Origin of the sequence: Rhodococcus sp. Leaf225 (assembly GCF_001426145.1) — a bacterium.
Classification (GTDB): domain Bacteria; phylum Actinomycetota; class Actinomycetes; order Mycobacteriales; family Mycobacteriaceae; genus Rhodococcoides.
In genome coordinates, this window is record NZ_LMRN01000025.1 from 281,139 (window position 1) to 385,808 (window position 104,670).

101 protein-coding genes and 1 riboswitch (1 of these 102 cut by a window edge) are annotated in these 104,670 nt (G+C 69.3%); of the genes, 65 read left to right on the forward strand and 36 right to left on the reverse strand.

Annotated features, from left to right (window positions below; genetic code table 11):
• Together ASG69_RS19650 and ASG69_RS19655 are read right to left on the reverse strand one after the other, a co-directional pair.
• A protein-coding gene (locus ASG69_RS19650; RefSeq protein ID WP_056443510.1) for a GAF and ANTAR domain-containing protein crosses the window boundary here: on the reverse strand, positions 1 to 451 show its 5' portion. It extends 362 nt beyond the left edge of the window; 451 of the gene's 813 nt are visible here — the first part of the coding sequence; its start codon is at positions 449 to 451; its stop codon lies beyond the left edge, outside the window.
• Between the two features lie 200 nt (positions 452 to 651).
• Entirely contained in the window at positions 652 to 1,110 is a 459-nt protein-coding gene (locus ASG69_RS19655; protein ID WP_056443513.1) for a hypothetical protein, read from the reverse strand.
• 40 nt (positions 1,111 to 1,150) lie between these two features.
• Here ASG69_RS19655 and ASG69_RS19660 point away from each other — a divergent pair, with 40 nt between their 5' ends.
• The gene (locus ASG69_RS19660; protein WP_051613522.1) at positions 1,151 to 1,804 is read left to right on the forward strand and encodes a DedA family protein; all 654 of its coding nucleotides are present in this window, start codon (positions 1,151 to 1,153) and stop codon (positions 1,802 to 1,804) included.
• On the opposite strand, the gene speB is transcribed toward ASG69_RS19660, so the two are convergent.
• A complete protein-coding gene (speB, locus tag ASG69_RS19665) occupies positions 1,768 to 2,709 on the reverse strand; it encodes an agmatinase (RefSeq protein ID WP_027506493.1) in 942 nt (313 codons plus the stop codon). The genes ASG69_RS19660 and speB overlap by 37 nt on opposite strands.
• Before the next feature lie 75 nt (positions 2,710 to 2,784).
• Between speB and ASG69_RS19670 the strand changes: the two genes are divergently transcribed.
• From ASG69_RS19670 to ASG69_RS19710, 9 genes are all read left to right on the forward strand, one after another.
• Positions 2,785 to 3,357, forward strand: coding sequence for a helix-turn-helix domain-containing protein (locus ASG69_RS19670; protein WP_056443515.1), 573 nt, complete (start codon positions 2,785 to 2,787; stop codon positions 3,355 to 3,357).
• Positions 3,354 to 5,069, forward strand: coding sequence for a flavin monoamine oxidase family protein (locus ASG69_RS19675; RefSeq protein WP_056443517.1), 1,716 nt, complete (start codon positions 3,354 to 3,356; stop codon positions 5,067 to 5,069). Before ASG69_RS19670 ends, ASG69_RS19675 begins: the two co-directional genes overlap by 4 nt.
• Before the next feature lie 62 nt (positions 5,070 to 5,131).
• Positions 5,132 to 5,917, forward strand: a complete 786-nt coding sequence (locus ASG69_RS23175; protein WP_235579013.1) for a M23 family metallopeptidase — start codon at positions 5,132 to 5,134, stop codon at positions 5,915 to 5,917.
• Positions 5,918 to 5,964: 47 nt separating this feature from the next.
• Positions 5,965 to 6,816 (forward strand): lipase family alpha/beta hydrolase, encoded by an 852-nt coding sequence (locus ASG69_RS19685; RefSeq protein WP_056443519.1) that lies wholly within the window; start codon positions 5,965 to 5,967, stop codon positions 6,814 to 6,816.
• A 191-nt stretch (positions 6,817 to 7,007) separates the two neighbouring features.
• Entirely contained in the window at positions 7,008 to 7,475 is a 468-nt protein-coding gene (locus ASG69_RS19690) for an RNA polymerase sigma factor (RefSeq protein ID WP_027506491.1), read from the forward strand.
• Complete coding sequence (locus ASG69_RS19695) at positions 7,472 to 8,044, forward strand: methylated-DNA--[protein]-cysteine S-methyltransferase (RefSeq protein WP_056443522.1); 573 nt, start codon at positions 7,472 to 7,474, stop codon at positions 8,042 to 8,044. The genes ASG69_RS19690 and ASG69_RS19695 overlap by 4 nt, the downstream gene beginning before the upstream one ends.
• A gap of 19 nt (positions 8,045 to 8,063) precedes the next feature.
• Positions 8,064 to 9,842, forward strand: a complete 1,779-nt coding sequence (locus ASG69_RS19700; RefSeq protein ID WP_056443525.1) for an acyl-CoA dehydrogenase — start codon at positions 8,064 to 8,066, stop codon at positions 9,840 to 9,842.
• Between the two features lie 291 nt (positions 9,843 to 10,133).
• The gene (locus ASG69_RS19705) at positions 10,134 to 10,790 is read left to right on the forward strand and encodes a GntR family transcriptional regulator (protein ID WP_037186307.1); all 657 of its coding nucleotides are present in this window, start codon (positions 10,134 to 10,136) and stop codon (positions 10,788 to 10,790) included.
• Positions 10,791 to 10,801: 11 nt separating this feature from the next.
• Positions 10,802 to 12,013, forward strand: a complete 1,212-nt coding sequence (locus tag ASG69_RS19710) for an MFS transporter (protein ID WP_027506487.1) — start codon at positions 10,802 to 10,804, stop codon at positions 12,011 to 12,013.
• Here ASG69_RS19710 and ASG69_RS19715 read toward each other — a convergent pair.
• Positions 11,996 to 13,294, reverse strand: coding sequence for a M1 family metallopeptidase (locus tag ASG69_RS19715; protein ID WP_051613539.1), 1,299 nt, complete (start codon positions 13,292 to 13,294; stop codon positions 11,996 to 11,998). The genes ASG69_RS19710 and ASG69_RS19715 overlap by 18 nt on opposite strands.
• Entirely contained in the window at positions 13,294 to 17,154 is a 3,861-nt protein-coding gene (locus ASG69_RS19720) for a Pls/PosA family non-ribosomal peptide synthetase (RefSeq protein ID WP_056443528.1), read from the reverse strand. Before ASG69_RS19720 ends, ASG69_RS19715 begins: the two co-directional genes overlap by 1 nt.
• 163 nt (positions 17,155 to 17,317) lie before the next feature.
• Positions 17,318 to 17,433: riboswitch (SAM riboswitch) on the forward strand.
• A gap of 63 nt (positions 17,434 to 17,496) precedes the next feature.
• On the opposite strand from ASG69_RS19720, the gene ASG69_RS19725 reads away from it, so the two are divergent.
• Positions 17,497 to 18,750 (forward strand): aminotransferase class V-fold PLP-dependent enzyme, encoded by a 1,254-nt coding sequence (locus ASG69_RS19725; protein ID WP_082544445.1) that lies wholly within the window; start codon positions 17,497 to 17,499, stop codon positions 18,748 to 18,750.
• Between the two features lie 132 nt (positions 18,751 to 18,882).
• Complete coding sequence (locus ASG69_RS19730) at positions 18,883 to 19,299, forward strand: hypothetical protein (RefSeq protein ID WP_037186306.1); 417 nt, start codon at positions 18,883 to 18,885, stop codon at positions 19,297 to 19,299.
• Positions 19,300 to 19,302: 3 nt separating this feature from the next.
• Here the strand turns inward: ASG69_RS19730 and ASG69_RS19735 are convergent, their stop codons facing one another.
• Positions 19,303 to 19,794: a YbaK/EbsC family protein gene (locus ASG69_RS19735; RefSeq protein ID WP_056443532.1), complete on the reverse strand. Its 492-nt coding sequence runs from the start codon at positions 19,792 to 19,794 to the stop codon at positions 19,303 to 19,305.
• Positions 19,795 to 19,862: 68 nt separating this feature from the next.
• On the opposite strand from ASG69_RS19735, the gene ASG69_RS19740 reads away from it, so the two are divergent.
• Positions 19,863 to 20,693 (forward strand): crotonase/enoyl-CoA hydratase family protein, encoded by an 831-nt coding sequence (locus ASG69_RS19740; RefSeq protein ID WP_056443536.1) that lies wholly within the window; start codon positions 19,863 to 19,865, stop codon positions 20,691 to 20,693.
• A gap of 24 nt (positions 20,694 to 20,717) precedes the next feature.
• Here the strand turns inward: ASG69_RS19740 and ASG69_RS19745 are convergent, their stop codons facing one another.
• Positions 20,718 to 21,158 carry a histidine kinase gene (locus ASG69_RS19745; RefSeq protein ID WP_235579014.1) on the reverse strand — a complete coding sequence of 147 codons (441 nt, stop codon included), beginning with the start codon at positions 21,156 to 21,158 and terminating at the stop codon, positions 20,718 to 20,720.
• A 121-nt stretch (positions 21,159 to 21,279) separates the two neighbouring features.
• Positions 21,280 to 21,771 (reverse strand): inorganic diphosphatase, encoded by a 492-nt coding sequence (locus tag ASG69_RS19750; RefSeq protein ID WP_027506480.1) that lies wholly within the window; start codon positions 21,769 to 21,771, stop codon positions 21,280 to 21,282.
• Between the two features lie 182 nt (positions 21,772 to 21,953).
• Between ASG69_RS19750 and dacB the strand changes: the two genes are divergently transcribed.
• From dacB to ASG69_RS19865, 23 genes are all read left to right on the forward strand, one after another.
• Entirely contained in the window at positions 21,954 to 23,342 is a 1,389-nt protein-coding gene (gene dacB, locus ASG69_RS19755) for a D-alanyl-D-alanine carboxypeptidase/D-alanyl-D-alanine endopeptidase (RefSeq protein ID WP_056443541.1), read from the forward strand.
• Between the two features lie 34 nt (positions 23,343 to 23,376).
• Positions 23,377 to 24,399 (forward strand): zinc-dependent metalloprotease, encoded by a 1,023-nt coding sequence (locus tag ASG69_RS19760; RefSeq protein WP_027506478.1) that lies wholly within the window; start codon positions 23,377 to 23,379, stop codon positions 24,397 to 24,399.
• A gap of 13 nt (positions 24,400 to 24,412) precedes the next feature.
• Entirely contained in the window at positions 24,413 to 25,408 is a 996-nt protein-coding gene (gene tilS / locus ASG69_RS19765) for a tRNA lysidine(34) synthetase TilS (protein ID WP_056443544.1), read from the forward strand.
• A gap of 10 nt (positions 25,409 to 25,418) precedes the next feature.
• Positions 25,419 to 25,973, forward strand: a complete 555-nt coding sequence (hpt, locus tag ASG69_RS19770; protein WP_027506476.1) for a hypoxanthine phosphoribosyltransferase — start codon at positions 25,419 to 25,421, stop codon at positions 25,971 to 25,973.
• Between the two features lie 4 nt (positions 25,974 to 25,977).
• The gene (locus ASG69_RS19775) at positions 25,978 to 27,324 is read left to right on the forward strand and encodes an amidase (protein WP_056443547.1); all 1,347 of its coding nucleotides are present in this window, start codon (positions 25,978 to 25,980) and stop codon (positions 27,322 to 27,324) included.
• A gap of 204 nt (positions 27,325 to 27,528) precedes the next feature.
• The gene (ftsH, locus tag ASG69_RS19780; RefSeq protein WP_056443550.1) at positions 27,529 to 30,156 is read left to right on the forward strand and encodes an ATP-dependent zinc metalloprotease FtsH; all 2,628 of its coding nucleotides are present in this window, start codon (positions 27,529 to 27,531) and stop codon (positions 30,154 to 30,156) included.
• A 103-nt stretch (positions 30,157 to 30,259) separates the two neighbouring features.
• Positions 30,260 to 30,886: a GTP cyclohydrolase I FolE gene (gene folE / locus ASG69_RS19785; RefSeq protein ID WP_027506473.1), complete on the forward strand. Its 627-nt coding sequence runs from the start codon at positions 30,260 to 30,262 to the stop codon at positions 30,884 to 30,886.
• A 45-nt stretch (positions 30,887 to 30,931) separates the two neighbouring features.
• Positions 30,932 to 31,759, forward strand: a complete 828-nt coding sequence (gene folP / locus ASG69_RS19790) for a dihydropteroate synthase (protein ID WP_056444288.1) — start codon at positions 30,932 to 30,934, stop codon at positions 31,757 to 31,759.
• Positions 31,756 to 32,121: a dihydroneopterin aldolase gene (gene folB, locus ASG69_RS19795; RefSeq protein WP_027506471.1), complete on the forward strand. Its 366-nt coding sequence runs from the start codon at positions 31,756 to 31,758 to the stop codon at positions 32,119 to 32,121. Before folP ends, folB begins: the two co-directional genes overlap by 4 nt.
• Positions 32,118 to 32,645, forward strand: a complete 528-nt coding sequence (folK, locus tag ASG69_RS19800; RefSeq protein WP_056443557.1) for a 2-amino-4-hydroxy-6-hydroxymethyldihydropteridine diphosphokinase — start codon at positions 32,118 to 32,120, stop codon at positions 32,643 to 32,645. The genes folB and folK overlap by 4 nt, the downstream gene beginning before the upstream one ends.
• Complete coding sequence (locus tag ASG69_RS19805) at positions 32,642 to 33,109, forward strand: DUF3180 family protein (RefSeq protein WP_056443560.1); 468 nt, start codon at positions 32,642 to 32,644, stop codon at positions 33,107 to 33,109. The genes folK and ASG69_RS19805 overlap by 4 nt, the downstream gene beginning before the upstream one ends.
• 79 nt (positions 33,110 to 33,188) lie before the next feature.
• A complete protein-coding gene (locus ASG69_RS22805) occupies positions 33,189 to 34,310 on the forward strand; it encodes a DUF6779 domain-containing protein (protein ID WP_056443563.1) in 1,122 nt (373 codons plus the stop codon).
• Between the two features lie 156 nt (positions 34,311 to 34,466).
• Complete coding sequence (locus ASG69_RS19815; protein WP_056443566.1) at positions 34,467 to 35,393, forward strand: Rossmann-like and DUF2520 domain-containing protein; 927 nt, start codon at positions 34,467 to 34,469, stop codon at positions 35,391 to 35,393.
• Positions 35,394 to 35,403: 10 nt separating this feature from the next.
• On the forward strand, positions 35,404 to 36,333 hold the full coding sequence (gene panC, locus ASG69_RS19820) for a pantoate--beta-alanine ligase (RefSeq protein WP_056443569.1): 930 nt from the start codon (positions 35,404 to 35,406) through the stop codon (positions 36,331 to 36,333).
• Between the two features lie 99 nt (positions 36,334 to 36,432).
• Positions 36,433 to 36,873, forward strand: a complete 441-nt coding sequence (gene panD / locus ASG69_RS19825) for an aspartate 1-decarboxylase (protein ID WP_056443572.1) — start codon at positions 36,433 to 36,435, stop codon at positions 36,871 to 36,873.
• Positions 36,873 to 37,667, forward strand: coding sequence for a type III pantothenate kinase (locus ASG69_RS19830; protein ID WP_027506464.1), 795 nt, complete (start codon positions 36,873 to 36,875; stop codon positions 37,665 to 37,667). Before panD ends, ASG69_RS19830 begins: the two co-directional genes overlap by 1 nt.
• A gap of 139 nt (positions 37,668 to 37,806) precedes the next feature.
• Complete coding sequence (locus tag ASG69_RS19835) at positions 37,807 to 38,343, forward strand: cysteine dioxygenase (RefSeq protein WP_235579015.1); 537 nt, start codon at positions 37,807 to 37,809, stop codon at positions 38,341 to 38,343.
• Positions 38,343 to 38,789: a rhodanese-like domain-containing protein gene (locus tag ASG69_RS19840; RefSeq protein ID WP_027506462.1), complete on the forward strand. Its 447-nt coding sequence runs from the start codon at positions 38,343 to 38,345 to the stop codon at positions 38,787 to 38,789. The genes ASG69_RS19835 and ASG69_RS19840 overlap by 1 nt, the downstream gene beginning before the upstream one ends.
• Before the next feature lie 22 nt (positions 38,790 to 38,811).
• The gene (lysS, locus tag ASG69_RS19845) at positions 38,812 to 40,344 is read left to right on the forward strand and encodes a lysine--tRNA ligase (RefSeq protein ID WP_056443576.1); all 1,533 of its coding nucleotides are present in this window, start codon (positions 38,812 to 38,814) and stop codon (positions 40,342 to 40,344) included.
• Between the two features lie 112 nt (positions 40,345 to 40,456).
• The gene (locus tag ASG69_RS19850; protein ID WP_027506460.1) at positions 40,457 to 40,810 is read left to right on the forward strand and encodes a histone-like nucleoid-structuring protein Lsr2; all 354 of its coding nucleotides are present in this window, start codon (positions 40,457 to 40,459) and stop codon (positions 40,808 to 40,810) included.
• Between the two features lie 388 nt (positions 40,811 to 41,198).
• Positions 41,199 to 43,733, forward strand: coding sequence for an ATP-dependent Clp protease ATP-binding subunit (locus ASG69_RS19855; protein WP_027506459.1), 2,535 nt, complete (start codon positions 41,199 to 41,201; stop codon positions 43,731 to 43,733).
• 103 nt (positions 43,734 to 43,836) lie between these two features.
• Positions 43,837 to 44,589 carry a VOC family protein gene (locus tag ASG69_RS19860; protein ID WP_056443579.1) on the forward strand — a complete coding sequence of 251 codons (753 nt, stop codon included), beginning with the start codon at positions 43,837 to 43,839 and terminating at the stop codon, positions 44,587 to 44,589.
• Positions 44,590 to 44,665: 76 nt separating this feature from the next.
• Entirely contained in the window at positions 44,666 to 45,103 is a 438-nt protein-coding gene (locus ASG69_RS19865) for an OsmC family protein (protein WP_027506457.1), read from the forward strand.
• Here ASG69_RS19865 and ASG69_RS19870 read toward each other — a convergent pair.
• Positions 45,100 to 46,515: a serine hydrolase gene (locus ASG69_RS19870; protein ID WP_056443582.1), complete on the reverse strand. Its 1,416-nt coding sequence runs from the start codon at positions 46,513 to 46,515 to the stop codon at positions 45,100 to 45,102. The two genes, ASG69_RS19865 and ASG69_RS19870, sit on opposite strands and share 4 nt — an antisense overlap.
• A gap of 83 nt (positions 46,516 to 46,598) precedes the next feature.
• The gene (locus tag ASG69_RS19875; RefSeq protein WP_056443585.1) at positions 46,599 to 46,925 is read right to left on the reverse strand and encodes an antibiotic biosynthesis monooxygenase family protein; all 327 of its coding nucleotides are present in this window, start codon (positions 46,923 to 46,925) and stop codon (positions 46,599 to 46,601) included.
• Positions 46,926 to 46,961: 36 nt separating this feature from the next.
• On the opposite strand from ASG69_RS19875, the gene ASG69_RS19880 reads away from it, so the two are divergent.
• On the forward strand, positions 46,962 to 47,750 hold the full coding sequence (locus ASG69_RS19880; RefSeq protein ID WP_051613515.1) for an alpha/beta fold hydrolase: 789 nt from the start codon (positions 46,962 to 46,964) through the stop codon (positions 47,748 to 47,750).
• On the opposite strand, the gene ASG69_RS19885 is transcribed toward ASG69_RS19880, so the two are convergent.
• Positions 47,682 to 48,554 (reverse strand): A/G-specific adenine glycosylase, encoded by an 873-nt coding sequence (locus tag ASG69_RS19885; RefSeq protein WP_037186305.1) that lies wholly within the window; start codon positions 48,552 to 48,554, stop codon positions 47,682 to 47,684. The two genes, ASG69_RS19880 and ASG69_RS19885, sit on opposite strands and share 69 nt — an antisense overlap.
• A gap of 69 nt (positions 48,555 to 48,623) precedes the next feature.
• On the opposite strand from ASG69_RS19885, the gene ASG69_RS19890 reads away from it, so the two are divergent.
• Together ASG69_RS19890 and ASG69_RS19895 are read left to right on the forward strand one after the other, a co-directional pair.
• On the forward strand, positions 48,624 to 49,316 hold the full coding sequence (locus ASG69_RS19890) for a carbonic anhydrase (protein WP_051613514.1): 693 nt from the start codon (positions 48,624 to 48,626) through the stop codon (positions 49,314 to 49,316).
• Positions 49,317 to 49,358: 42 nt separating this feature from the next.
• Positions 49,359 to 50,072 carry a hypothetical protein gene (locus ASG69_RS19895; protein WP_056443587.1) on the forward strand — a complete coding sequence of 238 codons (714 nt, stop codon included), beginning with the start codon at positions 49,359 to 49,361 and terminating at the stop codon, positions 50,070 to 50,072.
• Between the two features lie 236 nt (positions 50,073 to 50,308).
• Here the strand turns inward: ASG69_RS19895 and disA are convergent, their stop codons facing one another.
• The 3 genes from disA to ASG69_RS19910 all read right to left on the reverse strand — a co-directional run bounded on the left by disA (position 50,309) and on the right by ASG69_RS19910 (position 53,581).
• The gene (gene disA, locus ASG69_RS19900) at positions 50,309 to 51,400 is read right to left on the reverse strand and encodes a DNA integrity scanning diadenylate cyclase DisA (protein WP_056444293.1); all 1,092 of its coding nucleotides are present in this window, start codon (positions 51,398 to 51,400) and stop codon (positions 50,309 to 50,311) included.
• 121 nt (positions 51,401 to 51,521) lie between these two features.
• Positions 51,522 to 52,943 (reverse strand): DNA repair protein RadA, encoded by a 1,422-nt coding sequence (gene radA, locus ASG69_RS19905; protein WP_056443590.1) that lies wholly within the window; start codon positions 52,941 to 52,943, stop codon positions 51,522 to 51,524.
• A 53-nt stretch (positions 52,944 to 52,996) separates the two neighbouring features.
• The gene (locus ASG69_RS19910; RefSeq protein ID WP_056443593.1) at positions 52,997 to 53,581 is read right to left on the reverse strand and encodes a hypothetical protein; all 585 of its coding nucleotides are present in this window, start codon (positions 53,579 to 53,581) and stop codon (positions 52,997 to 52,999) included.
• 259 nt (positions 53,582 to 53,840) lie between these two features.
• Between ASG69_RS19910 and ASG69_RS19915 the strand changes: the two genes are divergently transcribed.
• The 8 genes from ASG69_RS19915 (at position 53,841) to ASG69_RS19950 (ending at position 60,211) form a co-directional block, all read left to right on the forward strand.
• On the forward strand, positions 53,841 to 54,329 hold the full coding sequence (locus ASG69_RS19915; protein ID WP_027506450.1) for a CarD family transcriptional regulator: 489 nt from the start codon (positions 53,841 to 53,843) through the stop codon (positions 54,327 to 54,329).
• Positions 54,330 to 54,336: 7 nt separating this feature from the next.
• Positions 54,337 to 55,017, forward strand: coding sequence for a 2-C-methyl-D-erythritol 4-phosphate cytidylyltransferase (ispD, locus tag ASG69_RS19920; RefSeq protein ID WP_056443597.1), 681 nt, complete (start codon positions 54,337 to 54,339; stop codon positions 55,015 to 55,017).
• 10 nt (positions 55,018 to 55,027) lie between these two features.
• Entirely contained in the window at positions 55,028 to 55,540 is a 513-nt protein-coding gene (ispF, locus tag ASG69_RS19925; protein WP_027506448.1) for a 2-C-methyl-D-erythritol 2,4-cyclodiphosphate synthase, read from the forward strand.
• An 11-nt stretch (positions 55,541 to 55,551) separates the two neighbouring features.
• Positions 55,552 to 56,958 carry a cysteine--tRNA ligase gene (gene cysS, locus ASG69_RS19930; RefSeq protein WP_056443599.1) on the forward strand — a complete coding sequence of 469 codons (1,407 nt, stop codon included), beginning with the start codon at positions 55,552 to 55,554 and terminating at the stop codon, positions 56,956 to 56,958.
• Entirely contained in the window at positions 56,958 to 57,914 is a 957-nt protein-coding gene (gene rlmB / locus ASG69_RS19935; RefSeq protein WP_056443602.1) for a 23S rRNA (guanosine(2251)-2'-O)-methyltransferase RlmB, read from the forward strand. Before cysS ends, rlmB begins: the two co-directional genes overlap by 1 nt.
• 216 nt (positions 57,915 to 58,130) lie before the next feature.
• Complete coding sequence (locus ASG69_RS19940; protein WP_056443604.1) at positions 58,131 to 58,679, forward strand: dihydrofolate reductase family protein; 549 nt, start codon at positions 58,131 to 58,133, stop codon at positions 58,677 to 58,679.
• Between the two features lie 19 nt (positions 58,680 to 58,698).
• Positions 58,699 to 59,535 carry a DUF4436 domain-containing protein gene (locus ASG69_RS19945; RefSeq protein WP_056443607.1) on the forward strand — a complete coding sequence of 279 codons (837 nt, stop codon included), beginning with the start codon at positions 58,699 to 58,701 and terminating at the stop codon, positions 59,533 to 59,535.
• A gap of 46 nt (positions 59,536 to 59,581) precedes the next feature.
• Complete coding sequence (locus tag ASG69_RS19950; protein ID WP_056444296.1) at positions 59,582 to 60,211, forward strand: SOUL family heme-binding protein; 630 nt, start codon at positions 59,582 to 59,584, stop codon at positions 60,209 to 60,211.
• Here the strand turns inward: ASG69_RS19950 and ASG69_RS19955 are convergent, their stop codons facing one another.
• From ASG69_RS19955 to ASG69_RS19980, 6 genes are read right to left on the reverse strand one after another with little or no spacing between them, the layout of a single operon-like run.
• A complete protein-coding gene (locus tag ASG69_RS19955; protein ID WP_056443610.1) occupies positions 60,212 to 61,057 on the reverse strand; it encodes a biotin-dependent carboxyltransferase family protein in 846 nt (281 codons plus the stop codon).
• Positions 61,057 to 61,644, reverse strand: coding sequence for a 5-oxoprolinase subunit B family protein (locus ASG69_RS19960; protein WP_374197690.1), 588 nt, complete (start codon positions 61,642 to 61,644; stop codon positions 61,057 to 61,059). Before ASG69_RS19960 ends, ASG69_RS19955 begins: the two co-directional genes overlap by 1 nt.
• Positions 61,645 to 61,646: 2 nt before the next feature.
• Positions 61,647 to 62,402 carry a LamB/YcsF family protein gene (locus ASG69_RS19965; RefSeq protein ID WP_056443617.1) on the reverse strand — a complete coding sequence of 252 codons (756 nt, stop codon included), beginning with the start codon at positions 62,400 to 62,402 and terminating at the stop codon, positions 61,647 to 61,649.
• 17 nt (positions 62,403 to 62,419) lie between these two features.
• Positions 62,420 to 63,289, reverse strand: a complete 870-nt coding sequence (locus ASG69_RS19970; protein WP_056443620.1) for a metal ABC transporter permease — start codon at positions 63,287 to 63,289, stop codon at positions 62,420 to 62,422.
• Between the two features lie 5 nt (positions 63,290 to 63,294).
• Positions 63,295 to 64,104 carry a metal ABC transporter ATP-binding protein gene (locus ASG69_RS19975; protein ID WP_056071708.1) on the reverse strand — a complete coding sequence of 270 codons (810 nt, stop codon included), beginning with the start codon at positions 64,102 to 64,104 and terminating at the stop codon, positions 63,295 to 63,297.
• Between the two features lie 13 nt (positions 64,105 to 64,117).
• Positions 64,118 to 65,032 (reverse strand): metal ABC transporter solute-binding protein, Zn/Mn family, encoded by a 915-nt coding sequence (locus tag ASG69_RS19980; RefSeq protein ID WP_056444299.1) that lies wholly within the window; start codon positions 65,030 to 65,032, stop codon positions 64,118 to 64,120.
• A gap of 183 nt (positions 65,033 to 65,215) precedes the next feature.
• Between ASG69_RS19980 and ASG69_RS19985 the strand changes: the two genes are divergently transcribed.
• Positions 65,216 to 66,304: a LacI family DNA-binding transcriptional regulator gene (locus ASG69_RS19985; protein ID WP_056444302.1), complete on the forward strand. Its 1,089-nt coding sequence runs from the start codon at positions 65,216 to 65,218 to the stop codon at positions 66,302 to 66,304.
• Here ASG69_RS19985 and otsB read toward each other — a convergent pair.
• Complete coding sequence (gene otsB / locus ASG69_RS19990; protein ID WP_056443625.1) at positions 66,301 to 68,853, reverse strand: trehalose-phosphatase; 2,553 nt, start codon at positions 68,851 to 68,853, stop codon at positions 66,301 to 66,303. The two genes, ASG69_RS19985 and otsB, sit on opposite strands and share 4 nt — an antisense overlap.
• Positions 68,854 to 69,085: 232 nt before the next feature.
• Between otsB and ASG69_RS19995 the strand changes: the two genes are divergently transcribed.
• Together ASG69_RS19995 and ASG69_RS20000 are read left to right on the forward strand one after the other, a co-directional pair.
• On the forward strand, positions 69,086 to 69,379 hold the full coding sequence (locus ASG69_RS19995; protein ID WP_027506434.1) for a WhiB family transcriptional regulator: 294 nt from the start codon (positions 69,086 to 69,088) through the stop codon (positions 69,377 to 69,379).
• Positions 69,380 to 69,509: 130 nt separating this feature from the next.
• Positions 69,510 to 69,767 carry a DUF2277 domain-containing protein gene (locus tag ASG69_RS20000; RefSeq protein ID WP_027506433.1) on the forward strand — a complete coding sequence of 86 codons (258 nt, stop codon included), beginning with the start codon at positions 69,510 to 69,512 and terminating at the stop codon, positions 69,765 to 69,767.
• Here the strand turns inward: ASG69_RS20000 and ASG69_RS20005 are convergent.
• Positions 69,761 to 70,924 carry a globin domain-containing protein gene (locus ASG69_RS20005; RefSeq protein WP_027506432.1) on the reverse strand — a complete coding sequence of 388 codons (1,164 nt, stop codon included), beginning with the start codon at positions 70,922 to 70,924 and terminating at the stop codon, positions 69,761 to 69,763. The genes ASG69_RS20000 and ASG69_RS20005 overlap by 7 nt on opposite strands.
• A gap of 206 nt (positions 70,925 to 71,130) precedes the next feature.
• Between ASG69_RS20005 and clpB the strand changes: the two genes are divergently transcribed.
• Positions 71,131 to 73,677: an ATP-dependent chaperone ClpB gene (gene clpB, locus ASG69_RS20010; protein ID WP_027506431.1), complete on the forward strand. Its 2,547-nt coding sequence runs from the start codon at positions 71,131 to 71,133 to the stop codon at positions 73,675 to 73,677.
• Positions 73,678 to 73,687: 10 nt separating this feature from the next.
• On the opposite strand, the gene ASG69_RS20015 is transcribed toward clpB, so the two are convergent.
• From ASG69_RS20015 to ASG69_RS20025, 3 genes are all read right to left on the reverse strand, one after another.
• The gene (locus tag ASG69_RS20015; protein ID WP_056443630.1) at positions 73,688 to 74,851 is read right to left on the reverse strand and encodes a GTP-binding protein; all 1,164 of its coding nucleotides are present in this window, start codon (positions 74,849 to 74,851) and stop codon (positions 73,688 to 73,690) included.
• A 22-nt stretch (positions 74,852 to 74,873) separates the two neighbouring features.
• Positions 74,874 to 76,646: an EAL domain-containing protein gene (locus ASG69_RS20020; RefSeq protein WP_056695869.1), complete on the reverse strand. Its 1,773-nt coding sequence runs from the start codon at positions 76,644 to 76,646 to the stop codon at positions 74,874 to 74,876.
• A 65-nt stretch (positions 76,647 to 76,711) separates the two neighbouring features.
• Positions 76,712 to 78,307, reverse strand: coding sequence for an MFS transporter (locus tag ASG69_RS20025; RefSeq protein ID WP_037186303.1), 1,596 nt, complete (start codon positions 78,305 to 78,307; stop codon positions 76,712 to 76,714).
• Here ASG69_RS20025 and ASG69_RS23380 point away from each other — a divergent pair.
• Both ASG69_RS23380 and ASG69_RS20030 read left to right on the forward strand, forming a co-directional pair.
• Positions 78,296 to 78,598, forward strand: coding sequence for a hypothetical protein (locus ASG69_RS23380; RefSeq protein ID WP_442971105.1), 303 nt, complete (start codon positions 78,296 to 78,298; stop codon positions 78,596 to 78,598). The two genes, ASG69_RS20025 and ASG69_RS23380, sit on opposite strands and share 12 nt — an antisense overlap.
• A 32-nt stretch (positions 78,599 to 78,630) precedes the next feature.
• Positions 78,631 to 80,214, forward strand: a complete 1,584-nt coding sequence (locus ASG69_RS20030; protein WP_156380595.1) for an HNH endonuclease signature motif containing protein — start codon at positions 78,631 to 78,633, stop codon at positions 80,212 to 80,214.
• 18 nt (positions 80,215 to 80,232) lie between these two features.
• Here the strand turns inward: ASG69_RS20030 and ASG69_RS20035 are convergent, their stop codons facing one another.
• Positions 80,233 to 81,639: an amino acid permease gene (locus ASG69_RS20035; protein WP_056443640.1), complete on the reverse strand. Its 1,407-nt coding sequence runs from the start codon at positions 81,637 to 81,639 to the stop codon at positions 80,233 to 80,235.
• 118 nt (positions 81,640 to 81,757) lie between these two features.
• On the opposite strand from ASG69_RS20035, the gene ASG69_RS23300 reads away from it, so the two are divergent.
• Complete coding sequence (locus ASG69_RS23300; protein ID WP_200933862.1) at positions 81,758 to 82,603, forward strand: hypothetical protein; 846 nt, start codon at positions 81,758 to 81,760, stop codon at positions 82,601 to 82,603.
• Positions 82,604 to 82,685: 82 nt separating this feature from the next.
• Here ASG69_RS23300 and ASG69_RS20045 read toward each other — a convergent pair whose 3' ends face one another.
• Positions 82,686 to 88,154, reverse strand: a complete 5,469-nt coding sequence (locus tag ASG69_RS20045) for an ATP-binding protein (protein WP_056443646.1) — start codon at positions 88,152 to 88,154, stop codon at positions 82,686 to 82,688.
• 214 nt (positions 88,155 to 88,368) lie between these two features.
• Here ASG69_RS20045 and ASG69_RS20050 point away from each other — a divergent pair, with 214 nt between their 5' ends.
• The 4 genes from ASG69_RS20050 (at position 88,369) to pyrE (ending at position 91,039) form a co-directional block, all read left to right on the forward strand.
• A complete protein-coding gene (locus ASG69_RS20050) occupies positions 88,369 to 88,998 on the forward strand; it encodes a hypothetical protein (protein ID WP_056444305.1) in 630 nt (209 codons plus the stop codon).
• 55 nt (positions 88,999 to 89,053) lie between these two features.
• Positions 89,054 to 89,842, forward strand: a complete 789-nt coding sequence (locus ASG69_RS20055) for an SDR family NAD(P)-dependent oxidoreductase (RefSeq protein ID WP_056443649.1) — start codon at positions 89,054 to 89,056, stop codon at positions 89,840 to 89,842.
• Positions 89,843 to 89,911: 69 nt separating this feature from the next.
• Positions 89,912 to 90,478 carry a hypothetical protein gene (locus ASG69_RS20060; RefSeq protein WP_156380596.1) on the forward strand — a complete coding sequence of 189 codons (567 nt, stop codon included), beginning with the start codon at positions 89,912 to 89,914 and terminating at the stop codon, positions 90,476 to 90,478.
• Between the two features lie 24 nt (positions 90,479 to 90,502).
• The gene (pyrE, locus tag ASG69_RS20065) at positions 90,503 to 91,039 is read left to right on the forward strand and encodes an orotate phosphoribosyltransferase (RefSeq protein ID WP_037186299.1); all 537 of its coding nucleotides are present in this window, start codon (positions 90,503 to 90,505) and stop codon (positions 91,037 to 91,039) included.
• Between the two features lie 3 nt (positions 91,040 to 91,042).
• Here pyrE and thiD read toward each other — a convergent pair whose 3' ends face one another.
• The 4 genes from thiD to ASG69_RS20085 form a co-directional block, all read right to left on the reverse strand.
• Positions 91,043 to 91,831: a bifunctional hydroxymethylpyrimidine kinase/phosphomethylpyrimidine kinase gene (thiD, locus tag ASG69_RS20070; protein ID WP_056443661.1), complete on the reverse strand. Its 789-nt coding sequence runs from the start codon at positions 91,829 to 91,831 to the stop codon at positions 91,043 to 91,045.
• 75 nt (positions 91,832 to 91,906) lie between these two features.
• Positions 91,907 to 93,382 carry a hypothetical protein gene (locus tag ASG69_RS20075; RefSeq protein WP_056443663.1) on the reverse strand — a complete coding sequence of 492 codons (1,476 nt, stop codon included), beginning with the start codon at positions 93,380 to 93,382 and terminating at the stop codon, positions 91,907 to 91,909.
• 205 nt (positions 93,383 to 93,587) lie between these two features.
• Positions 93,588 to 94,829 (reverse strand): MFS transporter, encoded by a 1,242-nt coding sequence (locus ASG69_RS20080; protein ID WP_082544409.1) that lies wholly within the window; start codon positions 94,827 to 94,829, stop codon positions 93,588 to 93,590.
• On the reverse strand, positions 94,826 to 95,272 hold the full coding sequence (locus ASG69_RS20085; RefSeq protein WP_056444311.1) for a MarR family winged helix-turn-helix transcriptional regulator: 447 nt from the start codon (positions 95,270 to 95,272) through the stop codon (positions 94,826 to 94,828). Before ASG69_RS20085 ends, ASG69_RS20080 begins: the two co-directional genes overlap by 4 nt.
• A 76-nt stretch (positions 95,273 to 95,348) precedes the next feature.
• On the opposite strand from ASG69_RS20085, the gene ASG69_RS20090 reads away from it, so the two are divergent.
• Positions 95,349 to 95,975, forward strand: a complete 627-nt coding sequence (locus ASG69_RS20090; RefSeq protein WP_056443665.1) for a lysoplasmalogenase — start codon at positions 95,349 to 95,351, stop codon at positions 95,973 to 95,975.
• On the opposite strand, the gene ASG69_RS20095 is transcribed toward ASG69_RS20090, so the two are convergent.
• Positions 95,968 to 96,474 carry a methylated-DNA--[protein]-cysteine S-methyltransferase gene (locus tag ASG69_RS20095; RefSeq protein ID WP_056443670.1) on the reverse strand — a complete coding sequence of 169 codons (507 nt, stop codon included), beginning with the start codon at positions 96,472 to 96,474 and terminating at the stop codon, positions 95,968 to 95,970. The two genes, ASG69_RS20090 and ASG69_RS20095, sit on opposite strands and share 8 nt — an antisense overlap.
• Positions 96,471 to 96,881, reverse strand: a complete 411-nt coding sequence (locus ASG69_RS20100; protein ID WP_027506420.1) for a hypothetical protein — start codon at positions 96,879 to 96,881, stop codon at positions 96,471 to 96,473. Before ASG69_RS20100 ends, ASG69_RS20095 begins: the two co-directional genes overlap by 4 nt.
• A gap of 110 nt (positions 96,882 to 96,991) precedes the next feature.
• On the opposite strand from ASG69_RS20100, the gene ASG69_RS20105 reads away from it, so the two are divergent.
• Genes ASG69_RS20105 through ASG69_RS20115 form a run of 3 tightly spaced genes read left to right on the forward strand, consistent with a single transcriptional unit; the run spans position 96,992 to position 99,601 of the window.
• Positions 96,992 to 97,780, forward strand: a complete 789-nt coding sequence (locus tag ASG69_RS20105; RefSeq protein ID WP_056443672.1) for an SDR family oxidoreductase — start codon at positions 96,992 to 96,994, stop codon at positions 97,778 to 97,780.
• Between the two features lies 1 nt (position 97,781).
• The gene (locus ASG69_RS20110; RefSeq protein WP_056443675.1) at positions 97,782 to 98,456 is read left to right on the forward strand and encodes a TrmH family RNA methyltransferase; all 675 of its coding nucleotides are present in this window, start codon (positions 97,782 to 97,784) and stop codon (positions 98,454 to 98,456) included.
• 47 nt (positions 98,457 to 98,503) lie between these two features.
• A complete protein-coding gene (locus ASG69_RS20115; RefSeq protein ID WP_056444315.1) occupies positions 98,504 to 99,601 on the forward strand; it encodes a glycoside hydrolase family 76 protein in 1,098 nt (365 codons plus the stop codon).
• A gap of 10 nt (positions 99,602 to 99,611) precedes the next feature.
• Here the strand turns inward: ASG69_RS20115 and ASG69_RS20120 are convergent, their stop codons facing one another.
• Complete coding sequence (locus ASG69_RS20120; protein ID WP_051613508.1) at positions 99,612 to 100,289, reverse strand: DedA family protein; 678 nt, start codon at positions 100,287 to 100,289, stop codon at positions 99,612 to 99,614.
• A gap of 15 nt (positions 100,290 to 100,304) precedes the next feature.
• Positions 100,305 to 101,138 (reverse strand): DedA family protein, encoded by an 834-nt coding sequence (locus ASG69_RS20125; RefSeq protein ID WP_231476412.1) that lies wholly within the window; start codon positions 101,136 to 101,138, stop codon positions 100,305 to 100,307.
• A gap of 191 nt (positions 101,139 to 101,329) precedes the next feature.
• Here ASG69_RS20125 and fbaA point away from each other — a divergent pair, with 191 nt between their 5' ends.
• Entirely contained in the window at positions 101,330 to 102,370 is a 1,041-nt protein-coding gene (gene fbaA, locus ASG69_RS20130) for a class II fructose-bisphosphate aldolase (RefSeq protein ID WP_027506415.1), read from the forward strand.
• 53 nt (positions 102,371 to 102,423) lie between these two features.
• Here fbaA and ASG69_RS20135 read toward each other — a convergent pair whose 3' ends face one another.
• A complete protein-coding gene (locus tag ASG69_RS20135; protein WP_056695874.1) occupies positions 102,424 to 102,951 on the reverse strand; it encodes an Rv0361 family membrane protein in 528 nt (175 codons plus the stop codon).
• A 57-nt stretch (positions 102,952 to 103,008) separates the two neighbouring features.
• Between ASG69_RS20135 and ASG69_RS20140 the strand changes: the two genes are divergently transcribed.
• Both ASG69_RS20140 and ASG69_RS20145 read left to right on the forward strand, forming a co-directional pair.
• Positions 103,009 to 103,425: a DUF3151 domain-containing protein gene (locus tag ASG69_RS20140; RefSeq protein ID WP_027506413.1), complete on the forward strand. Its 417-nt coding sequence runs from the start codon at positions 103,009 to 103,011 to the stop codon at positions 103,423 to 103,425.
• A gap of 10 nt (positions 103,426 to 103,435) precedes the next feature.
• Positions 103,436 to 104,608 carry an FUSC family protein gene (locus ASG69_RS20145; protein WP_081821364.1) on the forward strand — a complete coding sequence of 391 codons (1,173 nt, stop codon included), beginning with the start codon at positions 103,436 to 103,438 and terminating at the stop codon, positions 104,606 to 104,608.
• The last annotated feature ends 62 nt before the right edge of the window (positions 104,609 to 104,670 follow it).

The window sequence follows — 104,670 nt, forward strand, 5'->3', positions numbered from 1 at the left end:
AGCGCACGCCCTCCTCGCGAGCAGCGTGTACGAACTCCGGCCAGCGCTGCTGCGCCGCATCGACGTCGACGCGCACGATCTCCCCGGTCCGGGCGGCCTCGAGGCACGGACCCTCACCGATCTCGTACTGATGGCGGTCGACCTCGAGCGTGCGGTCGTCGGTGTGCACGGCCGTGTACGTCAGGCCGCCGAACAGGATGCTCACACCGACGCTGGACGCACCGTCGACGGCCTCGTGTGCGATCTCCGCGGTGCGCTTCAGCAGCACCGCCAGATGGTCGTCGTCGCGGACGCTGCCGCCGACCACGCTCAGCATGGCCGCGAGTCGACGGGGAGCGACCGACCCGGTGGCCACCTCGGTGACCAACTCCGCCGCACGCGACGTCGACTCGTCCGCCTCCGCGCGCTCCGAGTCCGCTGTCGCCGCCACGGCGCTGTCCCTGCTCTCCACGGTTGAGAATCATCGCACGACGCGGGGACACCAGCAGCGACTCCGGTTGAGTTCGGTGGCCAGCGGGTATCGCAAGCATCAGGTACTCGTGTTGTCCGGACATCACGAAGTGCCAGAGCCGTCGAGTGAAGAAGCCCGCCGATGTCTCGGAGACCCCCACTGTGTGCCTGCGCACCGGTGGGGTTCTTCGTGTCGTGGGCTCAACCGCGGCGTGCGTGCTCCGCGATCACGGCGGCATTGAGCGCGGCCGCGGCGCTGACGATCGCGGCGGCGTCGTCCGGGTCGCACTCGCCGTCGGCGACGCGCGCGACGGCATCCTGCATGCGTACGCACAGTGTGGCGACGGAATCGTCGTCGGTCGGCTCGTCCGCCACGGCGCTCGTACCCGCCGATTCGTCGTCGGCCGGCTCGGTCTGACGGACGTCCTCGATCACGTCGTCCCGCCCCGCGTCCGCGAGTCGCTCGAACTTCTCGGCCGGTGTCTCGGGACGGTAGTTGCGAGGGCTGCCGTTCACTACGGTGCGCGTGCCCGGCGACAGCGCCACGAAATTGACCCGAGCCCCGCCGGGATCGCCGCTGACCCGGAAGACTCGATCCGGGCGTGTGACACTGCGCACGATCATGCCGTCCGCGATGGCGTGCGGATTGCGTGGAGCCACATCGAACCTCGATTCACTGGTTGTGGGCCATCATGGTCGTATGACTTCCGTGATGGAGCGCCTGCTGGACATCGCCCCGATCTGGGTGTTCCTCATCGTCTTCCTGCTGGTGTTCCTCGAGGACGCGATCTTCGTCGGTTTCGTGATCCCGGGAGAGACGGCCGCGGTCATCGGCGGTGTCGCGGCGAGTCAGGACCACGTGAGTGTCGTGGCGATGGCGGCGGTCGTGGTCGTCGCGGCCGTGGTGGGTGACTCGGTGGGCTTCGAGATCGGCAAGCACTTCGGCCCACGACTGTTGGCCATGAAGATTCTGGACAAGCGTCGCGACAAGCTGGACAAGGCGCGGGACCTGTTGGCGCGCAAGGGCGGGACGGCCGTCTTCCTCGGCCGGTTCGTCGCCTTCTTCCGAGCGGTGATGCCGGCGTTGGCCGGAATGTCGCGCATGCCGTACCCGAAGTTCCTCGCGTACAACGCACTCGGTGGGCTCGTCTGGGGGACGGGGTTCGTGGTGCTCGGATTCGTCGCCGGCAACTCGTACGAACAGGTCGCGAAGACGGTGGGGCGGGACGCGGCGATCATCGTGGTCGCGGTGGTGGTGATCGCGCTGATCGTGTGGCGCGTCCGGGCTCATCGCTCCGAGAAGGGCGCGGCGCGGGCCTACGATCCCAGCGCGAGCACCGACAGCAGCTCGTAGGCCACGTGTGACGCGGCGATTCCGGTGATCTCCGCGTGGTCGTACGCGGGCGCGACCTCGACGATGTCCGCACCGACGATGTTCGCTCCCACCAACCCGCGCAGGGTGTTCAGCAGTTCCCGCGACGTCATGCCGCCCGCCTCGGGTGTGCCGGTACCCGGGGCGTGGGCCGGGTCGAGGACGTCGATGTCCACGGAGACGTAGACCGGGCCCGTGTCGAGACGGCGGCGCATCCGCTCGACGATCGAGGCCACCCCGTCCGTCTCGTAGTCGTCGGACCGGATGATCTGAAACCCCAGGACGGCGTCGTCCTCGAGGTCCTTCTTGCCGTACAGCGGACCGCGGATCCCGATGTGCTGCGACCGCTCGAGGTCGATCAGCCCCTCCTCGCTGGCCCGTCGGAACGGTGTCCCGTGCGTGAAGGGTGCACCGAAGTACGTGTCCCACGTGTCGAGGTGCGCGTCGAAGTGCAGTACGGCGATCGGCCCGTGGTCGCGGTGCAGCGCGCGCAGGATCGGCAGCGCGATGGTGTGGTCGCCACCGAGAGTGAGGACCGTGCTGCCGTCCTTGCGCAGATCGGTGATCGCGTGCTCGACGGTCGTCAGTGCCTCGGCGATGTCGAACGGATTGACCGCGATGTCGCCGGCATCGGCCACCTGGCGGTGCGCGAACGGCGACACGTCCAGCGCGGGGTTGTACGGCCGGAGCAGTTTGGACGACGCGCGGATGTGGCCGGGACCGAAGCGCGCGCCCGGCCGGTAGCTCACGCCCGAGTCGAAGGGCACTCCGACGATGCTCACGTCGGCCCGGGAGACCTCGTCGAGTCGCGGCAGCCGCGCGAAGGTCGACGGTTCCATGTACCGCGGGTATCGCGAGCCGTCCAGAGGTCCCCTGATGTCGGTCATGAGCAGTGATGTTTCCTCACTTCAGGCGGTTGGTCAACACTTGTTTCCTGACGCGGAGCAGGGCATGATCGCGGCGTGTCCACCATCGGAAACCGGCTGCGGGAGGCCCGGGCCGCCCGTCGTCTCACTCTCGACGCGCTCGCGTCGACCGTCGGTGTGACCAAGGGCTACCTGTCCAAGGTCGAGAACGACCGCGCGTCCGCGTCCGTCGCCGTCCTGGTGCGCTGGTGCGACGCGCTCGAGATTCCCATGGGGTCGCTGTTCGACGACGTTCCGCACGGCGACGTCGTCCGCGCCGGCGAGTACCCCCCGATCGCCCTCGGGGGTCATGCCCAGACGGAGTACCTGCTGACCCCGGCGGGCGAACAGCGCGTGCAGGTCATCCACGGCAGGATCGAGCGCGGAGGAGGCAGCGGCGACGAGTCGTACGAACTGCCGGCCGAGGTGGGGTTCGTCCTGGTGCTCACCGGTCGGCTGATCCTGACGCTCGACGAGCGCACCGTGCAACTCGACGACGGTGACGCGCTCACCTTCGATCCTCGTCGTCGGCACAGCTTCCGCGCGGAGGTCGACACCACTGTGCTGTGGGTCCTGACGCCGTCCCTGCCCTCCCGCCACGACAGAACCAGAATCGAGACGACCCCATGACCACGCCCGTCACTCCCGACAGCTCGGTCCACGAGCGATCAGCAGGGGACCGTGAGCAGCCGGTCACCATGTTCGGCCCCGACTTCCCCTTCGCCTACGACGATTTCCTCGCGCACCCGGCCGGGCTCGGGTCGGTCCCTCCGGACCGCCGCGGCACCCGCGTCGCCATCGTCGGGGCCGGTCTCGCCGGCACCGTCGCCGCCCGGGAGCTGCTGCGGATGGGACTCGAACCCGTGGTGTACGAGGCGGGGTGGATCGGCGGCCGCATGCACTCGGTCCCGTTCGAGGGGCACGAGGACACGGTCGCCGAGATGGGCGCGATGCGGTTCCCGCCGTCGTCCACCGCCCTGTTCCACTACCTCGACCACCTCGGCATCGAGACCACCCCGTTCCCCAACCCGCTCGCCGAGGCGACGCCCAGCACCGTCATCGACCTCAAGGGCACCAGTCACTACGCGCGGCAGCTGACCGATCTCCCCGACGAGTACGCCGAGGTGGCCAGGGCGTGGCAGCGCACGCTCGAGGAACAGTCCGAACTCGTCCCTCTCCAGCGCGCCATCCGCGCTCGGGACGCGGCGGCGGTGAAGCGCATCTGGAACGACCTCGTGGTGCGACTCGACGACACGACGTTCTACGGGTTCCTCGTCGGATCCCCCCACTTCGCGTCGTTCGCGCGTCGAGAGCTGTTCGGGCAGGTCGGTTTCGGCACCGGTGGCTGGGACACCGACTTCCCGAACTCGATACTCGAGATCCTGCGCGTCGTGGTCACGGAGGCGGACGATCACCACCGCGGCATCGTCGGCGGATCCAGCCGCCTGCCACGTGGTCTGTGGTCGGAGGCCGTGTCGGACGCGGCGCACTGGCCGGCGGGCACCTCGGTCGCGTCGCTGCACGGCGGCACACCCCGCCCGGGTGTCACGGAGATCCGGCGACGGACCGACGACGCCACCGGCGACCACACCTTCGCGGTGACCGACTCCTCGGGCCGGACGGACGAGTTCGCCTCGGTCGTCGTGACCGCGCAGAGCTGGATGCTCCTCAACACGATCGACACCGACGACGACCTGCTGCCCATCGATCACTGGACGGCCGTCGAACGCACCCACTACATGGGGTCGACCAAGGTGTTCGTGCTCGTGGACCGACCGTTCTGGAAGGACGTCGACCCCGAGACGGGGAGGGAACTGGTCAGCATGACCCTCACCGACCGGTTGAGTCGGGGAACGTATCTCCTCGATCACGGCGACGATCGGCCCGGCGTGATCTGTCTGTCGTACACGTGGAGCGACGACTCGCTGAAGCTGCTGCCGCTTTCACCCGACGAGCGGTTGACGCTGATGCTGGGATCGCTCGAGGAGATCTATCCCGGGGTGGACTTCCGCAGCCACATCGTCTCCGATCCGGTGACGCTGTCGTGGGAGACCGAGCGACACTTCATGGGTGCCTTCAAGGCCAACCTGCCCGGCCACTATCGCTATCAGGAACGCCTGTTCTCGCACTTCGTGCAGGACGAGCTCGCCCCCCGGCATCGCGGGATCTTCCTCGCCGGCGACGACATCTCGTGGACGGCGGGATGGGCCGAGGGCGCCATCCAGACCGCGCTCAACGCGGTGTGGGGAGTCATGAACCACCTCGGCGGATCGACACATCCGGACAATCCCGGGCCGGGCGACGTCTTCGAGAGCATCGCCCCGCTCCGCCTCGGGGACTGATGCGTCGACCGGCGCGGTGAATCTCGGTCCGGGAGGACTTACCGAGCGGTAGCGTTCCTCCGGTGGTTCAGTTGCTCTCGCGCTCACGGGCGGCCGATCGGCCGCCCGTGACGACGCCTGCGACCGTTCCGGTGCGGACCGTCTCGGCGCAGGCGCTGGCCATCGTGCTCGTGCTCGCCGTCGCGGTGCTCGTGTTCCACCTGATCCGGCCGACGGCCGAGGAACCGGCCGTCGGGGCGGTCGCCGCTCCCGCTGCGGACCTGCGGCCGAGCTTCCTGGCGGAACCGGAGCGCAACCTGGGCCCGCTGCGCCAGATCGCGAAGGTCAACCGCGCCACGGCGGAGGAGGAGTACGCGGCCGCGATCGCCGTGCTCTCGACGGCGGCGAGCGCCGAGGAGAAGGACCGCCGACTGTACGAGCTGCCGCCGGCCGTGATCGGCGCCCGCATCGGTAGCTACGCCTCACCGGCTCGCGGCACGTACACGTCCGGTTTCGGCCCGCGGTGGGGAACGATGCACAACGGAATCGACATCGCCGGCCCGATCGGCACACCGATCCTGTCGGTGGCGGACGGTCAGGTGATCGAGGCCGGCCCTGCGAGCGGCTTCGGGTTGTGGGTGCGCGTGCGACACGACGACGGCACCGTGTCCATCTACGGTCACGTGGACACCCTGGTCGCGGTGGCCGGTCAGCGGGTCGCGGCGGGGCAGCAGATCGCGACGATGGGGAACCGCGGCGACTCCACCGGGCCGCACCTGCACTTCGAGACCGTCGTCGCGGACAAGCACGTGGATCCCGAACTGTGGTTGATCGGCCGCGGTATCTCGCTCGGACCGGAAGGCGACTGACGAGTCCCATCCGTCACACCAGTAACACGCTCGGATAAGATGAGGGCATGAGACGGGCACTTCTGACGGCGGCGACGGCACTCGCCGTGGCCGTGGGCACCGCACCTCTCGGCGCCGGTCCGGCCGCGGCCGACACCGCCGGCTCCTGCTCACCCGAGCATCCCCGTCCCGTCGTGCTGGTGCACGGCACCTGGGTCGACGGTCCGGACACCTGGTCCACCCTCACTCCGCAGCTCGAGGCGGAGGGCTACTGCGTCTTCACACTCGAGTACGGCTACCGCGCCGAGCCCGGCGAGAACCTGCTGCAGACCTACGGCGGCGACGACATCGCTACGTCCGCGCGAGAACTGCGCGCCTTCGTCGACGACGTCCGATCACGCACCGGCGCAGCAGACGTGGACGTCGTCGGGCACTCCCAGGGTGGTGTCGTGGCGCGTCAGTACCTGAAGTTCGAGGGTGGAGCCGACGCCGTGCACACCCTCGTCACCCTCGGCGCCACCAATCACGGCACCACGTTCTCGGCGGGGCAGCTCATCGGATCGCTCGCGCAGCAGTTCGGACTGCCGGTCGGCGAGGTCGCCGCCGCGGCCGTCGGACCGTCGTTCGTCCAGCAGATGGTCGGCTCGTCGTTCCTCGACGTGCTCAACGCGGGCGGCGACACCGTCCCGGGGGTCGACTACACCGTGATCGCCACCCGCGCGGACACCGTCTCCACGCCGCCCGAGAACACCTTCCTCGCCGCGGGCTCGGGCGCGACCGTGGACAACGTCTGGGTGCAGGACGGCTGCCCGAGCAACACCGCCGGGCACATGGAACTGACCACCGACCCCCGCGCACTGTGGATGGTGCAGCGCGGGCTCGACCGGTCCTACGCCGATCGGGTCCCCAGCCCCTGCTGAGTGCCGGGGTGTGCGCGCTGGTGCGGTGGCCGGCTGGAAGGGGCGTGCACACGGCCGGCGTGTGGTGAACACCCGTTGCCGCAGGCTGGAGGGTGTGTGCGGTTGACGCAGGGGGTGTGCACGCAGCTCGCTGCACCTCGCGATCCCGTCGATTCTCACGTTCCGCCGCCTTCACGCGTTTACTGATCGTGATGCTTCCGTTCGAGACCGTCGTGGCCACCCACGGCCCCGTGGTGCTGCGGGTCTGTCGCGCCGTGGTCGGTCCCGTCGACGCCGACGACGCGTGGTCGGAGACCTTCCTCGCCGCACTCCGGGCGTACCCCGACCTGCCCGAGGACGCGAACGTACAGGCCTGGCTGGTGACCATCGCGCACCGCAAGGCCGTCGACGTTCATCGCGCGGCAGCTCGTCGGCCCGTGCCTACCGATTCAGTTCCGGACGTCGCCACGATGGTGCCCGACGAGAATCACGCCCTGTGGTCCGCGGTCGCGGCCCTGCCCGACACTCAGCGACTGGCCGTCGCGTACCACCACATCGGGGGGCTCCCTCATGCGGACGTCGCTGCGCTGCTGGGTAATTCGACCACCGCCGCCCGGCGTGCCTGTGCCGACGGCATCGCGACGCTGCGCCGCACGACCACGAGGAGTGAGCTGCTGTGACCACCGCCGCCGAACTGACCGCGCTCCACGAGCGACTGACGCACCGCGCCGCCGAGGAAGGACTGCTCGACGTCGCGTACCGCACCCTCGACTCACCCGTCGGCACGCTCCTCGTGGCGGCCACCGAGCGAGGTGTCGTGCGCGTGGCCTTCGACGTCGAGAACCACGACACGGTCCTGCAGACGCTGGCCACCCGCATCAGTCCACGCGTGCTCCGAGCGCCGGCCCGGCTCGACCCGGTGGTCCGGGGGCTCGACGCGTTCTTCGCCGGGACGTCCCGCGTCGTCGACGTCGACCTGGATCTGCGCCTCGCTGCAGGGTTCCGTCGCGACGTCCTGACGCATCTCCAGCGCATCCCCTACGGCGAGACCCGGAGCTACGCCGCCGTGGCCGCGGAAACGGCCAGCCCGAAGGCCGTCCGCGCCGTGGGATCGGCCTGCGCGCGCAATCCGCTGCCCCTGGTCATCCCATGTCATCGCGTGGTGCGGTCGGACGGAACGCCCGGTCGTTACGCCGGCGGTGAGGCCGCCAAGCAGCTTCTGCTCGCGCTCGAGACACAGAACTACTAGGCGGTATTAGTCTCGAAGCATGTCCTCTGCTGCCGATGTTCCCGCGCACCTCGTTCTGTCTCGTCGCGATCTCGAGTTCCTCCTCTACGAATGGCTCGACGTCGAGTCGTTGACCGAGCGGAAGCGCTTCTCCGATCATTCTCGGGAGACGTTCGACGCGGTGATGGAGCTCAGCGAGCAGATCGCGGTGAAGCACTTCGCGCCGCACAACAAGAAGGCGGACGCGAACGAGCCGCACGTCGGCGAGGACGGCAAGGTCGTCCTGATTCCCGAGGTCGAGCAGGCGCTGAAGGTGTTCAACGACGCCGGCCTCATCTCCGGGCAGTTCGACGACTCGCTCGGCGGCATGCAGCTGCCGACCACGGTGTCGAAGGCGTCGCTCGCGTGGTTCCAGGCCGCGAACACCGGCACCGCGACCTATCCCTTCCTCACGATCGGCAACGCCAATCTCCTCATCGAGTACGGCAGCGAGGAGTTGGTCGACGCCTATGTCCGGCCCATGCTCGAAGGCCGTTTCCACGGGACCATGTGCCTGTCCGAGCCCGGTGCCGGATCGTCGCTCGCCTACATCACCACCAAGGCCGTCGAGCAGGGTGACGGCACCTACGCGGTGACCGGAACCAAGATGTGGATCTCGGGCGGCGAGCACGAACTCGGTGAGAACATCGTGCACCTCGTCCTCGCCAAGATCCCCGGCGGTCCGGCGGGCGTGAAGGGCATCTCGCTATTCGTCGTACCCAAGACGCTGGTGAACGCGGACGGGTCGCTGGGCGAGCGCAACGACGTGAACCTCGTCGGCCTGAACCACAAGATGGGGTACCGCGGAACCACCAACACGCTCCTCGCGTTCGGCGAGAACGGCGGCGCCACAGGCTATCTCGTCGGCGAGCCGCACAAGGGCCTGTCGTACATGTTCAAGATGATGAACGAGGCGCGCATCGGCGTCGGCATGGGCGCGACCGCGCTGGGCTACACCGGCTACCTGCACTCGGTGGCGTACGCCCGGGACCGTGCACAGGGCCGGCCCGTCGGTGACAAGGATCCGGCTGCCCCGCAGGTGCCGATCATCGACCACTCCGACGTGCGTCGCATGCTGCTCGCGCAGAAGTCCTACGTCGAGGGCGGTCTGGCCCTGGGTCTGTACTGCTCCCGGCTGGTCGACGAGCAGATCACCGGCGAGCAGGACTCGGCGGATCGCGCCGGGTTCCTCCTCGACGTGCTCACCCCCATCGCCAAGGCGTGGCCGTCGCAGTGGTGCCTCGAGGCCAACAACCTCGCGATCCAGGTGCACGGCGGGTACGGCTACACCCGCGACTACAACGTCGAGCAGTTCTACCGCGACAACCGCCTCAACCCCATCCACGAGGGAACGAACGGCATCCAGGGCCTCGATCTCCTCGGACGCAAGGTCGTCGCGCAGGGCGGCCGAGGACTTCAGCTCCTCGTCGAGACCATCACGGAGACCATCGACGCGATGTCGGGCGAGTACGCCGACGCCCTGCGAGCGGCAGTGGATCGCCTCGTGGCCGTCACCGGCACGCTGTGGGGTCAGGGCGACGCCGAGGTGGCGCTGGCCAACTCGTCCGCGTACCTCGAGGCGACCGGTCACGTGGTCGTCGCGTGGCTCTGGCTCGACCAGCTCCGGGCGATCGGCGACAAGGAAGGCGCCTTCTACGACGGCAAGCGTGTCGCGGCGCAGTACTTCTTCCGGTACGAGCTCCCCAAGACGGGCCCACAGTTCGACCTGCTCGAGAACCTGGACCGTACGACGCTGGACCTCGACACCGCGGTTCTGTAGCGCTGCGCCCGCGCTGCGCTCCTCGGATCGTTCGGTGCACCCCCGATCGGGGGTGCGGGTGGCGAACTGCGGTGCGCTCTAGCTTCGCCGGGCGCACCGCTCGTCGCCGCGCGCACCGTCCACGGTGCGCAGAGAACCGGGCGCTGCGCCCGGCCGCGCTCCGCGGATCGTTCGGTGCACCCGCGATCTGAGGTGCGGGTGGCGAACTGCGGTGCGGAGAGCAGCGCGTACCGCGTAATGCCCGTCACACACACCTGGCAACGCGGTGTACCGACTGCTTAGATACAAGATGTGCGCAACACAGATGCAACCGAGACGTCGTCCGACCGGGCGTACGCGACGGTCAAGGAGCTCATCGTCTCCGGCGAGCTGCCGGGCGGGGAGCTGATCAGCGAGGGGCAGATCGCCGAGCGCACCGGCACCAGCCGCACCCCGGTCCGTGAGGCCTTCCTCAGGCTCGCGGCCGAAGGATGGATGCGGCTCTATCCCAAGCGCGGGGCCCTCGTGGTTCCCGTCGCCCCCGACGAGGCCACCCATCTCGTCGCCGCCCGTCGACTCGTCGAGACCGGATCGCTCGAGGCGTTCGCACAGGATCCGGGCAGCCGGGCCTCCGCCGCCGCACAGATGCGCGAGAGCCTCGACCGGCAGCGCGTTCTCGCGGAGGCGGGCGACTCCCTCGGCTTCGCTGCCGAGGACGCAGACTTCCACACCATCGTCGTCACGCACGGGGACAACCCGCTGCTGTCGACCTTCTACTCAGGATTGCGCGACCGGCAGCGCCGCATGACCGCGAACTCCGTGGCGCGCAATCCGGACGTGTTGGCGTCGATCATCGGCGACCACACCCGTCTCACCGCACTCGTCGAGCAGGGCGACGTCGCCGCGTACGACGACGCCCTCTCCCTCCACATGGCAGCCACGCACGCGCTGCCGCGTGGAATCCGCTGAAGGACCCCACCATGACCGTTCTCGACCGCACGACCACCACCCGCACCTGGCTGCCCGTGGCGCTCGGCATGCTCGCCGTCGCCTGGGGCGGCAACGAGTTCACGCCGCTCCTCGTGATGTACCGCGAGGGTCACGGCTTCTCGCCCGTCGTCGTCGACGTGTTCCTCTTCGCCTACGTCGTCGGCATCGTGCCGGCCCTGCTGATCGGGGGCCCGCTCTCGGATCGCTACGGACGGCGGCCGCTCATGGTGCCCGCGCCGGCCGTCGCCGCCGCGGGATCTCTCGTCATCGCCCTCGGCGCGCACTCGGCCCCGATCCTCGCGACCGGCCGCGTGCTCAGCGGCATCGCGTTGGGGCTGGGTATGGCCGTCGGCGGCAGTTGGTTGAAGGAGCTGTCCGCGGACGGCTCGGGTGCCCGCCGTGCCGCCATGTCGCTCACGGGCGGATTCGCCACGGGCGCAGGGGTCGCCGGGGTGCTCGCGCAGTGGGCGCCGTGGCCCGAGGTGCTGCCGTACCTGGTGCACGTCGCGTTGGCAGCACTGGCCACCGTGGCCCTGCTCGGGGTGCCCGAGACGCGAGCGCGTGCGGTGGACGGCGCCTCGCTGCTGTCTGATCTGCGTATCCCGTCGGCGGGTCACCGTCGGTTCGTGTCCGTCGTTCTTCCCATGGCGCCGTGGGTCTTCGGCGCGGCCAGCGTCGCGTACGCAGTGCTGCCCGGTCTGATGGCCGACCACTCCGGCGCGTTCCCCATCGCGTTCTCCGCACTGCTCGGCGTGGTCGCGCTGTCGTCCGGCTTCGCCATCCAGGCCGTCGGCCGACGCATCGACACCGCGTCGAGTGCGCGCGCCGTCCTGGTCGCGCTGGGCATCATCGTCGTCGGCATGGTGCTGGTCTCGGTCGCCGCCGACGTGCTGACGATCCCGATGGCGCTGCTCGCCGCCGCGGTGCTCGGGTGCGGCTACGGCATGGCGATGGTGTCGGGCCTGCAGGAGGTGCAGCGCATCGCGGGACCGCGTGATCTGGCCGGACTCACCGCGGTGTTCTACTCGGTGACCTACCTCGGCTTCGCGGTGCCGGCGATTCTGGCGCTGCTCGTGCAGGAGTTCCCCGACGCGATCACCTACCCCGAACTGTTCACGGCCGGTGCGGTTCTCGCCGCGGTGTCATTGGTGCTCGTCGCGACGAGAACGCGGTCGCACCTGCCGTCAGGGCAGTCGGGGTAGCCGCTTCTTCTCGAGCCAGGACTCCCAGAACTCGTCGGTGCTGCCGTACTGCTTCGCCAACCCGACGAAGTCCGACGTCGCCACGGTGGCGTGGCGGAAGGTCGTGGTCCACTCGCGGATCAGATCGAAGAACGCCGCGTTGCCGATGGTGCGCCGAAGTGCGTGCAGGGCAAGGGCTCCGCGCTTGTACACGCGGTCGTCGAACATGTCCTCCGGTCCTGGATCTCCCAGCACGATGTCCTGCGGCAGGGACGACAGGCGGCTGTGAGCGCGGGTGGCCTCCTGGTGCGCGGACGGTCCGCCCGAGCTCTCCGACCAGATCCACTCGGAGTAGCAGGCGAAGCCCTCGTGCAACCAGATGTCGCTCCACCGCGCGATGGTGAGGCTGTTGCCGAACCACTGGTGCGCCAGTTCGTGGGCGACGAGTCGCTCGTACTCGCGGTCGCCGTCACAGTGATTGGCGCCGAAGATCGACAGCGTCTGTGCCTCGACGGGGATCTCCAACTCGTCGTCGGTGACGACGACGGAGTACGACTCGAACGGATAGGGGCCGAACGACTCGACGAACGTCTCCATCATCTGCTGCTGACGGCCGAAGTCGTGATCGAAGTTCTGGCGCAGACGCGCCGGCAGGATCGCGTCGATCGGCACGGGGGAGTCGCTGACCCGGTGCTTCTCGTACTGGCCGATCTGCACGGTCGCGAGGTACGAGGCCATCGGTTCGGGCTGGTCGTACACCCAGGTGGTGCGCGAGGACTTCACGTACTTCCGCGTCAGTGTCCCGTTCGAGACGACGTGGTACGGGGAATCGGCGGTGATCGAGATGGTGTACGCCGCTTTGGAACTGGGATGGTCGTCGCACGGGAACCACGATGCGGCGCCGTTGGGTTGGCTCGCGACGAGGGCGCCGTCGGTGAGCTCCTCCCACCCGACCTCACCCCACACGCTGCGAATCGGTGCGGGGTTGCCGCTGTAGGCGACGGTGGCCGTGAAGGAGGCGCCCTCGTCGATGGCACGCTGCAGCGTGACCGTCAGCTTGCCGCCCCGATGGGTGAACCGGACACCGCGCATTCCGGCGACACTCACCTTGGACGGGGTGAGGGCCGGACCCATGTCGAGTGAGAACTTGGTGATCGACCGGGTGGCCACCGCATGCACGACGGCCTTGCCGGACAGGCGGTTCGACTGCACCTTGTACTCGAGGTCGAGGGCGTATCGCTCGACCGAGTACCCGCGGTTGCCGTTCTGCGGCAGGTACGGGTCGATGGGAGAGTCCGGCATCACTTCTCGGTCCAGGGTGCGATGGGGTTGCCCTGCCACCGGCTCGACTCGGGGACGGTGTCGCCGCGCATGACCAGCGAGGCCGGTCCGACCGTGGCACCCGCCCCGATTCCCGCTGCGGGCAGTGCGACGCAATGCGGGCCCAGCGTGGCTCCCGCCCCCAAACTCACCGTGTCCATGCTCATGATCCGATCATGGAACAGATGTGTCTGCACGACGCACCCTCTGTTGACGGTGGCACCGTCGCCGAGCGTGATGAGGTCGGCCTCCGGCAGCCAGTAGGTCTCACACCAGACTCCCTTCCCGATGTGGGCGCCGAGCCAGCGCAGCCACAGGTTCAGCACCGGGGTTCCCTCGGCGGCGCGGGCGAACCACGGTGCCGCGACGACCTCCACGAATGTGTCGGCCACTTCGTTGCGCCACACGAACGAACTCCACAGCGGGTGCTCCACCGCACCGATGCGGCCGACGAGCGACCACTTGGCGACGGCGGAGATTACGGCCGCGACGGCGCCGGCGATCAGCAACACGACACCGCTGAGCAGGGCGGCGGCCCAGTAGCCCAGCGTTCCGGCGATCCAGGTCAGGGCGGCGAGGACGCCGAACCCGATGCCGAACGACACGACGACGGGCACGAGTCGACAGGTCTCGACCACGGCGCGGGCGATCTTGAGTCGCCGCGGCGGGTCGAAGGTGCGGGTGGTGTCGGACGAGTTGGGCGCTCGGCGCAGGCGCACCGGCGGGCTGCCGAGCCACGACGATCCCGACTTCGCCTTGGCGGGTGCGGCCGACAGCACGGCGACGAGGCCGTTCTTCGGCACGCGTCGACCCGCGGCCGCCATGCCGGAGTTGCCGAGGAACGCACGCTTGCCCACCTTGGCCTCGCCGAGCAGCATCCAGCCGCCGCCGAGCTCGTAGCTGGCGATCATGGTGTCGTCCGCCAGGAACGCACCGTCGCCGACTGTCGTGAACTTCGGGACCATCAGGACCGTCGACGCCTCCACGTCCTTGCCGATGGTCGCGCCGAGCAGCCGGAGCCATCCCGGAGTGAGCAGACTCGCGTAGAGCGGGAAGAGGAACGTACGGGCCGAGTCCATCAGGCGTTCGGTGGCCCACACCTGCCAGCCGATGCGACTGCGTACCGCGTGGTGGCCGGGAATCAGCCCGATCGACAGCAACCGCACGGACACCAGCGTGACCGCTGCGAAGACGAGCAACGACACCGCGGTGGCGGGAGCGAGCAGCGCCAGCCCGAGGCCGATCGCACCGGGCAGTGTGGTCGCGTGCGCGACTCCGACAGCGACGAGGAGCAGGCCCGCGGCAATGGACAGGAGGGGAAGTCCCGACAGCAACAGCGACGTCACGCCGTAGACGGGCACCCAGCCGCGACCGCGCGGCGGCGCCTCGTCGGGCCACGGGTGCATCGCCTTGCCGACCTTCGCGGCGGGCGAGCCGGACCACTGCTGACCGGCCTTGACCTTGCCGGAGACGGCCGACCCCGCGGTGATCTCGGCGCGGCGGCCGATCCTGGCTCCGGGGAGCAGGGTCGACCGCGCACCCACCGTGGCGCCGGCGCCGACCTCGATCGAGCCGATGTGCACGACGTCGCCGTCGATCCAGTAGCCGGACAGATCGACCTCCGGCTCGAGCGAGCAGCCGTCACCGAGAGTCAGCATGCCGGTCACCGGAGGCAGGGTGTGCAGATCGACGTCGCGGCCGACCGTCGCACCGAGTGCGCGGGCGTAGTAGACCATCCACGGCGCGCCCGACAGGTTCGAGGCACCGCTGGCGTCGGTCAACCGGTTGGCGGTCCACAGCCGGAGGTGCACGCTGCCGCCGCGCGGATGGGCGCCCTCCGTGACGCCGCGCATGAGGAGCCGTGATCCGGCGACGGAGATCGCCATCCGGCCCACGGGCGTCACGAACAGCAGGAACCCGAGCGCGAGCCACCACCAGGACACCGTCGGCAGCCAGGGGCGGGGAGCGAACCAGCTGAATGTGTTCGCCATGATGCCGAGCCAGGTCACCCACTGCAGCCCGGTCAGCGTCGTCAGCGGCAGGGTCGCGAGGACCTGCACCACCTGGGCCGTCCGGGGTGTGGGGACCACGATGCGCTTCGCGGTCACCGGCGGGGGGACGAGCGAGTCGAGCAACGCGACGAGCGAGCCGAGTCGCGGATGGTCGTAGAGCTGCGCGACCGTGATCTCGGGGAAACGCTCGCGCAATCGGGTCACGAGCAGTGCGGCCGAGAGCGATCCGCCACCGGCAGCGAAGAAGTCCGCGTCCAGGGATCCGATCTCGGCGCCCAGCACGTCGCTCCACAGCTCGGCCACCCAGCCGGCGGTCCCGGCGAGAGAGGCGTCGTCCGGAGTCGAACCACGCTTGGGCAGCGGCCACGGCAGAGCCGCGCGGTCGACCTTGCCGGAGGTGCGGGTGGGCAGTTCGTCGACGAGTGCGAGACGCGGAACCATCGCGGCGGGAAGCTGTTCCGCGAGGAGCTCGCGCGCGCGGATGAGGTCGAAGTCCGGGTCGGTGCTGGCGAGATAGCCCACCAGCACGGGTGTTCCGGAGCCGGTGGTCCGCACTCCGGCGGCTGCGCCGCTCACACCGGGGAGGGCCTGCAGGGCGTTGTCCACCTCACCGAGCTCGATGCGGCGCCCGCCGACCTTCACCTGATCGTCGGCGCGGCCCTGGAAGAGCAGCCCCTCGAGCTCGAGCCGCACGAGATCGCCGCTGCGGTAGGCGCGGTCCCATCCGAGAGTCGCCATGGGAGCGTACTTCTCGGCGTCCTTCACCGGATCGAGGTAACGCGCGAGGCCGACGCCACCGATGACGAGCTCACCCACCTCGCCCACCGCGACCGGCTCCTCGTCCGGGCCCACGACGGCGAGGTCCCATCCGTCGAGCGGCAGCCCGATGCGCACCGGTCCGACACCGTCCATGAGAGCGGCGCAGGCGACGACGGTGGCCTCGGTGGGCCCGTAGGTGTTCCAGACCTCGCGGCCCGGAACAGCCAGTCGCTCAGCGAGATCCGGCGGGCAGGCCTCGCCGCCGAAGATGAGCAACCGGACGTCCTCGAGCGCTTCGCGAGGCCACAGCGCCGCCAGGGTCGGCACCGTCGACACCACGCTGATGTCCCGTGCGACGAGCCAGGGGCCGAGGTCCATGCCACTGCGCACGAGGGAGCGAGGCGCGGGAACGAGGCACGCGCCACTGCGCCAGGCGAGCCACATCTCCTCGCACGACGCGTCGAACGCCACGGAGAGCCCCGCCAGCACTCGATCGCCCGGACCCATGGGTCGGTCCTGCAGGAACAGTCGTGCCTCGGCGTCCACGAACGCCGCCGCGTTGCGATTGCTCACCGCGACGCCCTTGGGCTTGCCGGTCGAGCCCGAGGTGAAGATGACCCAGGCGTCGTCGTCGGGTGTGGGATGGCCGACCGCGCGACCGGTCCCCGCGGTGTCGGTTCGGGTCACGCCGCCGTCCGCGATGATCGCGGTGACGCCGGCCTCCGAGAACACCAGCTCGGCCCGCTCGTCCGGGTCGTCGACGTCCACCGGGACGTAGGCCGCACCGGCGGCGATGACCGACAGGATGGCCGCGTAGAGCGAGTAGCTGCCCGACGGCATGCGGACCCCGACGCGATCGCCGGCGCAGACGCCGTGTCGGGACAGCCACCGAGCGCCCTCGTCGATGTTGTCGAGCAGTTCGCTGTAACTGATGGTGGTGTCGCCGTCGTCGATGGCCGGCGCATCAGGGAATGCCCGCGCGGTGTCCTCGAGGATGTCGACGAGGGTGCGCACCGGGGCCGCCGCGGAGGAACGGAGGTAGGCCTCGGGAACACGGGTCTGCAGTGACAAGACGAACGGCCTCTCGCATCGAACAGGGACGACGGAACGCTGGCGGGTGTGACGACACGTTATTGCACGCCCAGTTTGCGGGTTGGTGAACAACTCCGCCGACCAGGCGCGCGTGCGGCGAACCGGTTGACAACTCGGGCGACCGTTTGCCATCCTGCTTCCAGGTCACGAGTACCAGCATCAAGCCCCGGCTCGCTGGTCGGCAACCCTCCTCCGCGGTGGGGTGCTCCGGGTGACGACCTGGCCGCGCTCCGACGACGGAGGCGGCAAGCGCGGATCGACGCCTCTCGTCAGATCGCGGCCCTCGTGCCGTGCGTCGATCCCTCGACGGAGGGATTCATCATGACCACAGTTCTGCAGCGCCCGATCGCATCCGTGCACGGCCGCGACCAGCAGGTGACGTGTGCCGACGGCCGCACCACTCGCAGCATCGATCTCGACTACGCGGCCAGCGCTCCCGCGCTCGACGCGGTGGTCGAGCGAGTACGAGAGGTGTTGCCGCACTGCGCGAGTGTGCACCGCGGCGCCGGCCACAAGTCGCAGGTCTGCACCCGGGAGTACGAGTCCGCCCGGAACACGGTGCACCGCTTCTGCGGCGCAGATCCCGACGACGTGGTCGTGTTCACGCGGAACACCACCGACGCGCTGAATCTTCTGGCGGGCTGCGTTCCCGGGGACACGGTGGTGCTGGACATCGAGCATCACGCGAATCTGCTGCCGTGGCGGAACCGCCGGGTGGTGCGATCGGCGGACTCGGTCGAGGAGACTCTGACTCGGCTCGGCGACGAACTCGCGTCGAGACCTGCTGCGCTGCTTGCCGTCACGGGTGCCTCCAACGTGACGGGCGAGGTCCTGCCCCTCGATCGACTCGCGGATCTGGCGCACCGACACGGTGCCCGCATCCTCGTCGACGGTGCGCAACTCGTTCCGCACCGCGCCGTGGACATCACCGCGGCGGGCATCGACTACCTGGCTTTCAGTGGTCACAAGCTGTACGCGCCCTTCGGAGCGGGAGTGCTCGTGGGACGGCGTGACTGGCTCGATGTGGCCGAGCCGTACCTCGCGGGCGGTGGAGCCACCCGGCACGTGTCCGTCCTCGGTGCGTCGGTCGACATCGACTGGGCGCTGTCCCCGGCGCGGCACGAGGCCGGCACACCCAATCTCCTCGGCGCCGTCGCGATCGCCGCGGCGTGCGACGAGATCGGCGCGATCGGCCATGGTGCCATCGCCACTCACGATCAGGAGTGCACGGACGCCCTGCTCGGCGGGCTCACCGCTCTGGCCGGTGTGTCGGTCCTCCGCCTGTGGAGCGACTCCGCCGACATCGTCGGCATCGTGTCCTTCACCGTCGACGGTGTCGACGCGGGTGCACTCGCCACCGCGCTGGCCGACGATCACGGCATCGCGGTGCGGGCCGGGAAGTTCTGCGCCCACCCCCTCCTCTCGCGGGTCGGCGCGGCCGACGGTGCCGTGCGGGCGAGCATCGGGCTGGGGACCACCGCCGACGATGTCGACCGGTTCGTGGAGGCGGTGCGTGTGACGTGCCTCTCACTGCGGGATCGCGTCACCACCGGATCGTTAGCATCAGCATCATGACGAGGAGCAGGTTGTGGGGTCGACGACACGTCGACCTCTGCCGTGCGACCTCGACCGCCTGTCCGGTCCGGTGATCGTGCGACTCACTTCACCCCACAGCCTCCGCTGCACCCACGACTGACTGGACAACTCATGACCACGGTGTCTTCCGACTCCCTCGTCTTCCTCGACGGCGTCTCCGGTACCTCCCCGGACGTCGTCCGGTTCTCCGCCGCCGATCTCTCCGAGGCCCAGAGCCGCTACGCGACCCTCAAGGCCGAGCACCCCGGTGCTCGTGTCGTGGTGGACATCGACGTGCACATCGCCGCCGACGCCCGGACCGCCCGCCGCGAGGTGCTGGCGTCGGACAGCAAGCCTCGCCCCGGCACGCTGCAGTACGTCGGGACCGCGTCGGGTCTCGCAGGCCTTGTCGCCGACATCGTGACGGTCGACGTGGCGGACGGCGTGACCCTGCGTCCGGTGGTGGAGCAGACGCGGGAGTCCGTCGTCCGGGCGATCACCACCGAGGTGGTACCCGCCCTGGAGGTTCGGCGTCTGCGCGCGTCCTGAGGCTCAGCCCTCGCGGGTCTCGGGGCCCATGTCCACAGCGAGCCCGGCGGTGATGCGCAGCAGTTCGGGGTAGGTCGTGCGGAAGAGGGTCGCGGGGTGACCCGCTGCAGCCCACAGCCGTTCGAAGCGTTCCAGCGCGGTGTCGACGAACGTCGGCAGATTCGTCGGGTGGCCCACGGGAGCGATCCCGCCCACCGGTTGCCCGGTGGCGTGTTCGACCACGTCGATCGATGCGCGGGTCAGCGTGCCCTCGAGACGTCGACCGGTGGCATCGAGGTCCACGTTGTGTGCACCCGACACCAGCAGCAACACCGGGTCGTCGTCGAGCAGGAACACCAGCGACTTGCAGACGGCACCGAGCGGAACCCCGCTCACCGCCGCGGCCTGACGCGCCGTGTGCGTCGGCTCGGACTGCGTCACGATCACGCCGTGATGACCTCGGGCGATCAGAACGTCCGACACGTGTGCCGCAGCGGGATGGTGGATCCGCGTCATGGTCGCAGGATAGTCAGTCCACGCCGCCGGGACATCCGGTGAGCGGGAGCGCTGGCTATCCTGACCGGATGACACACACGGATGCGTGGAAAGCCTTCACGGTGACGACCGACGCCCATGTCGCGACGGTGACCCTCATCGGCCCGAACAAGGGCAATGCGATGGGTCCCGACTTCTGGTCGGAACTGCCTCTCGTCTTCTCCGCGCTCGACGCGGACCCCGAGGTACGCGCCATCGTGCTCGCCGGCTCGGGCCGCAACTTCAGCTACGGTCTCGACCTGCCCGCCATGGCAGGCGATTTCGGTGCGGTCATGGGGGACAAGGCACAGGCCGGTCCGCGCAGCACGTTCCACGACATGATCAAGCGCATGCAGGCGTCGATCAACGCGGTGGCCGACTGCCGCAAGCCCGTGGTGGCCGCCGTGCAGGGGTGGTGCATCGGCGGTGGGATCGATCTCATCTCGGCCGCCGACATCCGCTACGCCAGCACGGACGCGAAGTTCAGTGTGCGCGAGGTGAAGGTCGCCATCGTGGCGGACATGGGGTCGTTCGCCCGTCTACCCGCGATCATCGGCGACGGTCATCTTCGCGAACTCGCGTTGACCGGAAAGGACATCGACAGTGCCCGGGCGCAGCAGATCGGTCTGGTCAACGACGTGTTCGACGACGCGGAGGCCGTGCTCGCCGCAGCGCGTGCCACGGCCACCGAGATCGCGGCTAACCCGCCCCTCGTGGTGCACGGGATCAAGGCGGTTCTCGACCACGGTCGCGTTGCGGCAGTGGAGGATTCGCTGCGCTACGTCGCCGCGTGGAACGCTGCGTTCCTGCCGTCCGAGGATCTGACGGAGGCCATCACCTCGGTGTTCGAGAAGCGCCCCGCGTCGTTCCAGGGCAAGTAGAGAGACCCCGGTGGAACGGCCCGATCAGCGGAAGGCGCTCTTCGGGTCGTTCCACAGCTGATCGGTGAAGTCCTCGAGGACGACGAGCACCACCGAGTCCTCAGCGCGGCGCAGGATCGACTTGCTCGCCCGGACCTGGAGGATGTCGCCCTTCGAGTCCGTCATGCGCCAGAGCGAGTCGGCGCGGGTGGCGACGGTGGTCAGGAACGTCTCGGCGATGTTGACTCCGAGCGGTTCGTTGGCCGGGAAGATGTCCTGCAGTGTGAGGGTCTCGTTCGACCGGGGGGACTCCTCGTCGAAGCCCATCAGTTCGTCGAAGGCCTCGTTGGCGAAGACGACCGTGCCGCCGGGCTCGACGGCGAGGACGGCCAACGGAATGCGGTCGAGCACGACGGTCACCGGCAGTGACGGGAACTGCGTCGTGGTCGAGACCGCCTCGGACGTGGGATTTCTCCGGTCGCTCACAGCGTCACTCATCGGTGGTACCGCACCCTTACGTCGTGGCTCGTTCGTCCTGACACGGCCCGGGGGACCGCGGATGCGATGCTATCAGCGGACAGCACCGCATCCGGGTTTCCGACGGTCTCTAGTGGTCGCCCTGGTTCTTCAGGCGCTCGACCGATGCCTCGAACTCCGCCTCGGCCTCGGCGCGGCCGACCCAGTTGGACCCGGTGACGTGCTTGTTCGGCTCGAGATCCTTGTAGTGCAGGAAGAAGTGCTCGATCGCGTCGAGCTCGAACTGCGAGACGTCCGAGAGATCCTGGATGTGGTCCCACCGCGGATCGCCCGCCGGGACGCACAGCACCTTGTCGTCGCCGCCGGCCTCGTCGACCATCTTGAACATCGCCACGGGGCGGGCCTCGACGAGGACACCGGGGAACACGGACTCCGGCAGCAGGACGAACGCGTCGAGCGGATCGCCGTCCTCACCGAGGGTGTTCTCGATGAAGCCGTAGTCCGCGGGGTAGCCCATCGCCGTGTAGAGGTAGCGGTCCAGGCGCACTCGCCCGGACTCGTGGTCGACCTCGTACTTGTTGCGCTGACCCTTGGGGATCTCGATGGTCACGTCGAACTTCACGTCCACTGTCCTTTGCTCGGTGGCCCGGCTACCTGCTCGGCGGCCACGTACTGTCGTGCAGTCGTCTGTCGGGCGCATCGAAGGACGCGCCGGTGGTCAGACAGTAACCGGCCGCGTCGATAGGGTGCGAGGAGAGGTGCATCGCCGGAGAACGGCCACGGACCCGCGAGTGGAGGAGAGACGTGAGCTCAGGGAAGCGGCCGTCCGGCACGCCGTTACGCACGCGCGTGCTGCTGATCGGAGCCTCGGTCGTGGTGCTCGTGCTGGCGATCGTCGGCGTCGCGCTGATCACCCCCACGCTCTCCGAGGACTCGACACCCGTGGCGACCTCACCCGAGCCGTCGCCCGTTCTGCCCGCCCCGCAGGTGGTTCCGGTCTCACCCGACGCGCCGAAACCGAGCCCGGCGGGCCTCGAGGCGGTGCTCGCCGCACCCCTGCGCAATCCCGATCTGGGCCGCTTCACCGGATCCGTCGCGGACGCGATCACCGGCGAGGTGTTGTGGAGCGCCGATGCGGACACCCCCATGACGCCGGCGTCGACCACCAAGATCCTCACGGCCGCGGCCGCCATGATGGCGCTGCCGGCCGACCACCGTGTGACCACCAAGGTCGTGGCGGGCGACGCGGCCGGTCAGGTGGTGCTCGTCGGTGACGGCGACCCCACGCTCACGGCGGAGCCGGTCGGACGACCCGGGTTCTACGACGGGGGAGCCCGCATCGACGACCTCGCCGAACAGATCCGCAGGTCCGGCACGACCGTCACGTCCATCGCCGTGGACGGCGGCGCGTACTCGGGGCCGGAGCAGGCGCAGGGCTGGTTCCCCGGCGACGTGGCCGCCGGATACATCGCACCCATCGAACCGATCACCCTCGACGGGGGTCGCTCGGTGCCGACGGTCGACGAGTCGCCGCGCAGCGCCACTCCCGGTCTCGACGCCGGTCGGGCGTTGGCGCGCGCTCTCGGCCTGGACCCGGCCGTCGTGACGGACGGTCGCGCGCAGTCCGGTGCCGGATCTCTCGCGACGGTGCAGTCCGCGCCTCTGCGGCAGCGGCTCGGGCAGATGTTGGGGTTCTCGGACAACGTGCTCGCGGAGGCCGTCGGTCGCGAGATCGCCGAGGAGGTGGGCCGGCCCGCGTCGTTCGACGGGGCCACGGACGCCGTCCTGGAGACACTGCAGAAGAACGGCGTCGACATCACCGGAGTCACGCTCGAGGACACCAGCGGACTCTCCGTCGACAATCTCATCCCTGCCCGGGTGCTGGGCGCGCTCGTCACCCGGGCCGCCGGGTCCGGCACCGAGAACCTGCGGCCGATGCTCGACTACCTGCCCGTCGCCGGTGCCACGGGCACGCTCGCCGCCCGCTACGCGTCGGGTGACCGCACGGCCGCGGGGTGGCTGCGCGCCAAGACGGGAACGCTCTCGACCGCCAGTGCGTTGGCCGGATACGTGACCGACGAGAGCGGCCGGGTGTTGACGTTCGCGTTGATGTCCAACGACAGGCCGCCCGAGGTCGGTCGTCCGGCCCTGGACGCACTCGCGTCGACGCTCCGCTCCTGCGGCTGCACCTGACCGGTCGATTCCGAGAGAGAACAGGGGTGAGGGCATGTCCGACACTGGTGTGATCGATTGGGGTCTGGCCGCCCGGACGGGTGCCCGGCTCGCACCACGGGGGCCGAAGACGTCGCGGTACACCGCGGACGCGGCGCTGCGCGAACTGGCCGACGCGTCGGTACGCGCCGAGGGCCCCGTGCGCGAGGTCACGGGCCTCGCCGACGGTCTGCCCGTCCCGGCGGCGCGCGTGCTCGATCGGCCGGAGTGGATCGCCGCCGCGTCCGAGTCGATGCGGCACCTGGTCAGTGATTCCGACGGCGACGACAGTTCGTTCCTCGGCGGCAAGCCGGGCGGCGTGCAGGCGGGCGCGATGCTGGCGTTCCTGTCGACGGCCATTCTCGGGCAGTACGACCCCTTCACCGGTCCGGACGGAACGCTGCTGCTCGTGGCACCCAACATCGTCTCCGTGGAGCGATCGCTTCGCCTGCGGCCCAGCGACTTCCGACTGTGGGTGTGCCTGCACGAGGTGACGCACCGCGTGCAGTTCTCGTCGTCGCCGTGGCTCGCGGGTTACATGAAGGACAACGTCACCACGCTGCAGGGCGGCGCGGACGAGCCCCTGGCCGACGTCGTGGGACGCCTCGCGGCGGCGGTGCGGTCCCGCGGGCAGGACGGCGGCGACGGCGGCATCATCGGTCTGCTCCGGGCGACGCAGGCACCCGCGCAGCAGGAGGCACTCGATCGTCTGCTGGTGCTCGGAACGCTGCTCGAAGGCCATGCCGACCACGTGATGGACGCGGTGGGTCCCGCGGTGGTGCCGTCGGTCTCGGCGATCCGCAAGGCCTTCGACGCCCGTCGCACGCGGAAGCAGAACCCGGTGCAGCGCGTGATCCGCGCGCTGCTCGGGATGGACGCGAAGATGGCGCAGTACGTCCGCGGCAAGGCGTTCGTCGACGCCGTCGTCGGCCAGGTCGGCATGGAGCGTTTCAACACCGTGTGGACCGACGCGGACACGTTGCCGCTGCTCTCCGAGATCGAGGCGCCGGAGAAGTGGACGCAGCGAGTTCTGGGATGACCGGCGTCCCGGCATGACCGGGGCACGCCCGATGCCGGAGGGCCCGCACCTGCTCACGGTGCGGCGGGCGGTGCGCGCCTGGTTCGGGGAGCACTGCCCGGAGCGCGCCATCGTCGTCGGGCTGTCGGGTGGTGCGGACTCGCTGGCGCTCACCGCCGCCTGTGTGGCCGAGGGCGCGCAGGTGCACGCCGTGGTCGTCGACCACGCGCTGCAGGCGGGTTCGGCCGAGGTGGCGCACAGGGCCGCCGAGCAGGCACGAGACCTCGGGTGTTCCCGCGCCGAGGTGAGGACCGTGTCGGTGACCGGGGCGGGTGGACCCGAGGCCGCGGCCCGGCGCGCCCGGTACGCCGCTCTCGACTCGGTCCGCGGTGACCGCCCGATCTTGCTGGGCCACACGCTGGACGACCAGGCCGAGACCGTCCTGCTCGGACTCGGCCGCGGATCCGGGTCCCGATCGCTGCGGGGGATGGCGGCCTGGGACCCGCCGCGAGGTCGGCCGCTGTTGACCGTGCGCCGCGAGTCCACCGTCGGCGCGTGCGCCGAACTGGGTCTCGCCGCGTGGGACGACCCGCACAACCTCGACCCGTCCTTCGTTCGGGTCCGACTCCGCGGCGAGGTGCTCCCGCTGCTGGAGGACGTCCTGCACGGCGGTGTCGCCGCCGCGCTCGCGCGCACCGCCGACCAGCTGCGCGAGGACGGCGCCGTTCTCGACGCACTCGCCGCGGACATCGCCGTGTCCGCCCGCGTCGGCGACGCGCTGGAGGTGTCCGCCCTCGTGGAGGTACCGGGTGCACTCCGTCGGCGGGTGATCCGCGAGTGGCTGGCCGACTGTGGAGTGCCGTTGCGCAACGAGGCGCAGGTGCGCGCCGTGGACGATCTCGTCGGCGCGTGGCGCGGGCAGGGCGGCGTCGCGGTGGCCGGGGGCGGCCCGGTCGAGAGGTTGGTCGTCGAGAGACGACGTGGCAAGCTCGACCTGGTTCGGTGGACCGGCCGGGCCGCGAGCGAGTGAAGGGACACCCGTGTACGAGGGCGACATCGCATCGATCCTGATCTCCCGAGAGGAGATCGACAAGCGTATCGCCGAGCTGGCCGAGGAGATCGCCGCTCGCTATCCGGTGGGGGCTCCCGAGGGTGATCTGCTGCTCGTCGGAGTTCTCAAGGGCGCCATCATGTTCATGACGGATTTCGCACGCGCACTGCCGATCCCGAGCCAGCTCGAGTTCATGGCGGTCAGTTCGTACGGATCGTCCACGTCCTCGTCGGGCGTCGTCCGCATCCTCAAGGACCTCGACCGCGACATCCACGGCCGCCACGTCCTCATCGTGGAGGACATCATCGACTCCGGTCTGACGCTGTCGTGGTTGATGAAGAACCTCGCCACGCGCCAGCCCGCGTCGCTCGAGGTGGTCACCTTGCTCCGCAAGCCCGACGCGGTGAAGGTGGACGTCGACGTCGCGAACGTCGGCTTCGACATCCCGAACGAGTTCGTCGTGGGCTACGGCCTCGACTACGACGAGCGTTACCGCGACCTTCCCTACATCGGACTGCTGGAACCCCGGGTCTACGGAGGCTGATCGAATGTCGCGCGAACAGGTCGGCCCCACCGCCACGTCCATCGCGGACGACGTCCGGAACGGGCGGGTCCAACCTGCCGCGGTAGCCCGAGAAGCGTTGGACCGCATCGCCACTCGGAACGACGACCTGCACGCGTTCGTCGTGGTGCGTCCCGACGAGGTGCTCCGGGAAGCGGACGCGATCGCCGTCCGAGCGGATCTACGGGCCCTGCCGCTCGCCGGCGTTCCGGTGGCGATCAAGGACAACGTCCCGGTGACGGGCTACCCGATGCGCAACGGTTCGCTCGCGACGTCCGACACTCCCGCCGCCGCGGATCACCCGGTGGTCGCGCGCCTGCGCGGCGCGGGCGCCGTGGTCGTCGGTCTCACCTCGGTTCCCGAGCTGTGCCTGTGGGGCGCGACGGACGGTGCCGACGGCATCGCCCGCAATCCGTGGAACCGTGACCTCACCCCGGGCGGATCGTCCGGTGGCGCCGCCGCCGCGGTCTCCTCGGGCATGGTGCCCGTCGCCCACGGCAACGACGGCATGGGGTCCATCCGGATCCCCGCCGCGAACTGCGGACTGGTCGGCATCAAGCCGGGGCTCGGCCTCGTCCCGTCCGAACTGGGCAACGGCTCGTGGTTCGGCATGTCGGAGAACGGTCCGTTGACCACGACCGTCGCCGACGCGGCGCTCCTGCTCTCGGTCATGGCGGACGATCCGGATCTCGCCTACGTCGACGCTCCCGAGACCACGCGCATCGGGGTCGCCGTGGAGTCGCCGTCGCCCGTCGTGCGAGTGGATCCCCACTTCCGGCAGGCCGCACTCGACGTCGCCCGGGAGCTCGAGCGGATCGGGCACCGCACCAGCACGGCAGCGCTGCCCTACCCGGCCAGTCCACTCGGGCAGCTCGCCCGCTGGACGGCCGGCGGAGCCGCGGACGCCGCCGGGCTCGACGTGTCGGCGCTGCAGAAGCGAACCCGTCGCCACATCGCGGTGGGTCGGCGAGCGGCACGGTTCGTGCGGCCGTCGCAGACCGAGACGCTCACGCGACGCATGCGCTCGTACTTCGAGAGTGTCGACGTGGTGCTGACGCCGGCGCTCGCCGCGCCGCCGATCCGTGCGGACCGGTGGAGCGAGCGCGGGTGGGCAGCCAACATGGCGGCCAACATTCGCTACGCACCCTTCGCGGCACCGTGGAACTTGCTGGGGTGGCCCGCCGTGAGTGTGCCCGCGGGACTCCATCCCGAGTCGGGGACTCCGCTGGCCGTGCAGCTGGCGGGCCCTCCCGGGTCCGAGCGTCGACTGCTGGCGCTCGCGGCACAGATCGAACAGCATCGGCCCTGGCCACGCACCGCGGCCGACCGGTAACACTCGTCACGCGCAGCTGGGCGCGGGAACCTCACCGCGTGTCGGCGCGTTGACCGAGATGTGCGCGCCGCCCGGCCGTCCGCATCCGCGGTAACCTGGCTTGTCCGGTGCGCAACCGGCAACGATCGAGAACTGCTGCCGGCCGACCGACGCGAACCATGACCACCTGCCTGTGAGTCCGACTGCCATCGAGGGCGACGCTGTATGAACCGCAAGACTTTGTTCCGCAACCTGGCGATAGTCGCCGGCATCCTGTTGGTGATCTTCGCCTTCAGCTACTTCGGCGACGACACGCGGGGGTGGAAGAGTGTCGACACGTCGGTCGCCGTCGCGCAGCTCGACGACCAGAACGTGCAGACCGCGCAGATCGACGACCGTGAGCAGCAGGTTCGTCTGACGCTGAAGAGCGGCAACGACGCCACCGGCAACGAGACGCAGATCATCTCGCAGTACCCGGACGCCGCGTCGCAGCAGATCTTCGACAAGGTCGCCGCGTCGGGTGCCGAGAGCTACGACACCGAGGTGACGCAGGACAGCTGGTTCACGTCGATCCTGGTGTTCCTGCTCCCCATGATCATCCTGCTGGGCATCTTCATCTTCGTGATGTCGCGCATGCAGGGCGGCGGGCGTGGCGGTGTCATGGGCTTCGGCAAGTCCAAGGCCAAGCAGCTCACCAAGGACATGCCGAAGACGACGTTCGCGGACGTGGCAGGGGCGAACGAAGCGGTCGAAGAGCTGTACGAGATCAAGGACTTCCTGCAGAACCCGGCCCGCTACCAGGCACTCGGCGCGAAGATCCCCCGCGGCGTGCTGCTCTACGGCCCTCCCGGAACCGGCAAGACGCTGCTCGCCCGCGCCGTCGCCGGTGAGGCCGGCGTGCCGTTCTTCACCATCTCGGGTTCCGACTTCGTCGAGATGTTCGTCGGTGTCGGTGCCTCACGTGTGCGCGACCTGTTCGAGCAGGCCAAGCAGAACAGCCCCTGCATCATCTTCGTCGACGAGATCGACGCCGTCGGTCGCCAGCGCGGGGCCGGTCTGGGCGGCGGACACGACGAGCGCGAGCAGACTCTCAACCAGCTACTGGTCGAGATGGACGGCTTCGGTGAGCGCACCGGCGTCATCCTCATCGCCGCGACCAACCGTCCCGACATCCTCGACCCGGCACTGCTGCGCCCGGGCCGTTTCGACAGGCAGATCCCGGTCGGCGCCCCCGACCTCGCAGGACGCCGCGCGATTCTCGCGGTGCACTCGAAGGGCAAGCCGATCGCGCAGGACGCCGACCTCGAGGGTCTGGCCAAGCGCACCGTCGGCATGTCGGGCGCGGATCTCGCGAACGTCATCAACGAGGCCGCACTGCTCACGGCGCGGGAGAACGGCACCGTGGTCACCGAGGCCGCCCTCGAGGAGTCGGTGGACCGCGTCATCGGCGGACCTCGACGCAAGAGCCGCATCATCAGCGAGCACGAACGCAAGATCACGGCGTACCACGAGGGCGGTCACACCCTGGCTGCGTGGGCGATGCCCGACATCGAGCCGATCTACAAGGTCACCATTCTCGCCCGCGGCCGCACCGGTGGTCACGCGATGACGGTGCCGGAGGACGACAAGGGCCTGATGACGCGCTCCGAGATGATCGCGCGCCTCGTCATGGCGATGGGCGGCCGCGCTGCCGAGGAGCTCGTCTTCCACGAGCCGACCACGGGAGCGTCGTCCGACATCGACCAGGCCACCAAGATCGCTCGCGCCATGGTCACCGAGTACGGCATGAGCAGCAAGCTCGGCGCCGTCCGGTACGGCCAGGAGCAGGGCGATCCGTTCCTGGGCCGCTCGATGGGCGTCCAGTCCGACTACTCGCACGAGGTCGCCCGGGAGATCGACGGGGAGGTGCGCAACCTCATCGAGGCCGCGCACACCGAGGCGTGGGCCATCCTGAACGACTACCGCGACGTCCTCGACATCCTGGCCACCGAGCTGCTCGAGCGCGAGACGCTCACGCGCAAGGACCTGGAGAAGATCTTCACCGGCGTCGAGAAGCGTCCCCGCATCACCGCGTTCAACGACTTCGGTGATCGAGTTCCGTCGTCCAAGCCCCCGGTGAAGACGCCGCGCGAGCTCGCGACCGAGCGCGGGGAGCCGTGGCCCCCCGTCTCGATCGTCAAGGAGCCGAGCTACGCCGGCCAGGCCCAGAACGGTCAGGCACAGAATGGCCAGAACGGCCACGCCCAGAACGGGCACGGTCAGAACGGTCACGGTCAGAACGGGCAGGGCCAGAACGGGTCGACCCCGAACGGTCAGGGTGGCGCACATCGCGGCGCCCGTCCCGGCTCCTCGATGCCCGACTACGGCGCACCGGCCGGCTGGTCCGCACCGGGATGGCCTCCTCGCGAGAACGAGGCACCTCGGTACCCGGAGCCGCAGGGTTACGGCCGGCCGCAGGGCTACGGCCAGCCGCAGGGCTACGGCCAGCCCCAGGGTTACGGGCAGCCTCAGGGTCAGGGTGACCCGCAGGGCTACCAGGGTCCGCGTGGGTACCGGGAACCGCGCGGGTACGACGAGCCCCAGCCCTACCAGGAACCGCAGCCATACCAGGAGCCGCAGCCCTATCGGGAACCGCAGGCCTACCGGGAACCGCAGCCCTATCAGGAGCCGTACCAGGATCCGCAGCCGTACGGGCAGTACCCCGGTTCGGGTGTGGGGGAGCCGGCTCAGCCCGAGCCGCGTTACCGCAACCCGCAGAACCCGGAGGGGCAATACCAGCCTCCGCGTGACGAGGCCGAGGATCCCCAGCTGCCGCCGAACACCCAGCGGTGGGAGGGCCCGGACGCGCGCTAGAGTCGCTCGTCCGACCCTCTCGTCCGTGCGGCCGCACCCGCCCGCACATCACTCCGGCTGCTCTGATCCATCGGCAGCGCGTCCGTCAGCGAAGGGACCTCCCGTGTCCGTCAACCAAGCCGATCAGTCGATCGACGAGCCCGTGTCCGTGGTGTCCGGTCGGACGTTCGATCAGGAGCGCGCCGAGGCGGCCGTTCGCGAGCTGCTGCTCGCGGTGGGTGAGGACCCCGAGCGCGAGGGGCTGAAGGACACGCCCGCTCGAGTGGCGCGTGCATACAGGGAGATGTTCGGCGGACTGTTCGTCGATCCCGACGAGGTACTGGGAACGACGTTCGACGAGGCGCACCGCGAGCTCGTCCTCGTGCGGGACATCCCGATGTACTCGACGTGCGAGCACCACCTGGTGTCCTTCCACGGCGTCGCGCACGTCGGCTACATCCCGGGCAAGTCGGGCCGGGTGACGGGCCTGTCGAAGCTGGCGCGGGTCGTCGACCTGTACGCGAAGCGGCCGCAGGTGCAGGAGCGTCTCACCTCGCAGGTCGCCGACGCGATGATGCGCAAGCTCGAACCGCGCGGAGTCATCGTGGTGATGGAGGCCGAGCACCTCTGCATGGCGATGCGGGGAATCCGTAAGCCGGGCGCCAGCACCACCACCTCCGCCGTACGCGGTGTGTTCCAGTCCAGCGCGGTGTCCCGGTCCGAGGCGCTGGATCTCATCCTTCGCAAGTAGGCGCCGCTCGTGTTCACGCTTCCGCACGCGGACGGGCCCGTGGTGATGGGCGTCGTCAACGTCACGGCCGACTCGTTCTCGGACGGCGGCCGCTACCTCGACGTCGACGCCGCGGTGCGTCACGGCCTCGAACTGCACGCCGCGGGTGTCGACATCGTCGATGTGGGGGGCGAGTCGACACGTCCGGGAGCCGACCGCGTCGACCCGTCCGTCGAGGCGGAGCGCGTCGCACCGGTGATCGCCGAGTTGGTCTCTCACGGCGTGTGCGTCAGCGTCGACACGATGCGGGCATCCGTGGCGACTGCGGCGATCGGTGCGGGCGTGTCCATCGTCAACGACGTCTCCGGTGGCCGCGCCGATCCCGACATGGCGGGTGTCGTCGCCGATGCCGGCGTCGCCTGGGTGCTCATGCACTGGCGTTCCACCGTCGACTGGACCCACCGACCGGGTGCCGCGGAGGAGCACGACTACGGCGACATCGTCGAGGACGTGCGCAGCGGACTGCTCCGCCAGGTCGACGCGGCCGTCGCCGCCGGGGTGGACAGTTCCCGCATCATCCTCGATCCGGGGCTCGGCTTCGCCAAGAACGCGGAGCACAACTGGGCGTTGCTCCGCCGACTCGATCGTCTCGTCGACACGGGCATTCCCGTGCTGGTGGGTGCGTCCCGCAAACGATTCCTCGGCACTCTGCTCGCCCGCGACGGGCAGCCTCGCCCTCCGCACGGCCGCGACGCTGCGACGGCCGCGATCTCGGTGCTGTCCGCCGTGGCGGGCGCCTGGGGGGTGCGCGTCCACGACGCCGTCGGCACTCTCGACGCTCTCGCCGTGCACCGGCAGTGGCACGGCCCGACCGAACCGAAAGGCACGACATGACCGATCGCATCGAGCTGCGCGGATTGACCGTGCGCGGCAATCACGGTGTCTTCGACCACGAGAAGCGCGACGGGCAGGATTTCCTCGTCGACCTCGTCGTCCACATGGATCTCGCCCCGGCCGCGGCATCGGACGACCTGACGAAGACGGCGCACTACGGCGAGTTGGCCGAGGCCGCCGCCGCGGTCGTCGCGGGGCCGAGTCGCGATCTCATCGAGACGGTCGCGAGCGAGATCGCCGACGGTGTCCTGACGGATCCGCGCGTGGAACGCGTCGAGGTCACCCTGCACAAGCCGTCGGCTCCGATCCCCCTGACCTTCACGGACGTGGCCGTCGTGGTGACCCGATCGAGGTCTGCGTGACCCGCGCGGTGCTCTCGATCGGGAGCAACATCGGGGACAGCGAACAGCAGTTGCGGGCCGTGGTCGAGGGTCTCGGTGACGCCGTCGTCGCAGTGTCGACCGTGTTCGCCACCGCCCCGTGGGGCGGCATCGACCAGCAGGACTTCCTCAACGCCGTCGTGATCGTGGACGACGAGAACACCGACTGCCGGGGCTGGTTGCGACGGGGACAGCAGTTGGAGACGGCCGCTCACCGCGAGCGGGTGCAGCGCTGGGGACCGCGGACCGTCGACGTGGACATCGTCGTGTGCGACGACGTCGTCAGCGACGACCCCGAGCTGATTCTTCCGCACCCACTGGCGCACGAGCGCGCCTTCGTCCTCGCACCGTGGCTGGACGCGGATCCCGACGCCGTGCTGCGTGGCCGATCGGTGCGCGACCTGCTGGCCGAGCTGCCGGAGTTCGAACGCGCCGGTGTGCGTCGCACCGAGACACGGCTGTGGGACCCGGTGCGCTGCGGGCGGGCCGGCGGTGACTCCACGTGAGCCCGACGCGCGTGCGCGACCTCGTCGCGCTCGCGGCGTTCGCCGTGGTGGCCACCTGGATCCTCGCGTCCTCGTTCTACGGGTCTGTTCCGCCGATCTCGACGTTCGCCGGAGCGTCGCTGTATCCGGTGGCGGTCGTCCTCGTGGTCGTGGGTCTGCTGGTGCGGTCCCGATTGCGCACCCGCAGGATCGGCCCCGTGCCCGGCCAGCTGCATCCGATCACGGTCGCGCGCGCCGTCGCACTGGCGAAGGCCGCGGCCCTCGTCGGTGCAGCGGCGGCGGGAGTGTGGGCCGGTCTGCTGATCCATCTGCTGCCCCTGCGGTCCTCGGTGCGCGCGGCGTCGGAGGACACGCCGGGAGCGCTGATCGGCCTCGTCGCCGGGATCGTCGCCGTGGCCGCTGCCCTGTGGCTCGAGCACTGCTGCCGGACACCGGACGACAGAGCCGACGAGCCCGCCCACTGACCCGATCGCGGCCGTCCTCGGACACCCCGTCCGTGCATGGTGAAGTGCGACAGCCGCCCGAGCCGTTACCCTGGGATTCATGACGGACACCGGCAGGAGCAAGGCGAACCGTCGCACGAAACGCGGCGGCAACCACACGGCTCTCGCCGGTCTGGTTCTGCTGGGCGTGGTGGCCAGCGTTCTGATGATCCTCAGCGACAGCGTTCCGCTGCTGCGCGTGGGCATCGTGGCAGCGCTGTGGGCCGCCGTTCTCGGGGCGTTCGCGATGACGAAGTACCGCCGCGACGCCGCGGTGGATCAGATGAAGGCGCGCGATCTGCAGACCGTCTACGAGCTCCAGCTGGAGCGGGAGATTGCCGCGCGCCGCGAGTACGAGCTCGGCGTCGAGTCGCGGGTGCGCGCCGAGATCGGTGCCGACGGAGACGAGATGCGTGCTCTCCGAGCCGAACTCGCGTCGCTACGCCGCAGCCTGGAGATGCTGTTCGACGGCGAGTTGCCCGACGACCGCGCTGCCATCGCCGGCGAGGCGATGCGGATGCGGGAGCTGGCCGAGCGCTCCTACAGCGGCTACGAGCCGGCGCCGTCCGGTCTGTACGTTCCCGGATCGCGCACCCGCCCGCCGAGCTTCGCCCCCGATCCGACCTACTCCCGGCCCGGATTCGCCACTCCCTTCGACGACCCGGTCACGGCGGAGACGTCGGTCATCGGCGGCGAGTTCGATCACGACGGCACCTTCCATCCGGCACCCGCACCGCAGTCGCCGCGCACCCCCGAGTGGAACCCGTCGAGTCACCGCGCCGACAGCATTCCCGTCGCCCCCGAGCCGGAACCCCTTCCCCAGCCGGAACCCGAGCCCGAGCCGGAACCGCTGCCGGAACCCGAACCCGAACCCGAACCCCTGCCGGAGCCCGAGCCGCTCCCCGAACCCGAGCCGCAGCCCGAACCCGATCCGCTGCCGACCCTGGACGTCGAGCCCGAACCCGAGCCGGAAGAGCCCGAGCTTCCGGAACCCGCGCCCGTCGCACCCGTGCAGTCGGGCGGTCGACGACGCGCTGCGGATCCGGACGACGAGTCCGACGCACCGGTCGACGCAGGGTCGGGAGCACATTCGAGTGGGCGCTCCGTCGCGGACATCCTCGCGGGGATGGGCACCGCGGACGCGTCGACAGGATCGGGTCGCCGGCGCCGCCGTGCCGAGTAGACACCGCGCCGAGTGAGAGCTTCGCCGAGTGAGATCTGCGCCGCGGGTGTGACCGGCGTCGCATGGCGGTCGGTCGACGCCGGACACTAGTGTGGGCGTCGATGAGTCCGGTACCCGCCGAGCGGGACTGGAACTGTATCCCCGAGAGGACCCTTCTTGTCCCCCGATCGAGTCACGTCCGACCCCGCCCCGGCGCGCCTGTCCGTCGGTGTCGTGTCCGCAGGCCGAGTCGGTACCGCGCTGGGTGAGGCGCTCGAACGCGTCGGCCACGTCGTGTTCGGCTGCGCCGCCGTCTCCGACGCGTCCCGGCGCCGCGCCGAGACCCGCCTCCCCGACGCGGAGATGATGCCGGCCACGGACGTGGCGCGGCGCAGTGAACTGCTGATCCTGGCGGTGCCGGATCAGGAACTGGACGCGCTGGTCCGCGGGTTGGCGCGCACCGATGCGGTGTCGCCCGGAACTCTCGTGCTGCACACGTCCGGCGCCAACGGTGTCGGCATCCTCGCACCGCTGGCGGGCCGAGGAGTGGTGACGATGGCTGTGCACCCCGCGATGACCTTCAGCGGCAAACCCGAGGACACCGACCGTCTGGCGACCGCGTGCTTCGGCATCACGGCGGCCGACGAGATCGGCCTCGCGATCGCGCAGGGACTGGTGCTCGAGATCGGCGGCGAGCCCGTGGGTGTGCCCGAGGAGGCGCGCACGCTGTACCACGCCGCGCTCGCCCACGGGTCGAACCACCTGGTCACTCTGGTCGTCGACGCCCTCGACGCGCTGCGGGACGCGTTGGCCCACGAGGAACTTCCCGGCCAGCAGCCGGTGGAACAGCGTCCCGGTGGTGTGGCGGAGCGGGTTCTGGCGCCACTGCTGTCGGCGGCGTTGGACAACGTGCTGCGCAGCGGACAGGGCGCGTTGACCGGTCCGGTGGCGCGCGGCGAGGGGGCGACGGTGTCCAGGCATCTCGACGCGTTGACCGATCTCGACCCGCGGATCGCCGCGGGCTATCGCGCGATGTCACTGCGTACGGCCGAGCGGACCGGCGCGGACGACACCGTGATGAACGTCCTGCGGGACAACGAATGAGGAGGCAGCCGTGAGTGCACTCGACGGCGCGTACACACCGGGTGAACTGACGGTGCATCACGCACCCGATGTGGTCCGGTCGGTCACCCGAGCCCTGCGCTCGGCGGGACGCCGAGTCGCGCTCGTGCCCACCATGGGTGCGTTGCACGCCGGTCACGTCCAGCTCGTGGAGATGGCGAAGCGGAGCGGCGCTGTCGTCGTGGTGTCGATCTTCGTCAACCCGCTGCAGTTCGGGGCGGGGGAGGATCTCGACGCGTACCCGCGCACCCTCGACGCCGACCTGGACGTGCTGCGCGCAGCCGGGGTGGAACTGGCCTTCGTCCCGAGTGTGCAGGACATGTACCCGCACGGTCCGCGGACGACGGCGCACCCCGGTCCGCTCGGTGCCGAACTCGAAGGCGCTTCGCGGCCCGGCCATTTCGCCGGGATGCTGACGGTGGTCGCGAAGCTGCTCGGCATCGTCGCACCCACCACGGCCTACTTCGGGGAGAAGGACTACCAGCAGCTGGTCCTCATCGACCAGATGGTGCGCGACCTGAACATCGACGTCGAGATCCGCGGCGTTCCCATCGTTCGCGAGTCCGACGGTCTCGCCCTGTCCTCGCGCAACCGGTACCTCGACGAGCACCAGCGGTCCCTCGCGGTGGCCCTGTCGGCAGCGCTGATCGCCGGCACCCATGCTGCCGAGGGTGGTTCGGATGCCGTTCTGGCGGCGGCGCAGTCGGTGCTCGACACGGTGCCGGAGGTGGACGTCGACTACCTCGAGGTACGCGGCGCCGATCTCCGTGACGCACCCGAGGAGGGAGACGGCCGGTTGCTGGTCGCCGCCCGCGTGGGCACCACGCGCCTGCTCGACAACGTGGGCGTCGCTCTCGGTACCGGATTCCAGGGTCGCGATCCGGAATCCGCAGCCGGACAACGCCATCTCGGCCACTCCTGACTCCACTCCGACCGATCGGCCTCCGGCCTGCCCGCTCCAACCGACCGGCCTCCGGCCTGCCCGCAACTCCGCCCGGCTCCAGACAGGTAAGGACCCACCATGCTCCGCACGATGATGACCTCGAAGATCCACCGCGCCACCGTGACCCACGCCGATCTGCACTACGTGGGGTCGGTGACCATCGATCAGGACCTGCTCGACGCCGCCGCGCTGCTCGAGGGTGAGCAGGTGACCATCGTGGACATCGACAACGGGGCTCGGCTCGAGACCTATGTCATCGCGGGACAGCGTGGTTCGGGAGTGGTCGGGATCAACGGCGCCGCAGCGCATCTCGTGCACCCGGGTGATCTGGTGATCATCATCGCCTACGGCATCCTCGATCCGGCCGAGGTCGCCGAGTACGCGCCGAACGTGGTGTTCGTCGACGGCGACAACCGCCCCGTCCAGGTTGGCTCCGATCCGGCGGACAGCCCGGCCGGCTCCGGACTGATCTCGCCGCGCACACTCACCGCGGACACGCGTGACACGGTCTCGGTCTGATGCTGCTCACCGTCGACGTCCGCAACACCAACATCGTGTTGGGCGTGTTCACCGGCAGCGGTGACCACGCGCGGCTCACGCGGCAACGCCGGATGCGGACGGACGCGTCGATGACGGCGGACGAGCTCGCGTTGACCTTTCGCGGTCTCCTCGGTCCCGACGTGGAGACCATCACGGGTGTCGCGGCGCTCTCGACGGTCCCGTCGGTGCTGCGCGAGATCCGGACGATGCTGGGGCGGTACTGGTCGCACGTTCCCCACGTGGTCGTCGAGCCCGGCGTGCGCACGGGAGTGCCTCTGCTGGTGGACAATCCGAAGGAGGTGGGCGCCGACCGCATCGTCAACAGCCTCGCGGCCCACCACCTGTACGACGCGCCGTGCATCATCGTCGACTTCGGGACGTCCACGTGTGTCGACGTCGTGTCGGCCAAGGGGGAGTTCCTGGGCGGATCGATCGCACCCGGACTCGAGATCTCCATGGACGCGCTCGCGTCCCGCTCCGCGGCGCTGCGCAAGGTCGAACTGGTCCGGCCCCGAGGCGTTCTCGGCAAGAACACCGTCGAGGCCATGCAGTCGGGTGCGATCTTCGGCTTCGCCGGTCTCGTCGACGGCATCGTCGACCGGGTGTGCCGCGAGGTGCCCGGCTTCGACGGCGACGACGTCGTCGTGGTGGCCACCGGCGACACGGCGTCGCTCGTCATGGACGACTCCTCGTCGATCGATCGCATCGAGCCGGACCTCACGTTGGCGGGACTGCGGCTGGTCTACGAGCGCAATCAGGCCCGTCGCCGCTGATCGAGGCCACGACGGTCGAGGTGGCGCGCTGCCGAACTGTGTGCCACACTTTCGGGGTGACTGATCGCACGGGTGCTCGGGAGTGTTGTCGGGGCTGACGCCTGCCCTGACTGTCATCACACCTCCCTGGAGTCCTGTCGTGCTCTCGCTCTCTGCTGTCGCCCCCACCTCTCTGCGTCCCGCCGATCTGCTGCGCCTCACCGATCAAGGTGCGGCGGACGTGCTCGACGGTCGCCATGATGCGCTCCTCCCGCCCGGTGGAGTGTTCCCAGCCGGTGAACGGTGGTGTGCCCGTCTGCATTCGGACGATCTGGTCGACCTGTGGCTCATCAGCTGGGTGCCGGACAAGTCCACCGAACTGCACGACCACGCCGGATCGCTCGGCGCGCTGACCGTCCTGAGCGGCTCGCTCAGCGAATACCGTTGGAACGGTGAGGGTCTGCATCACCGCCGCCTGGACGCGGGTGATCAGGCGTCCTTCCCGCTGGGGTGGGTCCACGACGTCACCCACGCACCGGCCCCGACATCGGACCCGGTGACCGTGAGCGGTCCGACACTGAGCGTGCACGCGTACTCGCCGCCGCTGACGGCCATGTCCTACTACGAGATCGGCGAGCGCGGTGCTCTGCGCCGCACCCGGTCCGTCCTGACCGACCTGCCCGAGGGAGACGCGTGATGACGACTCGACCCACCACCCGATCGAGCATCGACGACATGCTCGAGCGCGCACGGTCCACGTACCGCCGCACGGACGTCTCCGAGCTGGCCGATGCCGTCGCCCGCGGCGCGGTGCTCGTCGACATCCGCCCCCAGGCACAGCGCGCGCTGGAGGGGACCATGCCGGGGGCACTGGCCGTCGAGCGCAACGTCCTCGAGTGGCGGTGCGACCCCACGAGCAGCGCACGCCTGGCCATCGCGGTGGATCACGACGTCGAGTGGATCGTGCTGTGCTCCGAGGGCTACACCTCCTCGCTGGCCGCCGCGGCGCTGCAGGAACTGGGGCTCACGCGAGCGTCCGACGTCATCGGTGGGTACCGCGCCATCGTCGACGCCGGGCTCACCGGCGTCGTGGGGAGCGCACGGCACTGCCTGCGCGAAGGGCGCACTCTCGTCGCGCACTGACCTCTCTATAGGCTGGGCAGTCGTGACCGAGACACCACGAGCAGACACCGACCCCGCCGCCGTTCCCACCGACGACACCCCGGAACAGGTGCGCATCCGCCGCGAGAAGCGCGCCCGGCTGCTGGAGTCCGGGCGCGAGGCGTATCCGGTGTCGGTCGCGAGGACGCACTCGCTGGCCGAGGTCCGGGCTGCGCATCCCGCGCTCGAGCCGGACACACACACCGGCGAGCAGGTGGGGGTGGCCGGTCGCGTCATCTTCCTGCGCAACACCGGCAAACTCTGCTTCGCGACGCTGCAGGACGGGGACGGCACGCAGCTCCAGGCCATGATCTCCCTCGCCGGTGTCGGCGAGGACGCGCTGGCGCTGTGGAAGTCGGACGTCGATCTCGGCGACATGATCTTCGTGCACGGCGAGGTGATCAGCTCCCGACGCGGCGAGCTGAGCGTCATGGCGGACGAGTGGCAGATGGCGTCCAAGTCGCTGCGGCCCCTGCCCGTCGCCCACAAGGAGATGAACGAGGAGTCCCGCGTCCGCCAGCGGTACGTCGACCTCATCGTGCGTCCCGAGGCGCGGGAGAACGCCCGCCGCCGCGTCGCCGCGCTGCGCGCACTGCGTGACGGGCTCGAGCGCCGCGGATTCCTGGAGATCGAGACCCCGATGCTCCAGACGCTGCACGGTGGCGCCGCGGCCCGACCGTTCACGACGCACTCGAACGCGCTCGACATCGACCTGTTCCTCCGCATCGCTCCCGAACTGTTCCTCAAGCGGGCGGTCGTGGGCGGCATCGACCGGGTCTTCGAGATCAACCGCAACTTCCGCAACGAGGGCATCGACTCCACGCACTCCCCGGAGTTCGCGATGCTCGAGACGTACGAGGCCTACGGCACGTACGACGACTCCGCGGTGATGACGCGCGAGCTCGTCCAGGAAGTCGTCCAGGCCGTGTACGGGTCGCTCCAGGTCACCCTCGCGGACGGTTCCGCGTACGACTTCGCGGGCGAGTGGACCACCATCGAGATGTACCCGTCGTTGTCGGCCGCCGTCGGCATCGAGGTGACACCGGAGACGAGCCCGGGCGACCTGCGTGCGCTGGCCGATCGGGTGGGTCTCGCCGTGCCGACGGACAAGGGGTGGGGCCACGGCAAGCTGGTCGAGGAGCTGTGGGAGCACAGCTGCGGGGACCAGCTCCACGCTCCGACGTTCGTCCGCAACTTCCCCGTGGAGACGTCGCCACTGGTCCGCGCCCATCGCAGCATCCCCGGTGTGGTGGAGAAGTGGGACCTGTACGTCCGGGGCTTCGAGCTCGCCACCGGCTACTCGGAGCTCGTCGATCCCGTCGTGCAGCGTGAGCGCTTCGTCGATCAGGCCCGGCTGGCGTCGGCCGGCGACGACGAGGCCATGGTTCTCGACGAGGATTTCCTCACCGCCATGGAGTACGCGATGCCCCCCACAACGGGTACCGGAATGGGCATCGACCGCCTTCTGATGGCGCTCACCGGGTTGGGTATTCGCGAGACCATCCTCTTTCCATTGGTACGTCCCGACCGCGGCTGACGGCGAATAGAAACATTCCACTCGGTACGCTGCATTGCCTCGGTAATGCGCGCTATTATCGACCTCGCTCGGCGAAAAGTGTCGCTGTGTTCGGAGGGGGGGAATGCGTCGAATGGTCAAGAAGGTGACGGTCACGCTGGTCGATGACGTCGACAACGTACCGGCTGACGAGACGGTGTCGATCGGGTTGGACGGCACGTGGTTCGAGTTGGATCTGTCCAACTCGAACGCCGATGAGCTGCGGAAAGTCATGGACCAATGGATCCAGCACGCGCGGCGGGTGTCGACGCGGACGACCGGGGGAGGGCCGGCCGCGAGCTCGTCCGGGGGCACGCGGACACGCGGAGCGGCCGATCGGGCGCGCAGTGCTGCAATACGGGAATGGGCGCGCACGCAAGGTTTCGAGATCAGCGCGCGGGGCCGCATATCGTCCGAGATCGTGCGGGCCTGGGAACTTTCTTCGTGATTCTGTCCTGTCTGTCGGAGTCATTGTCATTCGATTGAATGACAATGACTCCAATGGATGGGCGGAATGTCCGTCACGTCTCATCACGCCGACCCATTGCCGTGGGTGCCGATCAGGAGTAGGCCGTTCGCTGCGGGCGAAGGCGGGAACGGTGAATCCGCTGTCGCTCGTGGTAACGAATCTCCGGTGCAGTGCGTTGTGACTGCATACAAGGGTGCCGGTGTCGTCCCGATGGACGCGCCGAGCGCGTGGGAGCCACCGTTCGCCGTCGGATGAACTTCCCCGGCGGAGCGGCACTCGAAGGTCACGGCAACTAGAGTGAGAGTCGGGCTCGAGGTTCGGACTAGAGGGTCCGACGCCTGCCCCGTCATCAGTGTGAGGGAGAGCGATGTTCGAGAGGTTCACCGACCGCGCACGGCGCGTCGTCGTCCTGGCCCAAGAAGAGGCCCGGATGCTCAACCACAACTACATCGGCACGGAGCACATCCTGCTGGGTCTCATCCACGAGGGTGAAGGCGTGGCGGCGAAGTCTCTGGAGTCGCTCGGGATCTCCCTCGAAGGTGTACGCAGCCAGGTCGAGGAGATCATCGGCCAGGGCCAGCAGGCACCGTCCGGGCACATCCCGTTCACTCCGCGTGCCAAGAAGGTCCTCGAACTCAGCCTGCGTGAGGCGCTGCAGCTCGGACACAACTACATCGGCACGGAGCACATCCTGCTCGGCCTCATCCGTGAGGGCGAGGGTGTGGCTGCGCAGGTGCTGGTCAAGCTCGGCGCCGATCTCAACCGCGTGCGCCAGCAGGTCATCCAGCTCCTGTCCGGATACCAGGGCAAGGAGCCCAGCGAGTCCGGCAGCAGCCGCGGCGAGGCGGGCACACCGTCCACGTCGCTGGTGCTCGACCAGTTCGGCCGCAACCTCACGCAGGCCGCACTCGAGGGCAAGCTCGACCCGGTGATCGGACGCGCGAAGGAGATCGAGCGCGTCATGCAGGTGCTGAGCCGCCGTACCAAGAACAACCCGGTGCTCATCGGTGAGCCCGGCGTCGGCAAGACCGCCGTCGTCGAGGGCCTCGCGCAGGCGATCGTCAACGGCGAGGTTCCCGAGACGCTCAAGGACAAGCAGCTCTACACGCTGGACCTGGGCTCGCTCGTCGCCGGCAGCCGGTACCGCGGTGACTTCGAGGAGCGCCTGAAGAAGGTGCTCAAGGAGATCAACACCCGCGGCGACATCATCCTGTTCATCGACGAGCTGCACACGCTCGTCGGCGCGGGTGCTGCCGAGGGCGCGATCGACGCGGCCTCCATCCTGAAGCCGAAGCTCGCTCGTGGTGAGCTCCAGACCATCGGTGCCACCACGCTCGACGAGTACCGCAAGTACATCGAGAAGGACGCGGCCCTCGAGCGTCGCTTCCAGCCGGTGCAGGTCGGCGAGCCGTCGGTCGATCACACGATCGAGATCCTCAAGGGTCTGCGCGACCGGTACGAGGCGCATCACCGCGTCTCGATCACCGACAGCGCGCTCGTGGCGGCCGCGACCCTGGCTGACCGGTACATCAACGACCGCTTCCTGCCGGACAAGGCGATCGACCTCATCGACGAGGCGGGCGCGCGCATGCGCATCCGTCGGATGACGGCGCCGCCGGACCTGCGCGACTTCGACGACAAGATCGCCGATGCTCGTCGGGAGAAGGAGTCCGCGATCGACGCGCAGGACTTCGAGAAGGCCGCCAACCTGCGCGACAAGGAGAAGCAGCTCGTCGCGCAGCGTGCCGAGCGCGAGAAGCAGTGGCGTAGCGGAGACCTCGACGTCATCGCCGAGGTCGACGACAACGAGATCGCCGAGGTCCTGGGCAACTGGACCGGCATCCCCGTGTTCAAGCTGACCGAGGAGGAGACCACGCGTCTCCTGCGCATGGAGGACGAACTCCACAAGCGCATCATCGGCCAGGTCGAGGCGGTCAAGGCGGTCTCGAAGGCCATCCGCCGGACCCGCGCAGGACTGAAGGACCCGAAGCGTCCGTCCGGCTCGTTCATCTTCGCCGGCCCGTCCGGTGTGGGTAAGACGGAGCTGTCGAAGGCTCTGGCGAACTTCCTGTTCGGCGAGGACGACGCGCTCATCCAGATCGACATGGGCGAGTTCCACGACCGGTTCACCGCATCGCGTCTGTTCGGTGCGCCCCCCGGATACGTGGGCTACGAAGAGGGTGGCCAGCTCACCGAGAAGGTGCGCCGCAAGCCGTTCTCCGTGGTGCTGTTCGACGAGATCGAGAAGGCTCACCAGGAGATCTACAACACGCTCCTGCAGGTGCTCGAGGACGGCCGTCTCACCGACGGTCAGGGTCGTACGGTCGACTTCAAGAACACCGTGCTGATCTTCACCTCGAACCTCGGTACGTCGGACATCTCCAAGGCCGTCGGGCTGGGCTTCTCCTCGGGTGAGGGCAGTGGCTCCAACTACGAGCGCATGAAGCTCAAGGTGCACGACGAGCTGAAGAAGCACTTCCGCCCCGAGTTCCTGAACCGCATCGACGACATCGTCGTCTTCCACCAGCTCACCAAGGACGAGATCATCCAGATGGTCGATCTCATGCTGGCGCGGGTGGAGGTTGCGCTCAAGAACAAGGACATGGCCATCGAGGTCACGGACAAGGGCAAGGCGCTCCTGGCGAAGCGTGGATTCGACCCGGTGTTGGGTGCGCGTCCGCTGCGTCGCACCATCCAGCGCGAGATCGAGGACCAGCTGTCCGAGAAGATCCTGTTCGGCGAGATCGAGCCGGGTCAGATCGTGCTGGTCGACGTCGACAACTGGGACGGCGAAGGACAGGGCGAAGACGCAGTCTTCACCTTCCGCGGCGAGAAGAAGCCGATCAGCCTTCCCGACGAGTTGACCGTCGACCTGGCGAAGTCGGGCGAGAGCTCCGAGTAGTACGTACGCACGGCAACGGGCGGGACCCTCACGGGTCTCGCCCGTTCTGCGTTCGTGGTGTCTCTCGCGATGAGTTCGGCCGCACCGCCCGGTCTGTACCGGTATGGCTCCTGCAACCGTGAACTCGATGCTCCTGTCCAGCCCCGATCCCGAAGCGCTCGCCCGGTGGTACGGGGAGGTGTTCGAGGCGCGGCCGATGTCGATGGGCCCGTACACCGTGATCGACCTCGACGGCTTCTTCGTCATGTTCGACAAGCGTGACGACGTGACGGGCCCGAATCGAGAGGGTGCGCGCGTCGTCCTGAACGTGGAACCGGACGACCCGGAGGCGGTCGCCGGTCGAATCGACGCGCTCGGCGGCGAGTGGGTGAGTCCCCTCGAGAGCCGCGACGGGGACCTGTTCGCCACCGCGAAGGATCCCGACGGCAACTGGATCCAGCTGGTCCGTCTGCGGGACGAGATGGAAGCGCAGATGGGCGCTCCGACGACGCCGTTCTCCGGCATCGCGGTCCGAGACATGGAGGACACCACGCGCTTCTACCGCAATGTCCTGGGCATGCGCGTGCTGCCGTCCGAGATGGGTACTTCCTGGATTCGCATCGACCGACGCACCAGCATGCTCGCCTACCCCAAGCCGGATCACGTACCGGCCACGCACACCGTACTGAACATCCCGACGCGTGACATCGACGCCACGGTCGCCGACCTCACAGCGCGAGGTGTCGAGTTCGTCCGATACGACGGGGCACCGCAGGACGACAAGGGTGTCATGCGGGGGAACGGCCCGGACATCGCGTGGTTCACCGACCCGTCCGGCAACGTCCTTGCGGTGATCGCCGTCGACCCGAGCGTCTGACCTGGCATCGGTTCGAAGTCGACAGCCGCTGGATACTCTGAACGAGTCAAGAGTTCCCCAGCGACAAGGATGGCTGATGCCTACTCGTACAGCACGGACAGCATGGAACGGTTCACTCGAGGAAGGCTCGGGACAGGTCGAGCTCTCCAGCTCGAAGGTCGGCACGTACGACGTGTCGTTCCCCAAGCGTGCGGCGGACGACGCGGGCGGCACCACCAGCCCCGAGGAGCTCATCGCCGCAGCGCACTCGTCCTGCTATGCCATGCAGCTCTCGGCCGTCATCGCCGAGGCCGGTGGCACTCCGCAGAGCCTCGACGTCACCGCCGAGGTGTCGCTCGGACCGGACGAGGTCGGCTTCAAGCTGACCGGCATCACGATCACGGTGCGCGGTGAGGTCGACGGTCTGGACGCCGACGGCTTCGCGAAGGCAGCGCAGAACGCCAAGGAGACCTGCCCGGTGAGCAAGGCCCTGACGGGCGTCGAGATCACGCTCGACGCCGCTCTCGAGAGCTAACGCAACAGCTCGAACGTCCCCTGGACGACGGCGAACGCGTAGGCGTTGTCCAGGGGGCCGATCGCCTCGTCGGACTGCAGTTGGGTGGCCACCACCCAGTCCTGTCCCCGAGCGTCGGTCAAGAGCCAGGACCCCGCTACGTCGCCCGCGGCGTTGCCGTTCTTGTAGCCCACGTACGGCCAGCGAGCGGGATCGACCTCGGCGCCGGGGTTCAGCGCGAGGACCTGGCGCACGACGTCGCTCTGCGGACCCGTGATCAACGCCGCGTACGCGCGGCAGATGTCGTTCGCGCTGCCGAACCACTCGACTCCGTCCGGCGTACCGGGCCTCGTCGCGATGCCCTGGTAGTCGAGGTCGGCGGTCACCGGATCGACGGGTTCGCTGTCGATGGTGCGATTCTCGATACCGGCCAGGATGTCGCGGCGGGTCTGCGTGTCGGCGTCGCGCCACTGCGCCCGCAGGTCCGGCCGTCCCCACCCGAGCACGAAGAACTCGCGTGTCGTCGGAAAGGGCGTCAGCGCCGCAGGATTCGCGGCGCCCATGATGGTGACCTCGGACTCGACCGCGTCCCGTCCGATGCGATCCATCAGCAGATCGGTGGCCGTGTTGTCGCTGATCGCGATCATCGCGTCGGTCGCCTCGCGCACCGTCACCGGTGTTCCCTCGGGAGCGAACTGCAACTGTCCCGACGGGGCCGACTTGCGTGCGTCGGTCACGGTCAACTGCTCGTCCCACGACAGCGTCCCGTTGTCGACGGCCCGCGCGACCGCGCCGAGCACGTACAGCTTCGCGACAGAGGCGAGCGGCAGGGAGTCGTCCGCGTTCAGGCTGTGGACGGGAGTACAGGTGCCGTCGGTGACGCGGGAGGCGACGTAGGACGTGCGGGCACCGAGAGCGCTGAGCGCAGCGTCCGACGAGGCGAAGGAGTCGACGCCCTCGGTGTCGGGCAGAGCCTGGATCCCGGACAGCAGGCCGTCCTCGGTGGCGCGCAGTCGCAGCGTCACGGGCGCGTTCCGGCCGGTGCTCAGTTGCACGGTGGACTCGAGGCCGTCCTCGGTCCGTTCGCCCACGGTGAGGGGACCACTCGCCAGGATCTGCGCGACGGGACCGAGCAGCCCGCCGACCTGAGCCAGTGCCTGCGCCAGCTCGGGCGCCGCGAAGGAGTCGATCGCGGCCGGGTCGAGCGTGGTGGGGTCCGGCGTCGTGATCCAACCGAGGACGGTGTCGGTGACCGCCGTGATCGGCGCGCCGGCGGCCGGGGCAGCGGTCGTGTCGGCGGGTTCCGTCGTGGATCCGTCGCCGCGCGCGGCTCCCGACTCGAGCAGCGGATCGACGCCTGCGGAGCATCCGGCGAGCGTGAGAGTCGCGGTGACGGCAGCGGCCAGAATGGCGTACCTGCGTGACGTGGGCATGTGTCGCCGACCTCGTTCCCGCTCGAACTGCTGTGGCTCGAACTGCCGTGAAGAACCGACCTTACCTACAGTCATGTCCGGGTTTACTGGTCGGCCGGTCCGTCTCGACGGGCCGGAACGTCCAGGACGACGTCGAACTCCAGCAACGAGGCACCCGAGGCGACCGGCTTCGCCCGCTCACCGGAATGGGCCTCGCGAGCCGGTCCACCCGACCAGGCCTGGAACGACTCCTCGTCCTCCCACTGCGTGACGACGAAGTAGCGGCTCTCGCCCTTGACCGGGCGGAGCAGCTGGAAACCGAGGAAACCGGGTGAGCCGTCGACCGATCCGGCGCGGGCGGCGAAGCGCTTCTCGAGTTCGGGGCCGGCGCCCTCGGGCACCTCGATGGCGTTGATCTTGACCACTGGCATGGACCCGAGGCTACCTGCGACGGTTACGGTCGAGCGATGCTGGACGACCACGGCGGCTCCGGAGTGCCCCTCGTGCTGCTGCACGGCCTGATGGGCGGCCCGGACACGTGGCGGCGGCAGGTGCCCTGGTTGCGGGAGCACGGCCACGTCCTCGCCGCCCGGGCGGCGGGACACGGGCGTGCTGCTCCGGCGACCCTCACCACGGAGGCGTTCGTCGACGAGCTGCGCGAGGCGCTGGCGCCGTTCGAGTCCGTGATCCTGATCGGTCACTCCATGGGCGCGCTCCACGCGTGGTGCCTCGCGGCGCGCGAACCGGATCGGGTGCGCGGGATCGTCGTCGAGGACATGGCTCCCGACTTCCGCGGTCGCACCTCCGACGGGTGGGCCGCCGTCATCCGTGCGTGGCCCCAGCCGTTCCCCGACGAGGCCGCGGTTCTGGCGTACTTCGGTGACGTCGCGGGGCAGTACTTCCTCGACTCCTTCGAGCGGACGCCGGACGGGCTGCACCTGCACGGAGACGTGGACACGTTCGCGGCGATCTCGGACGAATGGGGACGACGCGACTTCTGGGACGAGTGGCGAGCAGTGCGTGCTCCCGCGCTGCTGCTCGAGGCGGAGCACACGGTCACTCCAGCGGGTCAGATGGCGAGAATGGCTGCACTGCATCACGACTCGACGTACGAGGTGGTCGCCGGCGCCGGGCATCTGGTGCACGACGATCGGCCGGGGGAGTACCGGCGCGCTGTCGAGTCGTTCCTACGAGCCCTCCCCGGCGAGCGCGAAGGCGCCGGCGGACGTCTGCTCGACGAGCCCGTCGACCAGTAGCGAGTTCAGGGCACGGTCACGTTGGCCGGGATCGGTCGTCCACACCAGATCGAGCTCGGACTTCTCCACCGGACCCATCGTGGAGCGCAGTACGTCCATCAGTTTTCCGCGCACCTGCCGATCGGTTCCGGCGAACTTCTGCACCTTCCTCGGCGGTCCGTCGTGCGCCGGCCGACCGGCCTCGACCCACGCGCACGACGGGAGCGGGCAGTCCGCGCAGGCGGGATTGCGTGCGGTGCAGATGACGGCGCCGAGCTCCATCAGTGCCGCCGACAGAGTGGCCGCGGTGGCGACGTCCTCGGGCAGCAAGGCCTCGGTGTCTGCGAGATCTCGTGTGGTGCTGGGGTTTCCGGGCTCGGCGCGGCCGTGGACTGCACGGGCGACGACCCGCCGCACGTTGGTGTCGACGACGGGGACCCGCTGCCCGTAGGCGAAGCAGGCGACGGCGCGCGCGGTGTACGCACCGACACCCGGCAGGGTCAGCAGCGTCTCGACATCCGACGGCGTCTCGTCGCCGTGGTGCTCGGCGAGGACGGCGGCGCAGTCGTGCAGGCGTGCGGCGCGACGGGGATAGCCGAGCTTGCCCCAGGCCCGCAGGACGTCGGCCCGCGATGACGCGGCCATGGCGGACGGCACCGGCCATCGCTGTACCCACTCGACCCAGATCGGAGCGACCCGCGCCACCGGAGTCTGCTGCAGCATCACCTCGCTCATCAGGATCTGCCACCCGCTGACACCGCTACGGCGCCACGGCAGATCCCTGGCCTCGCGTCGGTACCACGAGACCAGAACCTCGCTGTCCATGTCTGTGATCCTTCCCGGAAGTCGGGGCCGCCACCGGCGGGTGACTCATGTTTCGGTAACAATGAGTCCATGCCTAATTCGAGTCCCCGCTCAGCATGGAACGCACTCGTCGAGGGTAATCGCCGTTTCGTCGACGGCCGCCCGGAGCATCCCAGCCAGGGGGTGGATCACCGCGCGTCGCTCGTCGACGGTCAACACCCCACCGCGATCGTCTTCGGGTGCTCCGATTCCCGGGTGGCAGCCGAGATCATCTTCGACCAGGGCCTCGGCGACATGTTCGTCGTCCGCACGGCCGGCCAGGTCGTCGACTCGGCTGTTCTGGGTTCCCTGGAGTTCGGCGCCGAGGTCCTCGAAGCGCCGCTGATCGTCATTCTCGGCCACGACAGCTGTGGTGCCGTCAAGGCGACCATCAACGCGCTGGACGAGGGCACCGTCCCCGGTGGCTTCATCCGCGACATCGTCGAGCGGGTCACGCCGTCCGTCCTCAACGCCCACCGACTGGGGTACACGCGCGCCGACGACGTCGAGGCGCGCCACGTCCTCGAGACCGGAAAGTTGCTGATCGATCGGTCGTCGATCCTCGAGAAGCGCGTCGCCGCGGGAAAACTCGCCATCGTCGGCCTCACGTACAAGCTGGCCGAGGGCAAGGTGGAGTTCCAGGGCGCGCTGGGCGACATCGGACACGTCGAGATGGGGTCGACCGACCGCACCGATGCGAGTGATCTGCTCACCTCGTCGGCGACGGCGAGCGACACGCCGTAGTAGGTGCCGCTCGGTCACCGCGTCGGCACATACGGTTGACCTGTGCTCGAGCCGAACGGACCCTTGCCTCCCGAGATCTACTGGCGACGCCGCGCGCTCGCGATCGGTGGCGCAGTGGTGGTCATCGGACTCGTGGTGTGGCTGGTGGTGTCGCTCGCCGGTGGCGGGTCGCAGGATTCCGAGTCCACCGCGGCGTCCGCCTCGCTCGCACCGTCCGCTGCCACGACGTACCGCCCCGACGCGTCCGCGACCGGAGGCTCAGCTCCGGCAGGAGGTTCCGGTGGTGGCGGCGGAGGCGGAGACGCCGCGTCCTCGTCGTCGGCGACGTCCACGTCCGCCACGACGTCCTCTGCGCCCGTCGCTCCCGGTCAGTGCGCGGATCAGTCTCTCGCCGTGAAGGCCTCGCCCGATCAGCCGTCCTACCCCGCGGGGCAGGAGCCGGCGTTCACCGTCGTCGTCACCAACATCGGAACCTCGGCATGCGAGCGCGATCTGGGTTCGGGTCTGCAGCAGGTGCTGGTCTACACGCTGGAGGGGCAGCGACTCTGGTCGAACGTCGACTGCTTCCCCACCACGACTCCCGACATCCGCACGCTGCAGCCCGGTGAACAGGCGCCGTTCGCCGTGAAGTGGTCCGCGACCACCTCCGAGCCCGGGTGCGCGGCGCCGCGGAACCCGGTGGGCCCCGGCGGATACAGCGTGGTCGGCCAGCTCGGCCAGCTGCGCAGCGCGCCGGAGACGTTCAACATCACGTAGCGCACCTCCGTTCCGCGTCAGCGAGGTCGGTTCCCGCGGCAGTTCCGCGTTCCGGCAGGTGCTGCAGTCGCAGCGCGAACACGAAACCCCTCCGGGAAGACCGGCCGACTAATCGAACGGGAAGGCCGGGAGCCGGCCGATCAATCGAACGGGAAGGCCGGGAGCCGGCCGATTAGTCGAACGGGAAGGCCGGAGGCCGGCCGATTAGTCGAACGGGAAGGCCGGAGGCCGGCCGATCAATCGAAGGGCCCCGAGATGCTGGCCTCGGCCATGCGGGACAGGCCTTCTCTGATGTGCCGGGCCCACAGCCCACCGATGCCCTCGACGGACTGCAGGTCGGCTGCGGTGGCGGCCAGCAGTGTCTGCAGGGTGCCGAAGTGCCCGACCAGTCGGTGGATCTGCGTGAACTGCAGCCGCGGAACGCGGGTGAGCAACCGGTACCCGCGGGGACTCATCGGTGCGTCGAGCGCCTCGATCGTGCCGGGGTAGCCGAAGGCACGAGCGATCACCGTGAGGTCGAGCAGGTCGACGTCGGTGAGCCGGTCGAGTGCCGCGAGGGAGCGTTCGACGGCCGCGGTGGTGGGTGTGTCGTTGCCGGCGAGGTAGTCGCGGACGACGAGTTGGCGCGCAGAGTCGTTGTCGCCCACCAGTTCTTCGAGCTGCAGGGCGAGCTGGCGCCCGTCGATACCGAGCTCGAGAACGTTCTGTTCGATCTCGACGGACACGCGCCGGACCATCTCGAGGCGCTGCGCGACGGTGAGCGCGTCGCGCAACGTCACCGAGTCCTCGATCTCCGTGACGGACAGTTGACGGCTGACCTCGTCGAGGCGCGCCTTGTACCGCTCGAGGGTGGCCACGGCCTGGTTGGCGCGGGACAGGATGGTCGCGGAACCCTCGATGACGTGCCGGGTTCCGCCGACGTAGACGCTGAGGATGCTCATCGACTGGCTGACGGACACCACGGGGTAGCCGGTGTGGATCGCGGTGCGCTCGGCGGCCCGGTGGCGGGTACCGGACTCGACCGTGGGGATGGTGTGGTCGGGGACGAGCTGCACGTTGGCGCGGACGATGCGCGAACCGTCGGTGGACAACACGACGGCGCCGTCCATCTTGGACAGTTCGCGGAGCCGGGTGGGGGCGAACTCGACATCGAGATCGAAGCCGCCGTCGCAGATGCTCTCGACCTGTTCGTCGTACCCGAGGACGATCAGTCCGCCGGTGCGGCCGCGCAGGATGCGCTCGAGACCGTCGCGCAACGTGGTGCCCGGGGCGAGGTCGGCGATGGCGTCACGCAGGGACGAGTGGGGTACCGGGAAGCCGAGGGAGATGTCCGGAGTCGTCACGGTGTCGGTCACTGGTCCCCCTCCCACGTCGTTCCCGGTTGCCGGTGGTGCAGAGTCAGGGTACCGGTACTCACCGCACCGGCGTTCCGTCCGCGGGTCGAGTGGTCTACTTCCGTCGTCGCTCGAAGGCTCCCTGCATCGCGCCGGCGACGTCGGTGACCCGGACGACCCGCATGCCCGGTGGATCTCCGGCCGTGTCGTCCTTCACGCCGCGACGCTGGTCGGACGGGACGATCGCGGAGGTGAACCCCAGCCGCGCGGCCTCGGCGAGGCGCCGGTCGACGCCGACCACGCGCCGGACCTCTCCGGCCAGCCCCACCTCGCCGAGCACCACCATTCCCGGGGGCAGGGCGGTGTCACGGGCGGCGGAGGCGACCGCGAGTGCCAACGCGAGATCGACGACGGGCTCGGTGGTCCGCATACCGCCGATGGTGGCGGCGTAGACCTCCCGGCTGCTGAGCTGCACGCCGCAGCGACGTTCGAGGACCGCGAGGATCATCGACACCCGGGCGGCGTCGAGACCGCTGACGGCCCGGCGGGGCGTGGGCATGTGCGACGGCGCGACGAGTGCCTGGACCTCCGCGAGCAGGGCCCGCTTGCCGTCCATCGTGACGGTGACGGCGGTGCCGGGGACCGAGTCCGCGCGGTGGTGCAGGAACAGGCCGGACGGATCGCTGACGCCGTGGATGCCGCCCTCGCGCAGTTCGAAGCAGCCCACCTCGTCGGCGGCGCCGAAGCGGTTCTTGACGCCCCGGACCATGCGCAGGGTGGAGTGCTTGTCGCCCTCGAAGTGCAGGACGACGTCGACGAGGTGCTCGAGCGAGCGCGGCCCGGCGACCGCGCCGTCCTTCGTGACGTGGCCGACGAGGATGACGGCCGTGCCGCTGCCCTTGGCGAGGGACGTCAGCGCCGAGGTGATGGCACGGACCTGGGTGACGCCGCCGATGACGCCGTCCACGTCGGACGCCTGCATGGTCTGCACGGAGTCGACGACGACGAGGGTGGGCGCGACCTGGTCGACGTGGCCGAAGATGGTGGCCAGGTCGTTCTCCGCGGCGAGGAACACGCGCTCGTGCACGGCGCCCGTCCGGTCGGCGCGCAGACGCACCTGCCCCGCCGACTCCTCACCCGTGACGTAGAGCGCGATGTCCTGCGGGCTGCGCTCGGCCCACTGCTTGACCACCTCGAGCAGGAGGGTGGACTTGCCGACGCCCGGTTCACCCGCGAGCAGCACCACCGAGCCGGGCACGATGCCGCCGCCGAGCACGCGGTCGAGCTCGTCGACCCCGGTGGGACGGGCGATGGAGGACGTGCTGGAGACCTGTGTGAGCGGAAGTGCCGGCGACGTCGGGATCATCGACGCGCCGCCCGCCCGAACGGCGCTCGCACCCGGGCGGGACGACACGGAGGCGAGGAGGGTGACCTCGTCCATCGAGCCCCACGTCTCGCACTCGGGGCAGCGGCCGACCCACTTGGCCACGGTGTGCTGACAGGCCGAACAGCGATAACTGGTACGAGTCTTGGCCACTCGCGAAGACTAGAGGTGTCTACCGACAGGAATGCTCGGCCGACGGGGGACCGTCAGCCGTTGGCCTCTTCGTCGAGGCGCGGGGTGACGGGGCCCGGATCGACGGGCACGCTGACGGTGACGTCGCCGGCCTGCTGGAACGTGAAGGTGACAGGGACGGTGAGTCCGGGGCGCACGTTCTCGGAGAGGTCTTCCATCACGGCGGTGATGGACTGCGACCCCTCGGGGGCGGTGGGGTCCTGGTCCGCGGGCACTCCGGACGCGACGGACGCCTGAGCCGGGATCTCGATGGAGGTGCCACCGGTGGCACCGGTGACGACGACCTCGGCGGCACCCTCGGTCTCGATGCCGGTGATGCGGTCCGGTGTGGTCTCGCTGGTGTTGATCGCCGTGAAGATCAGCTCCGCGCGGCCACCGGGCTCGAGCACGAACTCGTCGGAGGAGGGGTAGGCGACGTGCACGTTGCGCAGGGAGACGGTGCCCTGGTCCGCGCCGTTACCGTTGACCGCGGCGACCTGCGTCGCCGTCTGGGAGATCTGCCCGGCGCTGCACGCGGAGAGGCTGATCACCGTGCCGAGAGCGAGCGCGACGCCGGTCGCGACTCGGGCCGGCCGGATCCGGGCGGTAGATGCGGTCACTGGTCGTCCTCCACTGGTCGTCATCGAGAGTTGTGCCGACGGGCGGCCACCACCACGCAGCGTAGTAGTTCGCCGTCCGGACGTGTGGATCGGGTGACGCCAGTCGGTGCCGGAGCGGGCCGAACAGCCTGCTCGATACATGTATCCCGCCCCCTGTCAAGAGCGTCCCCACCAGCCCTGTGCCCCTGACCTGCACCGTTGGAACGACCCCGGATCGGAGGCGTGTTAAACTGGCCATATCGAAAGGGGCACCGAACACATGATTTTCAAGGTCGGAGACACCGTCGTTTACCCGCACCACGGAGCGGCGCTGATCGAAAATATCGAGACACGCACCATCAAGGGCGAGGCCAAGGAATACCTCGTTCTCAAGGTAGCCCAGGGTGATCTCACCGTTCGAGTTCCTGCCGACAACGCCGAGTACGTGGGTGTCCGGGACGTCGTCGGCCAGGAGGGTCTGGACAAGGTGTTCCAGGTTCTCCGCGCGCCGCACACCGAGGAGCCCACCAACTGGTCGCGCCGGTACAAGGCCAACCTGGAGAAGCTCGCGTCGGGTGACGTGAACAAGGTGGCCGAGGTCGTGCGCGATCTGTGGCGTCGTGAGCAGGACCGCGGCCTGTCCGCTGGTGAGAAGCGCATGCTGGCGAAGGCACGTCAGATCCTTGTCGGCGAGCTCGCACTCGCCGAGGGAACCGACGAGGTCAGGGCGGACTCCATGCTGGACGAGGTTCTGGCCGCGGCGTCCTGACGCGCGTGTGACGGACGTCGTCGCGCTCGTTCCGGCAGCCGGATCGGGCGTACGCCTCGGGGAGAACATGCCCAAGGCGTTCGTGGAACTCGCGGGACGCACTCTGCTCGAGTGGGCGCTGGACGGCCTGTCGGCCTCCGGCGCCCTTTCTCGTGTCGTGGTGGTGGTCCCGAACATTCTGCAGGACACGACCTCTCGTCTGGTCGAGTCCTGCGTCCTGCCGGTCGACGTCGTCGTCGGCGGAGCCGAGCGCACTGATTCGGTGCGGGCCGGCCTGGCAGTGGCCGGTGCGGCGGACATCGTGCTCGTGCACGACGCCGCACGCTGCCTGACGCCGCCGAGTCTGATCACCCGCGTCGTCGAGGCGGTCGGCGCCGGTGCGTCGGCCGTGGTGCCGGTGCTGCCCGTTGTCGACACGATGAAGTCCGTCGATGCCGACGGTGTGGTCACCGGAACGGTCGACCGGGCCACGCTGCGCTCGGTGCAGACGCCGCAGGGATTCGACGGGGTGACCCTGAGGCGTGCCTACGATTCCTTTCCCGATACGGCCACCGACGACGCCGGCCTGGTCGAACGTCTGGGAGTCGACGTGCACACGGTCGTCGGCGACGCCGAGGCCTTCAAGATCACCACCCCGATGGATCTGGTCCTGGCTCGCGCACTCGTCGCCCGCCGGACACAGTCGTGAGAGGGAGACCATGCGCGTAGGGATCGGTTCCGACGTCCACCCCGTCGAGGTGGGGCGTGAGTGCTGGATCGCCGGACTGTTGTTCGAGGACGCCGACGGCTGTGCCGGGCATTCCGACGGCGACGTCGCGGCGCACGCACTCTGCGACGCGCTGCTGTCCGCGGCCGGTCTGGGAGATCTGGGCTCGGTGTTCGGCACGGGTCGCCCCGAATGGGACGGCGTCAGCGGCGCCACCATGCTCATGCACGTCCGTGAACTGCTCGCGCAGCACTCGATGCGCGTGGGCAACGCCGCGGTCCAGGTCATCGGCAATCGTCCGCGCGTCGGCCCACGTCGGGTGGAGGCGCAGACACTGCTCACGAACATCCTGGGGGCGCCCGTCTCCGTCTCGGCCACCACGACCGACGGGCTCGGCCTGACCGGCCGCGGCGAGGGTGTGGCCGCGATCGCCACCGCTCTCGTGCTGGAGAGTGCGGTCCCGGACGACGCTCGCGTGGTACAGGGCGAGTCGAATCCCCGGTAGGATCGGCCGTCGTGACCCTGCGCTTCTACGACACCGCGACCAGGGCCGTGCGTGAGTTCACTCCGCTGGCCCCCGGACACGCCTCGGTGTATCTGTGCGGGGCCACGGTCCAGGGGCATCCCCACATCGGTCACGTGCGCAGCGGCGTCGCGTTCGACGTCCTTCGGCGGTGGCTGACGGCCGCCGGCTACGACGTCGCCTTCGTCCGCAACGTCACCGACATCGACGACAAGATCCTGAACAAGGCCGCCGACGCCGGCCGTCCGTGGTGGGAGTGGGCGGCGACGTACGAGCGCTCCTTCACCGCGGCCTACGACGCCCTCGGTGTGCTTCCCCCGTCGGCCGAACCGCGCGCCACGGGTCACATCACGCAGATGGTCGAGCTGATCGGTCGGTTGATCGACGCGGGTCACGCGTACGCGGCCGCCGGCGACGTCTACTTCGACGTGCGGAGCTGGGGCGAGTACGGCGCTCTGTCCGGGCACAGGCTCGACGACGTCCACCAGGGTGAGAGCGTCGGTGCGGGCAAGCGCGATCCGCGCGACTTCACGCTGTGGAAGACGGCCAAGCCCGGCGAGCCGTCGTGGCCCACCCCGTGGGGACCCGGCCGGCCCGGGTGGCACATCGAGTGCTCCGCGATGGCGGAGACCTACCTCGGGTCCGCGTTCGACATCCATTGCGGTGGACTCGATCTGGTGTTCCCGCACCACGAGAACGAGCTGGCCCAGTCCCGCGCCGCGGGGGACGGTTTCGCGCAGTACTGGCTGCACAACGGTTGGGTCACCATGAGCGGCGAGAAGATGTCGAAGTCGCTCGGCAACGTCGTCTCCATCCCGACGATGCTCGAGACCGTGCGTCCGCAGGAACTGCGCTACTACCTCGGCAGCGCGCACTACCGGTCGATGCTCGAGTACTCGGCCGAGGCACTGCAGGAAGCGGCATCGGCGTACCGGAGCATCGAGGCGTTCGTGACGAAGACCGCGGAGCGCGCGGGCGAGGTGTCGATCGGTACCTGGACGCCCGCGTTCGCCGAGGCGCTCGACGACGATCTCTCGGTGCCCAAGGCGCTCGCCGAGATCCACGGACTCCGCCGCGAGGGCAACAGTGCGTTGGCCGCGGGGAAGCTGGACGAGGCCGTCGAGGCCGCGTCGTCCGTCCGTGCCATGACGTCGATCCTCGGCGTGGATCCCCTCGATCCGCACTGGGCGTCCGGCTCGGCCGACGCGTCGGCGGAACGGGCGGCGCTCGATCTGCTCATCGCGGACGACCTCGAGCTGCGCAGCGCCGCCAAGGCAGGCAAGGACTGGCCGACGGCCGACCGTATTCGTGACCGCCTCGCCCGCGCGGGCGTGGAGGTCACCGACACCCCGAACGGCCCGGAATGGTCGATCGCACAGCCGGAAGGCACGGAGAAGTAATGGCAGGCAATTCGAGTCGACGCGGAGCGGTGCGCAAGACCGGCACCAAGAAGGGCCAGACCGTCGGGTCCGGCGGCAAGCGCAGCAAGGGCCTCGAGGGCCGCGGAGCGACCCCGCCGGCGGCCGAGCGCACCAAGCACGCCCGGCGCGCACGGCCGACCAGCCGGGACGCGTCCGGTTCGGGTCGCGGCCGTCCGCCGGTCCGCAAGACCGAGGACGGTCCGGAGAACGTGCTGGGCCGCAACCCGGTGCTGGAGTGCCTGCGCGCGGGAGTGCCGGCGACGGCGCTGTACGTCGCGTCGGGCACCGAGGCCGACGATCGGCTGAATGAGAGCGTCCAGATCGCCGCGGACAAGGGCATCTCGATCCTGGAGGTCTCCCGCACCGATCTCGATCGGATGAGTGCCAACGGCATGCACCAGGGCATCGCGCTCCAGGTGCCGCCGTACCGGTACGCCCACCCCGACGATCTCCTCTCGCAGGCGCGCCAGCGTCAGGAGCCGCCGCTGCTGGTCGCTCTCGACAACATCACCGACCCCCGCAACCTCGGTGCCGTCGTCCGGTCGGTCGCAGCATTCGGTGGACACGGCGTGGTCATCCCGCAGCGACGCAGCGCGAGTGTCACGGCCGTCGCGTGGCGCACCAGTGCCGGCGCGGCAGCGCGTCTCCCCGTCGCCCGTGCGACCAATCTGACTCGGACGCTGAAGGACTGGGCCGACAAGGGTGTCATGGTGGTCGGTCTCGACGCCGACGGTGACACTTCGCTGGACGACTTCGACGGCACCGGGCCGATCGTGGTGGTCGTCGGGTCCGAGGGCAAGGGTCTGTCCCGCCTGGTCCGCGACAACTGCGACAGCATCCTGTCCATCCCGATGGCCGGGCCGGTGGAGTCCCTCAACGCGTCCGTCGCAGCGGGAGTCGTGCTCGCGGGCATCGCGCGGCAGCGCCGAGGCTGAACCCGGCTCAGTGGACGCGGACCGACTCGATGAACGGGGCCGGCAGCTGAGCGCCAGTCTGGGTCGGATGGGGTGCGCACACCCCTTGCCTGAACCGCACACCCTGCGCAGTCGGCGGTGAGGGGTGTGCGCTCACCGGAGAGGGTGTGCACACCCCCCGCAACGTGCCCGGCCGCAAGCTCGATCGGTGTCGGTGGTCGGGTGCAGAATCGTCCTGTGACCCGGAGCACTTACTTCACCGCCAGCACACTCGACGGCTACCTCGCCGACGAGAACGACTCTCTCGAGTGGCTCTTCCGTCAGGACATCGACGAGCACGGCCCGATGAACTACGGCGACTTCATCGCGGACATCGGCGCGATCGTGATGGGAGCCACGACCTATGCCTGGGTCCTCGACCACAACGCGTCGACCGGGGAGGCATGGTCGTACGACATGCCGGCGTGGGTGGTGACCCATCGAGACTTCGCGGACTCAGAGCACGACGTTCGATTCGCCGCCGGAGACGTCGCCGACCTCTGGCCGGCGATCGAGGAGTCCGCCGGCGGCAAGGACGTCTGGATCGTGGGGGGCGGTGACCTGGCAGCGCAGTTCGCCGCGGCCGGACACCTGGATCGGATCGTCGTCTCGATCGCGCCGGTCACCCTCGGTGCCGGCAGGCCGCTGTTCCCGCGTCAGTTCGATCTCCGACTCGTGGACTTCGCGCGCAACGGCGCGTTCCTCTGCGCGGAGTACGACGTCGTGGAACCGCACGCGCAGACCTGAGTCCTGTCATCATCTGTCCATGACAGCGGCGGGTCGCAGAGTGCGCGGTGTGGTCCTGGTGGCCGTGGTGATCGCCGCGTACGTCGCGGTGGTGCTCACCTACGCGCTGGGGAGCCCGCCGAACGGCCCCGACCTCCGTGAGGCCGCACCCGACGCCGCGCTCGTCTACCTCGACGTGGACACCGTCTCCGGTGAGAACTTCTCGCTCGACGCCCGCGTGTCCGTGTATCCGGGGACCGAGTTGACCGATGCCGACGGCAACCTGGTCGACGACCTGATCGTCGACGTGACGCCGACCGCGAGCGCCGGCACCCTGACGTTCCCCAGCGGGACTCGCGTGGGCCCGCTCCCGGTCTCCCTGTACGCGGACGGCGACATCCGGCGATGGCCGTTCGACACCTACGACGCGTCGTCGATCCAGGTGCGGGTGTTCTCCGGCGCCGGCGCGGACCGGCAGCCCGTACCCGCCGAGATCGTGGTGACCGACTCGCTCACGTCCTGGGCGGTGGAGGCCGTCGACATCGACTCCTCGTCGGCGCAGGCCTTCGACATCCGCGTCGCGCGCACGGTGGGTACCACGATCTTCGACATCGCGATCTGTGTCGTGCTCGTCGTCCTGCCGTCGTGCACGCTGTTCGTGTCGATCCAGACGCTGCGCCGCCGCAAGCAGTTCCTGCCGCCGATCATGACGTGGTTCGCGGTGACGCTCTTCGCGGTGCTGCCCATCCGCAACCTGTTCCCCGGCGCCCCGCCGATCGGGTCGTGGGTCGACTACACCGTGGTGCTGTGGGTGGTGGCGGGTCTGGTGACGGCGATGGTGCTCTACGTCGTCGCGTGGTGGCGCCAGGGTCCCTAGGTCGAGCGCGACCGGGGTGGGGCTCGTCCGCGCGTACCGTCGAGTCATGATCGAGCGGCTGAGGACGACGGTGACACAGGTGGCCGAGGCCGCACTGGGAATCGTGGGGGTTCGTGTGGGTACCGAGGAACCACCCCACACCACCGAGGCGCTCACGGGGGCCGTCGAGATTCGCCGATACGAACCCCGGATCGCGGCGGAGACCGTCGTGGACGCCGACGAGGAACGCGCGCGCAACGAGGGCTTCCGTCGGCTGGCCGGATACATCTTCGGCGGCAATCGGAGATCCGACTCGATCGCGATGACGGCTCCCGTTGCCCAGTCGGCGTCGCGCGGGCAGACCATCGCGATGACCGCACCCGTGTCGCGCGCCGCGAGCGACGAGGGATGGGTCGTCCGGTTCTTCATGCCGTCGCGATGGACGATGGACACTCTCCCGGCGCCGAAGGATGATCGGGTGCGCCTGGTGGAGGTGCCGGCCGAGACGGTGGCGGTGCTGCGGTTCAGCGGTGACCGCGGTGCGCAGGCCGTGGCCGAGCGCACCACGGAGCTGCTGGAGATCCTGAAGTCCCGCGGCATCGACACGACCGGCGAGCCGATGTCCTGGTTCTACGACCCGCCCTGGACGGTGTCGTTCCGCCGCCGCAACGAGATCGCCGTTCCTGTCTCCCGATGATCAGACACTGAAGCGGATCGTCTGTCCCGGCGCACATTGCGCCGCGGATCCGAGATCCGCCGACGCCACGACGGCGATCACCGGGTAGCCGCCGGTCACCGGATGGTCGACGAGGAACAGCACGGGCAGTCCCGACGGCGGCACCTGCAGTGCGCCGGTCACCATGCCCTCGCTCGGGAGTTCGTCCTCGCGGGATCGTGACAGTGGCTCGGCGCCCTCGAGTCTCATGCCGACGCGGTCGGACTCCGTTCCCACCGTCCAGGCTCGAGCGAGCAGCAGGTCGAGCGCGTCGTCGGTGAATCGGTCCGCGCGCGGGCCGGGAATCACCCGCAGGGTCGTCCGGTGCTCGAACGGGTACGGATTCATGTCCGCCCGAGGCCAGTCCTCGGCGTCGTGACCGATCGGCAGCAGGGCGCCGGGCGCCACTCGCTCGGGTCCGATGCCGGACAGGGAGTCGGTCGATCGGCTCCCCAGAACCCGGGGCACGTCGATGCCGCCGCGGACGGCGACGTAGGTGCGCAGTCCCACCGGTGCCCAGTCGAGGCGGATCTCGGCGCCCGACCCCACCACGACCACGGCGCCGTGCCCCTGCGGTACGCCGTCCACCGTGAACGGGGTCGGAGCCCCCGTGACCGCCAGAACCACCTCGGTGCGTGCGCGCAGCACCAGTCCGCCGAGCGTCACCTCGAGCGTCGCGGCGTCGATCATGTTCCCCACCAACCGATTCGCTGCGTCGTGCGAGCGTCGATCGGCTGCGCCGGACGTGCCGACACCGAGCGAGGACCACCCGGTGCGTCCGCGGTCCTGCACAGTCGTCAGCGGCCCGGTCGCCAGTACCTCGAGCATCACGTCACCGCGCGGAACTGCACGCGCGTGCCGGGCGCGAGCAGCGCGGGGTCGTCCCGGTTCACGTCCCACAGCGCCGCGTCGGTGCTGCCGATGATCTGCCACCCGCCGGGCGACGAGGTCGGGTACACCCCGGTGTACTCGCCGGCCAGCGCCACGGATCCCGCCGGCACCGAGGTGCGCGGATCGGCGCGGCGCGGGATCGACAACGGATCGGATCCGACCAGGTAGGCGAAGCCGGGGGAGAAGCCGCAGAACGCGGCGGTCCACACCTGACCGATGTGCACGGCGACGATGTCCAGTCCCGTTGTCGCACAGACCTCGTCGAGATCGGGCCCGTCGTATCGGACGTCGATCGTGATCGTCTCACCGGAGCGGCCGAGCACCTGCGCCGGTGGCGTCTCGCGGAGCCACGCCGACACCCGTGCGGGTTCCGCGTCCTCGGTGAGGATCACCAGCACGGTGGCGGCGGCGGGGATCATCTCGGCGATTCCCGGGTGCCCGACGGCCCACCCGGCGTGGTGCGCCGCGACTGTGCGGACGTCGTCGAGATCGACCAGCAGGGCGCGGTCGCCCGCCGGGGCGATCCTCACGACACGAACGGGGTCAGGGTGACGCCGTTGCGGGACAACACCGCACGCACGGCCAGGGCCATGTCCACCGCGGCGGGGGTGTCGCCGTGCAGGCACACCGAGTCGGCGTTCACCGGCACCGTCACCCCGTCGACGGAGTCCACGACGCCCTCGGTGACCATCCGCAGCACGCGTCGTGCCACCGCCTCGACGTCGGACAGGACCGCACCGGGGTCGCGGCGGGAGACGAGGGTTCCCGCTGCCGTGTAGCCGCGATCGGCGAACGCCTCGGTGACGGTCCGCAGGCCCGCCCGCGCGGCGATCTCGAGGAAGGCCGAGCCGGGCAGCCCCAGGACGGGCAGGCCGGGGTCGTACGCGGCGACGGCGTCGACGACCGCCTGTGCTTGTACTCGGTGGTGCACGATCGTGTTGTACAGCGCTCCATGTGGTTTGACGTACCGCACGCGTCCGCCGACGGAGCGGGCCAGGCCGTCGAGAGCCCCGATCTGGTAGATCACGTCGGCGCGCAGGTCCTCCGCGGTGATGTCGAGGAAGCGCCTGCCGAAGCCCACGAGGTCCCGGTACCCCACCTGGGCGCCGATACGCACGTCGGACCGGACGGCGTCGGCGCACGTCCGCAGCAGCGTGGCCGGGTCACCCGCATGGAAGCCGCACGCGATGTTGGCGCTGGTGACCACACGCAGCATCGCCGCGTCGTCACCGAGCGTCCAGGTGCCGAAGCCCTCGCCGAGATCGGAGTTGAGATCCACCATCTACAGGAGCGTAACGGTCAGGCGTGGACGACGGCGCGCGCCGGGGTGCGGCGGCCCACCGCCCGGCAGACCAGGTAGATCACGAACGAGATGGTAGTGACGAACGTCGACACGGGGACGCCCGGCGCGAGGGAGAGCAGGATGCCGCCCACCGCGGCGGTCTCGGCGAACAGGATCGACAGCCAGGTGGCGGTGACCGGGTTGGCCGTCACCCGCGACGCCGCGGCGGCGGGGGTGATCAGGAGCGAGAGCACGAGGAGGGCGCCGACGATCTGCACTCCCAGCGCGCAGGCGACGCCGACGAGAACGGCGAAGACGATGGACAGCAGCCGCATCGGGACACCACGTGCCTCGGCGCCCTCGGGGTCGGTGCTGGCGAACAGCAGCGGCCGGTAGACCACGAACAGCACCACGATGACGACGAGGGCGACGGCGAGAAGCAGGGTCAGGCCGGTGCTGCCGACACCGACGATCTGGCCGACGAGCAACGAGAAACTGGTGCCGGTGCGACCGGGGTAGGCCCACAGGAACAGCACCGACAGGCCGAGTCCGAAGCTCATGATGACGCCGATGACGGAGTCGCGCTCACGGGCTCTGCGTCCGAGCAGCGCGAACAGCACGGCGGCGATGACGGATCCCAGGATGGCGCCGACGCCGACCGCGAGGCCGACGAGCAGGGCTGCCGAGGCGCCGGTGAGGGACAGCTCGGACGAGCCGTGCACGGCGAAGGACCACTGACGGCTGACGATCAGCGGACCCAGTGCGCCCGCCAGGACACCGAGGATGGCGGCGGCGATCAGTGCTTGCTGCACGAAGTCGTAGCCGAGGAGGTCGGCGGTGGTGCCGAAGTCGAGAGCTTTGCTCAGTGCGTCGATGACCTTGTCCACTGGCCTCAGATTTCGTTGTCGAGATGGTGTGCGCAGTCGCCGCCCGCGGCACCGAGAGCGTCCATGGCGTCGCCGGTTCCGACCACGACGAGTCGGCCGCGCACGCGCAGCACCTCGACGTCGGTGTCGTACAGCTCCGAGAGCACCTCGGACGTCATGACGTCCTCGGTGGTGCCGATGCGGAACTTGCCGTCGACGAGGTAGACGATGCGGTCGACGATCGGCAGGATCGGATTGATCTCGTGCGTCACGAAGACGACGGACGTGCTGTGCGAGCGTCGGCGTTGATCGATCAGGTGCGCGACGACCTGCTGGTTGGCCAGGTCGAGGCTCAGGAGCGGCTCGTCGCAGAGCAGCACGTCCGGGTCGCCGACCAGGGCCTGTGCGACGCGCAGACGTTGCTGTTCTCCACCGCTCATCTGTCCCAGGGGCGCATCGGCGAAAGCCTGTGCGCCCACCGAGGCGATGGCGGCGTCGACGGCGTCGCGACGCGCGTGACGCCCGCGGAACCCGATGCCCCAGCGGTGACCGTCCCACCCGAGTCCGACGAAGTCGCGGCCGCGCAGCGGCACTCCCTCGTCGATCGCCTTCTGCTGGGGGATGTACCCGATGGACGAGCGTCCGCCGGCGATGCTGGCGGTTCCGGAGGTGAGGGACGTCTGCCCGAGAAGCACCTTCAGCAGGGACGTCTTTCCCGACCCGTTGGGGCCGAGGACGGCGACGAATTCTCCCGGTGCGACGGTCAGGTCGAGATCGGACCACAGGACACGCTCGCCGTACGCGAGCGTCGCCCCGGTCAGTTGGACGGACGTCATCGCCGAACTCGCGTCACGAGGTGACACCCAGCGCGTCCGCGAGGTCCTGCGCAGCGGTGCGCTGCCACGAGACGTAGTCCTGCCCTGCGGGCAGGGTCTCGGTGACCTCGACGACGCGGATGCCGTTCTCCTCGGCGATGCGGCGCACGTCCTCGGTCACGGCGTCCTCCGTCTGAATGTTGTAGACCAGTACGTCGACGCCCTTGCCGGTGAACAGGTCACGCGTCGCGGCGACGGCGGCGGGCGAGGGATCGTTGCCCTCCTCGATCGCGTCCTCGAAGTCCTCGGGGGTCTTGTCGTCCACCCCGGCTCCTTCCAGCAGGTAGTGCGCGATCGGCTCCGTCTGAGCGACGGGTGCGCCAGGCTTCTGCTGGGCGATGCGATCCGTGATGTCGGTGATCTCGTGGATGTCGTCGTGGAACGCCTCGGCGTTCTCGGTGTAGTAGGCCGCGTTGTCGGGGTCGACCTTACCGAGTTCGGTGGCGATCGCCTCGGCGGTGGCCGCCGCGATCTCCGGGTCGTACCAGACGTGCTCGTTGGTCTCGCCCGAATGGTCGTGGGCACCCGCCTCGTCGGCGTGGTCGGCGTCGTCCGCGTGCCCCTCGAGCAGCGAGTACGCGTCGACGGAGGGCACGTCGCCCGCGGAGCCGAGCACGTCGTCGACGAACTCGTCGTAGCCGCCGCCGTTGTACACGACGAGCGAGGCCTCGGACAGTGCCGCGGCGTCGCCGGGGCTGGCCTCGTAGGAGTGCGGATCCGCGGACGGATCCGAGATGATCGCCGTGACGTCCGCTCGGTCTCCGACGACGGCCTCGGCGACCGAGCCCCACACGTTCGTCGACGCGACGACGGTGGGCCGACCGGACTCGGCCGTCGCGGTGTCGTCGGAGCTGCATCCCACCAGGGCGGTCGCCGTCAGGGCGGTCATACCCAGGGCGGTGACGAGCGTGCGGAGGGGAATTCGGGCGGGTGCGTACACGAGGGGTGCTCCTGGGTCGGTCGAACGTTATCGTTAATGGAAACCGTTGTCGTGACCTTACCGCCCCACCACCCCGACGGCGAAACCGTGCCGGAGCCGACGTGCGCGACCCCGACCGGATACCGTCTCTTCATGGCGAGGTCGACGGAACCGCGACGGATGGCCACGCTCGCGTCGCTGGCCGCCGAACTGAACGTCTCGCGCACCACCGTGTCCAACGCCTACAACCGCCCGGACCAGCTCTCACCCGAGATGCGGGAACGTGTGCTCGACGCGGCCAGGGCCCGCGGTTATCCGGGGCCCGACCCGGTCGCCCGCTCGCTGCGCACCCGGCGCGCCGGTGCGGTGGGGCTCGTCCTCACCGAGGCGCTCAGCTACTCGTTCTCCGATCCCGCCGCCGTGCAGTTCCTCACCGGCCTCGCCGAGTCGTGCGAGCGGGCCGGACGCGGTCTGCTGCTCATTCCCGCGGGGCCCGCCTCGACGCCGGAGGACGCCGCGGCCGTCGTGCAGCAGGCGGGGGTCGACGCATTCGTCGTCTACTCGGTGTCCGACGACGATCCGCACCTGACGGCGGTCCGTGACCGTCATCTGCCGACGGTCGTGTGCGACCAGCCTCGGGACGCGGAGGACACCTCGCTCGTCGGAATCGACGACAGGGTGGCGATGCGACGGATGGCCGAGGAGGTGCTCGCGAGGGGCCACACTCGCATCAGCGTGGTCTGCATGCGGCTGCGCCGCGACCGGCACGACGGACTCGTCGATCCGGAACGCCGGAGCGGCATCACCTTCCATGTCCAGCGCGAGCGTCTCGCCGGCATCCGCGACGCGATGATCGCGGCCGGCGTCGATCCCGACATCGTGATCGTCGAGCGCTTCGACCACACGCGGGAGGCCGGACGGTCGGCGGCCGCCGAGGCGCTCCGGGCGGCGCCGGACACCACCGCGCTGGTGTGCACGTCCGACGTGCTGGCTCTGGGTGCGCTCGATCACTGTGCCGCGCAGGGCGTCTCGGTACCCGAACAGATGTCGGTCACCGGTTTCGACGGGGTCGACGAGGCGCGCCGCATCGGCCTGACGTCGGTCCAGCAGCCGGTCCTCGAGAAGGGTCGGCTCGTCGGTGAGATCGTGCTGGGCGTCAGCCATTCCGGGGTGGACCGGACCGAGCACCTCCCGACGCATCTGCTCGCCGGGGTGACGCTCGGCCCGGTGCGGACCGGCTAGCGGGCCAGCAGCTGGGCGCAGCGCAGCAGGCCGAGGTGGCTGTAGGCCTGCGGGTGGTTGCCCAGCGAGCGCTCGGCCACGGGGTCGTACTCCTCGCTCAGCAGGCCCGTCGGGCCTGCCGCGGCGACGAGCTGGGTGAAGAGCGCTTCGGCCGGAAGTCGCTGCCCGATCAGAAGATACGCCTCGACGAGCCAGGCCGCGCACAGGTGGAACCCGCCCTCGCCACCGGGGAGGCCGTCGTCGTGGTGGTAGCGGTACACCGTGGCGCCGCTGCGCAACTCGGCCTCGGTCGCGGTGACCGTCGCCGCGAAGCGCGGGTCGCTCGGATCGATGAGACCGGACAGGCCGATGTGCAGGGTGGCCGCATCGAGATCGGTTCCGCCGTACGCGGCCGTGAAGGACTGCGCCTCGTCGCTCCAGCCCTTGTCGAGCACCTGACGACGGATGACGTCACGCAACGTGCTCCAGCCGAGCTGCGCCTCGCGGCCGTACGCCTCGGCCAGGGTGATGGCGCGATCGACGGTGAGCCAGCACATCACCTTGGAGTAGACGTGGTGGCGCGGGTTGCCGCGGATCTCCCAGATGCCGTTGTCCGGCTCGGACCAGCGTCGCTCGACGGCGTCGACCATGGCGCACACCAGGTCCCAGTCCTGATCGGTGAGCACCTCGGCGTTCGCGGTGACGCCGCACGCGGTGCGGGCGCGGGCCAGTGTCGCGATGAGATCGACGATGGGTCCGAAGACGTCGAGCTGCACCTGCTGGTTGGCCGCGTTGCCCACCCGCACGGGGCGGGACCCCGCGTACCCGGGCAGGGCGTCGATGACGGCCTCGGGAGGCAGCGACTGCCCCCACAGCGTGTAGAGCGGGTGCAGGCGTTCCGGTCCGGGGACGGTCTCGAGCACGTCGTGCACCCAGTGCAGGTAGTTCTCCGCCTCGGACAGCGAGCCCAGGGACACCAGCGCGGACGCCGTCAGGGCCGCGTCGCGCAGCCAGCAGTAGCGGTAGTCCCAGTTGCGGACACCGCCGATCTCCTCGGGCAGCGACGTCGTGGCCGCGGCCATGATCGACCCGGAGTCGGCGTGCACCAGGCCGCGCAGGGTGAGCGCGGACCGCTTCATCAGATCGGGCTTGAGCTGGGGGAGGGTCAACCCGGCCGCCCAGTCGTGCCAGTAGGACTCGGCCTCGGCGCGACGCTCGGCTTCGGGCACCTCGGACGGGCCCAGATCCGAAGTCCCGCAGCGCAATTCGAGGATCACGGGACCGGTGGACGGATCGATCTCCGCCCGCGCGGTCTCCTGGCCGTGCTCGCTGGTGACGGTCCAGGTGATGCCCGGCGCGCGCAGCACCATCGGGTCGTTGGTGCCGAACACGCGGAGGCCGTCGTCCTCGGCCTCGAGCCGGACGCGTGCCTGCCCGAACTCGGGGCGCGGCGCGAACGTGACCACGGCCTTCGCCTTGCCGGTGATCACGCGGGTGAAGTCGGTGCGATCGCTCGGCACGTCGTGCGCGAGGTAGTCGTCGACCTGCAGGCTGGCCCAGCGGGTCTGCACCGTCATGGTGCTGTCGATGTACTGCTGGCTCAGCGGGAGGGACGGACGCAGCGGGCCGACGGTGAAGTGGCCCGCCTCGTCGCCGCCGAGCAGGTGTGCGAAGACGGCGGCGGAGTCGGGTTCGGGGTGACACAGCCACGTGAGGCCGGCCTCGGGCGTCAGGAGTGCCACCGAGCGTGGGCTCGCCATCATGGTGAGACGCTCGATGCGGGGGGCGTCCGCACCGGAGAGCCAGGTGCGGCGCTCCTCCAACAGGAACGCGAGCGCCGCGGCCACCTGCTCGAGGGTGTCGACGCGGTAGCCGGCGAGCGACTCACCGTCGCCGACCTTGACGCCGATGTCCGGCCCGTGCAGCCGTCGGAACGCCTTCTCGTCGGTGACGTCGTCGCCGAAGAAGACGGCGGCGGAGGCGCCGCCCTGGTGCCGCAGGATGTCGAGGGCCTGGCCCTTGTCGGTCGCGATGACGGCGAGCTCGATCACGGACTTGCCCTCGGTGACCTGCACGCCGTCCCAGGTGGCTGCGCCCGCACGGACCTCGTCGAGGGCGCGCTGTCCGGCCTCGGGGTCGGCGTTGCGCACGTGCAGTGCGGCGCTGGCGGGCTTGGTCTCGACGCTGATGTTCGCGCCGCGGGACGCGACCGTGCGGAGCTCGGCGACCACGCGCTCGAGCAGTGCCGTCGCCTCGCCGCCGAGCTCGGTGACGAAGCCGGCGTCGAACTCGGACCCGTGGCTGCCCACGAGCTGTACCTCGACGGGCAGGCGGGAGAGGATCGCCAGGTCACGCAGCGCGCGCCCCGAGATCACAGCAGCCTGGGTGCCGTCGAGACCGGCGAGAGCGCGGAGTGCGCGGACCGATTCGGGCAGCGGAAACGCCTTCTGCGGGTCGGAGACGAACGGCGCCATGGTGCCGTCGTAGTCGGAGGCGACCAGCAGTCTCGGCACCCGCGCGACGCCGACGAGGGCGCGGCGAAGGTCGAGGGGGAGGTCCACAGCGCTCACAGCGCACGACCTGGACGGTGACCGGGGCTTCTCACTCGGTCAAACCTAGGCGACGGGGGCCCTGCTCGCCTCATCGGGGAGAGAGGTCCGAGGAGCGGCCGCGAGGGTGTCTGTGACTCGCGATGACTGGAAATCGTGTGTCACGACTATTCGCATTAACTTTTTGGACGATTGTTCGTAATGTAATACTGAGAGCGTGACGTCGCATACGAGGCGAACAACGAGGAGCGTCATGTCGAAGCCCGTCCAGTTACCCGAGCCGATTGCCACGACGTGGGAGTGGCAGTTGAACGGATTGTGCCGCGGTATGGATTCTGCCGTCTTCTTCCATCCGGAAGGTGAACGGGGACATAAGAGAACCGCTCGCGAGGAGCAGGCCAAACGGGTCTGCGAGCAGTGCCCCGTGCTGATGCGGTGCCGTGATTACGCGGTGGCCGCCGGTGAGCCGTACGGCGTCTGGGGTGGTTTGTCGGCGCCCGAGCGGATGCTGGGAAATGCGCTTTCCGATCAGCGCGCAATCGGTTGAACAGATGAATTCACGGTGATCGAAAACTGCACGAAGCTTGAATTGGTGGACATTATCCGACGCGGTGCCTGTACAGCGTAAAGCTCTTCGGGTGTTCCCCTCGGACGGCGCCCGGTCTACCGTGATTCGCATGTGCCGAAACATCACCGAACTGCGCGGCCTCGAGCCTGCGGCGACGGACGAGGAGATCGAGGCGGCCGCGCGTCAGTACGTGCGCAAGGTCAGCGGACTCCGCACACTGTCGGACGCGAACCGGGACGCCTTCGAGACCGCCGTGGCCGAGGTCACCGCGTCGACCACCCGGTTGCTGAGCGTGCTCCCGCCCCGCAAGCAGCCGCCGCAGACGGTGCCGCCGCTACGCCGCCTGGCGCACGCGCACCCTCACTGACCCAGGGGATCGTGCTGGACGTTCTGCATCGGCGTCCCCACCTTGCGCAGTGCGTACAGGGTGGTGCGCACCATCGACGGTGATCCACACACCTGGATCTGCCGATCGGCCCACGATCCGAACCGCGTGACCACCTGCCCGAGCTTGCCCACCATGGTGTGGTTCATGCCCGGCGGGAACTCGCGTGCCGGACCGGGCCGCCACCACGGCTCCTCGGGCTGCTCCACGACCGGCACGATGGTGAGCCACGGGTTGGTGCGTGCCAGGTTCCACAGCGTGTCCAGGTCGTAGAGGTCGCTCGGATACTCGCCGCCCACGAACAGATGCACCCGCGGATTACGGCTCCGCATCGCCATGTCCATCAGCTGCGCACGCAGGGGGGCGATGCCGGTGCCACCCGCGATCATGAGCACGTCCTCGCTGCCAGGCGACGTGTCCACACTGAGTCCGCCCAGCGGCGGCCCGAGCAGCCAGCGGTCGCCCACCGTGGTCTCCGAGACGATGGCCGGACTCACCCAGCCGGCCGACACCCGCCGGACGTGGAACTCGATGCCGCGGTAGTCGTTGGGTGCGATCGCGGGGGAGAGGTACCGCCACATCCGTGGACGCTGCGGGATCTGCACGCTGAGGTACTGGCCGGCGGCGAAGGGAATGTCGGCGTCCGTCTGCAGGCGCACGATCGCGAGGTCGTCGAGCACGCGATGGTGCTCGACCACCGTCGCTCCCCAGTACGGCGGCAGGTCCTCGGTGTCGGCCCCGACGGCCATCGAGTTGCAGATCATCGACACCACGCGGCGCCACGCCGCGTCGGTCTCGTCTGTCCAGACGTCCGGGTCCGCCGTGGTGCGGAACGCGTCGACCAGCGCGTTCTGGGCGGCGAGAAAGTGCGCGCCGGTCAGGCCGTGCTTGCGGTGGTCACGCCCGAGTTGATGCAGGAAGGGCAGGAAGTCGCGGTCGTCGAGGTGCCGGACGACGTGGTCGACGGCGCGCAGGAGGCGGTGCCGCTGCTGATCCATGGCGGCGGGGAAGAAGCCGCGGAAATCGGGGTACTCGGCGAACAGCCGAGCGTAGAAGGCGCCGGCCACGGTGTCCGCGCCGTCGTCGGACAGCGCGGAGGCAACTCCGGCGCGCACTCGCGCCAGGGCCTGCGGGTCCAGCAATGGGCACCTTCGATGGTCGTGGCGGGTGACGGGTTCGTGCGCGAGTGGTGTGTCCGAGAGTAGTGGTCGTGTCCGGTCACGGCCAGCGCGCTGGGCGGCGCCCTCCTGCGTGATGCGGCGTCAACAAACTTGAGCGGAATAGACTCAAGTCGACTAAGGTTGTTCTCGTCGATACACCCGTTCGACCCGAAGGAAGGTGACCGGTGGACTCGTTCACTCCCACCACGAAGACCCAGGCAGCGTTGACCGCTGCACTGCAGTCGGCATCCGCAGCGGGCAACCCGGACATCCGGCCGGCTCACCTGCTCGTCGCACTGCTCGACCAGACGGACGGCATCGCCGCGCCGTTGCTGAAGGCTGTCGGCGTCGACCCGAGCGCGATCCGCTCGCAGGCGCAGACTCTGGTGGACCGTATGCCGTCGGCCACCGGCTCCACCACCCAGCCGCAGCTCGGACGTGACGCGCTGGGCGCGATCACCGCCGCTCAACAGCTGGCCACCGAACTCGACGACGAGTACGTCTCGACCGAGCACCTGGTGGTCGGACTCTCGACGGGCGATTCCGATGTCGCGACGCTGCTCCAGAGGAACGGGGCGACACCGGCGGCGCTGCGCGAGGCGTTCACCACCGTGCGTGGCAGTGCCCGCGTCACGAGCCCGGACCCGGAGGCGACGTACCAGGCTCTGGAGAAGTACTCGACCGACCTCACCGAGGCCGCACGCAGCGGCAAGCTCGATCCGGTCATCGGTCGCGACACCGAGATCCGTCGTGTGGTGCAGGTGCTCTCGCGCCGTACCAAGAACAACCCGGTGCTCATCGGTGAGCCCGGCGTCGGCAAGACCGCGATCGTCGAGGGCCTCGCGCAGCGCATCGTCGCCGGCGACGTCCCGGAGAGCCTGCGCGGCAAGACCGTCGTGTCGCTCGACCTGGGATCGATGGTCGCGGGCGCCAAGTACCGCGGTGAGTTCGAGGAGCGGCTCAAGGCCGTGCTCGACGACATCAAGAACTCGGCCGGCCAGGTCATCACGTTCATCGACGAGCTGCACACCATCGTCGGTGCGGGCGCGACGGGCGAGTCCGCCATGGACGCGGGCAACATGATCAAGCCGATGCTCGCGCGTGGTGAGCTGCGGTTGGTGGGCGCCACGACGCTCGACGAGTACCGCAAGTACATCGAGAAGGACGCCGCACTCGAGCGCCGGTTCCAGCAGGTGTTGGTCGGTGAGCCGTCCGTGGACGACGCGGTCGGCATCCTGCGCGGCCTCAAGGAGCGGTACGAGGTGCACCACGGTGTGCGCATCACCGACTCCGCCCTGGTCGCCGCCGCCACACTGTCGGATCGCTACATCACCTCACGGTTCCTGCCGGACAAGGCCATCGACCTCGTCGACGAGGCCGCGTCCCGCCTCCGCATGGAGATCGACTCGCGTCCGGTCGAGATCGACGAGATCGAGCGTGTCGTGCGCCGACTCGAGATCGAGGAGATGGCGCTGGCCAAGGAGACCGACGACGCGTCGAAGACCCGTCTCGAGAAGCTGCGCGGTGAGCTGGCGGACAGCAAGGAGAAGCTGGCCGAACTGAGCACGCGCTGGCAGAACGAGAAGAACGCCATCGATTCGGTGCGCGACCTCAAGGAGCAGCTCGAAGCGCTGCGCGGCGAGTCCGAGCGGGCCGAGCGCGACGGTGATCTGGGCAAGGCCGCGGAGCTGCGCTACGGACGCATCCCGTCGCTGGAGAAGGAGCTCGCGGAGAAGACCGCGGCCACCGTTCCCCAGGGTGACGTGATGTTGAAGGAGGAGGTCGGTCCGGACGACGTCGCGGACGTGGTCGCGGCGTGGACCGGTATCCCCGCGGGCCGGATGCTCGAGGGTGAGACGGCGAAGCTCCTCCGCATGGAGGACGAGCTGGGCAGGCGTGTCGTCGGTCAGGACGACGCGGTCCAGGCCGTGTCCGACGCGGTGCGCCGCGCTCGTGCCGGGGTGTCCGATCCGAACCGGCCCACCGGGTCGTTCCTGTTCCTCGGACCGACGGGCGTCGGCAAGACAGAGCTCGCGAAGTCGTTGGCGGACTTCCTGTTCGACGACGAGCGTGCCATGATCCGCATCGACATGAGCGAGTACAGCGAGAAGCACTCGGTGGCTCGACTGGTCGGTGCCCCGCCCGGATACGTCGGGTACGAGGCCGGTGGTCAGCTGACCGAGGCCGTGCGTCGTCGGCCGTACACAGTGGTGCTGTTCGACGAGGTCGAGAAGGCGCACCCGGACGTGTTCGACATCCTGCTCGCCGTGCTCGACGAGGGCCGTCTGACAGACGGTCAGGGCCGAACGGTGGACTTCCGCAACACGATCCTGATCCTCACCTCGAATCTCGGTGCGGGTGGCGACAGGGACCATGTGATGGCGGCGGTGCGTAGCGCATTCAAGCCGGAGTTCGTGAACCGGCTCGACGACGTGGTCGTCTTCGACGCCCTGAGCGAGGAGCAATTGCAGTCCATCGTCGACATCCAGCTGCTGCAACTGCAGCGCCGCCTGTCGGCTCGTCGACTCACGCTGGACGTCACGCCGTCGGCCCGGTTCTGGTTGGCCGTACGGGGTTACGACCCGCAGTACGGCGCCCGGCCGCTGCGTCGCCTCATCCAGCAGGCCATCGGCGATCAGTTGGCCAAGCTGCTGCTGGCGGGCAAGGTCGTCGACGGTGACACGGTCACGGTGGACACGTCGGAGGACGGCGCGACGCTCGAGCTGAGCTGAGATCGACGCGTCAACCGTGCACGTGAACATCGATCGTCCACTCGGGCAACGGGTCCGGATAGCCCCTCCAGGCGTCCGGACCCGCTGTCACCTCCGCGTCTGTCAGCAGTGCGGTGTCGAGAAGGTCACGAACCATGTCCGGGCGTAGTCGTACTCCGATGACAACGATCTCCTGGCCGGCCGGAACGTCGATCTCCGACCACGGTTGCGCACCGTCGATGGTGAGGTTCGGGCCCGCTTGCGACCACACCGCCGCCCGGTCCGGTCGCGACGCGATCCAGCAGAAACCTTTGCTTCGCAACACATCGTGCAACCGGTCGAGTGTTCGGTTCAGGCGCGTGGGGTGGAACGGCCGGTCGGCGGTGTAGACGAAGCTCGAGATGCCGAACTCCTCGCTCTCCGGCACGTGGGTGCCGGTGAGCTCGTCGTCCCAGCCCGGGGCGAGTAGCGCGGCCTCGGGGTCGTAGAGACCGGTATCGAGGATTCGGGCGGGGTCGATGACCCCGTTGATCGTGCGCACGACCTCGGCGCGGGGATTGAGCCGTCGCACGGCGGCGTCGGTGGCTCCGGCGAGAGCGTCGGAGACGAGGTCCGTCTTGCTGATCAGCACGATGTCGGCGAACTCCACCTGGTCCACGAGGAGGTCCGAGATGGATCGCTCGTCACCCTCGGCGACATCGAGCTCACGGTCGTCGAGTGTGTCGCCGCGGGAGATCTCCGTGAGGAAGGTGGAGGCGTCCACGACCGTCACCATCGTGTCCAGGCGGGCCAGGGTGCCGAGGCTGACGGGGGAGTCGCGGTCGGCACCGTCGAAGACCCAGTCGAACGACGCCGCGACGGGCATGGGCTCGGAGACACCTGTCGATTCGATCAGCAGGTAGTCGATGTCGCCTGCCGATGCCAGCGTGCCCACGGTCTCGATGAGGTCGTCGCGAAGCGTGCAGCAGATGCAGCCGTTGGTGAGTTCGACCAGCCGCTCCTCGGTGCGGACCAGCGTGGTCGACCCGGTGACCGACCCGTCGATGAGCCTCGCGTCGATGTTGATCTCGCTCATGTCGTTCACGATGACCGCGACCCTGAGACCCTGCCGGTTCGCGAGCACGTGTTCCAGGATGGTGGTCTTGCCGGCGCCGAGGAAGCCGGACAGGACGGTGACGGGGAGCAGAGGTGCCATGCCGTAATGATAATCATTGTCATCAAGAAGTCGGGTGGGGGGTGTCCCTCACGAGCAGTTCCGAGGCGGGTGCGGGGCGGCCGAGCAGGTATCCCTGCACCAGATCCGCTCCCACCTCGCGCGCCGTGGCGAGTTCCTCGGCGGTCTCCACGCCCTCGAAGATGCAGACGGCACCGATCTCCCGAGAGAACGTGACGATGCTGACGGCGGCGGCACGACGCATGGGGTCGGTGTCGATGCCGCGCACGATCGAGGCGTCGAGTTTGACCACGCCGGGACGCAGTTCCACCAGTTGGCGCAGGCCCGAGTAGCCGGTTCCCACGTCGTCCACCGAGATGAGGACGCCCGCCGAGCGCAACATCTCGACGGCGACGCCCATCCCGTCGTAGTCGTCGATGCGGTCGTGTTCGGTCACCTCCACGATCCAGCGCCTGCCCCTGTCACCGCGCCCGATCAGGTCCGCGGCGAGATCGCTGGACAGGATGGTGTCCGCCGAGGTGTTGACCGCCACGAAGGCGCCCGATGGCAGCACGCTGGACGCGGTGATCGCCGCGTGGATGGCACTGAGTTCGAGGTCCACGCGCAGGCCGACGGTCGACGCGTCGGTGAACCACGTCTGCGGTGAGCCGTACCCGTCGGGGAATCGCGACAATGCCTCGTAGCCGACGACGGCTCCCGTGTCGGTGGTGCAGACGGGCTGGAAGACGATGCTCGGGCCGCCCGACGCGATGAGCGCCGCGATGCGGTCGCGGAGGTCCGCCGACGCGGACGCCCGACTGGCGTGGCGACGCTGCATCGTCGCCTCCGCGCGCGTCATCAGGTGGTGCAGGGTGGTGCCCACGTCGGCATGCGGGTCGACGGTCTCCGCCACCGAGCCCGTCAGAACCGTGACCGGTGCGCTGCGCAGAGGGGTGCTCTCGAGTCCGGTGGCCAGATCTCGCATCGCGCGATCGGCGGAACCGTCCGGACCGACGAGAAGTACACACAGGAACTGCGAGGTGCTCAACCGTGCCGCGACGGCGTCCGCCGGAGCCTCGGTGGTGAGCCGCTCGGCGATCTCCTCGAGCACCTCCCGGCCCGAGCCGCGGCCGAAACGCTGCTCGACGTCCGCGAAGTCGGCGATCTCGACGAAGACGCCGAGAGCGGTGCGGCGACTCTGCACGGACTGCGATTGCGACGTCACCCGGTTGTAGAGCCCGCGTCGCGTCAGCAACCCCGTGAGTGGATCGCGTTGCGAGGCCTCGACCTGTCGGCGGAGGTAGGAGACGTACATGCGGATGACGAAGGGCGTGGCGAACATGCTCATCAGCGCGAGCGTGCGTGACAGCACGAGCCAGATCTCCGTGCCCTGCTCGACCGAGACGGCGGCGAGCACGACGAGCAGGCCGCAAGAGAAGGCGACATGCAATGTGAGGGTGAGGGTGTCGGTGAACGCCGCTGCGAACAGGGAGACCAGCACCAGTACGGCGCATGCCGGCATCGACAGGAACGCGGAGTCGTACATCGTCACGACGGTGAGCACGCCCACGTCGGCGTAGACGACGTAGGCGGTCTCGAAGTGCCTCGGACGCGTGGTCGTGAACCAGGCGACCGCGACGGGAACGGTCGTGGCGGAGAACAGAAGTATCCACACCGCGCCGCCCGGTCGGAGGGCGTCGGAGGGCAGGAGCAGCAGGCCGGCGACGCCGACGAGCACCGTGATGCCCGCGATGACGGCGCGAGATCGTTCTGCTGGTCTCGGCGTCAACGCGAGAAACGACAGAACCGGATCAGGACTGATCCGCTGTGATCTCACGACGACTCGTTTCGACGGTCTGCGGCGCCGGAGTGCGCTGGGAATCAGCACACTCCGACGTCAGACTACCGGCGGCGAGTTCGTGCTGCGGCCAGAACCGAGTCGGCGGCGGGCTTCCACGGCATGCAGATCGCGACGGCCACGGCGCACGCCAGGCAGGCGGACACCGTGACGTACGAGGCGAACTGGAATCCCTCGAGGCTTGCGGACTTCATCGCCAGAATCAGTTCCGCCTTCTGCTGTTCGAACAGCGACGGCGTGGGACGCTTCGCCATCTCGATCACCGCGATGACGGTTTCGGACGCGAAACCCTTCTCGCCGTCCGTCATCAGCGACGAGGGCACCGCATCGACCAAGGGGGTGACCCGCGCGGAGTAGACCGAGGCGACGATCGAACCCAGTACCGCCACACCGAGTGTGCCGCCGATCTCGCGTGTCGTGTCGTTGACCGCCGACCCGGCGCCGGCGCCGTCCAGGTCGACTGCGGACATGATGGAGTCGGTCGCGGGTCCCTGGACGACGGCCAGTCCCAGTCCCATGAGGACCATCGACAGCAATACCGGGCCGACATAGGGCGTGTCCACGGTGGTCTGGCCGGCTATGGCCATCCCCGTACTGACGATGAGCAGTCCCAGCACGATGACGGCGGTGGCACCGAAGCGCTGAGCGATCAGCGTGGCGATCGGTGCGCCCACGCCCACGGCCACCGCGAACGGCAGTGAGTGCAGGCCGAACTCGAGCGGTGAGTACTCACGGACGCCCTGGAAGTACTGGGTGATCATGAACAGGAAGCCGAACATGGAGAAGTAGCCGACGGCGATCGACAGGGCCGGGAGCGAGAAGCGACGGTTCGCGAACAGAGTCAGATCGAGAACCGGAGCGGCCGTGCGCTTCTCCCACGCAAGGAAGCCGGCGATCGCCACGGCGGAGAGCGCGTAGCCGGCGAGGGAGGTGGCCGACAGCCATCCGCGATGCGGGGCCTCGATGATCGTCCACACCAGTGCCGTGATCGCCACCAGTGAGGACACGAGTCCGACGACGTCGAAGCGGCCGACGTGCTCGGCGCGCGACTCCGGGACCAGAACCCGAGCGGCGAGGGCCACGACGAGTGCCACGGGCACGTTGATCCAGAAGACCGAGTGCCACGAGAAGTGTTCCAGCAGATAGCCACCCGCGGTCGGACCGATCGCGATGGCGAAGCCGGCCATGGCCGTCCAGGCGGCGATGGCCAGTGCCTTCTCACGGGGGTCGGTGAAGATGGTGATGATCATGGCCAGCGTCGCCGGGAACACTGCCGCCGCGAAGACGCCCATGACGGCGCGTGCCGCGATGACCTGGCCGAGGTCACTCGACAGCGCCCCCACCACAGACAGCGCCGCCACCCCGAGCAGGCCGATGATCATGACGCGGCGGCGTCCGTACCGATCGCCGAAGTGCCCGAGCGCCAACAGGAAGCCGGCGAACGTCAGTGTGTAGGCATCGACCACCCACTGCAGGCCGGACATCGAGGTCTGGAGCTCGACGCCGATGGACGGCAGCGCGACGTTGACGATGGTGTTGTCGAGGACTACCAGCAACTCGGCCGCGCAGATGACGAGGAGCGCCAGCGCGCGGCCTCGCCCTGACAGCGAGGTGGTGGGTGGTGCCTGATGCAGTGCCATGGAACCCCGCTCCGTCGGTTCTATGCGGTAGCGCATAGAAGGTGGACAGAAGGTAACTGTGTCGCTGCGTCACGGTCAATCGAGTGTGGTGGCCGTCACGCTCGGGTCAGTCGACGGGGGCGACCCGGACATTCGTGGTGCGGCTGGACGCAGATGTCGATCAGATACTCGACCATCGAGGGGGTACGGCAACTGCTGCAGTTCGCCGATCACCTCGAGGTGGTGGAGCCGCACGAGGCGCGGACACGCGTCGCGGAACTCGCGGCAGACCTCGCTCGTCGACATTCCTGACAGTGTCGGTGGCTCCTGTTATCTTCGCACACATGTTCGAGTCGGGGTGGGCGCAGCAGGATCCGGAGGCCATGGGCCTTCCGGTGGCGCTGACCGATGCGTCGATCGAGGAGGCTCTGGACACCGTCGTTCACGCGACCGCCGGCCTCGGCTTCCTGGAGTGGACTCGCTACCGGGCGGCCGCGCACCTCCACGCCCTGATCGTCGCGCCGGTCGAGGCCTCGGACCGCCGACGCCTGGACGCGGCGACGCAGTGCGCCGCCCGCATCGCCACCGTGCTGTCCGTCAGTCAGGGTGCCGCCGACGGCATTCTCTTTCGCGCCCTCGTGTTGCGCGATCGCCTGCCGCGTGTCGCAGAGTGTCTGCGGGACGGGCTGCTCGCGCCGAAACACCTGCACACCATCGTCACTCGTACCGATCTGGTCGACGGCCGCGACTACGCCGACGAGGTCGACGCCGAGATCGCTGCCGCCCTTCGGCGTCGCCGTTCGTGGTCCGACACCCGGCTTCGGGACATGGTCGACTGCGTCGTTCATCGTCATGATCCTGATGCGGTGCGCGAGAGGCGCATCAAGGCCAAGGAGAATCGCTCCTTCTGGGTCGAGAACGCTCCCGACGGCATGGCGGCCGTCGGTGCCACCCTGGCGGCCGAGGACGCGCTGCTCGTCGCAACCCGTGTCGAGGCTCTTGCTGCAAACGTCTGCGCACGCGATCCGCGCAGCCGCAACGCTCGCGCGTCCGACGCGCTGTTCGCGCTCGTCACCGGCACCGGATTCGGTTGTCAGTGCGGCGATCTCACGTGCACACACACGGAGACCGACCCCGACTCGATCAGCGCGACCACCGTCGTCGTGCACGTGGTGGGTGACGCGGCCACCCTGGATGCGGCCACCGCAGCTGCATCGAGCCCGGAAAGTGCAGCCCCCGACACTGGAGCCCCCGACACTGGAGGCCCCGATGCAGCGACTCCGGTGTCGGACACCTCCGGCCGCTCCGGCTTCCTTCACGGTCACGGTGTCATCTCGCCCGACCACCTGCGGGATCTGGCGAACCGTTCCGATGCCGTGCGTCGACGGATGGACGCGACGCCCGCAGCCCATCAGCCGGCCGACCCGTACCGGCCCAGCGCGGCACTCGAGACGTTCGTCCGTGCCCGCGACCAGTACTGCACGTGGCCCGGATGCAACAACCCGGCGGTGACGGCGGACCTCGACCACGTCACCGAGTACGACCACGACGACCCGGCCGCCGGTGGACAGACCACGGCGGTGAATCTCAACGGCAAGTGCCGCTTTCACCACACTCTGAAGACGTTCACCGATTTCCTCGACGATCAGTACCCCGATCCGGAGCTACCCGGCAGAGTCCTCTCGACCGTCACCACCCCGGAGGGCCGCACCGTTCCCGGTCCGGCTCACAACGGATACGACCTCCACCCGGAACTGGCCGACGTCACCTTCGACGACCCGGTGGTGCACCCGCCGCCCGGGACCGAGTCGCCACCGACGAGACGACGCACTCGCCTTGCGGCCGTTCATGCGCGGCGACGCGCCGAACGGGCACGCAACCGCCGAGCTCGAGAAGCCGCAGCGATCGACGACCCGCCACCGTTCTGAACGGCGGTGGCGGGGCTGTCAGACGCGCGCGCCTTCGGCGGCGGTCACTCGTCGCTGACGGAGCACACCGGCCACCACGGTGACCGCTGCCAGCACCGCGGAGAAGCCGATGGCCGTCCGCTGCTCCGGCATGATCACCATCATCACGAGGACGACGACGATGAAGCCGATTGCCAGATACGTCAGCCATGGATACAGCCACATGCGCACCGGAGGTCGGCGACCCTCCCGGTCGAGCGTGCGCCGCAACACCAACTGGCTGGCCGCGATGGCGAGGTACACGAAGAGAGCCACGGCCCCGGTGGTCGCGAGCAGGTACCCGAACAGTTTCTCCGGCAGCGCGTAGTTGCCTACGACGGCCACGAATCCGAGTGCGGTGGAGGCCAGTACGGCGACGTAGGGCACGCCGCGGCTCGACACCTTGCGTACCGCCGCGGGGGCGTCGCCACGCTCGGACAGCGAGAACAACATGCGGCTCGCCGTGTACAGCGCGGAATTCAGGCACGAGGCGACGGCGGTGAGGATGACGACGTCCATGATGCGATCCGCGTGCGGAATGTTCATCTGCCCCAACACGAACTGGTACGAGCCGGTCTCGGCGTCGAGCTCCGCGGCCGGCACCAGGGCGACGACGATGAAGATCGAGCCGAGGTAGAAGATCATGATGCGCCAGATCACCGAGTTGACTGCGCGGGTGATGCCCTTCTTCGGATCGGGCGACTCCGCGGCGGCGATGGTGACGATCTCGGTGCCCATGAACGAGAACATCGTCGTGAGCATGGCGGCGATGACCGCACCGAAACCGAAGGGCATGAACCCGCCGTCCGACCACAGGTGCGACACCCCGCTGACGTCGCTGCCCGGCAGCAGACCCAGGATCGCGAGCACGCCGAGCGCGATGAACCCGATGATCGCGACCACCTTGATGAGCGCGAACCAGAACTCGAACTCGCCGTAGTTGCCCACGCTCAGCAGGTTGGTGACGGTGAGGATCAGCGTGATGGCGAGCGCCCAGATCCACTGGTCACCGCCGATCCACGACGACATGATCAGCGCACCGGCCGTGGCCTCGACCGGGATGACCAGCACCCAGAACCACCAGTAGAGCCACCCGACGGAGAACCCGGCCCAGTGGCCGAGCGCGCGGGTCGCATACGTGGAGAACGATCCGGTGTCGGGGTTGGCGGTCGCCATCTCCCCGAGCATGCGCATCACCAGGACGACGAGGATGCCGGCGAACAGATACGACAACAGCACGGCGGGGCCGGCCAGGTTGATCGCGGTCGCGGATCCGACGAACAGTCCGGCGCCGATGACACCGGCGATCGAGATCATGGTGATGTGACGTGGTTTCAGACTGGTTCCCAGAGCGCCGGGTTGTCCGGTCGCGCTGACTGGGTCCGCGTCCTTGTTGTCGATCGACATGTCAGTTCTCCTCGTGAGATGCGAACCTTCCGAGTCGATCACAACGGTCGGTTCGGTGCCCGGCGCACGGCACATCTCGTCCGATTTGCCCGGTCTTTTCGGGGACTATCCTGAGGTCATGACGACGCCGACCGGACCGCGCGACAACGACGACTCGGCTCGCGACCGCGATCAGCCGACGGAGTACCTCGGCACTCCCGGTCACACGTCGGATCCGGGCCAGGCCTACGGGCAGTCCGGCTACAACCCGACCGAGGCGCTCCCGGCAGGCGACTGGTACGCCCAGCAACCGCCGTACGAGCAGGGCTACCCCCAGCAGCAGCAGTATCCGACTCAGGGCTACCCGACACAGCAGGGTCATCCGCAGCAGCAGGGCTACCCGACGCAGGGCTATCCCCCGTACCAGCAGCCCCAGTACCAGCAGCCCCCGTACCAGCAGAACCAGTACGGCGAGGCGCCCTTCCTCGAGAACGGCGACAGCAAGCCCCCGCGCGGTCCGAAGACCGCACTCATCGTCGTGGCGGCGCTCGTCGTGATCGCACTCATCGGCACCGGGGCCTATCTGCTGTACGACTCGACGTCGTCCTCGCGCACCGCGGCGCCGGCCATCACGCCGCGCTCCGCCCCGCCCACGACCACGGCGCCGCCGTCGACGAGTGTCCCGCCGCTCGGCTCGCTGCCGGGTCTGGAGCAGATTCCCGGGGGAGTGGGGGAGGCGCTGGGGTCTCAGGGGGCCTCCGTGGGCACGATCATCTCGAACGACGGCACCACCATCGTCATGGACGGGATCGGCGGGTCCACCGTCACCGTGGTGACGAACGCGAACACGCAGATCCTCGCGCTCGGCGCCGCCACGGTGGCGGACCTCGCGCCTGGCACCTCGATCGTGGTGCAGGGCACCCCGCTGGCCGGCGGGTCCATCACCGCCGAGGTCATCGTCAGCGCAGGTATCGGCTTCAACTGACGCCGGGGCGTCGACCGACACCACCGAACGAGAGACACCCTCCCCCGCACACGCGGGGGAGGGTGTCTCTCTGTCGATCAGGTCAGGCCTGGCGGGCCATTCCGCGCTCGATAGCCGCGACGATCTGCGGGCGCAGTTCGGCGGCCGCCACGATGTGGTGCACCGAACCGACGGTCCGCGCTCGCTCGATGTTGTGCACCGCCTCGAACTCGGACGCCACCTCACCGAGCTTCTCCGAGCGCACCGCGGTGCGGGTGGCCGACAGCTCCACCTGCAACCGGGCCCGCTCCGTGTCGTCCTCGGAGGAGTTCATGCGTGCCTCGAGATCGCGGACGGACGGGTCGGATGCGGTGCGCTTGTTGACGTCTCGCGTGAAGACCACTGCTGCGGCCGGTGCACCACCGAGGACGGATGCGAACGATCCCTCGACGGCCAGCACCTCCATGTTCTCGTTGAGCGCTCCGGAGAACACCACGAACGCGCCGCCGTGATACCGGGAGACCACGCAGAACACGATCGGTCCGTCGAAGTTGACGATGGCGCGGCCGATCTCGGCACCGTACTCGAGCTGCAGGTTGCGCAGCGACTCCGGTGATCCGTCGAAGCCGGACAGGTTGGCCAGCACCACCAGCGGGCGGTTGCCGCTGGCGGCGTTGATCGCACGGGCCGTCTTCTTGGACGAGCGGGGGAACAGCGTTCCCGACGTCCACTGGTCGGGGCCGTCGGACGGGAACCATCCCTTGCGCGAGATGGCGCGCGATTCGATGCCGATCACCGACACCGGGTAACCGGCGAGGTGGGCGTCGAAGACGACGGACGTGTCCGCGTCGGCCATGTCGGCCCACCGCTCGAGCACGGCGTGGTCCTGATCGACCACGGCGCGCATGACGGTGCGGATGTCGAACGGCTTCTTGCGCTCCGGGTTGGTGGCCGAGGAGAAGATGTCGCCGACGGTCTTGAAGTCGCTCGACGGGTGGACGTGCGGGTAGGTCCGCACGTCGCGGTCGACCGGGTCGACGGTCGTCGTGCGGCGCGGGAAGCGTTCTCCCGGTGCACGATACGCGTGATCGTAGTGCGCGAAGAGGACGTCGCACGCAGCTCCGAGGTTCGGAGCCCAGTACTGCGCCTGCCCGTTGGGGCCCATGACGCGGTCGTAGCCACCGATGCCGAAGTTGTCCTCCGCGGAGACGCCACCGGAGTAGTCCAGGGACTGCTTGCCGGTGAGCACCATCGCGCTCTCCGGCGTCATCACCAGGATGCCCTTGGTGTGCATGAGCATCGTGGCCTCGGCGTTCCAGTACGGCTGCGCGCCGACGTTGATGCCCGCGACGATCACGTTGATCTCGTGACCGGCCTGCGTGAAGGTGATGATGCGGCGCAGAGCCCGCGACACCCAGTCCATGTTCTCCGTGCCGCTGCCCATGGAGATGGTCGCGCCGGAGGAGAGCGCGAACCACTCGACCGGGACGTTCATCTCCTCGGCCAGGTCGATCGCGGCGACGACGCGCGCACACTCGGCCTCGGCCACCGTGCCCAACGCCTTGGTCGGATCGCCGAACAGGGCGACGCGGGTCATGCCCTCCGGGTAGAGCGCCGTCGGCGTGGACACCAGGCCCACGATGATGCCCGCGGTGTTCTGACCGTACGGACGCGAGATGGGCTGCAGCGCACCGGACTCGTCCAGGTCGTACTCGACGAAGGAACCGTCGCGCTTGGTCAGCACGGGGATCAGCTCGTACGGGTAGACGGTGCCGCGTGCCTGCGAGCGCTGCACGTTCTGCGTGTACGTGTCGAGCGGGCGCATGGGCTCGGTGGGCGGGTCGGTGATCTTGGTGACCACTCCGGTGCCGGGTCGGTACGAGAAGCGCAGGGCCTGCATGGTGGGCTCCGCGCCGGGACGCACCACGACGCGGGCCATCATGGTGATCTCCTCGAGACCGGCGGCCACGGTGAGCGGCGCGAGATGCCGGGCCACGATGCGCAGCTTGTCGAGCGGCAGGTTCAGCACCGGCCACACGTAGAGGACGACGCGATTGTGGTCGAGGCGGCGGTTGCCGCGGCGAGCCTGGGCGCGGCGGATGCCGTCGAGGCACGCGGAGAGCGTGCGCTCGATGGCGGGAACCGAGACCACGTTGCCCTGGGCGTCGAACTGCACTGCGGCGTCCCGGATCTCGGCCAGGGCGACCAGTCGCTCGTCCTTGGGGTTGTCCTTCGCCACCAGATCGAACAGGTACGTGCCGGGTGCGGAGGGGATGCGGGTGCCGTCGAAGTTCTTGAGGCGCCACAGGTCCAGTCGCTGACCGGTGAGCGGATGCAGGTCGCGGAGCGAGACGTCCTCTGTCAGAACGCCTGCCTGCGGCCGGAACGTCACCTGGCGCGAGATGCCGGTGCCGCGTCCGAAGACGGTGACCGTGATGCGACGCCACGACGTGGTCGCCGGGTGTGCGGCGATCTCGGTGCGCAGCTCCTCGACCACCTGGTCGCCGTCCTCGGGAGCTGTCGGCCACGAGAGGTACAGATCCACCGCGAGGTTCTCGGGTGCCGGCCCCGCGGTCTCGGTGAGCGCCACCAGCGTCGACGAGAGGCCCGCGCGATCGGTCATCGTCGAGAGCAGGTTGACCTTGCCGCCGACGAGGGTGAAGGTGCCCGAGACATAGTGCTGCCCTTCGCGATCGAAGGCCTTCACGTCCTCGAAGTCACGGATCTCGTAGTACTGGCGGGTGATCACCTCGAGCAGGGCACCCGGATCGGACATGCGCTGGGAGAGCAGCTCCACGAGCGGCTCCTCCGTGGCGACCAGGGCGTCGATGCGCTCCTGGTGATCGTCGGCGTCGGGCCGCTCGGCCAGGTACTGCAGACTGCCGCGGACACCGTCGTAGACCTGCTCGCGCGCCTTGCGGATCTGCGGCTCGTCGAACAACTGGAAACGGAGGTTGCGGGCGACGTCGCCGATCACCGGGTACCGCACCTGGGTCGCGACGACGAGGCGGTCGAGCACCTCACCGACGGCGCTGTCCGCGTCGGGGGCGACCGACGGGTCGGCGATCCACCGATCGAGGAGCGCCGCGATGGCCGGGACCTGGTTCTCGATGCGCTGCTGCGCCAGGAAGAGTCGGTAGACGGCCTCCTCGAGATCGGTGCCGCGATCGAGATCGTTCTTGTCGTAATGCCGCAGTGCGCGAGCCAGCTTGTCGCGGAACTCGTCCGGCAGGCCCTGGACGTCGGCGTCGAGCGACTGCAGGAACGCGTGGAAGTGCTCGCGCGGACTGTGGACGCGCTCGTCGGTGCCCTCCTCGTCCATGGTCGGACGGTTACGCGTCAGCTCGCACATGTCGGCGAAGGTGGTGAGCAGGTCCAGCTCGGCGCGGACCAGCTCGCCGTCCTTGCGCGGGAGTGCCCCGCGCAGAGCGTCGTACTCGGCGATGGTGGCGAGCGCACGGGACGCGCTGACGTCGAATCCGCTGAGGAGAGCCCGCAGTTCGTCGAGACGGGCCAGTGCGTCGATGCGGTCGTCGCGGTCGGCGTCGCCGCACGGCGAGCGGAACTCGACCCGGGCGGTGGTGGAGGCGGCGGCCGTCTCACCGATCGGGTCGACGCGCAGCAACGCCGCGCCGTTGTCGACCTGTGCGTTGACGACGGCGAGCACCTCGCTCACCCGACCGGCAGAGGCGGCGCGCACCGCGGTCTCCATCTTCATGGCCTCGAGGACCACGAGAGTCTGCCCCGCCTCGACCTCGTCGCCCACGGCGACCGGCACGGCGACGACGACGGCGGGGGCGGGTGCGCGCACCAGACCGGCCTCGTCCTGGCTGATCTGGTGGCTCACGCCGTCGACCTCGACGAGATACCCGGCGGGGCCGGGCACGGTGACGACGGAGTAGCGGGTGCCGTCGATCTCGGCGCGACGCTCGAAGGTGCCGAGCCGCTCGATGTCGATGGTGATCTCGTGGTCGTCGACCGCGACCAGGTAGCGGTGCGGTCCCACCTGGCCGACGGTCAGGCGGTAGCCCTGGCCCTGGTAGTTGAGCTCGACCGTGCGGCCGATGTCGTGGCTGGCGCGGGGACGGCCGCCGCGGGCGGACAGCAGGAACTTGGCGCGCTCACGGGCCTCGTCCGCGTCGTAGGCGTCGACGGCCGCGGCGATCAGTGCGACGTCGGCGACGCGGGTGGGGCCCTCCGCGGTGCCCGCGCCGGTGCGGTCGAGCCAGCCGGTGTCGGCAGTGGCGTCGATGAGCTCCTCGCGGTCGAGCAGGTCGAGCAGGAACGACTTCGTGGTGGTGCCGCCGTCGATGACGACTGTGGTCTCGCGGAGCGCGGTGCGCAGCCGGGCGAGGGCCTCGGAACGGTCACGGCCCCAGGCGATCACCTTCGCGACCATGGAGTCGTAGTCGGGCGGGATGACGTCGCCCTGGGCGATGCCCGTGTCGACGCGCAGGCCCGATCCGAGCGGGAACTTCAGCAACCGGACGGTGCCGGGCGCCGGTGCGAAACCGTTGTCGGCGTCCTCGGCGTTGAGTCGTGCCTCGACGGCGTGACCGAACTCGGTCGGGCAGTCGCCCTCGAGCACGTGGCCGCCCGCGACGAGGATCTGCAGCTTGACCAGGTCGAGGCCCGTCGTCACCTCGGTGATGGGGTGCTCGACCTGCAGGCGCGTGTTGACCTCGAGGAACGTGAAGATCTTCTGCTCCGGCTGGTAGAGGTACTCCACCGTGCCGGCGCCGTGATACCCGGCGGCGCGGACCAGCTCCGCGGAGGCGGCGCGCAGCTCGTCGGCCTGCTCCCGGGTCAGGACGGCCGAACTGGACTCCTCGATGACCTTCTGGTTGCGACGCTGGATCGAGCAGTCGCGGACGCCGGGTGCCCACACGTTGCCGTGGGTGTCGGCGATGACCTGGACCTCGACGTGGCGCGCCTCGGTGACGAGCCGCTCGAGGAAGACGACCGGGTCGCCGAACGAGCGCTCGGCCTCACCCTGGGTGCGCTCGAGTGCGAGCTCGAGCTCGTCCTCGGCGAAGACCTTGCGGATACCGCGACCGCCACCGCCGCTGCGCGCCTTGATGATCAGGGGATAACCGATGGCGGCGGCGTGCCGACGTGCATCGGCGCGGGTCTCGACGGGACCACCGCTCCACGGCGCGACCGGGACGCCCACCTTCTCGGCGAGGATCTTGGCCTCGACCTTGTCGCCGAGCAGGCGCATCGAGGCAGCGGACGGGCCGATGAACGTGATGCCCAGGCGAGCGCAGATGTCGGCGAAGGTCGGGTCCTCGGCGACGAAGCCCCAGCCGACCCACACGGCGTCGGCGCGGGCCTCGACGAGTGCGCGCTCGAGTTCGACGTAGTCGAGGTAGGGGTTCTGCACGCCCGTCTTGCGGAGCGTGACGGCCTCGTCGGCCTGGCGGACGAACATCGCCTTCCGCTCGGCGTCGGTGTGCAGAGCGATGACGCGCAGAGGCTCGGCGGACCGCGATTCGTTGTTCAGCTCGCGTACCGCTCGGATGAGGCGAACAGCTGCTTCGCCTCGGTTGACTACTGCTATGCGTGTGAACATGCGCTCCGCCGTCTCGAAGGGAAAGTGTCTTCCGAGCCAGTGTGACGGTCCACGAGCGTACTGGCGAGTACATCTCACCAACGCCCGAAAGGGTCGTGATCGGTCACTGACCTGTGGCGATGCGCTACCCACGGGTATACCGGCGGGTAATGACACGATGGGCCGACGACGGCGCCGTGCCCCGGGAAAAGTACAGTGGAGAGCGATGACAGCGATGTGGTTCGGCCTTGCTCTGATCGCACTCCTCGGTGCGGTGGCACTGCTGTACATCGATCGCGCCCGCCGCGGACAGCAGGGCCGGGTGCGTCAGATCTGGGCGAAAGCGCAGGGCTACCACTACGTTCCCGCCGATCCCGACCTGCCGTCGACCTTCTCGCGCGCGGCCATGGCGAACCAGGAGTTCCTCGGTGCCGTCGACGTGGTCGAGGGTGTGCGACGCGGCGAGGAGTTCGTCCTGTTCGACCTCGAGGACGCCGCGACCGTCGTGGCGGTGCGCCGCGAGGTGGGATCCGACGTCGACCTCGATCTGCGGTCCCGCACGACGCCGCCGCCGAAGGAGGCCGACATGCAGCTCCTCGGCTCGCTGGGTCCGCGCATCATCTTCGCGACCGACCTCGACGTGGCACGGCGAGTCTGTGACCAGCGCATGGTCGCCTTCACGCACTCGGTGCCCGATGTGGTGCAGCTGCTGTGGAGCGAGGGTCCGTGGACGCTGGGCACCGTTCCGGTGGGCAGTTCGGGACGCGACTGGGACGCCGCGATCGACGCCGTCACCCGCCTGTCCGGCCTTCTGCACGTGTTGCCGCCCTCGCGACGCCGCGCAGCACCCGGACGCGACGACTGATCGTTTCATCAGCCACGTGCTGCCGTGAGGAACCTCACCCGTTAGTCTCGTGCGCATGTCGACTCCAACACCGCGGCCCATCGCCCTCGTCACCGGTCCGACGTCCGGCATCGGCGGCGGGTTCGCCCGCCGTCTCGCCGCCAGTGGCCACGACCTCGTCCTGGTCGCCCGCGACACCGTCAGGCTCGAGGCACTGGCCGACGAGCTACGCGCGTCGTACGGCACCTCGTCGGAGATCCTGGGCGCGGACCTCGCGACCGAGGAGGGCCGCGCTGCCGTGGTCGCCCGACTGCAGGAGGGCGTGCAGGTCCTGATCAACAACGCCGGCTTCGGCACGTCCGGCGAGTTCTGGACTGCGGATCCCGCGCTGCTGCAGTCGCAGCTCGACGTCAACGTCACCGCCGTCATGCAGTTCACCCGCGCGGCGCTGCCGTCGATGATCGCGGGTGCGAAGGGCTCGGTGATCAACGTGGCCAGCGTCGCCGGCCTGCTGTCGGGTCGCGGTTCCACTTACTCCGCGTCGAAGGCGTACGTCGTCTCGTTCAGCGAGGGTCTCGCGGGCGGTCTCGCCGGCACCGGCGTCCGCATCCAGGCTCTGTGCCCGGGCTTCGTGCGGACCGAGTTCCACGAGCGCGCCGGCATCGAGATGTCGTCGATTCCGTCGTTCATGTACCTCTCCGTGGACCAGGTCGTCGACGCCTCGCTCGCCGACCTGGAGAAGAACGCCGTGCTGAGTGTGCCTGGGCTTCAGTACAAGTCACTGACTTCGGTATCGCGTCTGGTGCCCCGTACCATCGCTCGCCGCGTGGTCTCCCTGGTCGGCAGCGCGCGCGGTCGCACGTAGGCTCCGGCGGCCGGGGCGAACCCTCGACCTCGGGTCGACGTTCATACTCGACGGCGCTATGTTTCTGGTGTGACTGTTGTGGCCCTGGTGGCGTTCGTGATGATCATCGGTATCGGCTGGATCGTGTCGGTCGTCCGGCGGACACGTCGGTCGGCCGACTCCGTCGCTGCCGGACTGAACCTGCTCGAGATCGAGCTCGATCGACGACGGGCCGTGATCCCCGATCTCGTGCGCGCTGCCGTCGACGCCGATCTCGACCGCGCCGCCGTGAACCAACTCGTCGGAGCGCGGTCGCTGTCGGCCATGATGCGGGATCGGCGCGCCGAGCTCGGCGCCCGGGCCGGCGCCGAGAACGCGCTGTCGGTCGCGCTGCACGAGGTGCTCTTCGACGGTCGGGCCAGTGGGCCTCTCGGGTGGGACTTCAGCTCGCCCGCAACGGAACTCGATCGCATCGAGCATCGCGTCGCCGGGGCCGTCCGCGTGTACAACACGCAGGCCTCGTCGTTGGCCTCGCTCGCCGACTCGCCGCTGTCCGGACCCGTCGTCCGGCTGTTGGGCGTCCGGGCGCCCGAGGTGTTCGCCGAGACCGCGGACGCCGACACGGCATGGTTGCGGGCGCCGCAGCACGCCGCCTGAGCGCACCCGATAGATTCACTGCTCGTGGCAGCTACCGAGAAGTCCGAACTGGCAGAACTGGTCCGCGAGTTGGCCGTCGTGCACGGGAAGGTGACGCTGTCGTCGGGCACGGAAGCCGACTACTACGTCGACCTCCGCCGTGCGACGCTGCACCACCGCGCCGGTGCCCTCATCGGGCAGCTCATGCGAGAACTGGTGTCGGACTGGGATTTCGACGCCGTGGGCGGACTCACCATGGGTGCCGACCCCGTCGCGTTGGCGGTCATGCACGCGCCGGGCCGTCCCATCGACGCGTTCGTCGTCCGCAAGGCGGCCAAGGCCCACGGCATGCAGCGCCAGATCGAGGGCCCGGACATCGTGGGCAAACGGGTCCTGGTCGTCGAGGACACCACCACCACCGGCAACTCCCCGCTCACGGCCGTCGCGGCTCTGCGTGACGCCGGTGCCGTCGTGGTGGGCGTCGCGACGGTGGTGGACCGCGCCACCGGCGCCGACGCGGTCATCGCGGCCGAGGGTCTCGAGTACCGGTCCCTCCTCGGTCTGGGCGACCTGAACCTCTGAGCTCTACTGCCAGCCGACGGCGGTGAAGGGCGCGTTCGTCGTCACGCGGCCGACGATGCCGGCGTGCGCGAAGTCCTTGGCCGTGGCCACCGCGTCCTGGACCGAGGAACCCTTCGCCAGCTCGGCGGTGATGGCGGCGGCGAAGATGCAGCCGGCTCCGGAGACGCGCTCCTCGCCGATCTTCGGCGCACGGAACACCGAGACGTCGGTACCGTCGAACAGGACGTCGACGGCCTCGTCGCCGGGCAGACCCGCGCCGCCCTTGACCACCACGTAGCGCGGTCCGAGGTCCGCGATGCGGCGGGCGGCCTCCGACAGATCGTCGACGGACTCGATCGAGTCCATTCCCGACAAGGTCTGCGCCTCGAAGAGATTGGGCGTGACGACGGTCGCGAGCGGGAGGATCTCGGCGCGCAGGGCGTTGTCCGTGTCCAGCGCCGCGCCCGGCTCCTGGCCCTTGCAGATGAGGACGGGATCCACGACGACGTGTCGCCACGGCTGCTGACGGAGCGACTCGGCGACGGTGGCAACGGTCTCGGGTGTGCCGAGCATGCCGATCTTCACGACGTCCAGTGAGTGGGCAGCCGTCGCCGCCTCGATCTGGTCGGCGATCACCGGTCCCGCGATGGGGACGAAACGGTGGCCCCACCCGGCCTTCGGATCGAACGAGACGATGCAGGTGATGGTGCCGACGCCGTAGACCCCGAGCCGCTCGAACGTCTTGAGGTCGGCCTGCAGGCCGGCGCCTCCCGTGGCTTCGGATCCGGCGATGACGTAGGCGAGTGTCGGCATGTCTTCATCATCCCAAAACGCCGAGAGCGCGTGGGTGCGGGGCCGAGAGAGCCCCCGCACCCACGCGCTCGGTCGTCAGGAGCGAGTGCCCTTGCGACGCGAGAGTGCGAACGCACCGACACCCGCGACGGCGACGACGGCCACGCCGGTGCCGATCGCGGCGACGGGCAGTCCGCCCTCGTCGTTCGAGGCACTCGCCTGATCCGACCCCGCGAGGCTCGACTCGGACGACACGAGACCGATCTCCGGCAGTTCGCCGGCGACGATGACGTTGCCCTCCTCGTCGTCGGTGAAGTAGTCGACCACCTTGAACGTGCGCGTCGGGCCGTCGACGTAGAAGCCGATGAGACGGATTCCGGAGGCAGTGACCTCGACCGTGGTGGAGTCGATGGTGGCGACCTCGACGTCCTCCTTCTTCTCGTCGCCGACCTCGACCGTGACGGTCTCCTCGGCGGCGTTCTCCGCGGCAGCCTCGTCGGCGGCCTTCTTGTCCGCGGCATCCTTCGCAGCTGCGTCGGCCTCGGCCTTCGCTGCTGCGGCGGCCTCGGCTGCTGCTGCCGCCTCGGCGTCACCGGCTGCTTCGAGCCGCTTCGCGTTCTCCTCGGCGACCGTGGCGGCCACCTGCGTCGTCGCTGCCTTGACGACAGCGGCGAAGAGCGTCGACGCCTTCGCATACGCGGCCTGGATCGCCGTGGTGACCTTGGCGGCGTCGAGCGTCGCGAACGCGTCACCGACGGCCTTCAGCGACTCCTCGGCAGCCTTCGTGGCCTCCTCCGCGGCGGTGCGCGCGGCGGCTGCGGCCTCGGCCTTCGCATCGGCGTCCGCACGCGCGGACTCTGCCTCGGTCGGATCCGCGGCAACGTCGCCCTCGAGCTCGTCGGCCTTGTCCTTCGCAGCGTCGGCCTCGGCCTGAGCGGCGTCCGCCTTGCTCTTCTCCTCGTCCGCTGCAGCCTTGGCGGCGTCAGCCTCTTCCTGCGCCTTGGCGGCGACACCGGCGGCGACGATGCTCTCCTGCTCGGCGACCGACGCCGATTCCTCGGCCTTGGATGCCTCGAGCTCGGCCTTCGCTTCGTCGACCTCGGCCTCGGCAGCGGCGTCGCCGCCCTGCGCTGCGGCGATGGCGTCGTCGAGGAATGCCTGCGCCTTCTTGATGGCGTCGACGGCGGCCTTGGTGGCGTCCTTGGCCACCTGCAGTGCCTTCTTCTCGTCCTCGGTCAGCTTCGCGTCGATGTCGACCTTGATGGAGGAGTTGCCCTCGTCGTCGACCACGACGGAACCGGTGACCTGCGGCAGCGGCCGGGCCGGGGGAGCGGTGGTGGGCACGGTGGTGACCGGCGGCGCATCCGTCGCCGAGGGTGCCTGCTCGGTGCTCGACGTGGCGGGAGCCTCGGTGGTGGTGCTCGTGGAGGACTCGCTGCTCTCCGAGCTGTCCGGCTGATCCTGCTGGGCGACGGCCACGGCGGGTGCGGCGACAGCCAGCGACACGGCGAGCACGGCGCCTGCTGCAGCGAGCCGCGTCCTGCGGGCACGGGTGATGGACTTGTCCGACATGAATGGCCTTTCGATACCGAAGACGGCATTCCTGCCGTATCCGAGAAGCGGTGAAGAATGGTGTACGCGTCCCCCGACCGAACAGAACGTACCTTCCGGTCCGCCTAGACCTTTACTTCAGAGTTAGTTCGTCATCGAAGTGTGACCTTTGGTGCAGATGGTGTTAATGCGGTGAATGTGACTGGTGTGATTCGGTTTTCCCTGGTCAGTCGCCGACGGTGAGCGCTGTCGCCTCGTCGACGCTGTGCGGAGCGGGGTCGTGGTCGTCGACGTGTGCGAGGACCTTCCGGCCGGTCGCGAGAACGCCGATGGCCAGGAAGGTACAGGCGGCGCCCACCCAGAACGGCACGTGCACATTGGATTCACCGAGCTTGCCGGCGAGGTACGGGGCGGCAGCGCCGCCGGCGAACCGCACGAAGCTGTAGGCCGCCGAGGCGGTCGACCGTTCGACCGGCGCCGAGATCATGACGGTCTCGGTGATGAGGGTGTTGTTGACGCCGAGGAACAGTCCGGCGAGGACGACGCACACGATCAGAACCGGCTTGCTCTCCGTGAACAGAGCCATCGCGGCGAGGTCGGCGGCGAAGAGGAGCAGCGCCAACATCATCATGTTCAGCGTCCCGAACCGGCGCTGCAGGCGCGGTGCGAGGAACACCGAGGCCACCGCGAGCGCGAGTCCCCAGCCGAAGAAGATGAAGCCGATCGCGTAGGTGCCGAGGTCGAGCGGGAACGGCGTGTAGGCGAGCAGGGTGAAGAATCCGTAGTTGTACAGCAGTGCCGTGATGCCGACCGTGAGCAGCCCGCGGTGCCGCAGTGCGCGGAAGGGGTCCGCGAGAGAGGTTCGGTGCGTGGGCTTCTCGCCCTCCGGCAGCATGACGACGAGCAGCACGACGGCCACGGCCATCAGGACGGCGACGCCGAAGAACGGGCGCCGCCAGCTGATGCTGCCCAGGACGCCGCCGACCAGCGGGCCGGTGGCGATGCCGATGCCCAGTGCGGCCTCGTACAAGATGATGGCCCGCGCGACGCCACCGCTCGCGGCGCCGACGATCGTCGCCAGGGCGGTCGCGATGAAGAGTGCGTTGCCCAGTCCCCAGCCGGCGCGGAACCCGACGATCTGGGTGATGGTGCTCGACGAGCCTGCGAGCGCGGCGAACACGATGATGATCGCGAGACCGGCCAGCAGTGTCTTCTTCGGGCCGAAGCGCGACGAGACGACGCCCGTGACGAGCATCGCCACGCCCGTCACCAGCATGTAGGACGTGAACAGAAGAGACACCTGCGACGGTGTCGCGTTCAACTGTTCGCCGATGGGCTTGAGAATGGGATCGACGAGGCCGATCCCCATGAAGGCGATGACACTGGCGAACGCCACTGCCCACACGGCCTTCGGTTGCTGCAGAAGGCTCGGCTGGGACGCGTCCTTCTTCTCCTCGATCGTCGTCACGGGTGTTCCTTTCGTGCTGTGTTCTTGAGTACGGAGCGCAGGTCGTCGAGGCCCTCGACGATGCGTCGGAGTTGGTCGGGATCGGGCTCGCCCAGGTGGCGGAGCAGTCCGTCGCCGATGGCGCGACGCGAGTCGGCGAGCCAAGTGCGTCCGTGGTCCGAGATCGACACGACCACGGCGCGGGAGTCGGTCGGATCCGTCATGCGGTCGACGAGACCGTTCTCGTGGAGCGTGCGCAGCAGGGCCGTCGCCGAGGGTTGCGAGCATCGGTCGAGGCGGGCGAACTCGCTGATCCGGATCGCGCCGTACTCGTCGAGCAGGGAGAGCGCGCGCGACCACGTACGGGGATGCTCCGCGGGCGCGACCGAGGCCGCGAGCCGGGTGAAGCGCGAGGTCGTGGTGACCAGTTCGGACAGCAGTGTCCGCAGTTCGTCGGTTCGCATCGCCGTGGTCTGCACTCCCTTAACGTTACATAAGCTAACTATCGAAATCCAGTGTGGGGTCGGTTACGGTGTCCGCATGCCGTCCGGGTCGTCCGCCACGCTGGTCCGCAGGGCCACGGCCCTGGCCTACGCCGTCGCTGCGGCGGGCACCATCGTCGGTGCCGCCACGCATCGACCCGTCGTGCAGGCGGTGTGCAAGCCGCTCCTCATGCCGATTCTCGCGGTGCGGTCCGGCGCCCACCGCTCGCCACTGCTGGCTGCGGGGCTCTCGGCGGCGACGCTCGGCGACGTCGCGATGATCGATCCGGACGACGATCGCCGGTTCACTGCGGGGGCGTCGTCATTCGCCGTCATGCAGGGGTGCTGGTCGGTGCTGTTGCATCGCAACGGTTCTCGCGTGCGGCCGCACCATGCTCTGCTTCGAGCGGCGGGATGGGCGGGCGGCGCCGTGCTGGCCACGAGACGCGCCCCGACCATTGCACCGATCTCCATGGCCTACGGCGTCGCCCTCGGTGCCATGTCCGTTCTCGGTGCGGACGGCGACGCCCGTGCCGTCGTCGGATCGACGCTGTTCACCGTCTCCGACGGCATGGTGCTCGTGCGGCGGACCACGGCCGACGCGCGCCTGCGCGAGGTCCTCGAGGTCGCGGTGCTCGCGAGCTACATCGGCGCTCAGTACGCGCTCGTCGACTCCCTCACGTGAACAGCGTCGGGGTTCCCGACTCGAGATCGAGCAGCAGGCGTTTGCGCTCGACGCCGCCGGCGAAACCCGTGAGGCTGCCGGACATTCCGATGACGCGGTGGCACGGCACGACGATCGACAACGGGTTCCGGGCGTTGGCCGACGCCACCGCTCGCACCGAGGTGGGCCGGCCGACGGCGACTGCCAGAGCGGAGTACGTCCACGTCTCGCCGTAGGGAATCGTGCGGAGCGCGGCCCACACCTCGTTCTGGAACTCGGTGCCCACCGGGGCCAGCTCGAGATCGAAGCGGCGCCGCCGGCCGCCGAAGTACTCCGCCAACTGATCGCGGATCTCGTCGAACCCGTCCGCCCTGGCGGTGCCGATCCGGCCGGGTGCCGGTGCCGGACGGTGACCGGGAAAGTAGACGCCCGACAGCGCCGTCCCGGTGCGCACGACGGTGAGAGGACCCACCGGGGTGTCGAGAACGGTGTGGTGCCGGGTCGAGTCGGTTGGCGTCACAACCGGATCCGCGTCCGGTCGTCGGGATCGACGACGACGGGAACGGTCGCGCCGACCTCGTACCGGACGGACCCCGTGCGTCGGACGGTGCCCGGGTAGGACCCCGACCCGGGCACGGTGATCGTGAGGTCGACCTCCGTCTCGGCTCCGACCTCCCGTACCTCGTCGACGACGGCCCACCCCTCGAGCCCGTGGTCGCGCATGCGGCGTTCGTCGGCGGTGGGGCGCCCGGCAGCCATCATCGCGAGTCCCAGTGCCGCGCCGAAGCCCGCGACCAGCGCAGCGATCTGATACGGAACGGTGCCGTCCGGGGCCTTGGGGAGCAGCACGAGCGCCCAGACCGCCAGCACGACGACGTAGATGGCGGTGACCACGGCCACCGCCCGACCCACTCTCTCGTGGTCCATCGACTCGGATCCCTCCCGTGAGCGCCTCCGAGGACGCCGGAAGCTACTCGGCGGTAAGTTTTCGGCTCACCGCTCTGTTGCAGCTCAGCCCGACCCTTTACTCTTCAGACATGTCTCAACCTACTGTCTTCATCACCGGCGCAGCAGCCGGCATCGGGCGGGCCACCGCACTCACGTTCGCCGCCGCCGGGTACCACGTCGGTGCCTACGACATCGACGAGACGGGACTGGCCTCCCTCGCGAAGGAGATCGCGGCGAAGGGCTCGACGTCGACGACGGGAATCCTCGACGTCACCGACACCGCGGAGTTCACCGAGCGACTGAAGGAGTTCGACGAGGCGGCGGGCGGGCGACTCGACGTGCTCATCAACAACGCGGGCATCCTCATCGCGGGCCAGTTCGCCGAGCAGGCCATCGAGACGCACCGCAAGCAGTTCGACATCAACGTCGGCGGCGTGCTCAACGGGCTGCTCGAAGCGTTCCCGTACCTGAAGAAGACGCGCGGCGCCCAGGTGGTGAACCTGTGCTCCGCCTCCGCCATCTACGGCCAGCCCGAGCTCGCCACGTACGGCGCGACCAAGTTCGCGGTGCGCGGGCTCACCGAGGCGCTCGACCTCGAGTGGCACAAGCACGACATCGCCGTGAAGGCCATGTGGCCGCTCTTCGTGCAGACCGCCATGACCAAGGGGATCCAGACCGGTACCACCGGTTCGCTGGGCATCAAGTTGACCGCGCAGGACGTCGCCGACGCGATCTTCAAGTCGACGCAGCCCGCCAAGCGGATCTACCACAAGGTGCACTTCCCGGTGGGGCTCCCGTCCAAGGCGCTGTCCATGGGCTCGCGGTTCTCCCCGGTCTGGCTGACCCGCGAGGTCAACCGCCGTCTGTCGCATTCCTGAGTTGACCGAGAACGACCGCAGCGACGAGGCGGGTGCCACCGAGTGGGGTGAGCACCCGCGCGGCGTACCCGCCTGGGACGTCGAGCGTGACGGGCCTCGGCCCACCGATCCCCGCTACGACCCGGAACTCCTCGACGAGGGGGATCGGCGCAACGTCGTCGACGCGTACCGGTACTGGACGCGCGAGGCCATCGTCGCGGACCTGGACACGCGCCGGCATCCGATGCACGTGGCCATCGAGAACTTCGCGCACGACGCCAACATCGGGACGGTCGTCCGTACGGCCAACGCGTTCGGCGCCGCCGCGGTGCACATCGTCGGGCGTCGACGGTGGAACCGTCGCGGTGCGATGGTCACCGACCGCTACCAACACATCGAGCACCACGCCGACGTCGGCGGACTGATGGCCTACGCCGCCGAGGCCGGTCTGACCGTCGTCGCCGTCGACAACGTGCCCGGGTCCGTCCCGCTCGAGACTGCCGTTCTCCCACGGAATGCGCTGCTGCTCTTCGGTCAGGAGGGCCCGGGCGTGACCGACGACGCGCGCGCCGCCGCGTCGATGACGGTGTCCATCGCGCAGTTCGGCTCCACCCGCAGTATCAATGCCGGTGTGGCAGCCGGGATCACGATGCACGCCTGGATCCGGCAGCACGCGGATCCCGACCTGGCCTGGTGACCGTGCCCGACGGCTCCCGAGCCGAGGGGTACTGGCAGGATCGAATCATGCACGACACGTGGTCCTCCAGGGCGGACGCCGCCGAGGAGGCCGTCTTCTCTCGCCACGTCCGCCGTCTGTGGGGACTGCCGGGGACGGCTCTGGGTGTCGTGGCGTGGCCGCCGGTCCGACGGGAGCGGTTGTTCTTCCGCTGGCACTACTGGTGGCAGGCGCACCTCATCGACTGTGTGGTCGACGCCGAGGAGCGGGCGCCGTCGGCGCGCCGCCGACGACGGCTGGCCCGGATCGCGCGCACCCACCGGCTGCGCAACCTCACCGGCTGGACCAACTCGTACTACGACGACATGGCGTGGCTGGGGCTGTCCCTCGAGCGAGCGCAACGTCTGCACCTCGTCGACAATCGCACCGCGATCGCGGCCCTGGAGTCGGAGCTGTTCGACGCCTGGGATCCGGCGCACGGGGGCGGTATCCGCTGGTCCAGGAAGAGCGACTTCTTCAACGTGCCGGCCAACGGCCCGGCGGCGGTGCTGCTCGCACGGACCGGCAAGCTGTGGCGCGCCCAGGCCATGGCCGACTGGATCGACGCGACTCTCGTCGATCCGACGACCCATCTCGTGCTCGACGGCATCCACGCAGACGGCCGCGTCGAGACGCCGATCTACTCCTACTGCCAGGGCGTCGTGCTCGGCGCCGAGACCGAACTCGCGATCAGCCTCGGTGACGACAAGCACAGCGAGCGCGTGCATCGACTCGTCGCCGCCGTGCAGCAGCACCTCACGAAGGACGGCGTGATCATCGGCGGCGGGGGAGGGGACGGCGGCCTGTTCAACGGGATCCTCGCCCGGTACCTCGCACTGGTGGCGACGTCGCTGCCCGGAGACGACGATGAGGACCACGAGGCGCGCTCGGTCGCCGCCGACATCGTGCTGGCGTCGGCGGAGGCCGCGTGGGACAACTGCTTGTCCATCGAGGGCCTGCCGCTGTTCGGCAGCGACTGGTCCGCCATCGCCAAGCTGCCCTCGTTCGGTGCGTCGATCGCCCGGTTCAGCGCCGGCACCGTCACGTCGTCGTCCGTGCCGGAGCGCGACTTCTCCGTCCAGCTCGGCGGCTGGATGTTGATGGAGGCGGCGCACAGCCTCGGCTGAACGTCAGCCGTCAGAGATCGTGCACTTCGGTGGTCTCCACCGGCTTCTTCATCTCCTTGCGGTACTGGTACAGACCGAAGATGGTGCCGACCACGATCGAGACGATCATCAGCGTGAGCACGGTGGGGAACAGCCACGACACCTTGTCGAGCACCGCTCCGAAGTAGAACCCGATCAGCAGCAGCACGGGTGCCCAGATGAGCGCACCCAGCGTGCTGGCGATGGTGTAGCGGCGGTGGTTCATCCCACCGGCACCGGCGACCATCGGGCACAGGGTCCGCACCCACGGGATCCAGCGCGCGACGAGCACCGCCCAGAAGCCGTGCTTCTCGAGAAGTCGGTTGACCTTCTCCAGATTCGCGGTGTTGACGTACTTGCCGTTCTTGCGCGCCACGAGGCGATGACCGGTGCGTTTACCGATCATGTACCCCACCTGATTACCGGCGATGGCGGCCAGGAACGCGCCCGCGGACAGCGCCCACACGTGCGAGGTGCCCGAGGCGTGGGCGGCCAGTCCGATACCGGCGGTGATCAGCAGCGAGTCGCCGGGAAGGAAGAGGCCCACGATGACGGCGCACTCGAGGAACACGAAGGACACCACGATGAGCCAGACCAGGGTGGGCCCGGCCGATTCGAGGAATCCCATCGCGCCGCCTTCGGCGAGCACGGTGCTACCGGCGAGAAGCATGAACGGGGGACCGATCTACGAGGACGAGTCGCGCGGAGCGGGCTCGGTGCGCTGGACGGGCTCGGACCACTGAGCTGGTTCCGACCGCTGAGCAGTGTCCGACCTCTGGGCCGGCTCGGACCACTTGGACGGCTCGACCTTGCCGTCGAGCTTGCCGTCGAACGCGTCGACGGCCTCACCGAGCGGGGTGCGGCGCGAGGAGACGATCCGCTTGCCGACCTCCCAGGCGATGGGCAGGACGGACACGGCGACGATGAGCAGGAAGATGATGTCGACGTTGTCGCGGATGACGGCGATCTGGCCCAGCAGGTAGCCGAGCAGCGTGACGCCCGAGCCCCAGACGATGCCGCCGACGACGTTGTAGGTGATGAACGTGCGGTAGCGCATGCCCGAGGCGCCGGCCACGACCGGCGCGAACGTACGCACGATGGGCACGAAGCGCGCCAGGAAGATGGTGATGGGACCGTGCTTCTCGAAGAACGCGTGCGACTCGTCGATGTAGCGCTTCTTGAGGAAGCGGGCGTCGTCCGTGAACAGGCCCGTGCCGGCCTTCTTGCCGATCAGATATCCCGCCTGATCACCCAGCACCGCGGCGATCGGAATGGTCACCAACAGCACCCACAGCGGCGCGAACGGCTCGATCTCCGCGCTCTTCGACGCGGCGATCAGACCGGCCGTGAACAGCAGCGAATCGCCCGGGAGCAGCGGGAACAGCAGGCCCGACTCGATGAACACCACCAGCAGCAGACCGACCAGGACCCAGGTGCCGAACGAGTTCAGCAGGTTGACGGGATCGAGGAACCCCGGCAGCAGGGCGAGGTCGGTCACGGAGGCGGCCACGGTAGTCACAAGCGCCCACAGTACCGGCGAGAGCAGCCGATACCCGCACGCCGAGTGGCGGGTAGTACAACTCACGAGCAACTCTCAGCAACTACCGGCGAGTAGATCGGGCAGGGCGCGACCGGCGTCACCTCGGTTGACATACTGCTAGTGACCGCACCTGATCAGGTGCCCCGTTCGCTCACCGTGGAGGTTTCTTCGTGCCGATCGCAACTCCCGAGGTGTACGCCGAGATGCTCGGCCGCGCCAAGGAACACAAGTTCGCTTTTCCCGCCATCAACTGCGTGGGATCCGAGTCCGTCAACGCGGCCATCAAAGGCTTCGCCGACGCGGGCAGCGACGGCATCATCCAGTTCTCCACCGGTGGCGCGGAGTTCGCGTCCGGCCTCGGTGTGAAGGACATGGTCACCGGCGCCGTCGCGCTCGCCGAGTTCGCCCACGTCGTCGCCGCGAAGTACGACGTCACCATCGCGCTGCACACCGACCACTGCCCCAAGGACAAGCTGGACACCTACGTGCGTCCGCTCCTCGCGGTGTCGCAGGAGCGCGTCGACGCCGGGAAGAACCCCCTCTTCCAGTCGCACATGTGGGACGGCTCCGCGGTGCCGATCGACGAGAACCTCGAGATCGCCAAGGATCTGCTGGCCCGGGCCGCCGCGGCGCGCATCATCCTGGAGATCGAGATCGGCGTGGTCGGCGGCGAGGAGGACGGCGTCGAGGCGGAGATCAACGACAAGCTGTACACCTCGAACGAGGACTTCCTGAAGACGGTCGAGGCGCTCGGTGCCGGCGATGCCGGATCGCGCTACCTGTTGGCCGCGACGTTCGGCAACGTCCACGGCGTCTACAAGCCGGGCAACGTCAAGCTCAAGCCGTCGGTGCTCGCGGACGGCCAGCGCGTCGCCACCGAGAAGCTCGGACTCGCTGCCGGCTCCAAGCCCTTCGACTTCGTCTTCCACGGCGGCTCGGGCTCGGCCAAGAGCGAGATCGAGGAGGCCCTCGAGTACGGCGTCGTGAAGATGAACGTCGACACCGACACCCAGTACGCGTTCAGTCGGCCCATCGCCGGCCACTTCTTCAGCAACTACGACGGCGTGCTGAAGGTCGACGGCGAGGTGGGCAACAAGAAGGCCTACGACCCGCGCAGCTACCTCAAGAAGGCCGAGGCCGGTATGACGGCGCGCGTCGTCGAGGCGTGCAACGACCTGAAGTCCGCCGGTCGGAGTGTGTCAGCGGGCTGACCCCCGTGCGCCTCTTGCGCATCCCCGGATGCGCAAGAGGCGCACGAGCGCTGTCAGGCGCAGACCTTCCAGGTCTCGCCGTCCAGCGCGAGGTCGAACGTGCGCGCCGAGGGCTCCGCGCCCTCGGTGCGCGCGGTGACCTGTGCGATCGCCGTCGTCTGATCCGGCGGTTCCGCTTCGGTGATCTGAATGGTGTCGACGCTCTGTACCACCGGCACCGTTCCGGATGCGACGGCGGCGTCGTGCGTCGCGGCGAAGTCGGCCTCGGAGATGCCGCCGTAGAAGGACGCCAGCGCGCCGCACGTGACGCCGCGTAGAGCGGTCAGGTCGCCGTCACGCAACGCCGCGGTGAAGGTGTCGATCGAGGTGCGGATCTTCTCGTCGTCGCTCGGACCCGTGACGCTCGTGCCGCCCCGCAGCAGTGCGAACGCCACGACACCCGCGATCGCCAGCAGGGCCACGAGGGCCGCCGCGATCCACGGTCCGCGCCGCCGGCCACCGGAGCGCGTCGACACCTTCTTCGGTGCGGCGCTGGGTTCGATGCGGCGCGGTGCGGCGGGGCGCGAGTTATCCGGGGACACGCGTGCACCTTATCCAGCGCCCGACGTCTCCCGCGCGCTCCGTGGGAGACTGTCGTCATGACTTCCTTCGGTGATCTCCTCGGTCCCCAGCCCACCCTGCTGCCCGGCGACGACGAGGCCGAGTCCGCTCTCCTGAACCACACGGCCCCCGAGGAGGTGGCCGCGGCGCACCCCACCGCGTCGATCGCGTGGGCCTACCTCGCCGAGGCCGCCCTGTCCGACGGCCGCACCATCACCGCGTACGCCTACGCACGCACCGGCTACCACCGCGGTCTCGACCAGCTGCGTCGCAACGGCTGGAAGGGCTTCGGACCCGTGCCGTACAGCCACGAGCCCAACCGAGGCTTCCTGCGCTGCGTGGCCGTCCTGGCCCGCGCCGCGCAGTCGATCGGGGAGACGGACGAGTACGCCCGCTGCCTCGACCTGCTCGAGGACTGCGATCCGCGCGCCGCGGACGAACTCGGCGTCGGCTAGCACCAGCTTCATGGGCCGATTCGGGAGCTACCCACGATTCACGGCCCCGCATCTCGGCCTGCGCACCCGCGGCTCCGCGCGGATCGACGCGTCGCTGCGCCGACTGAGTGTCTCCGGGTTGCCGATCATCCAGTGCGCGCTCGCCGCGGGCATCGCGTGGTTCGTGGCGACGGACGTCGTCGGGCACGTCACGCCCTTCTTCGCACCGATCGCGGCCGTCGTCTCGCTCGGTGTGTCCCTCGGGGCGCGGATGCGACGTTCGGCCGAACTCGTCGTCGGCGTCACGGTCGGCATCGGTGTCGGTGACGCGATCATCGCCCTCATCGGGACCGGCCCGTGGCAGATCGCCTTGGTCGTCGCGCTCGCTATGTCGACCGCGGTCTTCCTCGACAGCGGCGCCATCATCGCGATGCAGGCGGGATCGTCGGCCGTGCTGGTGGCGACGCTCATCCCGCCGGGCAACGCCGGCGGACTCAACCGCATGGTCGACGCGTTGATCGGCGGTCTGGTGGGACTCGCCGTCGTCGCCGTCGTGCCGACGCACCCCGTGCGCCGCGCACGCAAGGACGCGGCCACCGTCATCGCCACGTCGGGCCGGGTACTGCAACTCGTCGCGGACGGTCTCCTGGCCAACGACGCGGAACCGATCGCCAAGGCACTGAAGGCTGCGCGCGCCACACAACCGGCCATCGACGCGATGCGCACCGATCTCAAGGGCGGGCGCGAGATCAGCCGCATCTCCCCGCTGTACTGGAACAGCAAGCAGCGCCTGGCCGAGCTCGCCGCGACGGCGGATCCGCTGGACAACGCGGTGCGCAACATCCGGGTTCTCGCCAGGCGCTCCCTGTCCCTGGTGCGCGACGACGAGATTCTCGACCCCCGACTGGTCGACCTCGTCGAGAAGCTCGCGCAGGCCACCGAGGTGGTGCGGAAGATGATGCTCGCGGATCCCGGCGAGCAACCCGACCAAGCAGAGGCAGCGCGGGTTCTCCGGCACGTGGCAGTCGGTGCGAAGGCGGAGCTCATGCAGGACGCCGGCCTGTCCGCGGTGGTGGTGCTCGCGCAGATCCGATCCATCGTCGTCGACCTGCTCCAGGTGGCAGGGCTCTCGCGGATCTCCGCGCTGGCGACCCTGCCCCCGACCGTCGACCACCCCGCCGTGCCGCCGGAGCTCGACTACTAGGTTCCCGCTGCCGTTCCGTGTTCCCGCGGACGCTGCAACCCCTCCTCGAGTACGGAACCCCT

Excerpts from the sequence above, each read along its gene's own strand:
- ASG69_RS19660 (WP_051613522.1), top strand. The coding sequence starts at position 1,151 with ATGACTTCCGTGATGGAGCGCCTGCTGGACATCGCCCCGATCTGGGTG.
- speB (WP_027506493.1), bottom strand. The coding sequence starts at position 2,709 with ATGACCGACATCAGGGGACCTCTGGACGGCTCGCGATACCCGCGGTAC.
- ASG69_RS19675 (WP_056443517.1), top strand. The coding sequence starts at position 3,354 with ATGACCACGCCCGTCACTCCCGACAGCTCGGTCCACGAGCGATCAGCA.
- ASG69_RS19685 (WP_056443519.1), top strand. The coding sequence starts at position 5,965 with ATGAGACGGGCACTTCTGACGGCGGCGACGGCACTCGCCGTGGCCGTG.
- ASG69_RS19690 (WP_027506491.1), top strand. The coding sequence starts at position 7,008 with ATGCTTCCGTTCGAGACCGTCGTGGCCACCCACGGCCCCGTGGTGCTG.
- ASG69_RS19700 (WP_056443525.1), top strand. The coding sequence starts at position 8,064 with ATGTCCTCTGCTGCCGATGTTCCCGCGCACCTCGTTCTGTCTCGTCGC.
- ASG69_RS19710 (WP_027506487.1), top strand. The coding sequence starts at position 10,802 with ATGACCGTTCTCGACCGCACGACCACCACCCGCACCTGGCTGCCCGTG.
- ASG69_RS19715 (WP_051613539.1), bottom strand. The coding sequence starts at position 13,294 with ATGCCGGACTCTCCCATCGACCCGTACCTGCCGCAGAACGGCAACCGC.
- ASG69_RS19725 (WP_082544445.1), top strand. The coding sequence starts at position 17,497 with ATGACCACAGTTCTGCAGCGCCCGATCGCATCCGTGCACGGCCGCGAC.
- ASG69_RS19730 (WP_037186306.1), top strand. The coding sequence starts at position 18,883 with ATGACCACGGTGTCTTCCGACTCCCTCGTCTTCCTCGACGGCGTCTCC.
- ASG69_RS19735 (WP_056443532.1), bottom strand. The coding sequence starts at position 19,794 with ATGACGCGGATCCACCATCCCGCTGCGGCACACGTGTCGGACGTTCTG.
- ASG69_RS19740 (WP_056443536.1), top strand. The coding sequence starts at position 19,863 with ATGACACACACGGATGCGTGGAAAGCCTTCACGGTGACGACCGACGCC.
- ASG69_RS19760 (WP_027506478.1), top strand. The coding sequence starts at position 23,377 with ATGTCCGACACTGGTGTGATCGATTGGGGTCTGGCCGCCCGGACGGGT.
- tilS (WP_056443544.1), top strand. The coding sequence starts at position 24,413 with ATGACCGGGGCACGCCCGATGCCGGAGGGCCCGCACCTGCTCACGGTG.
- ASG69_RS19775 (WP_056443547.1), top strand. The coding sequence starts at position 25,978 with ATGTCGCGCGAACAGGTCGGCCCCACCGCCACGTCCATCGCGGACGAC.
- ftsH (WP_056443550.1), top strand. The coding sequence starts at position 27,529 with ATGAACCGCAAGACTTTGTTCCGCAACCTGGCGATAGTCGCCGGCATC.
- folP (WP_056444288.1), top strand. The coding sequence starts at position 30,932 with ATGGGCGTCGTCAACGTCACGGCCGACTCGTTCTCGGACGGCGGCCGC.
- folB (WP_027506471.1), top strand. The coding sequence starts at position 31,756 with ATGACCGATCGCATCGAGCTGCGCGGATTGACCGTGCGCGGCAATCAC.
- ASG69_RS22805 (WP_056443563.1), top strand. The coding sequence starts at position 33,189 with ATGACGGACACCGGCAGGAGCAAGGCGAACCGTCGCACGAAACGCGGC.
- panD (WP_056443572.1), top strand. The coding sequence starts at position 36,433 with ATGCTCCGCACGATGATGACCTCGAAGATCCACCGCGCCACCGTGACC.
- ASG69_RS19830 (WP_027506464.1), top strand. The coding sequence starts at position 36,873 with ATGCTGCTCACCGTCGACGTCCGCAACACCAACATCGTGTTGGGCGTG.
- ASG69_RS19840 (WP_027506462.1), top strand. The coding sequence starts at position 38,343 with ATGACGACTCGACCCACCACCCGATCGAGCATCGACGACATGCTCGAG.
- ASG69_RS19850 (WP_027506460.1), top strand. The coding sequence starts at position 40,457 with ATGGTCAAGAAGGTGACGGTCACGCTGGTCGATGACGTCGACAACGTA.
- ASG69_RS19855 (WP_027506459.1), top strand. The coding sequence starts at position 41,199 with ATGTTCGAGAGGTTCACCGACCGCGCACGGCGCGTCGTCGTCCTGGCC.
- ASG69_RS19860 (WP_056443579.1), top strand. The coding sequence starts at position 43,837 with ATGGCTCCTGCAACCGTGAACTCGATGCTCCTGTCCAGCCCCGATCCC.
- ASG69_RS19865 (WP_027506457.1), top strand. The coding sequence starts at position 44,666 with ATGCCTACTCGTACAGCACGGACAGCATGGAACGGTTCACTCGAGGAA.
- ASG69_RS19870 (WP_056443582.1), bottom strand. The coding sequence starts at position 46,515 with ATGCCCACGTCACGCAGGTACGCCATTCTGGCCGCTGCCGTCACCGCG.
- ASG69_RS19875 (WP_056443585.1), bottom strand. The coding sequence starts at position 46,925 with ATGCCAGTGGTCAAGATCAACGCCATCGAGGTGCCCGAGGGCGCCGGC.
- ASG69_RS19880 (WP_051613515.1), top strand. The coding sequence starts at position 46,962 with ATGCTGGACGACCACGGCGGCTCCGGAGTGCCCCTCGTGCTGCTGCAC.
- ASG69_RS19885 (WP_037186305.1), bottom strand. The coding sequence starts at position 48,554 with ATGGACAGCGAGGTTCTGGTCTCGTGGTACCGACGCGAGGCCAGGGAT.
- ASG69_RS19890 (WP_051613514.1), top strand. The coding sequence starts at position 48,624 with ATGCCTAATTCGAGTCCCCGCTCAGCATGGAACGCACTCGTCGAGGGT.
- ASG69_RS19915 (WP_027506450.1), top strand. The coding sequence starts at position 53,841 with ATGATTTTCAAGGTCGGAGACACCGTCGTTTACCCGCACCACGGAGCG.
- ispF (WP_027506448.1), top strand. The coding sequence starts at position 55,028 with ATGCGCGTAGGGATCGGTTCCGACGTCCACCCCGTCGAGGTGGGGCGT.
- rlmB (WP_056443602.1), top strand. The coding sequence starts at position 56,958 with ATGGCAGGCAATTCGAGTCGACGCGGAGCGGTGCGCAAGACCGGCACC.
- ASG69_RS19945 (WP_056443607.1), top strand. The coding sequence starts at position 58,699 with ATGACAGCGGCGGGTCGCAGAGTGCGCGGTGTGGTCCTGGTGGCCGTG.
- ASG69_RS19950 (WP_056444296.1), top strand. The coding sequence starts at position 59,582 with ATGATCGAGCGGCTGAGGACGACGGTGACACAGGTGGCCGAGGCCGCA.
- ASG69_RS19955 (WP_056443610.1), bottom strand. The coding sequence starts at position 61,057 with ATGCTCGAGGTACTGGCGACCGGGCCGCTGACGACTGTGCAGGACCGC.
- ASG69_RS19965 (WP_056443617.1), bottom strand. The coding sequence starts at position 62,402 with ATGGTGGATCTCAACTCCGATCTCGGCGAGGGCTTCGGCACCTGGACG.
- ASG69_RS19975 (WP_056071708.1), bottom strand. The coding sequence starts at position 64,104 with ATGACGTCCGTCCAACTGACCGGGGCGACGCTCGCGTACGGCGAGCGT.
- ASG69_RS19980 (WP_056444299.1), bottom strand. The coding sequence starts at position 65,032 with ATGACCGCCCTGACGGCGACCGCCCTGGTGGGATGCAGCTCCGACGAC.
- ASG69_RS19985 (WP_056444302.1), top strand. The coding sequence starts at position 65,216 with ATGGCGAGGTCGACGGAACCGCGACGGATGGCCACGCTCGCGTCGCTG.
- ASG69_RS19995 (WP_027506434.1), top strand. The coding sequence starts at position 69,086 with ATGTCGAAGCCCGTCCAGTTACCCGAGCCGATTGCCACGACGTGGGAG.
- ASG69_RS20000 (WP_027506433.1), top strand. The coding sequence starts at position 69,510 with ATGTGCCGAAACATCACCGAACTGCGCGGCCTCGAGCCTGCGGCGACG.
- ASG69_RS20015 (WP_056443630.1), bottom strand. The coding sequence starts at position 74,851 with ATGGCACCTCTGCTCCCCGTCACCGTCCTGTCCGGCTTCCTCGGCGCC.
- ASG69_RS23380 (WP_442971105.1), top strand. The coding sequence starts at position 78,296 with ATGCAGTGCCATGGAACCCCGCTCCGTCGGTTCTATGCGGTAGCGCAT.
- ASG69_RS20025 (WP_037186303.1), bottom strand. The coding sequence starts at position 78,307 with ATGGCACTGCATCAGGCACCACCCACCACCTCGCTGTCAGGGCGAGGC.
- ASG69_RS20030 (WP_156380595.1), top strand. The coding sequence starts at position 78,631 with ATGTTCGAGTCGGGGTGGGCGCAGCAGGATCCGGAGGCCATGGGCCTT.
- ASG69_RS20035 (WP_056443640.1), bottom strand. The coding sequence starts at position 81,639 with ATGTCGATCGACAACAAGGACGCGGACCCAGTCAGCGCGACCGGACAA.
- ASG69_RS23300 (WP_200933862.1), top strand. The coding sequence starts at position 81,758 with ATGACGACGCCGACCGGACCGCGCGACAACGACGACTCGGCTCGCGAC.
- ASG69_RS20045 (WP_056443646.1), bottom strand. The coding sequence starts at position 88,154 with ATGTTCACACGCATAGCAGTAGTCAACCGAGGCGAAGCAGCTGTTCGC.
- ASG69_RS20050 (WP_056444305.1), top strand. The coding sequence starts at position 88,369 with ATGTGGTTCGGCCTTGCTCTGATCGCACTCCTCGGTGCGGTGGCACTG.
- ASG69_RS20055 (WP_056443649.1), top strand. The coding sequence starts at position 89,054 with ATGTCGACTCCAACACCGCGGCCCATCGCCCTCGTCACCGGTCCGACG.
- thiD (WP_056443661.1), bottom strand. The coding sequence starts at position 91,831 with ATGCCGACACTCGCCTACGTCATCGCCGGATCCGAAGCCACGGGAGGC.
- ASG69_RS20075 (WP_056443663.1), bottom strand. The coding sequence starts at position 93,382 with ATGTCGGACAAGTCCATCACCCGTGCCCGCAGGACGCGGCTCGCTGCA.
- ASG69_RS20085 (WP_056444311.1), bottom strand. The coding sequence starts at position 95,272 with ATGCGAACCGACGAACTGCGGACACTGCTGTCCGAACTGGTCACCACG.
- ASG69_RS20090 (WP_056443665.1), top strand. The coding sequence starts at position 95,349 with ATGCCGTCCGGGTCGTCCGCCACGCTGGTCCGCAGGGCCACGGCCCTG.
- ASG69_RS20100 (WP_027506420.1), bottom strand. The coding sequence starts at position 96,881 with ATGGACCACGAGAGAGTGGGTCGGGCGGTGGCCGTGGTCACCGCCATC.
- ASG69_RS20105 (WP_056443672.1), top strand. The coding sequence starts at position 96,992 with ATGTCTCAACCTACTGTCTTCATCACCGGCGCAGCAGCCGGCATCGGG.
- ASG69_RS20115 (WP_056444315.1), top strand. The coding sequence starts at position 98,504 with ATGCACGACACGTGGTCCTCCAGGGCGGACGCCGCCGAGGAGGCCGTC.
- ASG69_RS20120 (WP_051613508.1), bottom strand. The coding sequence starts at position 100,289 with ATGCTTCTCGCCGGTAGCACCGTGCTCGCCGAAGGCGGCGCGATGGGA.
- ASG69_RS20140 (WP_027506413.1), top strand. The coding sequence starts at position 103,009 with ATGACTTCCTTCGGTGATCTCCTCGGTCCCCAGCCCACCCTGCTGCCC.
- ASG69_RS20145 (WP_081821364.1), top strand. The coding sequence starts at position 103,436 with ATGGGCCGATTCGGGAGCTACCCACGATTCACGGCCCCGCATCTCGGC.